This is a genomic window from Streptomyces sp. NPDC047981 (assembly GCF_040653315.1).
In the GTDB taxonomy this organism is placed as follows: Bacteria; Actinomycetota; Actinomycetes; order Streptomycetales; family Streptomycetaceae; genus Streptomyces.
Window position 1 is genome coordinate 1 of sequence record NZ_JBEZNQ010000022.1, and the last position, 114,006, is coordinate 114,006.

A 114,006-nucleotide genomic window follows, 5' to 3' on the forward strand; every position below is an offset into this window, starting at 1 on the left:
GCGGATCTCGTCGAGGGTCATCTCCCGCGGTACGACGGGGTCCTGGAAGCCGCTCAGGTCGGCGACGCCGGCGGCGGCGGTGCCGGGGCCCGCGACGAGGACGGCGCGCGGGCGGCCCTCGGGGCTGAGCTCGGCGATGCCGGCTTCGGTGGCGTGCCGGGCCGCGGTCCGCACCCGTGCGCCGGCCTCGGCGGCGCCGCGCAGCAGGCTGCGGCGGTCGGCGAGGGCGAGGGCGGCCGGGGCGTCGAGGAGGGTCTCGTCGAGCATGGGGCGGTGCCTCCGGTTACGGCGGGGCGGGTGCGGGCTCGTGCGGGTGCGGCCGTGCGGGCCGGGGGTGCGCCCGGCCTTCGGCCGGGCTTCGTCTTCCGTCCCGCACCACCCGTACAACTGAGAAGACAGAAGTGCGGGTCTTCCCGTGGGTGGTGGCTCGCCGTCGGCGGCGATCCGTCCGTAGGACCCGCTACTGCGGGCGGCGGGCCTCGTCGACCAGGAGGACCGGGATGGCGTCGCGGACCGGGTACGCGAGGCCGCAGTCGGGGCTGGTGCAGATCAGTTCGGGGGTCTCGGCCGCCGTGCGGTCGTTCAGCGGCGCGTGGCACGCCGGGCAGGCCAGGATCTCCAGGAGGCCGGCTTCGAGCGGCATGGGTCTTCCCCTTCGAACAGACGAATGGTGGTGCTGCCCTTCGGGCCAGGTCAGCCTACCGCCGGGGGACGCGGCGCGCGGCTCCGCCGCCGTCGCCGTCCCCCGGCGGGGCCCCGGTTCAGGACGTCGCGCGGACCAGGGCCAGGACCTCGTCGCGGACCGTCGCCATGGTGGCCTCGTCGCGGGCCTCCACGTTCAGGCGGAGAAGGGGCTCGGTGTTCGAGGGGCGGAGGTTGAACCACCAGTCGGCCGCCGCCACCGTCAGGCCGTCCAGCTCGTCGAGCGTGACGCCGTCCCGGTCGGCGTAGGCGGCCCTGACGGCTGCCGCGCTGGCCGCCTGGTCGGCGACCGTGGAGTTGATCTCGCCGGAGCCCGCGTAGCGGTCGTACGAGGAGACCAGCTCGGACAGCGGGCCGTCCTGGCCACCGAGGGCGGCCAGGACGTGCAGCGCCGCGAGCATGCCGGTGTCGGCGTTCCAGAAGTCCTTGAAGTAGTAGTGCGCGGAGTGCTCGCCGCCGAAGATCGCGCCCGTCTTCGCCATCTCCTCCTTGATGAAGGAGTGGCCGACACGGGTACGGACCGGCTCGCCGCCGTTCTCGCGGACGACCTCGGGGACCGACCAGGAGGTGATCAGGTTGTGGATGACCGTGCCGCCGGGCGCCTTCGCGAGCTCGCGGGCGGCGACGAGAGCCGTGATCGCGGACGGGGAGACCGCCTCGCCCCGCTCGTCGACGACGAAGCAGCGGTCGGCGTCGCCGTCGAAGGCCAGGCCGAGGTCGGCGCCCTCGGCGCGGACGCGGGCCTGGAGGTCGACGATGTTGGCCGGGTCGAGCGGGTTGGCCTCGTGGTTGGGGAACGTGCCGTCGAGCTCGAAGTACATCGGTACGAGGGTCAGCGGGAGGCCCTCGAAGACGGTGGGGACGGTGTGGCCGCCCATGCCGTTGCCGGCGTCGACGACGACCTTCAGGGGGCGGATCGCGGTGAGGTCGACCAGCCCGGTCAGGTGGGCGGCGTACTCCTTGAGCGTGTCCCGCTCGGTGATCGTGCCGGCCGTGGGCGCGGCCTCGGGGGCGCCTTCGTCGGACCAGCGCTCGACGAGGGCGCGGATCTCGGAGAGGCCGGTGTCCTGGCCGACCGGGGCGGCGCCCGCGCGGCACATCTTGATGCCGTTGTACTGGGCCGGGTTGTGGGAGGCCGTGAACATGGCGCCCGGCAGTTTCAGGCTGCCGGAGGCGAAGTAGAGCTGGTCCGTCGAGCAGAGCCCGATCAGGGTGACGTCGGCGCCGAGCCGGGCCGCGCCACGGGCGAAGGCGCCCGACAGGCCCGGCGAGGAGGGCCGCATGTCGTGGCCGATCACGATCGCGTCCGCGGCCGTCACCTGGACGAACGCGGCGCCGAACAGCTCCGCGAGCCTCTCGTCCCACTGATCGGGCACCACCCCGCGGACGTCGTACGCCTTCACGATCTGCGACAGATCAGCAGCCACGGAACAACCCTCCTGAATACGCCTTCGTCGGCACGCGTGTGCGGCGCGTGTGCGGAGGCCCAACCTACCGGGGGCCGTGCGCGGGACGGCAGAGCGCCTGTGTGGCGAGGGCCGGAATCAGCGGCTCGGGAGCCAAAACAGTGGCTGGGGAGCCGGAACAGTGGCCGGGAGCCGGAATCAGTTGTCCGGGGAGCGCAGGACGCGCAGGTGGCCTCGGCGGCCGACCTCCACGGGGTCACCACCGCGACCGCCGCCGCCCTTGCCGCCGGCCTCCGCCGCGCGTTCCTGGGGGCGGGCCGCCTCCCGTACCGCGTTGGCGAGGGCTTCGAGGTCGTCGCCGCTGGGGCGGGCGGGCGCGGAGGGATCGGCGAGCCGGACGACCTCCCAGCCGCGCGGCGCGGTGAGGCGCTCGCTGTGCTCGGCGCACAGGTCGTAGCAGTGGGGCTCGGCGTAGGTGGCGAGCGGGCCGAGGACCGCAGTCGAGTCGGCATAGACGTACGTCAGTGTCGCGACGGCAGGGCGGCCGCACGCGGTGCGCGAACAGCGACGTACAGGGCTCACGACGTTGGACGGTACCGCACTCTTGAGCGGGCCGCGACGACTCTCCACCAGGTCACTCCACCGTGTCGCGGTGTGACCTCGAACACGGGCCCTCTCGGGGTGGCCGTCCTGACCTGCGCGTAAGGAGGGGAACGGGGGTGGGGACGGCGGTCGATCCGGACAACGTCCGACAGGAATCCGGTCAACGACGGCCAGATGGCCGATCGCGGGAACCTACGGAATCGAGCCCGCGCTTGGCTGGAATGTTCAAGTATCGACACCCCTGGTGGCGGCGACGCCGAGGTGGCACGTGTGCGCCACGGTCGTGGGACACCGAGGAGAGTTACGCTGCGTCAGTGATGGACAGTCCTGTGCCGCCGCGCCCCTCGTCCCGCCCGGCCGAGGCCCGCGCGGGCGACTCACCGGTGAACGAGTCCCGCTCGGGCGACCCCCTCGCGGGCGACTCCCGCGTGGGCGAGTCCGGCCCCGCCGAGGCGCGTCCGGCGCCGGTGGAGCCCCGGACGCGCCGTCGTGACCGTCATGGCCGCGGGATGCGGGGGCCGGTCGCCCCGCCGCAGGTGCCGTTGTCCGCGAGCCGGGCCGACACCTTCCGCGATCTCGTCCTGGACTCGGTGGAGCGCCTTGAGCGGCGCTGGCCGCAGCTCTCGGACGTCGAGTTCCTGGTCCTCGACGTGCCGCCGTCGGTGCCCGGCGAGGCCGTTCCGCTGGGTGGCTCGGCCCCGGCGGCGAAGGACGAGCCGGCCCGGGTGATCGTCTACCGGCGGCCCGTCGAGATCCGCTCCAAGAGCCGCGACGAACGGGCGCTGCTCGTCCACGAGGTCGTGGTCGAGCAGGTCGCCGAGCTGCTCGGGCTCTCCCCCGAGTCCGTCGACCCCCGGTACGGGCAGGACTGAGGACGCTTTCGGTACGGCGGCCCCAGGAATCAGTCGTCCAGGACCGAGAGGTCCTGCCGCGCCGTGGGGACCCGAACGGTGCCCCGGTCGTCCACCAGGGACTGGACCGTGAACATCGGGATCCCGTCCGTCGGGACCGTCAGCAGGCGGGACGCGTGGACCGGGCCGCCCGAGACGGGCTCGACGGTCAGGGCGTAGGAGCCCTTGAGGCCGGCCGGGACGAGCTCGGTGACCTTCGTCGTCGTGCCCGCCTTGACCGTGACGGTCTTGGAGACCGGTGAGCCGCCGCCCGTACCGGCCGAGGCGGTGACCTTGACCTGGGCCGCCTCGCCGGGCGCGGTCAGCGAGAGCGTCGAGCCCGCCGCGCGGTTGTCGGCGACGGTGGCGCGGGCGCCGATCGCGGCGGTCGCCGGGATGAACGCGACCTCCTGCTTGTCGCCCTTGCCCCGCGTGACGCGCAGCGCCGCCACGAACGGCGACGACTTCTTCGGGTCGGACGGGGTGAGCAGCAGGGAGCCGGTCTCGCCGCGGGTGAGGTCCGGGAGGTCGACGGAGGCGGTCATCCCCGACTTCACGTGCAGGGCCTGCGCGCTCGCCGGGACGATCGTGCCGGTCTCGCCGACGAGCTGGATCTTCAGCTCGGCGTCGTCCTCGCCGGGTGCGTACGCGACGAGCCGCACCGAGGTCGCGTCGGCCGGGATGCCGGGCAGGACGGCGGTGCCGGCCGGGTCGGCGGAGGCCGGGAGCCAGTCGCTGCCGAGCTTGTCGTCGGCGGCGCCGATGACGGCGCCGACGCGGCCGCTGCGGGTCGTGACGTGCACGGTCACGTCGGCCGTGGGGGCCTCGCCGGTGAGCGTGGAGAGCAGGACGGGGACGCTGGAGTGGGCCGGGACGGGGATGCCTTCGCTCAGCTGCGACTTGAGCGGGCCCTCGGGGCCGTACAGCTCGATGTCGGCGACGGCGGCGGTGTCGTCGGGGTTGGTGAGGTGGACGTAGTCCTGGCGTTCCTTGGCCGTGGAGGCGGCCGGGAACCAGAAGTCCGTGTCGGGCGCGGTGCAGGCGACGCCGAGCATGCCGCGTGCGCCGCCGGCCGTGACGACGGTGGTCTGCTGGACGGTCCAGCCGGGGGCGAGGCCGCCCGTGGCCGAACCCGTCAGGGCGGGGGCGGTGGGCCCGTTCGCCTCGGCGGCGACGGGCTTGCCGGGCTCGGTGACGGTGGCGGGGGCCTTGGCGGCGCCGGGCTTCTTCGCCGTGGTGCCGCCGGGGGTGGCTGCCGACGCGGCGGCCTTCAGTTCGGCCTTGGCCGTGGGCGCGGCGGAGCCGGTGGCCGGGGTGCCCGCCGCCTTGGTGGTCGCCGGGGTGTACGAGACGTAGTCCGTCTCGGCCACCTCGGAGTTGCTGGGCGCCGGGCACAGCAGGCTGGAACGCTCCACGGGCAGCGTGGTCGGCGCCTTGGCCTCGGGGGCGGCGGAGCCGTCGGGCGCGGTCAGGGCGGCGAAGCCGGTGACGGCGGCGAGGGCGGTGGCGACCGCGATCAGGGAGAGGGTGGGGCGCTTCACTGGTTGCTGCTCCCGTCGGGACGCTGCTCGGTCTCGTAGCCGTACGCGTACGGGTCGTAGGGCTGCTGCTGGTCGTAGCCCTGCTGCCCGTACTGCTCGTACTGCTCGTACGACTGCTGCTGCTGTTGCTGCTGCTGGTCGTAGCCCTGCTGGGCGTACGGGTCGTACTGCTGCTGCTGGTACGGGTCGGCGCCGTAGTCGGCGTACTGCTGGGGCTGGGTGTAGTAGCCCTGCTGCCCGTACTGCTCCTGCTGCTGCCAGTCGCCGGCCGCGTACGGCTGCTCCTGGGGCACGGGAACCGGCTCGGGCTGCGCCTCGGGCTCGGTCTGCGCTTCGTACGCCGATTCCGCCTGGTCCTGGTCCTGGGCGGCTTCCGCTTCCGCAGCGGCGCGGAGGCGGCGGGCGCGGCGGCCGTCGCCCTCCATCGCCTGGGCGGGGATGACGACCTCCTCGTCGGGCAGGTCGTCGTCGATCTCGCGGCGCCGCCCGGGCAGGGCGAGCACGAGCAGGACGACGGCGAGGCCGACCTGGGTCCAGATCCACAGGGTGTGGGTGAGCGGCTGGTCGTACGTGAGGTCGAGCCGGCCGCCGTCGGCGGGCAGCTGGAAGCCCTGGGCCCAGCCGTCGACGGTGGTCTTCTCCAGCCTCTTGCCGTCGAGGGTGGCGGTCCAGCCCTCGTCGGCGCGGTCGGCGATGCGCAGGATCCGGCCCGCCGGGCCGGCCGGGATGTCGGTGTGCGCCTCGACGGGCCCGGCGGCGACGGCGACCGGCTTGGTCGCGGCGTCGGTGGCGCCGGTTGCATCGGCGGAGTCGGGGGCTGCGGTGGCGCCGGACGAGCCGCTCTTCGGCGCGGGGACGATCATCGCGCGGGCGACCTCGCGGTCCACGCGCCAGAGGGCGCTGCCGTCGAGCTGGCTGAGCCTGCTGAGGCCGGGGGTGGCGTCGAGGACACGGCTCATCTCGCGCGGGGCCCCGTCGCGGACGAGGACGTAGCGGATCGCGAACCCGCTGAGTTCCTCGGTCTGGTCGGCACCGGAGCCCGCCACCAGGTGCGCGACGACCTTGTCGAGGCGGGTGTCGTCGCCGCCCGCCGCGGCCAGTTCGGCGTCGCCGAGGCGGCCGCCGGAGCCGCGGACCAGGGTGTACGCGACCTCACCGGGCGAGCTGCCGCCGAGCACGAGGGTGCGGGGCTGGTCGCGGGTGTCGCTCTCCTCGGCGACGAACGCCGGGACCTGCACGGGGTCGCGGCGGGTCAGCGGGCCGTCGGCGCCGCCGATCATCCAGCCGACGGCGGCCACGACCGGGCCGAGCGCGGCGGCCAGCGCGATGAGCGCGGCGACCGGCTGACGCCAGCCGAAGCCGTGCGCGGCGACGCGGGTCCGGCCGTACTCGGCGCCGACCATGCCGGCGGCGAGCAGCGCCGTGCCGTAGACGAGGGTGGCGGGGCCGGCCCAGCCGGTGCCCCCGGCGCCGTTGGAGAGCGCGGCGAAGAGGAGGCCGACGAGGGCGGCGGTCCAGGCGGCGAGGACGGCGGAGCGGCGCTCCTCGCGGAGCAGCCCGGCCAGGGCGGCGAGGACGATGCCGACGAGGAGGAGGCCGCCGGTGGTGCCGGGGCCGCCGGGGCTGATGGCGAGCAGGTCGAGGGCGGAGGCCGTGCCCGTACGGATGTCGAGCCCCGCCTCGCGCAGGAAGGCGCTCGGGCCGGTCAGGAGGGAGAGCGACCAGGGGGCGAGCACGAGGATCGGGGTGCCGACCGTGGCGAGGAAGCGCAGACCGTAGGCGGCGATGTCGTCGCGGCGCAGGACGAGCACGGCGATGCCGAGGACGACGGCGATCGGCCAGACGATCGGCGTGAACGCCATCGTGAAGGTCAGGAGGAAGGTGTACGCCCAGGTGGCGCGCCAGCTGCCGCGGGCGCCGCCGGTGGCGGTGAGGCCGAAGGCGGCGACGGCGGCGCGGGCGATCAGCGGGAGCAGGATCGCGAGGATCGCGGTGCCGAGGCGGCCGGCGGCGAGCGCGCCGGTGGCGGCGGGCAGGAAGGCGTACGCGATGGCGCCCCAGGCGCGCAGCAGGGCGGACTCGACGAGCGGGCGGGCCGCGAAGTAGGCGGTGAAGCCGGCCAGCGGGACCGAGCAGACGAGCAGCACGGTGAGCGCGAACGAGGTGGAGCCGAGGAAGAACACGGAGAGTCCGGCGAGCACCGCGAGGTAGGGCGGCGCGCTCTGGGTGCCGCCGGTGCCGAGGGCGTGGCAGCTGTCGGCGTACCGGCCCCAGAGCTCGGAGACCATGTCGGGTGCGGGCAGCAGCGTGCCGCCGGCGAGGGAGCCGCCGCCGAACAGGCCGCGGCAGGCGACGACGGAGAGGACGAGGAGGAGGGCGAAGAGGACGGGCCCGGGCTTGCGGGCGATCTTCTTCAGCCGGGCGAACTGCTCGACTTCGAGGAAGTCGGCGTCGTCGCCGCCGGGTCCCGATTCGACGGCGCCGTGGCGCGAGCCGCCGGAATCGGCGTCGGAGCCGCCGAAGTTCGCGACGACCTGCTCGGCGGCGGCGCGGATGGTGGCGCCGGGCGGCGGGAAGAGCGGGCGGAGTTCCTCCCCTCGCTGCGCTGGGGATACCCCATCCGCGGGAACTTGGTTCTTGCGTCGCCTGCGCGCGGCGAGGATCTTCTCGGGGCGCAGCAGGGTGGCGAAGAGGCCCATGACCTCGTCGACGGCCTGGCCGGGGACCTTGCCGACGAGGTAGGCGAGGGTGCGCAGGAGCGTGCCGACGATCAGCCGGAGCAGGACGTACGGCAGGGTGGCGCCGCGGCTGTTGACGAGCAGGGTGTAGACGGCGCCGGCCTTGTCGACGCGGTGCGGGTTGGCGACGGAGCGGCCGGCGCAGTCGACGGTGCGGCGCTCGCGGGCGGAGGCCTCGGCGTGCCGCAGGACGGCGTCGGGGGCGACGAGGACGCTGTGTCCCGCGGCGTGGGCGCGCCAGCACAGGTCGACGTCGTCGCGCATGAGGGGCAGCCGTCGGTCGAAGCCGCCGAGCTCCTCGAAGACGTCACGGCGGATGAGCATGCCGGCGCTGGAGACGGAGAGGACGGAGCGGACCTGGTCGTGCTGGCCCTGGTCCTGCTCGCGGCGGTCGAGGCCGGTCCAGCGGCGGCCGCTGCGGGCGATGGAGACACCGGCTTCGAGCAGCTGCCTGCGGTCGTACCAGCCGCGGAGCTTGGGGCCGACGACGGCGGCGTACGCGTCCGCGTCGGCGACGCGCAGCAGTTCGGCGAGGGCGTCGGGCTCGGGGGCGCAGTCGTCGTGGAGCAGCCAGAGCCACTGCACGGGCTCGCCGTGCGGGAGTTCGGGCAGGTCGTAGACGGCCTCGTCGCTCCAGGTCCGGCTGACCGGGTCCCAGCCGCTGGGGCGCTTCAGATACGTGAGTTCCTCGGGGCCGAGCACGGGCGCGGTGCGGGCGGCCTCCTCGACGGCGGCGCCGAATCCCGTACGGCGGGCCAGGTGCAGCACGCGGTCGTCGCCGATCGCTTCGGCGAGCAGCCGCGCGGAGTCGTCGGCGCTGCCGGTGTCGGCGGCGATGACGTTCTGCACGGGGCGTTCCTGCGCGAGCAGCCCGGCGAGGGCGTCCGGCAGCCAGCGGGAGCCGTCGTGTGCGACGAGCACGGCGGTGACGACGTGTCGTGGGAACTCAGGAGTTGAGGACATCGAGGTACGGGCCCTCCGGCCGGGGGGGTCGCCCGCGGGGGGCGTGGGTGCGTCTCGGACGGGGCCCCACACTAACGGCTGGCAGGAAAAGGGTCCGCCCCCTGTGGACAGAGCACAGGGGGCGGACCGTTCGATGTGTACGGGTGTGTGCGGTTCGGTGGGTGGGTCGCGCCGTCGGCCGGTGGGGGTGGCCGGAACCGGTGGGTCGCGCCGGTGGGCCGGTGGCGCCGGAGCCGTCGGGTCAGACGGCGGCCTTCTTCAGGCGGCGACGTTCCCTTTCGGACAGACCGCCCCAGATCCCGAACCGTTCGTCGTTCTGCAGGGCGTACTCCAGGCATTCGGAGCGGACCTCACAGGCGAGGCAGACCTTCTTGGCCTCGCGGGTCGAGCCGCCCTTCTCGGGGAAGAAGGACTCGGGATCGGTCTGGGCGCACAGCGCGCGCTCCTGCCAGCCGAGTTCCTCGTCCGCGTCCTCGACCAGCAGTTCCTGGAACAACTCGGTCATGTGCGCCCCTCGTCTGTCTTCGCGTCCCCGTGATGTTGCCGTCACCGATTCCGGCCGAACGACACGAGTGAAATTACAAGTTTGTGCTCTGTGCGAGTCAAGCCGGAATCTGCTATTGGGCCCGGTATTCACTCTGCGGAACCAAGGCTATGCGGAAAGTGTTCAAATCACCAAAAACCTGACACATGCCACCGGCCTGGCCGCACCGCCCCCTCTCCCTGAGAGAGACGTCCAGGGCGTGGATCTTGTTGCGATCCAGCCACGGAAGCGATCCGGATCACAGTCTGATCACAAGACCCCGGCCGCGTTTGCGGGCACGGATATTGCGCCATGTCTCCCGGTCGGCGCCTGAACAAACCTTTCTCCAGACGATGTAACCGGATGAGGTGAAACATTCCACCCAAAACGGGCATTGAGTTGACAGTCGGGTGGACCGCCCGGCACCTTTGATGCCATGCCAGCGACCTCAGCGCCCTCCGCGACCCACGCCCGTGGGTACCGCAGCGCTGTCCAGGCGCGCTGTTGCTGTTGCTGTTCCAGCTGTTGACGCCTCCGAGCTCCAGCGCTTCCTCCGGGTTCCCGCGTTGCCCCGCGTGACCCCTTGCACGTCTCCTGCGTGACCCCCCTGCACGACTTCTGTTACTGCCGAGGAACCACCGCACCCATGAACAGCGACAGCGACCTTCAGATCGCCGGCGACATCCTCGAGGTCCCGCACCTCCTGCAGCCCGCCCGCGAGCACCCCGCCACCGTGGCCGAGTTCGTCGGCCTCGCCCGCTCCATCGCCGCCGACCGCGCGCAATGGGCCCCGCACGTCGAGTACGACGCCACCACCCGCTGGTACCACCGGCTGCGCACCGGCCCCGGCTACGAGGTCTGGCTGCTCTCCTGGGTGCCCGGCCAGGGCAGCGGGCTGCACGACCACGGCGCCTCGTCCGGCGTCCTGACCGTCCTCCAGGGCGAACTGACGGAGCGTACGGAGCGGGGCGTGCGGAAGCTCGACGGGGGCGCGACCCGGGTCTTCGCGCCGGGGTACGTCCACGAGGTCGTCAACGACTCCCTCGAACCGGCGGTCAGCCTGCACGTCTACTACCCGGGCCTGACGTCGATGCCCATGCACGAGTCCCTCAGGGCTCAGTGCGCCCCGACCACCCACGGTGTCGTACCGGCCTGACAAGCCCGCCCGTCGCCCGACCACCGCCCCTCAGAGGAGCAGGCTGCGCCTGACAGACTGTCCGCATGCGCATTGTGGTTCTGGCCGGTGGCATCGGTGGTGCCCGCTTCCTTCGCGGCCTCAAGCAGGCCGCGCCCGACGCGGAGATCACGGTCGTCGGCAACACCGGTGACGACATCCATCTCTTCGGTCTCAAGGTCTGCCCCGACCTCGACACGGTGATGTACACCCTCGGCGGTGGCATCAACGAGCAGCAGGGCTGGGGCCGGGAGGACGAGTCCTTCACCGTGAAGGAGGAGCTCGCGGCGTACGGGGTGGGGCCGGAGTGGTTCGGCCTCGGCGACCGCGACTTCGCGACGCACATCGTCCGTACGCAGATGCTGGGCGCGGGCTATCCGCTCAGCGCGGTCACCGAGGCGCTCTGCGCGCGCTGGCAGCCGGGCGTGCGGCTGCTGCCGATGTCCGACGACCGCGTCGAGACGCACGTCGCCATCGAGGTCGACGGCGAGGCGCGTGCGGTGCACTTCCAGGAGTACTGGGTGCGGCTGCGGGCGTCCGTGGACGCCCAGGCCGTGGTCGCGGTGGGCGCGGAGGCCTCGAAGCCGGCGCCGGGCGTCCTGGAGGCCATCGCGGAGGCCGACGTCATCCTGTTCCCGCCGTCCAACCCGGTCGTGTCCGTCGGCACCATCCTGTCCGTGCCCGGCATCCGGGAGGCGATCGCGGAGGCGGACGTGCCGGTGGTCGGCCTCTCCCCCATCGTCGGAGACGCGCCGGTGCGGGGCATGGCGGACAAGGTGCTCGCGGCGGTGGGCGTGGAGTCCACGGCCTCGGCGGTGGCGCGGCACTACGGCTCGGGCCTGCTCGACGGCTGGCTGGTCGACACGGTCGACGCGGGCGCGGTGGCGGAGGTCGAGTCCGCCGGGATCCGCTGCCGGGCGGTGCCGCTGATGATGACGGACCTGGACGCGACGGCGGCGATGGCGCGCGAGGCGCTGGCGCTGGCGGAGGAGGTCCGGGCGTGAGCGGGCCTGTGGACGGCACGCCGGACGGCTCGGGAGACGGGCTTGACGGGTTGGGTGGGCTGAACGGCTCGGACGGGTTGAGCGGGCTGGACGGTTCGGACGAGCTGGACGGGTTGGGTGGGGGCCGGTCGGCGCTCGGGTATCGGGTGTGGGCGGTCGCCGGGCTGCCCGAGGTGCGGAGCGGGGACGACCTCGCCAAGCTGATCGCCTCCGTCTCCCCCGGTCTCGAGGACGGGGACGTCCTGCTCGTGACCTCCAAGATCGTGAGCAAGGCCGAGGGTCGGGTGATCGCCGCCGACGACCGCGAGGAGGCGATCGACGCCGAGACCGTACGGGTCGTGGCGCGGCGCGGCACCCTGCGGATCGTCGAGAACCGGCAGGGCCTCGTGATGGCCGCCGCCGGGGTCGACGCCTCCAACACCCCCGCCGGTACGGTGCTGTTGCTGCCCGTCGACCCGGACGCCTCGGCCCGTGCGATCCGCGAAGGGCTGCGGGACGCGCTCGGCGTGGACGTCGGGGTCGTCGTCACGGACACCTTCGGGCGGCCCTGGCGCAGCGGACTGACCGACGTGGCCATCGGCGCCGCCGGAGTGCGCGTCCTCGACGACCTGCGCGGCGGCACGGACGCGTACGGCAACCCGCTCAGCGCCACGGTCGTCGCGACGGCGGACGAGCTGGCCGCCGCCGGTGACCTCGTGAAGGGCAAGGCGAGCGGGCTGCCGGTCGCCGTCGTGCGCGGGCTGCCGCATGTCGTGGACGGTTCCGTCGAGCAGGGTGCCAGGGCGCTGGTGCGCGGCGCCGCCGACGACATGTTCCGGCTCGGGACCTCGGAGGCGGTCCGGGAGGCGGTGACCCTGCGGCGTACCGTCCGGGAGTTCACCGACGAGCCCGTGGACCCCGGCGCCGTACGGCGTGCGGTGGCCGCCGCCGTCACGGCCCCCGCGCCGCACCACACGACGCCGTGGCGGTTCGTGCTCCTGGAGTCGGAGACCTCGCGGGTGCGGCTGCTCGACGCGATGCGGGAGGCGTGGATCGCGGACCTGCGGCGGGACGGCAAGTCGGAGGAGTCCGTCGCCAAGCGCGTGCGCCGTGGGGACGTGTTGCGGAACGCGCCGTACCTGGTGGTGCCGTGCCTGGTCATGGACGGCTCGCACCACTACGGCGATGCGCGCAGGGACGCCGCCGAGCGCGAGATGTTCGTGGTCGCGGCGGGCGCGGGCGTCCAGAACTTCCTGGTGGCGCTCGCGGGCGAGCGGCTGGGGTCGGCGTGGGTGTCCTCGACGATGTTCTGCCGCGATGTCGTGCGGGAGGTCCTCGGGCTCCCTGAGGACTGGGACCCGATGGGCGCTGTCGCGGTCGGTCACGCGGCGGCGCCGCCGAAGGAGCGGCCGGCACGGCAGGCGGGGCGGTTCATCGAGGTGCGGTGACGCCTCGGGGTTCGTGGCGGCTCGACGCGTCGTGACGCCTCGGGCCGTCGTGACGCCTCGGGCCGTCGTGACGCCTCGGGCCGTCGTGACGCCTCGGGGCGTCGTGGCGGCTCAGGGCATCGAGGCGGCTCAGAGGGACGCGATGTCGCCCGGGGTCATGCGTGGGGCCCTGCGCGGTGGGGTCCGGCCGCTGAGGAGGATGAGGCGGGCCGCGCGGTGGCGTTGGCCCGCGTACGGAGCGAGCAGTTCGAGCATGGCCGCGTCGTCGGTGGTGCGGTCGCCCGCGAGGGCGTAGCCGACGATGCCGGGCAGGTGGTAGTCGCCCACGGTCACCGCGTCCGGGGCGCCGTTGCTGCGCTGGATCGTCTCGGCGGAGGTCCAGGGGCCGATTCCGGGGATCAACTCCAGGCGCTGCTGGGCCCGTTCGGGTGCCATGTCCGCGGCCTCCTCCAGACGGCGGGCGACCTTGACCGCGCGGAGGACGGTGGCGGCGCGCTTGTCGTCCACGCCGGCGCGGTGCCATTCCCAGGACGGGATCAGGGCCCACGTGCGGGGGTCGGGCATCACGTGGAGGCGGTGCTGTGCCCCAGGGCCCGGAGCCGGTTCGCCGAACTTGCGGACGAGCAGGCGCCAGGCGCGGTACGCCTCGGTCGTGGTGACCTTCTGCTCCAGGATCGACGGGATCAGCGACTCCATCACCAGGCCGGTGCGGGTGAGGCGGAGGCCCGGGCGGCTGCGGTGCGCGGCGGCGAGGAGCCGGTGGCGGGGGACGAAGGCTGCGGGGTCGTCGTCGGCGCCGAGGAGTTGGGGGAGCCGGTCGAGGAGCCACTGCGCGCCGGGGCCCCAGGCCTCGGCCTCGGCCGTGCCGTGCCGGAGGGCGACGCGGAGAGTGCCCGGGCCTTCCGGGGTGCGGGCGGCTCGCCACACGGAGCCGTCGGGGGTGGTCCGGAGGGTGGGGTCGCCGCTGCCCCTGCGGAGGGGGCCGAGGGTGAGGCCCAGGTCCGTGGGGGCGGCGGGGGTCCAGTGGCGGGTCACCCCGGTCGCGGGGGCGGGCGTCCTGGTGGCGGGTACGGGGATGTGGCCGCCGCGCACGGTGGTGCGGGTCGTGGGGGTACGGGGTGTGAAGCGGCCGGCCATGTCTATGAGCGTAGCCGGGCGGGCTGCCGCCCCGCGGGTGCTGCGCCCGGCCTCCGGCCGGGCTTGCCGTTCCCACCCGCAGCACCCGTACAACGGGGATGAAAGAGGTGCGGGTCTTCCCGTGGGCGGCTGCCCGCGGCCGGCGGCCGACGGCCGGTGGGTCCGGCCTCGGGCGGCGCACCGGGCCGTGCGACGGGGGACCGCGTACAGCTGCCGGGGCTCGACACGGTGCGGGGCGGGCGGGGGCGCGCGGCCTCCCGTGGGTGGTCGCGCGCCCTTGGCGGGAGGCCGTCGGCTACTGGTCCGAGGAGAAGCGGATGGCGCCCGGGGGGAGGGTCGTGTCGCACCAGACGCGGATGCCTTCGCGGAGTTCGTTGTCCGCGCCCACGTGGGCGCCGTCGCCGATGACCGCGCCCGTGAGGACCGTACGCGCGCCGATGCGGGCGCCCGCGCCGATCAGGGAGTCGGTGATCACCGCGCCCGGTTCCACGACCGCGCCCGCGTGGAGCGTCGAGCCCGTGACGCGGGCGCCCTCGCCGACCACCGCGCCCGCGCCCACGACCGTGCCGCCCGTGAGTTTGGCGTCCGGGGCGACGCGGGCGGTCGGCAGGACCAGGCGGTCGCCGCAGCGGCCCGGGACCGCCGGGGACGGGGCACGACCGAGGACCAGGTCGGCGGAGCCCCGGACGAAGGCCTGGGGGGTGCCCAGGTCGAGCCAGTACGTGGAGTCCACCAGGCCCTGGAGGTGGGCGCCCTCGGCGAGGAGTTCGGGGAAGGTCTCCCGTTCCACCGAGACCGGGCGGCCCGTCGGGATCGTGTCGATGACCGAGCGGCGGAAGACGTAGGCCCCCGCGTTGATCTGGTCGGTCACGATCTCCTCGGGCGTCTGCGGCTTCTCCAGGAAGGCCGTCACCCGCCCGGTCGGGTCCGTCGGGACCAGGCCGAACGCCCTCGGGTCCTCGACCCGGGTCAGGTGCAGCGAGACGTCCGCGCCCGAGTCGCCGTGGGCGGCGACCAGGGCCCGGATGTCCAGGCCGGTCAGGATGTCGCCGTTGAAGACGAGGACCGGGTCGTCCGGGCCCGCGTGGAGGCGGGAGGCGACGTTGCGGATCGCGCCGCCGGTGCCGAGCGGCTCCTCCTCGGTCACGTACTCCAGGCTGAGCCCCAGCGACGAGCCGTCGCCGAAGTGGGGTTCGAAGACCTCGGCCAGGTACGACGTGGCCAGGACCACGTGGTCCACACCCGCCGCCTTCGCCCGGGCCAGCTGGTGCGTCAGGAACGGCACGCCCGCCGCCGGAACCATCGGCTTCGGCGTGTTCATCGTCAGGGGCCGTAGCCGTGTGCCTTTGCCACCGACCAGGAGGATCGCTTCTGTCACCTGTCGTCTCTGCTTCCTGTCCGGGGCCGGTCTCATCGCCCGTTCGGGCCGTGTTCGCTCGTCTGGGCGATATGACCGGTCAGTTTATGCAGATGGTCGGACCGGCGACCGCATCACGGCCGCCCCTGGTACTTCGCGGAGGCAGTACGGGTGGTGCCGAGCTTTCCGTAGAGGCGGGCTCCCGGGCAGGCCGTGGCGTAGCCGTCACGGTGTCCGGCGATGGTGTTGAACTTGACCTTCGTGCCCTTCTTGTACCGGTTCCCCCCACCCGAGGTGAGCGTGGCCTTCCCCTTCGGATTCCCCCCGTGCAGCCCCAGCTTCCACGCCGTCAGCCGAGCGATCGCAGTGGTCACGGCGGCCGGCGGATTGGTCGAACTGTAGGTGCCGAGGACGGCGATGCCCATGCTGTTGGTGTTGAAACCGAGCGTGTGGGCACCGAGGACCGGCTTGGACACTCCCCCGGCGCGGCCTTCGTAGATGTTTCCGCACTTGTCGACGGCGAAGTTGTAGCCGAAGTCGCGCCAGCCGCTGCTCTGTGTGTGGTAGCGGTAGATACTGCGCAGGACGGAGGGCGCCTGCTTGCAGGTGTAGTTGTTGCCGGTGGCGCTGTGGTGGACGAAGGCCGTTTTGACGGACTTGGTGTAGACGAAACCCTTCTCCCGGAGCTTCTCGTTCGCCCCCCATCCCTTGCGCGTGATGATCTTCGGGCGGGGTCCGATGTACGGCTTCGCCGCGGCGGCCGCCGGGATCACGGCCGTACCGACCGGGGCGAGCTGCGCGTTCACGGAGTAGGCGGCGGCCTCCTCGACGGTCGGGCCCCGCTGGGCCGCGCGGCCCCCTTGGCTGCCGTGTGACACCGTCGCGCCGTGGGTCGCGGGGGCCTTGCCGTCGAGCGCGTCGGAGCGGTCCTGGGTCTGCCCCTGCCACTCCTGCCCCTCCTGGCCCGGGTCCACCAGCTCCAGGCGGAGACCCGACGGGATCAGCCCGCGGTCCGTACCGCTGCCGCCCTCGGGGAGTACGCGGATCTCGACGCCGTCCGAGTCGCCGACCCACAGCGGCGCGGTGGACCCGCGGACCGCTCCCGACACGGCCTCGGCGGTGCCGGGGTCGGCCCCGTGCTCGTCGTTGTGGACCTCCAGCTCCTGCCAGGCCGACCAGCCCCCGGTCCCGGTCGCGCGGGTGCGGACCTGGACCGTGCCGTGCAGGTGCGCCCGGGCGTCGTCCCAGACGACCCCGAGGAGGGAGAAGGGTCTGACGTCCCGTCGGGTCAGACCCTGGACCGCCTGGGGGGCGCCGGGCGCGCGGAGGGCCCGACGGCCGTCCTCGAGCGGCTGGAGGGGCAGGGACTGGGTGGACCCGGCGACTTCGACGTCCGGTCTCGCGGTGAGCGCGGCCGGCTGGTGCGACGCCGCCGGCGTCGCGAGGGACAACGGCAGGGCGAGAGCCGCCGCGCACGTGACGGCGATCGAGGAGACGAGGTAGGCACGCATGTAGGGATCGTCCGCACCCCGGGGCCGTTCCGCTCGGCGGGATCCGGGCCGGAAACTGACGGCCCGTCGGTCCGACCGGAGGACGGTGTCACCGGTACGGCGGGTCTCCGCACCCCCGCCCGCGTACCCTTGCCCGCGTGAACGCCAGCGACCGCACCCCCGCCGACCTGCTGCGATCCGCGCTCGCCGCGGACCCCGCCCGCCCCTTGGTCACCTTCTACGACGACGCCACCGGTGAGCGCGTCGAATTGTCCGTGGCCACCTTCGCCAATTGGGTGGCCAAGACGGCCAATCTGCTCCAGGGCGAGCTGTCCGCCTCCCCCGGCGACCGGCTCGCGCTGCTGCTGCCCGCGCACTGGCAGACCGCGGTGTGGCTGCTGGCCTGCTCCTCGGTCGGCGTGGTCGCCGAGATCGGCGGCGAACCGGCGGACGCCGACTACGTCGTCGCCGGACCGGGCGCCTTCGACGCCGGGCTCGCCTGCTCGGGAGACCGGATCGCGCTCTCCCTCGCCCCGCTGGGCCGCCGCTTCCCCACCCCGCCCGCCGGGTACGCGGACTACGCGGTGGAGGTGCCGAGCCAGGGTGACCGGTTCGCCCCCTTCGTCCCGGTGGACGCGGACGACCCGGCGCTCCTCGTCGACGGTACGGAACTGACGGGCGCACAGCTCGTCGACCGGGCCCGCGCGGACGCCGAGGCGCTCGGCCTCGCTCCCGGTGCGCGACTGCTCTCCGGCCGCGCCTACGACGGCTGGGACGGGCTCTCCGCCGGCCTCTACGCACCGCTGGCGGCCGGGGCGTCCGTCGTCCTGTGCCGGAACCTGGACCAGCTGGCTCCCGAGTCGCTGGACAAGCGGGTGGAGAGCGAGCGGGTCACGGCGACCGCCGTGTGACGGACCACCGCCGCAGGCCGGGCAGCCGTCGTCCGCTCACCGGCCGAGGTTCCACCCTTCCACCCGTATGGCGCACCGACTCGCCGAGTCCCCGGGTCCGCGCGTCAACTCCGGTACATGATCGGCGGGTACGCACCCCTCCCGCACAACCCTGCGTCCGGTTCGGCCGTCCCACTCTTCGAGCGGCGGCTCCCGGGCGCGCCGCCGACGCCGCGAAGGATGGACTCAGACGTGACGGACAGTCCCGGCACGCCCGCCGAACCGGAGGCCCCGCGCAAGCGTCACTGGCTGCGCTGGACGGCTCTCGGGTGTTCGGTCGTCCTCCTCGCCGCGGCGGGTGCCGGCTGGTGGCTCTACCGCAAGCTCGACAACAACATCACCACCGACACGGACGCCGCCGCGGAACTGCGCGCGTATGAGAAGGAGAGGCCCACGCCGGGGGCGCTGGGGGCGCAGAACATCCTGCTGATCGGCTCGGACACGCGGTCGGGGGCGGGGAACACCAAGTACGGGAAGGACAAGGGCACCCAGCGCTCCGACACCACGATCCTGCTGCACATCGCGGCGGGGCGGTCGAGCGCGACGGCCGTGTCGATCCCGCGCGACCTGATGGTGAGCATGCCCGGCTGCCGGACGAAGGGCGGGACGCGGACCGGGGAGATGTTCGCCCAGTTCAATTCCGCCTTCGAGATCGGCGGCACGGCGTGCACGATCCGTACCGTCGAGCGGCTCACCGCGATCCGGATCGACCACCACATGGTGATCGACTTCCGCGGCTTCAAGAAGATGGTCGACGCCGTCGACGGCGTCGAGATCTGCCTGAAGGAGCCGATCGACGACAAGGACGCCAAGCTGAAGCTGCCGGCCGGGCGCCAGACGCTCCACGGGGAGCAGGCGCTGGGCTTCGTACGGGCCCGCAAGACGCTGGGCAACGGCAGCGACACGGAACGCATGGACCGCCAGCAGCAGTTCCTGGGGGCCCTGGTCAACAAGGTGCAGAGCAACGGCGTGCTGCTGAACCCGACCAGGCTCTACCCGGTCCTGGACGCGGCGACGAAGTCGATCACGACGGACCCGGGGCTCGACTCGCTGCGGGACCTGTACGACCTGGCGCGGTCGATGCGGGCGATCCCCACGGAGAAGGTGCAGTTCCTCACGGTGCCGCGACGGCCGTACTCGTACGACGCGAACCGGGACGAACTCGTACAACCCGAGGCGAGCCAACTCTTCAAGCGGCTGCGCGAGGACAAGCCCGTGACGGTGGCTCCGGGCGCCGAGCCCTCGCCGTCCGCGGGCGCGAGCGGAGCCGGCGCGACCCCGGGCGCACCCCAGGTCGGCGACGGGAAGCCGGACGACGCGGCCTCTCCGGGACCGGCGCCGACGCCGACTTTCACGGGGCACAACGCGGCGGAGGGAGCCTGCTCCTGAGGGCCGCTGAGTGACGCACAAGTAAAGGAGAGTCCAAGGAGACCGGGGGGAGGGCGGTGGCGGAAGGGGTTTGGGCAGATTGCCCAGTTGTAAGGGGCGTGGAATTTGTCACGGACGTCGCCCCACGCTGAACTGGGCGGATAGTGTGACGCGGTCCGATGCTTGCGACCCTGTGGTCGCGCACTCGACGGATCGAACGACCGAGCGCCAGTCGGGGGAGGCGCCTCGCGTGGCACCGACGGAGGATTCAAGTAACCGTGGACGCGCACAGCCGTGGACAGGCGGATGAGATCGACCCCGCCGACCAGTGGGTCCTCAACCCGCAGACGGGCAACTACGAACTGCGACTGAACCACTCCGCTGGGCAGCCCCAGCAGCAGTCGCCCGCACAGTCCCGTCCGCGTGGAGCGACGCCCCCGGCTCCGAGATCCGCCGAGGGCGCACGGTCCGGCCAGCGCTCCCGTAACGCAGGGGCGCCGACCGGCGCGCCCGCCGAGGCCCCAGTTCCCGGCCAGCGCCGCCGCCGCGCCCCCGAGGGGCCCGCGGCCGGCGTCCCGCAGCAGGGCCGGCGCAAGCGCAAGCCCGCGAAGTCCCGCAAGAAGAAGGTCCTGCTGTGGACCGGCGGGACGATGGCGTTCGTGCTCGTGGGCGGGGCGGTGGGCGCGTACGCCTACTACGACCACCTCAACGGGAACATCAACAAGGTCGACGTGGTCGGAGCCCAGAGCACGGGCTTCAAGAAGGACCAGGCCATCAACATCCTGCTGATCGGCACGGACAAGCGGACCGGCGACGGCAACGAGGGCTACGGCGACAAGAACAGCCCTGGCCACGCCGACACCACGATCCTCTTCCACGTCTCGAAGGACCGGACGAACGCCACGGCGATGTCCATCCCGCGCGACCTGAAGACCGAGATCCCCGAGTGCCAGACGAAGATGCCGGACGGGAAGATCAAGACGATCCCCGGCCAGTCCGACGAGCGGTTCAACGTCAGCCTCGGCCAGTCCGACCGCGACCCCGGCTGCACGATGCGTACGGTCAAGGAGCTCACCGGACTGACCGTCGACCACTTCATGATGGCCGACTTCAACGCCGTCAAGGAGCTGACGACGGCCGTCGGCGGCGTGAAGGTCTGTCTGGTCAAGCCGGTCAAGGACAAGGACTCCAAGCTCAACCTGCCGGCCGGTGAGTCGGTCATCCAGGGCGAGCAGGCCCTGGCCTTCGTCCGTACCCGCCACAGCTTCGGCAACGAGAGCGACCTCGACCGGATCAAGGTCCAGCAGCAGTTCCTCAGCTCGATGATCCGGCAGATGAAGTCGGACGAGACGCTGACCAGCCCGAGCAAGCTGCTCGACCTCGCCGAGGCGGCCACGAAGGCGCTGACCGTCGACTCCGGCATAGGAAGCATCGGGAAGCTCAAGTCGCTCGGCGAGGAACTCGCCAAGATCGACACGAAGAACATCACCTTCACGACGCTGCCGGTCATCGACAACCCGGCGGAGAAGATCAAGGCGACGGTCGTGCCCGACCCGACCAAGGCGCCGCAGCTCTTCGCCATGCTGCAGTCCGACACCTCGCTCACCGAGGTGAAGCAGAAGCAGCAGGACGCCAAGAACGCCCAGGCCGCCCTGTTGAAGGGCACCCGCTCCACCGCGCGCGAGGTGCGCGTCGACGTCTACAACGGCAGCGGCATCCAGGGGGCCGCCCAGTCGACGATCAACTGGCTGCAGAACGAGCAGGGCGTCACCAGGTCGACCAACAAGAGCAACGCCCCCGAGAAGGCGGCGAAGACGACGCTCACCTACGCACCGAACCAGGCCACTCAGGCCCGCAAGCTCGCGGACATGATGGGCCTGCCCGCCACGGCGCTCAAGCCGGGCACGCAGGACGCCGAGGCGCTCGCACCCATGACGCTGATCCTCGGTGCCGACTTCAAGGGCGCGGGGGTGCCCATCACCGGTCCGGCGAAGGCGCCGGAGGGTGCTCAGACCGCAGACAAGAAGGTGTGCGCCCAGTGACCCGGAAACACCGGGGCTCGGCGCGCGCCTGAGGAGGGGGACCAGGGGTGGGACAGAACAGCGTGCGTGGGGAGGGGACCCGGGGTCGCGTTCCGCACGCCCGCGAATTGGGCTGGGACGAGAGTCTCTATGGGGACGAGGGCGAAGGGGGGCCGGGTGACCGGCCCGTCGGCGCCCCGGCCCCGGGCGACCGTCGTTCCGACAGCCCGAGCGCGGACAAGGGCGACACGAGCGGTCCTGGCCGGAGCGACGGCGAAGGCCGTGCGAGCCACCGGCGCAAAGGGCCGCGCAGGCGCGCCAAGAAGAGCGGCAAACGCAAGATACTCCGCTGGGTCGCGGCGACCCTGTCGTTCCTGATACTCGGGACGGCCGCCGCCGGATACCTGTACTACCAGCACCTCAACGACAACCTCCGCGGTGGTCACCGGGCCGGTGGCGACAGCGGTGTGAAGAAGGCCGCGCCGAACGCGCTCGGCGACACCCCGCTCAACATCCTGCTGATCGGCTCGGACGACCGCTCCGACGACAAGAACGTGGCGCTGGGCGGCGGCAAGAACGAGCGGAACCGCAAGCCGCTCGCCGATGTGCAGATGCTGCTGCACATCTCGGCGGACCGGAAGAACGCCAACATCGTCTCGATCCCGCGCGACACCATCGTCAAGATCCCCAAGTGCACGGGCGAGAAGGGCGAGACCTACGCGGCGACCACCACCCAGCCCATCAACGACACCCTGGCCCGCGGTGGTCCCGGCTGCACGCTGACCACCTGGGAGAGCCTCACCGGGGTCTACATCGACCACTGGATGATGGTCGACTTCGCGGGCGTGGTCTCGATGGCCGACGAGGTCGGCGGTGTCCCGGTCTGCGTGAAGACCGGCGTCCACGACAGGTCGACCCGGCTGGTGAAGGGCGGCTCCGGTCTGAAGCTGCCGCAGGGGACCACCGAGATCAAGGGCGAGCAGGCGCTCCAGTGGCTGCGCACCCGGCACGCGTTCGGCAACGACCAGAACCGTGCCAAGGCCCAGCACATGTACATGAACGGCATGATGGAGAAGCTCCAGAAGCAGAACGCCTGGACCGACACCGCACGGCTCATGGGCCTGGCCGAGACCGCGACGGAGGCGCTGCAGGTCTCCGACGAGATCCGCTCGGTGACGAAGCTCTTCGACCTCTCCATGCAGCTCAAGAACGTGAAGCTGGACCGACTCACGACGGCGACGGTCCCCACGACCGAGTGGTCGCAGGACAAGAACAAGCTCGTCATGGTGCCGAGCGCCGCCGACAAGATGTGGGCGATGCTCCGCGACGACGTCGCCTTCGACAAGAACGGCGACCCGGCCGGCGCCAAGCCGACCGCGTCGGCGAAGCCGAAGCCGCAGGGCCCGACGGCCGCCGCGCCCGCGACGCTCGCCGTCACGGTCGTCAACGGCACGAACGGCGACGGCGCGGCGCCCACCGAGGGCCGGGCCGGCGCGATGGAGAAGACCCTGCAGGGCAAGGGGTTCACCCAGGCGAACGCCTCGCGGAGCGCCGAGCCCCGTAAGGACACCGTGGTCAAGTACCCGAAGTCCGGCGGCGATCAGGGCAAGGCGGACGCGCTGTCCGTGGCCAAGGCGCTCGGTCTGCCGGACTCCGCGGTCCGCGCGGACGCCACGGCGCAGAACATCACCCTGGTCATCGGCTCGGACTGGCGCGAGGGCGCCACGTACAAGAAGCCGGCGTCCAAGGAGGGCGACCTGCCGGAGGGCGCGGACGACAAGGTGGACTGCATGGACGTCTACAGCGTGTACCGCTGGGACGGCAAGAGCTGACGGACGAGGTGTGACAACGGCGAACGGCCGGGCCCCCGAAGGGGTCCGGCCGTTCGCCGTGTGCGTGTCCTTACGTCGTCTCAGACCTGCGACGCGGTCGTCGTCACCGCCGGGCGGCGGCTCGCGATGACCTTCTTCGCGAGCGCGCGCGGGCTCGTCAGGAAGCCGTAGCCCCAGGACATGTGCATCGTCGCGAGGGCGACCGGGATCTGCAGGCGGGCCTTCAGCGGGAGGCCCTTGCCGGCCGGGACCGAGCCCGCGGTGATCGCGGCCAGGTAGCCGGCCGGGATCAGGAAGCCCAGCGGGGTGAGCACCGCGCCGACGACGACACCGGCCGCGATCGCGCAGACGGCGGTCGGCGGGGCGAGGTAGCGGAGGTTGATCGAGCCCTGGTGGTAGCGGGCCACGACGTGGCGCCAACGGCCGTAGTCCTTGTACTGCTTGGCCAGCGCGCGGACGCTCGGCCGGGGGCGGTACTGGACGCGCAGCTCGGGCGAGAACCAGATGAGGCCGCCCGCCTCGCGGATACGGAAGTTCAGCTCCCAGTCCTGGGCGCGGATGAACTCGATGTTGTAGCCGTCCTGCTGCTCCAGCGCCTCGCGCCGGAAGACGCCCAGGTACACCGTCTCGGCCGGGCCCGCCTGGCCGCCGGTGTGGAAGGCCGCGTTGCCGACGCCGATCTTCGAGGTCATCGCGGCGGCGACCGCGTGCTCCCAGTCGTTCTCACCCTCGGCGTGCATGATGCCGCCGACGTTCTGCGCGCCGGTCTCCTCCAGGAGACGGACGGCGGTCGCGATGTAGTTGGGCGACAGCATGCCGTGACCGTCGACCCGCACCACGATCGGGTGACGGGACGCCTTGATCGCCGCGTTGAGGGCGGCGGGCGTGCGGCCTGTGGGATTGGGCACGGTGTGGACCCGGGGGTCCTCACGTACCAGTTCGGCGGCGATCTCGTCGGTGCGGTCCGTGGACGGGCCGAGCGCGATCACCACCTCCATCTCGCCGTCGTACTCCTGCTCGAGGATGTGACGGACCGAGTTGCGCAGGTGCCGCTCCTCGTTGAGGACCGGCATGATCACGGAGACGGGGGGCGTGGCGTTCATTGCCCGACACGTTACCGCGAATGGGGGACACCGAGCGCGGCGCGCGGACGGCCGCACCCTTGCGCTGATCGTATGGGCCTACGGTGCTCACGGTTCCCCCTTGTCACACCCGCGGAGGTGTCCCCCGGTGCCCACACCGCCCCGCACGCCCCGTCCCCGGCCCGTCGCCCGTCCCGTACCGGCACGCCGCGGCAGACGGGTCGCGCGGCCCCGGTGGGGCATGCGGGTGGCGACCACCCTCTCCGTCGTCGTCCTCGGGGCGGGCGGCATCGGGCACGCGCTGGTCACCGGCCTGGACACCGGGATCAACCGGATCGACCCGTTCAAGGACATGAAGAACCGCCCCCGGGCCGGGCACGGCATGAACGTGCTGGTCGTGGGGACCGACGGGCGGGACAGCATCACACCGGAGCAGCGCAAGGCGTACCGGCTGGGCGGGGCGCCCTGCCACTGCACGGACACCGTGATGCTCGTCCACATCAGCGAGAACCGGGACCGGGCGAGCGTGGTGAGCCTCCCCCGTGACTCGTACGCCGAGATGCCCGAGCACACGGACGCGACGACCGGCAAGCGGCACCAGGCACATCCGGTGAAGCTGAACGCCGCGTACGCCGAGGGCGGGCCCGGGCTGACCGTGCGGACCGTGGAGAACATGACGGGCGTGAAGATCGACCACTATCTGGAGGTCGACTTCACCAGCTTCATGAAGACGGTCGACGCGGTCGGCGGCGTGGAGATCTGCACGCCCCGGCCGATGAAGGACACCTACACCGGCCTCGATCTGGCGGCCGGGCCGCACCAGCTGAACGGCGGGCAGGCGCTGCAGTACGTGCGCTCGCGCCATGTGGACGGCGCGGCCGACATCGGCCGGATGCAGCGCCAGCAGCGCTTCCTCGCGGCGCTCATCGACCGGACGACGAGCGGCGGGGTGCTGCTGAACCCGGTGCGGTTCCGCCAGGTGGCCACGACCATGCTGAACTCGGTCCGGGCCGACGCGGGCTTCGGTACGGAGCAGCTGCTCTCGCTCGCCAAGGCGATGCAGGGCTTCACGCCGGCGTCGTCGGAGTTCGTCTCCGTGCCGGTCGGGGACATGAGCTTCCCCGTGGCGGGCATCGGCTCGACGGTGAAGTGGGACGCCCCCAAGGCGCAGAAGCTCTTCCAGGCGCTGCGCGAGGACCGGCCGCTCGCCGCGCCGCGGGCGGAGACCGCGGACGCGAAGGGCCGGCCGCAGCCGGTGGTGGTGGACGTGGCCCCGAAGACGATCCGGGTGCAGGTCTACAACGGGACCCGGACGGACGGCCTCGGCCGCAAGGTGGACGACGCGCTGCGGGCCACCGGCTTCGACACGACGCGGGCGCCCCGCACCGGGGAGGGCCCGGAGCGGCGGCGGACGCTGGTGGAGTACGACCCGCGCTGGGACCGCTCGGCGAAGTCCCTGGCCGCCGCGTTGCCGGGGGCGGAGCTGCGGGCGGTGAAGGGCCGGGGCGGGACGCTGCGGGTGGTGGCCGGGCTCGACTTCAAGGGCGTCACCCCGGTCAGGACGGACGAGCCGGAGGGCGGTCCGTTCGAGGCGGTCTCCGGGGACAAGGTGGTCTGTCCGTAAAGACCGAAAACCCTGAAAACCCCGAAAACGACCGAAACTTCCCGAACATCCAGAAGGAGAAGCCTTCTAGTCCTCGTAGCCCTCGGCGGCGCGCTGTTCGCGGAGGTCCTTGATCGCGCGGCGGCGGGCCAGCCGGTGGGTGCGGCGGATCTGGGCCTCCTGGTAGCGGCGCTTGTCCCGCTCGGTCTCCGGGATGACCGGCGGCACAGGGCGGGGCTTGCCGTCACCGTCGACGGCCGCGAAGACCAGGTAGGCCGAGCCGACCTGCTGGGCCGGTGTGGACTCGTTCCAGCGTTCCGCCATGACCCGGACGCCGACCTCCATGGAGGACCGGCCGGTCCAGTTGACCTGGGCTTTCACATGCAGCAGGTCGCCGACCCTGACCGGCTCCAGGAACGCCATCTCGTCCATGGACGCGGTGACCGCGGGCCCGCCCGAGTGGCGGCCCGCGACGGCGCCCGCCGCGTCGTCCACCAGCTTCATGATCACGCCGCCGTGCACCGTGCCGAGGAGGTTGGTGTCATGGCTCGTCATGATGTGGCTGAGTGTGGTGCGGGACGCCGAAGTGGGCTTTCCCGGGATATCGCCCTGGTCTGTCATGCCCTCCACCTTATGCCGCGTCCTGGTCCGGTCCTCTTTGCATCAGCTTGGCAACAGCGCCGCCCCGAATCCCCACCCGCCCTGTCGGCGCCCGAGGGGCGGCCTGCAAGATGGTCCGTATGAATGACTGGCCGAACTCGCAGCCCGACGGTCCCCGCCGGATGCGTCACGTGCAGCGCCCGCAGGTGCCCCAGCAGCAGCCGCAGTACGACCAGGGCTACGACCAGGGCCAGCCGTACAACCCGAACTTCACCCAGCAGCAGGCTTCCGGCTACGACAGCGGCTACAGCAGCGGCCAGGTCTACGGCTCCCCGCAGGGCGGGGGCCGCGGCACGATTCCGCCGCAGCACGACCCGCGGTACGCGCCGCAGCCGCAGCCCGGTCGGGCCGCGCCCGACTGGCGCCGCCGGATCAAGGTCGGCTCCATCGTGCTCGTCGTCGGCGTGCTCGCCTGGAGCGTCGGCACGTACGCCTGGGCCAGCTCCCAGATGCGCAACGAGGTCGACCTCTCCAAGGTCATCGAGCGGCCGGCCGAGGGCGACTGCACGACGTACCTGATCGTCGGCTCCGACAGCCGCGAGGGCATGTCGGCCGAGGAGAAGAAGAAGCTGCACACCGGCTCCGCCGAGGGCAAGCGGACCGACTCCATGATGATCCTCGCGGCCTGCTCCAGCGGGAACACGATGGTCTCGCTCCCCCGCGACTCCTGGGTCACCATCCCGTCCTTCGTCGGCTCGGAGTCCGGCAAGAAGTTCGGGGCGCGCGGCGGCTCGAAGCTCAACGCGGCCTACGCGATGGACGGCCCGGAGCTGCTGGTCCGCACGGTCGAGTTCAACACCGGGCTGCGCATCGACCACTACGCGGAGATCGGCTTCGCCGGCTTCGCGAACATCGTGGACGCGCTCGGCGGTGTCGACATGAACATCGAGAAGGGCTTCAAGGACAAGAAGTCCGGCGCCGACTTCCAGGCCGGCGAGCAGACCCTCAACGGCGAGCAGGCCCTCGCCTTCGTCCGTACCCGGTACGCCTTCGCCGAGTCCGACCTCGCGCGGACGAAGAACCAGCAGAAGTTCCTCTCCGCCCTGGCCAACCAGGCGGCGACGCCGGGCACGATCCTCAACCCCTTCAAGCTGTACCCGACGCTGGGGGCCGGCCTGGACACGCTGATCGTGGACAAGGACATGTCGCTGTACGACCTCGGCAAGATGTTCTTCGCCATGAAGGGCATCAGCGGCGGCGATGGGAAGTCGATGAACATCCCGATCTCCGGCAGCGCCCCGCAGGGCTCCCTGAAGTGGGACATGCCCAAGGTGAAGCAGCTGGTCTCGCAGATCCGGAACGACCAGCCGGTGACGGTCACCTCGGACCGCTGATTCCGCCGGCCCGTGGACGGGGCCCTTCCGGGCCCCGGACCAGGGCACGAGAGCGCACGACTATGCTCGGGCAGGCATTCCGCCCGACCTCCCTGGAGTCCCGTATGGCCCTCAAGATCACGGTGATCGGCACCGGCTACCTCGGCGCCACGCACGCAGCGGCCATGGCGGAGCTGGGCTTCGAGGTGCTCGGCCTCGACGTCGTGCCCGAGAAGATCGAGCTGCTGGCCACCGGCCGCGTACCGATGTACGAGCCCGGTCTCGAGGAGCTGCTCGCCCGGCACGTCGCCGGGATCGAGGGCTCGACCGGTCGGCTGCGCTTCACGACCTCCTGGGAGGAGGTCGGCGCCTTCGGCGACGTGCACTTCGTCTGCGTGAACACCCCGCAGAAGCACGGCGAGTACGCGTGTGACATGAGCTACGTCGACGCCGCCTTCGGCGCGCTGGCGGGTGTGGTCCGCGAGGGCTCCCTGGTCGTCGGCAAGTCGACGGTGCCGGTCGGCTCGGCCGAGCGGCTCGCGGGGCTGCTGCCGGAGGGCGTGGAGCTGGCCTGGAACCCGGAGTTCCTACGCGAGGGCTTCGCCGTGAACGACACCCTGCACCCGGACCGGGTCGTCGCGGGCGTGGCGAGCGAGCGGGCCGAGAAGCTGCTGCGCGAGGTGTACGCCACCCCGATCGCGGAGGGCACGCCCTTCGTCGTCACCGACTTCCCCACCGCCGAGCTGGTGAAGACCGCCGCGAACTCCTTCCTCGCCACCAAGATCTCCTTCATCAACGCGATGGCCGAGGTCTGCGAGGCGGCCGGCGGTGACGTGGCGAAGCTGGCGGAGGCGATCGGCTACGACGAGCGGATCGGCGCCAAGTTCCTGCGCGCCGGGATCGGCTTCGGCGGCGGCTGTCTGCCGAAGGACATCCGCGCGTTCATGGCGCGGGCGGGCGAGCTGGGCGCGGACCAGGCGCTGACCTTCCTGCGCGAGATCGACTCCATCAACATGCGCCGCCGCGGCCAGATGGTCGAGATGGCCCGGGACGCGGTCGGCGGCGACTCGTTCCTCGGCAAGCGGGTCGCGGTGCTCGGCGCGACCTTCAAGCCGGACTCGGACGACGTCCGGGACTCGCCCGCGCTGAACGTGGCGGGCCAGATCCACCTGCAGGGCGGACAGGTCACGGTCTACGACCCGAAGGGCATGGAGAACGCCCGCCGTCTCTTCCCGACCCTCGGCTACGCCCCGACGGCCCTCGAAGCGGTGCGCGGCGCGGACGTCGTGCTGCACCTGACGGAGTGGCGCGAGTTCCGCGACGAGCTGGACCCGGCGGAGCTGGCGCCCGCGGTGAGCTCCCGGGTGATCCTGGACGGCCGCAACGCGCTGGACGCCGTCCGCTGGCGCGAGGCGGGCTGGGTGTACCGGGCGATGGGGCGCCCGCGCGCGTAGGTCTTCGTACGAGAAGGGTCCCGCCGCCCGTGAGGGAGGCGGGACCCTTCCGCGTTTCTCAGGCCGCGCGGCGCAGGCGCGTCGTACGGGAGAGGAACTCCGCCTCCCGCAAGGTGCGCGTGGCGTTGCCGTGGGCGAGGGCGACCAGGTCCGGGGCGGGCCAGTCGCGGCGGAGCAGCTCCGCGAAGAGCGGGGCGTAGCCGCCGGCCGGGTCCGTGGTGTGGGAGAGCCCCACGGCGTGCGGGCCCGCCAGGGCGCGGACCCGGTCGAGGGTGTCCGCGGTCGCGGACAGGTCCTCGGTCACCGGGACCATGCAGACGCCGCCGTTCTCGCCGAGCAGGCCGAGGACGTCGTCCGGCAGGCCCGCCGGCTCCGCGCGGGTCAGCAGGGCCGGGGCTCTGGTGACCGCGAGGGTGCGGCGGACCGACTCGGGGTCGGCCCCGGAGAGGTCCACGACGAGGCCCAGGCGGTTCATCTCCCGTACGGCCTCGCGGGCGAAGCCGTCGAAGCGGGTGAGGTTGACCGCCCGTACCCCGAGCGCGTGGTACGCCCGCAGCGCGGCGACCGAGCCGGCCAGGGCCGACCAGCTCACCGGGCCGAGGAGCACCGCGACCCGGCCGCAGTTGACGGCGTGGGCCGTCTCGGCGGTGGTGTGCGCGAGGCGCAGGTCCTCGGGGCAGGCGGCGACGAGCGCGCGGATCGAGTCGATGCGGCGCAGGGTGCCGATGACGCCCGCCGCGTCCTCACCGGGTCCGACGCGCAGGGACCAGAGCTGCGCCCCGGCCTCCGCCGCCCGCACCGGCGGAAGGTCCTCGGGGTCGGGATCCCGGGGTGGGTCGATGTGCCCCTCGACGACGGGCTGCGCGGCGAGCAGTGCCTGCGCACGGGTCAACTCGTCCAGGGGCAGCGGTTGTTCGGGGGTGTCGAGGTCGCCGGCCGCGGGGCCGGTGTGCTCGACGGAGAAGGGGAGATGGTCTTCGAGATCTGCCATGGTGGTGACAACTCCGAACTTACTGGGCAGTACCGTCCACCGTGACACGAAGCCCCTCGCGAGGAGCGGTGGAGTAGGCCGTTCGGGGGACGGCGACGCCGGCCGCGCACCCTCGGGGACAGCAGCGGCCCGCCGCCGGTTCGGTTCGGCGACGGGCCGCTCGGAGCGGTGACGGGTCGTCAGGAGGCGGGCGCGTCCAGGGAGTCGAGCGTCGCGTTCGACGGGCCCCGGCGGGCGCTCAGGTCGCGGGAGACGGCCTCCGCGTCCCGCAGCGCGCGCACGGCGTTGGACCAGGTCAGCTTGGTCAGGTCGGCGTGCGACCAGCCCCGGTGGAGCAGCTCGGCGATCAGGTTCGGGTACCCCGCGACGTCGTCGAGGCCGGCCGGGGTGAACGCCGTACCGTCGTAGTCGCCGCCGATGCCGATGTGGTCGACGCCGGCCACCTCGCGCATGTGGTCGAGGTGGTCCGCCACCGTCGCCGGTGTGGCGATCGGGCGCGGGTTCTCGGCCTCGAAGGCGCGGTGCAGCTTCATCGCCTCGGCGGTCGTGTCGAGGTGGTGGAAGCCGTGCGCCCGCAGGTTCTCGTCGGCCCGGGCGGTCCACTCCACCGCGGCGGGCAGGATGAACTTGGGCACGAACGTGGCCATCGCGACCCCGCCGTTCGCGGGGAGCCGGCCCAGCACGTCGTCCGGCACGTTCCTCGGGTGGTCGCAGACCGCGAGGGACGAGGAGTGCGAGAAGATCACCGGCGCGACCGAGGTGGCGAGCGCGTCCCGCATGGTCGTCGCCGCCACGTGCGAGAGGTCGACGAGCATGCCGACCCGGTTCATCTCCCGGACGACCTCGTGGCCGAACGGGGAGAGCCCGCCGACGCCCGGTGCGTCGGTCGCCGAGTCGGCCCACGCGGTGTTGTCGTTGTGCGTGAGCGTCATGTAGCGCACGCCCAGGGTGTGCAGCGCGCGCAGCGTGGCGAGGGAGTTGTTGATGGAGTGGCCGCCCTCGGCGCCCTTGAGCGAGGCGATCCGGCCCTGGCGGCGCGCGGCCTCCATGTCGTCCGCCGTCAGGGCGGGGGCCAGCTCGGCCGCGTACCGCACGAGGAGCTGGTCGACGACGTCGATCTGCTCCAGCGTGGCGCTCACCGCGTCGTCCCCGGTCAGCTCGGTGGAGACGTACACCGACCAGAACTGGGCGCCGACGCCGCCCGCCCGCAGCCGGGCGAGGTCGGTGTGGAGCGCGCCGGTCTGGTCGGCGGCGATGTCGAGCCGGTCCAGGTCGTAGCCGGCGTTCTTGCGCAGCGCCCAGGGCAGGTCGTTGTGGCCGTCGACGACGGGGGCGGAGGCGAGGAGCCCGCGCGCCTCGGCGAGCCGCTCGGCCGCGCTCGGGCTCACCCCGGCGCTCACTTCGCGAAGCCGAACGACTCCGAGCCCTCGACCTTGGCGCGCAGCCGCTTGCCCTTGTCGGTCGCCTGGTCGTTCAGCTCCTGCTGGAACTCCCGCATCCGGCCGAGGAGTTCGGCGTCGTGGGCGGCGAGGATCCGGGCCGCGAGCAGGCCCGCGTTGCGCGCGCCGCCGACCGAGACCGTGGCCACCGGCACCCCGGCGGGCATCTGCACGATGGAGAGCAGCGAGTCCATGCCGTCGAGGTACTTCAGCGGGACCGGCACGCCGATGACCGGCAGCGGGGTCACCGAGGCGAGCATGCCCGGCAGATGCGCGGCGCCGCCGGCGCCCGCGATGATCGCCTTCAGACCGCGGTCGGCGGCCTGCTCGCCGTACGCGATCATCTCGCGCGGCATGCGGTGGGCGGAGACGACGTCGACCTCGTACGCGATCTCGAACTCGTCCAGGGCCTGGGCGGCGGCCTCCATGACGGGCCAGTCGGAGTCCGAGCCCATGACGATGCCGATGACCGGCGCGGTGGCGGTGCTCATGCTGCTCACTCGGTGATCGTTCCTCGCAGGTAGCCGGCGGCGTGACGGGCGCGCTCCAGCACGTCGTCGAGGTCGTCGCCGTAGGTGTTGACGTGTCCGACCTTGCGGCCGGGCTTCACGTCCTTGCCGTACATGTGGATCTTGAGCTGCGGGTCCCGGGCCATGCAGTGCAGGTACGCGTAGTACATGTCCGGGTAGTCGCCGCCGAGCACGTTGCACATGACCGTCCACGGGGCGCGGGGGCGGGGGTCGCCCAGCGGGAGGTCGAGGACGGCGCGGACGTGGTTGGCGAACTGCGAGGTGATCGCGCCGTCCTGGGTCCAGTGGCCGGAGTTGTGCGGGCGCATGGCCAGCTCGTTGACGAGGATCCGGCCGTCGCGCGTCTCGAACAGCTCCACGGCCAGGTGGCCGACGACGTCCAGCTCCTTGGCGATGCGAAGGGCCAGCTCCTGGGCCTGGCCCGCCAGCTCGGCCGACAGGTTCGGCGCGGGTGCGATCACGGTGTCGCAGACCCCGTCGACCTGCTGGGACTCGACGACCGGGTAGGCGACGGCCTGGCCGTGCGGGGAGCGGACGATGTTCGCGGCGAGCTCGCGCGTGAAGTCGACCTTCTCCTCGGCGAGGACCCGGACACCCGCCCGGAACGGGTCGTGGGCGTCCTCCTCGCTCCGGACGAACCAGACGCCCTTGCCGTCGTAACCGCCGCTCACGGTCTTGAGGATGATCGGGAAGCCGCCCACCTCCGCCGCGAAGGCCGCCGCGTCCGCCGGATCGGCGACGATGCGGTGGCGGGGGCTGGGCGCGCCGATCTCGTCGAGCTTGGCGCGCATCACCCCCTTGTCCTGGGCGTGCACCAGCGCGGCGAGCCCGGGACGGACGACGACGCCGTCCTCCTCAAGGGCGCGCAGATGACCGGCGGGGACGTGTTCGTGATCGAAGGTGATCACGTCACAGCCGCGCGCGAAGTCACGGAGCGTAGTCAGGTCGCGATAGTCGCCGATGACGACCTCGCTCACCACCTGCGCCGCCGAATCCTGCGGGGTGTCACTGAGCAGCTTGAACTTGATGCCGAGGGGGATGCCCGCCTCGTGGGTCATTCGGGCGAGCTGACCGCCACCGACCATGCCGACTACCGGGAACGTCACCCTCTTAGGGTATCCGCACCATGCGGGAAGCCTCGTCCGCCTGTGGTTTACGACAGCCGAGCCGGATTTTCCGATGTTTGCAATGTCCTCGGGCGGGTCACAGGTGGGCTGGTTAGCATGGCTGGGTTGACGAATCCGAACAGACGGGGCTGGACCATCACCATGAGTGAACAAAGCGCACTGCGTGTGCGGCTTGACCGGCTCACGCGTGAGTTCGCCAAGTTCGGCGCGGTCGGCGGCCTCGGCCTGTTGGTGGACCTCGGGGTCTTCAACCTGGTCCGCCACCTGACGGACCTGCAGGTGGTCCGGGCGAGTGTCATCGCCACGGTCGTCGCGATCGGCTTCAACTACCTGGGCTTCCGGTACTTCACCTACCGGGACCGCGACAAGAGCCAGCGGACGAAGGAGCTGACGCTCTTCCTGGTGTTCAGCGCGGCCGGGCTCGTCATCCAGAACGGGATCCTGTACGCGGCGACGTACGGCTTCGGCTGGGACACCCCGCTGCAGAGCAACGTCTTCAAGTTCCTCGGGATCGGCGTCGCGACCCTGTTCCGCTTCTGGTCGTACCGCACGTGGGTGTTCCGTACGCTGCCGGCCCGGGAGGCCGTGCAGACCGCCGAATCGTTCCTGGAGCAGACCCCGAAGCAGGGCGGCCGGAAGCAGCCGGACCGAGTGCGCTAGACGCGTTTCCACGGCGCTCAGGCGGCGCTCAGGCGGCGCTCAGCGGACCGGGCGCTCCCGTTCCTCGTCCTTGCGGCTCCTGACCTCGCGGCTCAGGAAGAGCGCGAAGACCGGCGGGTGCTGCTGGAGCAGCTCCAGGCGTCCGCCGTCCGCCTCCGCGAGGTCCCGGGCGACCGCGAGGCCGATGCCCGTGGAGCTGCGTCCGCTGACCGCCCGCTCGAAGATCCGCGCACCCAGGTCGGCGGGGACGCCGGGGCCCTCGTCGGTGACCTCGATCACGGACTGGTTGCCGGTGACCCGGGTGCGCAGGGCGACGGTGCCGCCGCCGTGCATGAGGGAGTTCTCGATCAGCGCGGCGAGCACCTGGGCCACGGCCCCGGGCGTCCCGACCGCGCGCATGCCCTGCTTGCCGGAATGGACGATGGCGCGGCCCCCGCTGCGGTAGGCCGGGCGCCACTCCTCGATCTGCTGCTTGATGACCTCGTCGAGGTCGAAGGCGAGCGCGGAGCCCGTGCGGGGGTCGCGGGAGTTCGTGAGCAGCCGCTCCACCACGTCGGTGAGCCGCTCGACCTGGGTGAGCGCGATCGTCGCCTCCTCCTTGACCGTGTCGAGGTCGTCGGCGACGGAGACCTCCTCCAGGCGCATGGAGAGCGCCGTGAGGGGCGTACGGAGCTGGTGCGAGGCGTCGGCGGCGAGCCGGCGCTCGGCGGTGAGCATCCGGCCGATCCTCTCGGCGGAGGCGTCCAGGACGTCGGCGACCCGGTCGAGCTCCGGCACGCCGTACCGCTTGTGGCGGGGGCGCGGGTCGCCGGAGCCGAGGCGTTCGGCGGTCTCGGCGAGGTCGGTCAGCGGGGAGGTCAGCTTGTTCGCCTGCCGTACGGCGAGCAGGACGGCGGCCACGACGGCGAGCAGGGCCACGGCCCCGATGATCAGCAGGGTGCGGCCGACCTCGCTGGTGATCGTGGAGCGGGATTCCTCGACGGTCACGGTCTCGCCGCGCTCGCCCTCGGCCTTGCCGCGGATGACGCTGCCCTCGGGGCGCTCGCCGATCTCGATGGGGGCGCGGCCGGGGATCTCGATGAGGGCGTACCGCTTGGCGCCGCTCTGCTCGGCGAGGATGTCGGGGTTGACGGGCTCCCCGCCGATGAGCCGGCTGTCGACGATGGAGACCAGCCGGACGGCCTCGGAGTCCACGCTCTCCTGGGCGCTGGAGGAGATCGTGCGCGTCTCGACGATGACGAGCGAGACGCCGAAGACGGCGATGACGACAAGGACCACGGCGAGCGTGGAGTTGATCAGACGGCGGCGCAACTGTCCCTCCGGGGGAGGCCGGCGCGGCGGTTTCCCGCCGCGTCAGCTCTTCTCGAAGCGGAAGCCGACGCCGCGGACCGTCGCGATGTACCGCGGGTTCGCCGCGTCGTCGCCCAGCTTCTTCCGCAGCCACGAGATGTGCATGTCGAGCGTCTTCGTCGAGGACCACCAGGTGGTGTCCCAGACCTCCCGCATCAGCTGGTCGCGGGTGACGACCCGGCCCGCGTCGCGGACCAGGACCCGCAGGAGGTCGAACTCCTTCGCCGTGAGCTGGAGCTCCTCGTCGCCCATCCAGGCGCGGTGCGACTCGACGTCGATCCGCACGCCGTGCGTCGCGGGGGCGACGGCCGGCTCGGTGGCGCCGCGCCGGAGCAGGGCCCGGACCCGGGCCAGGAGTTCGGCGAGCCGGAAGGGCTTCGTCACGTAGTCGTCGGCGCCCGCGTCGAGCCCGACCACCGTGTCGACCTCGTCGGCGCGGGCGGTCAGGACCAGGATCGGGACCGTGTGCCCCTCGGAGCGCAGCCGCCTCGCGACCTCCAGGCCGTCCATGCCCGGCAGTCCGAGGTCGAGCACCACGAGGTCGACGCCGCCCTGGAGTCCGGCGTCGAGGGCGGTCGGTCCGTCCTCGCGCACCTCGACCTCGTATCCCTCTCTGCGCAGCGCGCGGGCCAGTGGCTCCGAGATGGATGCGTCGTCCTCGGCGAGCAGTACACGGGTCATGGGGTGATGGTAGTCCGCGCCGCTCATGCCCCGGGGCATGATCCACAGGCTTGCCCCGTACCCTGGGGATCAGGGTGGCCATCCTGCTCATGACCTTGGAATGACTCCCGTTGGTTCCTATGTCACCTGTGATCCATCTCTCAAGTCCTTCCAATTCAGTCACTGTCGTGTCGTAAGGTGGCGAGACGTCTGTAGCGGTAAACGGGGACCTTTGGAGTGCTAATCGCGCCAAAGGTCTCTTCTCTGCGCAAGGTCGGCATCGCCAATCTTGAGGACAGTGAATGACCTGTGGGCCGGGTTCCGGGACGCGATGACGCGGACCGGGGCGTGGATCCCGGCGGAGTGCGACCGCTCACCGCCGGTGCCGGCCTCCCCCACCGGGCGCACCACGCTCACAAAGCGCGCGTCCCGACAGAGCAAGGATCGACATGGCGTCCAGCCTGACGACGGCTTCGACCGGAACCCCTGGTTCCGGGAAGACGTTCCTCGGCCACCCCCGCGGCCTGGCCACCCTCTTCTTCACCGAGATGTGGGAGCGCTTCTCCTACTACGGCATGAGGGCCCTCCTCGTCCTGTACCTGGTCTCCGGAGGCGCGGACGCCGCGACCGGCAGCCAGGGCGGCGGCCTCGCGATGACGGCGGCCACGGCGACGGCGATCTACTCCGTCTACGTCTCGATGGTCTACCTGATGGCCATGCCGGGCGGCTGGTTCGGCGACCGCGTCTGGGGCGCCCGCAAGACCGTCACGATCGCCGGTTTCGTGATCATGGCCGGTCACGCCTCGCTGGCCATCCCCGGCCAGGCGATGTTCTTCGTCGGCCTGGCGCTCGTCGCCGTCGGCTCCGGTCTGCTGAAGGCCAACATCTCCACGATGGTCGGCCACCTCTACAACGGCCCGGACGACCCGCGCCGGGACGGTGGCTTCACGCTCTTCTACATCGGCATCAACCTCGGTGCGTTCGTCGCCCCGTTCGCCGTCGGCACCCTCGGCGAGAAGGTCAACTGGCACCTGGGCTTCGCCCTCGCCGCGGTCGGCATGGGCCTGGGCCTCGCCTGCTTCCTGGCCGTCACCAAGAGCCTGAGCCCGAAGAGCAGCGTCGTCCCGAACCCGCTCTCCGCCGAGGAGCGCAAGAGCATCCTGGTCAAGGTCTGCGTGGCCGTCGCCGCGATCGCCGTCTTCTACGGCGCCGTCGTCGCGATGGGCATGTACACCCTGAACTGGGCCCTCGTGCCGATCACCCTCGCGGGTCTGATCATCCCGGTCGCCGTCCTGGTCCGCATCAAGCGGGACAAGGACCTCGACAAGACCGAGCAGTCGAAGATGAACGGCTACATCTGGTTCTTCGTCGCCGCCGCCGTCTTCTGGATGATCTACGACCAGGGTGGCTCGACGCTGGCGCTCTTCGCGGACAGCAAGACCTCGGACTCGCTGCTCGGCTTCAGCTTCCCGGCCACCTGGTTCCAGTCGCTGAACCCGCTCTTCGTGATGGCGCTCGCCCCGGTCTTCGCGTGGCTGTGGCTCTGGCTGGCCCGCAAGAACCAGGAGCCGAACACCATCGTGAAGTTCGCGATGGGTCTGGTCCTGGTCGGCGCGTCGTTCTTCGTCTTCGTCGTCCCGATGGGCATGGCCGGCGACGGCACCAAGGTCTCCCCGATGTGGCTCGTCTCGATCTACATGATCCAGACCATCGGTGAGCTCTGCCTCTCCCCGGTCGGCCTGTCGGTCACCACGAAGATGGCGCCGCAGAAGTACGCCTCCCAGATGATGGGTGTCTGGTTCCTCGCCGTCACCGCCGGTGACTGCACCACGGGTCTGCTCTCGCTCGCGGGCGTGGACCTCAACGGGACAGGGATCATCGGTATGCAGGCGGCGCTCGCCGTCCTCGCGGGCTTCGCGGTCTTCATGTACCGCAAGAAGGTCCAGGGGATGATGGGCAGCGTCCACTGACGCACCCCCTCCGTACAGGTCCGAGGGCCGCCGCACCGGTTTCGGTGCGGCGGCCCTCGGTCTTTTCCGTGTGCGGGACGTCAGCGCCGCAGCCGCGCCCACGGGGTGAACGTGAACACCGCGCCGCCGAGCAGGATCACCGTGCCGGCGACCAGGGCGAGCGCGCGCAGGGCGCCGTCGTCCTCGGCACCGGTCTCGGCGAGCCCGCCGCCCGAACCGGCGGAACCCGAACCGGAACCGGAGCCGCCGCCGGCCGCCGCGTCACCGCCGCCCGCCGCGCCGCCCTCGACCTTGGAGGTGTCGAGTTCGAGGGAGGCCTGGACCGAGCCCTTGACCTGGCACGGGATCACGATCGGCGAGCCGCCGAGCGAGACGTTGATGGTCAGCGTGCCGGGGCTGAGCGTCGACTTGCCGTTCGCGCCCGGCTTGTACGTGCCCTTCATGTCCGGCAGGTCGACCGGCTTGCCCTGCTCCAGCGGAGCCGCGTTGGCCGGGCCCTCGACCTTGACCGTGCCGCTGTCCGCGCCGCCGAGCTTGACCGCCATCGACGGCTTGAGCGCGCCCGCGGGCAGCGGGGCCGGGCTGTCCATGACGCCCTTGGCGGTCTTGACCGTCAGCTCGTAGTTCCCGCCGCTCTTCTTGGCGTTGATGGTGACCTTGGAGGTGATGTTCGCCGGTCCCGGCGACTGGCAGGAGAACTGGACGGCGACCTCCTTGCCCGCGAAGTCGGTCTGCCCGCCCCCGCCACCGGACGTACCCCCCGAGGTGGTGCCGCCGGAGGCAGTGGTGCCTCCGGAGGTGGTGCCGCCGGAGGCAGTGGTGCCGCCGGAGCTGGTCGTGCCGCCCGACGTCGTCGTACCGCCGGAGGTCGTCGTACCGCCGCCCTCCGTCACCTTGATCGTCGCGCCGACCGGCACCGCCTCCTTCGGCGAGCACTTCGTGTCCGTCGACAGCGGCTTCGAGACGTTGATGTTGTACTTGTCCGGCGTCAGCGTGATCTCGCCGGCCTTGTCCAGCTTCAGCTTGCCCTTCATGTCCGGCAGCTTCATCGGGCTGTTCTTGGGGATCGGCGGGTTCGAGCGCGGCCCCTCCATGGCGAGCGTGCCGCTCCCCGCGCCGCCGATCTTGATCGTGCCGGTCGGCTTGACCGTGTCCTTCTCCAGGTCGAGGACGTCGGGGTTCTTGGACGCGGCCTCGACCGTCTTCCAGACGACCTCGACCTCGTCGCCGACCTTCGCCTCCGCCGGTGCGGTGATCTCCACCTTCGTGGTGCCCTGCACCGGTGGAAGACCGGAGATGGACGGCGGAATGCACTCGGTCTTGTACGAGACCTCGGCCGCCTGCGCGGGGCTGGCGGCCAGCAGGATCCCCGCGCCGCCGAGCATCAGCGCGACTCCCGCCGCGCTCATCCTCCGTTGCGTGCTCACTGATGTCCCTTCGTCGTCGGGCTGATCTCTGACGGTGCGGACGGTGCGGAGTCCGGGGTGAACCACGGCAGGACCGTGGTGGCTGTGGTTTCGTCCCGCTCGGGCGCGGGCCGGGGTTCGGGGGTACGTACGAGGGCACGGCGCCGGCGGCGGCCGCCCGAGCGGGAACCGGCGGCACGGGACCCGGCCGAGCGGGAACCGGCCGAGCGGGACCCGGCGGCGCCCGGGCGCACCCGGTCCACGACCGCCATCCCGATCCGGAAGAGGGCCGCCGGGACGACCACGGCGAGCAGCAGCCAGAAGAGCGTCACGCCCCAGGGCCGGCCGACCCCCCACGGCTGGTCGACCAGGACCTTCCCGGCGTACTTCACCGAGACCTCGTAGTCGCCGTGCGCGCCCGCCGACAGCTCGACGGGCAGCTTGATCTGGGCCTTCTTGCCGGGCTGGACGGTGCCGCGCCACTGCCGTTCCTCGTACTGCGGCGAGAAGACGCCGTGGCTGGTGCCGACCTGGAAGACCGGGTCCTTCACGGGGGTCTGGCCGAGGTTGCCGACGGTGAAGACGACCTCGCGGCGGGCGGGCGCCCCGAACCAGACGAGGACACCGCTGGAGCCTTCGAGGCGTACGGAGGCGAGGACGGCGAGCCGTCCGGTGCCGGTGGCCTCGGGCAGCGGGGCGGTCGGATGACCGGCGACCGTGAACGCCACGTCCACGACGTCCTGTTGGCCGGTGACCCCGGCCACGTGCACCACGCACGGGCAGGGCTTGGGCGGCTCGGCGACCGGCATCTTCTGGCTGAAGGAGCCCTTGGCGTCGACGGTGGCCGCCCGGCCCTGGGTGTTGGCGCAGGAGTTGGTGCCGCCGACGACGCCCTTGCCCGGCTCGCCCTGGCCGCAGATCAGCAGCATGAGCAGCGCGCCCGGCTTCCAGCCGGCGCCGCTCACGGTGATCTCGCCGCCCTTGCCGCCCTCGGTCTGCGACAGCGCGACGGTCGGCCCGGACTCGCGGGCCTGGGGTTGGGCTTGGGGTCGGGCCTGGGCCTGAGCCTGCGCTTGGGCTTGGGCCTCGGCCTGGGCCACGGTCGGCAGCAGGGCGAGGAGCAGGGCGGCGAGGACCGCCCCGGCGAGCGCGCCCGCGCGCCGTCCCGTACCGCTCGTTCTCATCGGTCCGCTCCTGCCGTCACGTCGACCAACTGGGCTTGCTCCACCGGGAATCCCTCGTCCTGCGCGGCCGGCTCCGGGGCCGGGACCCGGCGTCTTCGCAGGACGAGGGCGGCCGCGCCCGCCACGGCGAGCAGGGCGCCCGTGCCGGTGACGGCCGCGCCCGTCGACACGAAGACCCGCTCGGCGCGGGCCTCGGCCGGCGTCGCGCCGGGGGCGGTCGCACGGAGGTGGACGGTGACCGAGTCGAGCGCGGGCGGGTCGGGCCAGGCTTCGGCGCGGGTGGCGCGCTCGCCGGGGCGGAGGGTGAGCGGCAGGGCACGGGCCGGGCGGTCGAGGACCGTGCCGAGGACGCCGTCGGCGCGCACGGCCAGGCTCGGCGCGAGGACCGTGCTGCCCCGGTTGACCACGGTGTAGCGCAGGGTCCCTGAGGCGTCGAGCGTGACGTCCTCGACGGTGAGCGCGGCCAGGCTCGGCCCGCTGACCCGCAGGTGCACCGGCACCCGCACCTCGCGCCCGTCGGCCGACACGGTCACCGTGCCCCGATGGTCGCCGGGCGCGGTGCCGGAGGTCACGGTGACCGCGAACGGCACGTCGGCCCTGGTCCGCGCCGGTACGGTCACCGTCCGCGCGGCGAAGGCGAGCGGGGTTCCCTGCCCGCTGAGCCGCACGGTGAGCGGTCGCGTGCCCGGGTTGCTGACCGAGAGGGTGTCCTGAAGGACGCTGCCCGCCGCGCCTTCGAGGTAGACGTACGGCCGCTGCTGGGTCGCCCCGGCCGCGCCCGCCGTCCACCCGGAGGCCGGTGTGGGCGCGGGCGCCGCCGCCACCGCTCCGAGCAGCGCGGTGACGGCGGTCGCGGTCCCGGCCCACGCCGTCCGCATCAGCGAGCCGTGCGCCGGGTGAGCCAGAGCACTCCGGCCGCGCCGGTGAGGAGCACCGTGCCACCGAGCGTGCCGAGCGCCGTCGCGGAGTCGAGCGGTCCGGTCTTGGGCAGTTCGCCGCCGCTAGGGGACTCGCCCCCGCCGGAGTCGGACGCCCCTCCGCCGGAGTCGGCGGAGCCGCCGGCGGCCGTGACGTCCAGTTCGAGCGCGGGCGCCGGGTTGTTCTTGGGTGTGCAGACGGCCGCGTCCATACCGAGCGCGTGGACGGTGAGCAGGCCGGCCGTGAACGTGACCTTGCCGCTCTTCTTCGGCGTGTACGTGCCCGTCAACTGCCCGATCTTGATGGGGGTGTTGGGCGGGATCGCCTCGGTGTTCGGCGTCCCCTTGACCTTGAGCGTGCCCGAGTCGGCGCCGCCGAGCTTCAGCTCGGCGCGCGGGGTCATGACGCCCTTGGGCAGTTCGATCGGACTGTCGGAGACGCCCTTCTCGAAGGACATGGTGATCGTGTAGCCGGAGCCGTTCTTCTCGGCCTTGATGTCGACGGGCGAGACGGCGCTCTTCGGGCCGATCTTCGTCTCGCAGGCGTAGTTCACGTCGACGACGGTGGCGTGCGCGGCGGGGGCCGAGGCCAGCACAGCCGAGCCGGCCGCCGCCGCTGCCGCTGCCAGCGCGAACGCTGTTCTCCTTCGGTACGGCACGATCCAAGCACCCCTCACCGCGAAGTTACTGACGGCACATCAGATTGCGCGTCAAGGTACGCCTGGGGCCTTGCGGAGGGAAGACAAAAGGAGGACCGAAAGTGGGCCCGGTCACACCGACCGCGATCACGCGGGTACGAGGAGCCGAGGACATGAGGAGCCGAGGACCTGAGGACCTGAGGAGCCGAGGATCAGGCGGGGGCGGCCAGTTCCGCCCAGACGGTCTTGCCGGGGGTGCCCGCCGCGCGCGCGATGCCCCAGTCGAGGCAGAGCCGCTGGACGATGAACATGCCGTGCCCGCCGGGCCGCGCGGCGCGGTGCGGGGTGCGCGGTGCGGGCTGTCCCGCGCCCAGGTCGGTGACCTCGAGGCGCAGCACCTTGGCCCGGCGCAGCACGCGCAGCGTCTCGGGGCCTTCGGCGTGCAGGCAGGCGTTGGTCACCAGCTCGGAGACGACGAGCAGGACGTCCTCTGCGGCCGCCCTCGCGTCGGCGGTCGCGGCCGGCAGCCAGCCCCAGTCGTAGAGCACGGTCCGGGTGAAGTCGCGGGCGAGCGGAACGGTCCCGCTGGTGGCGCCGAGCGCGAGCGTGCGTACATCGAGAACGGCGTCCTCCACGACGGGACCCACCGACTCCTCGACCTCCCTGCCACCGGCAGCAGTGTCCATCAGCGTTTCACCTCACCGAATCCACCAGAAAGATTCACCAGACAACGGACGAAACCGGGGCTCTCCTGCCCGGTCATCTCCCGACGACACCCGCCGCGCGCTAGTCGGGCAGCGCCGCCGCGAGCGATTCGTGCACGGTGAAGACGGCGTCCGCACCGGTGATCTCGAAGACCCTGGCCACCACCGGCCGCATCCCCGCCAGATGGACCCCGCCGCCTGCGGCGTCGGCCTTCAGCCGGGCCCCGAGGAGCACGTTGAGACCGGTGGAGTCGCAGAAGTCGAGTCGTGAGCAGTCGACGACGAGCCGTGACCGGCCCGCTTCGAGCGCGCGATCGAGTGGCGCACGCAACACTTCGGCCGTGTGGTGATCGAGCTCACCCACAGGAGTGAGGACCTCGCTCGCCCCCACGGTGCGGACCTCGACCCGCAGCCGTCCTGGCTGCGCGCTGCCGATGTGCTGGCGGTCCATGCCCGTGCCTCTTCTCGCTCTCGCGGATGCCGGATGACGTGCCTCGAACCATACAAGCGCGACGTCAAGGCGTGCACCCCAACACCACAACACAACCCCACAAATCGGACAATTGACACTTGCAACTTTGCGCGAAGACCGGGTAGGGCTAGTAGGGAACGTTCTCGACCACCGGCTTGGAGGCGCCGCAAACCGCAGCAGGAAGACACGATGGAGGAGACCATGTCACCCCGGCTCGACGCCCCGCGTACCCACGACGCGCCGTCGGCAGAAGCACCTCAGCCCCTCACCGACACCCCCACCCCCACGCGATTCACCGCTCAACTCCCCACCCCCGAAGACTTCCACGGGATCGCCGAGATCGACGAGATCTCCGAGATCGGTCCCTTCGACCAGGTCGATCCGCTGGACGCGCGGGCGCTCTCGAAGACGCTCTTCGCCCGGCTCGACGCCCTCGAAGAGGGCACACACGAGTACGCGTACGTCCGCAACACCCTGGTCGAACTGAACCTGGCCCTGGTCAAGTTCGCCGCTTCCCGGTTCCGCTCCCGCAGCGAGCCGATGGAGGACATCATCCAGGTCGGCACGATCGGCCTCATCAAGGCCATCGACCGCTTCGACCTGGCCCGTGGCGTGGAGTTCCCCACCTTCGCGATGCCGACCATCGTCGGCGAGATCAAGCGCTTCTTCCGCGACACCTCGTGGTCGGTGCGTGTCCCGCGCAGGCTCCAGGAACTCCGCCTCGACCTGGCCAAGGCGGGTGACGAGCTGTCCCAGCGGCTCGACCGCACCCCCACGGTCGGCGAACTCGCCGAGGAGCTCGACCTGAGCCGCGACGAGGTCGTCGAGGGCATGGCAGCGAGCAACGCGTACACCGCGAGCTCGCTGGACGCCCAGCCCGAGGAGGACGACGGTGAGGGCGCGCTCACCGACCGCATCGGCTACGAGGACCACGGCCTGGAGGGCATCGAGTACATCGAGTCGCTCAAGCCGATGATCGCCTCGCTGCCGCCCCGTGACCGGCGGATCCTCTCCCTGCGGTTCGTCGCCGGCATGACCCAGTCGGAGATCGGCGAGGAGTTGGGCATCTCCCAGATGCACGTCTCCCGTCTCCTCTCGCGGACGCTGACACGGCTGCGCCAGGGGCTGACCCTGGAGGAGTGACCTCCTCGGGAGACGGCTCTCCCCGAGGCTCCCCGAGCCGACCCCGGCGCTCCGGCGCACCCCCGCGCCCCGCGCTCCGGCGCACCCCCGTTCCGGGCACCCCAAGTGACCTGTGGAAAGGGCCTGTTCTTCACCGGACAGGCCCTTCCGCGTTATTGACGGGTCGCCCGGAATGGGACACATTGGGCCGGGGTTCAGGGGGGAATCGCATGGTTTCTGCGTACGCGGAACTGGAAGAGCGCATGCGCGGCCGGCTCGGGGGCAGAGAGTGCCTCCACGTGCCGTCGTGCCGCTTCGGTCTCTATCTCGCGCTGCGCCACTGGTGCGCGCCCGGCGGCCGGGTCCTGATGTCGCCGGTCAACGACGACGTCATCTTCTTCGTGGTCCTCGCCGCGGGGCTCCGCCCGGTGCAGGCGCCGCTGAACCCGCTCGACGGGTCGATCGACATCGCCGCCGTACCGGACTCCGTCTGGCGCGGCCTTTCCGCCGTACTGACCACCAATCTGTACGGCAACCCCGACCCGGCTCCCGAACTGCGGGCCCGCTGCGACGCCTTGGGCATCCCGCTCCTGGAGGACGCGGCCCACGCGATCGGCTCTCGGGTCGGCGGGCGCCCGGTCGGCACATGGGGCGAGGCTTCCGTGTTCAGCCTCTCCAAGCACACAGGGGCGAAGACCGGCGGCTTCCTGACGATCGCGGACCCGGGCTTGCGGACCGAACTTGCCGCCGCACGGGACGAGTTGCTGCACCCAGCCCGTACGACGTCCGAACTGGCCTATCTCGTACGGCCGTACGCCGAGGCCACCGTCCGCGCACTGCGCCTGGTGAAGGCCGCGCACGCCACGCTGCGGCTGCTGGGGATGGAGGAGCGCGAGGAGATCCGGATGCCGCTGCGAGCGGACGAGTTGAAGCAGGCGCTCGCCGCCGCGCCGGGGCTCACGCCCTTCCACTCCTGGATCCGCGTGGACATGCACGACTACCGCCTCGGCGCGGGCCCGGCCAGGCTGCGCCGTACGGACCGGCTGCTGGCCGGCCTGGACACCACGCTCGCCGTCCACCGGGCCGGTACGGAGCGCCTGGCGGCGAGCGAGTGGGGCACCTGCTCCGAACGGGCCGGGATCCAGCCGCTGTTCCGGGTCCCGCTGCTCGTCGACGACCGGGACGCGGCGATCGCCGCGCTCGCCCGGCGCCGGATCGTCACGGGCTACCTCTACGATCCGCCGCTCGACACGTACGCGGGCGAACTCTTCACCGACCCCTCGCCCGCGCCGGGACCCGCGGCCTGGTTCGCCCGGCACGCCCTGCCGGTGGATCCCCGGCGGGCGACCGAGGTGATCGGAGCCCTGGACGCGGCGGGCGTCAGGCCGGTGCAGTACGACGGCGACGGCGACCGTGGCTGACGCCGTCCGGCTGCACGCGCCGGACGGGGAGGCCCGGGAGCGCGGGAAGGGGACGCCGGATCCGCCGCCCGGCGCACCCGGCTCGCCCAGTGGACCCGGCTCGCCCGGCTCCGAGGAGGCAGGCGGGTCAGGCGGGTCCGGCGGGGACTCGATGTTCCGGAACGCCTACGCCCTCATGCTGTCCACGGGCGTCTCGGCCGCACTCGGGCTCGGCTTCTGGCTGGTCGCCGCCCGCTACTACTCGGAGGAGGCCGTCGGACAGGGCTCCGCCGCGATCGCCGCGCAGCGGCTGCTCGCCTCCATCACCGCGACGACGATGATCGGCGCCGTCGTGCGGTACGTCCCCCGGGCCGGCCGCGCCACCGGCCCGCTGGTCGGCCGGATCTACCTGGTCAGCTCCGTCGTCGTGGCCCTGGCCTGCGGGGGCTTCCTGCTCACCCTCGACTGGTGGGGGCCGTCGTACGCGCCGCTCGGCTCGCTCTCCGCCGGGCTGTTCTTCACCGCGTCCTGTGTCGGCTGGGCACTCCTGACGCTCCAGGACGGCGTGCTCACCGGGCTCAGGCGCGCCTTCTGGGTGCCGATCGGCAACGCGGGCTTCTCCATCGGCAAGCTCCTCCTGCTCGCCGCCTTCGCCACGACCATGCCGGTCCTCGGCGTCTTCGTGTCCTGGTCGGCGGCGATCGCGCTGTCCGTCGTACCGCTCGGCTGGCTCGTCTTCCGCCGGCTCATCCCCCGGCAGGCGCGCGCCGACCGGGACCGCGAGCCGCCCACCACGCGGGAGATCGGCCGCTTCATGGCCGGGGACTCGGTCGGCGCGCTGTTCAGCCTGGCCATGATCAACCTGCTGCCGGTGATGGTCGCCGTCCGCTTCGACGCGGCGCACAACGCGTTCTTCTACACGGCGTACACCGTGGGCGGCACGATGGAGTTCATGGCCATCAACATGGCCTCCTCGCTCACCGCGCACGCCTCCCACAGCCCGGAGTCGCTCGCCGAGGGCGTGCGCGGGGCGCTGCGCCGGATGGCGCTGCTGCTGGTCCCCGTGGTCCTCGTGCTCGTCGTCTTCGCGCCGTACATCCTCGCGCCGTTCGGCCCGGACTACGCCGATCACGGCACGACGGTGCTGCGTCTCCTCGCCGCGGCGGCGCTGCCGCGGGTGGCCGTCGAGCTGTACATCGGGGTGTTGCGGGTCCAGGGGCGTACGGGCGCGCTCGCGGTGCTCCAGGGCGCGATGTGCGTGCTCGTCCTGGGCGGCGCGGCCCTGCTCCTCGGCCCGGTCGGGATCTCGGGGGCCGGGCTCGCGATGCTCGGCTCGATGACGCTGATGGCGGCGGCCTCGGCGCCCGGCCTGCGGGCGGCCCTGAAGGGCGGCCGCGCGGAGACCGAGTACGGCACGAGCTGGGCGCGACGGGCGGCCGAGCAGGAGTGGGCGCCGCGGGAGGCGTCCACGCTGGGCCTGCCGGTGTACGTACCGCGCCCGGCGAGTGCCGTCCCGGACGACGGCGGCCGGGAGGACCGGCCCGGGACGGTGCTGTGGCTGCTGCTCGGCCTCGCGACCGCGCTCTTCTGGCTGCCGCTCGCGCACACGGACGCGGTCGACGCGGACCGCCTCTCGGGCACGGAGCTGATCGCGGCGCTCCCGCCGGTCACCCTCGGGGCCGGCCTGCTGCTGGTCGCCCTGCACGCCGCGGCGGTCGCCCGCCGCCGGGTGCGGCGCCTCTACGCCGCGACGGTCCTGGCCACCACGTTCCTGGCCCTCCACATCGCGCCACCCCTCCTGGGCCTCCGCCCGGAGGAGGCGGCCGGCCCGGGCGCGGCCCTGGCCCCCGCCTTCGTCCCCACGGACGCCCTGCCGGCCCTCCCGATCGCCCTCCAGGCCCTGTGCCTGACCCTCGCGACGATCCTCCTCCGCACCCTCGGCACGAGCGTCCGCGTCACCGCGTGCGCGGTCTGGATCCTGGTCTGGGCAGGCTGGGCAGCCCAACACCCCTTCGCCGACGCCCCCCTCCCCATCCTCCTCGCCCTGTGCGGCGCCACGATGACGGCCCTGGCGGTCCGGGGGTTGCGGAGCGGAAGGCGTCCGGGCGGCGGGTGACGCTCAGAGGACCTTGCGCAGGACTACGACCCAGTGCTCGCTCTCCTGGTCGTTCACGCGGTCGAACGCCCATGTCTCGTCCCGCACGGGGAAGGTGTCGCCCACGTGCAGCGTGTACCTGTGCTCCTCCTCGGCCACGAGCCCGAGCCGGAGCGTGAGCGGCCCACCGGGCGGGGTGTGGAGGTGGATCACAGCAAACCGGGCCCCATCCGAGAAGCCCTGCACTCCGTGACGAAGCCAGACCTCGTCATTGATCACGTTCGTGTCCCATCGTGGTGTATTGGTCTCTGGAGTTGGCCCTGAACTCCCTCGCCGTCAGCGGCTCCGGGTCGAAGGAGTTGTATGGATTGCGCAGGTGGATGCGCCCCCGGTCGTCCACCTCGGTCACCTCGTAGACATGGCCCGCTACCAGGTCCTTGATGAGCGCTGGCGCGTCCTTCTCCTTGTCTCGCGTGCCGATCAGGATCGGGCAGCCGTCCTGCAGCTTCTCCCGGAAGGCGGTGAGGAGCTGGCGGTCCGGGCTCACGCCGTTCATGTCGTACTGCGTGGGGACGTCGTCGCAGTACGCCGGTCTCCCCGTGAGCTGGGTCAGCATCTCGGCACGGTGACTCACCCGGGTGCCGAGGTTGAGCCGTTCGTAGCCGGACAGTTTCCCCTTACTCTCCTCATCCCAGGTCTGGTCGACACCCGCGAAGGCCTTCTCCAGGACCGCCGGCCATGCGGCACCCCCTTCCACCTGCGCGTACACGGGCCTGTCGGGACGGTCGTACGACACCACCAGGTCGGGCGTGACGGTCAGAACGGTAACTGCGCCGGTCGGTTCATAGCGACTCAGGCCGTCGCCGAGGGAGGATCTTTTCGCCTGGTGGAGAGTCACCTCGTAGGAACCGTCCTCGTTCTCCTTGACGCACTCCGTGATCGCCTCCGGGAAATGCTCGGCAACTGCCCCCATCGTGGCGATCACGCCGCAGTCGCCGATCCCTCCCTGCATGGTCTGGTCCCTCCTGGGCTGACCGTCGAACAGCGGTGTGCGCTTTCCGTCGGGGCGCTCCAGGGGCTTGCCGTAGTCGTACAGCTTCACGCCGAACTCCGGAACCTCCATCGCGTTGAAGTCCGGTCGTCCCACGACCGCGTACCGGTCGACGGGCCCCTCCGCCGGTTCGCGGGGCCCGACCAGGGTGTCGCGCAGCTTCGAGAAGGCGTCGCCCAGGAAAGCGCGTTCGGGTGCCGGCTCGTCGTCCGGCTCCCCCGGCTCCTCGGGCTCGACCAGGTCGTCGGGCTGCTCGGGCCCGTCCGGCGCCTGGGGGGCCTCGGGCTCCTCCGGCGCTTCCGGCTCGTCGCCCGCGTCCGGGGCCTTGGATACGGCGTCGGGTAACGGCGCCTTCGTCTCCGCACCGCGCTCGGCCGCGCCCAGCTCGCTCATACCGACCCGCCCCCGTCCCCCTCGGTCAACAGACGCCCATCGTAGTGATCACGTCGGCCGCCAAGGGGCATAGGGCTACCGGGGCGGCACGCCCTGGCGGAAGTAGGGGTCCAGCCCCGCTGACCGGTAACCGTCCAGGGACGGGCCCGAGTTGACCGTCAGGTCGCAGGGCGGGCCGCCGGGGACCGGGCGGTTCCAGTGGACGTAGGCCTTGGCTCGGGGGAGGGTGGGGGCCACGCGGGGGATCTCGGCGTACCAGTCGCGTTGGCGGTCGGGGCGGGTCGGGTCGGGGGCCGTGGCGAACTCCGCCAGCATGATCGGCTTGTTCGCGGAGATGTTCGTGCGCAGCCAGTCGTACGTCGGGCGCTGGCTCTTCTCGAAGTCCAGCCAGTTCGGGGACTTGTGGCACTGGTAGTAGTTGTACTGGTCCATGCCGATCCAGTCGACGTACGCGTCCCCCGGGTACAGCGCCTTCATCGTGTCCGCGTTGCCGAGGTAGCCGGAGACCGTCCAGACCCAGACGACGTTGCGGACGCCGAGGCGCTCGAAGCGGTCGCGGAGGTGGCGGTAGGCGGCCACGTACTCCGCCGGGGTGCCCGCGCCCTCCTTGATGCGCATGTCGGTCTCCTGGTCGAAGGAGAAGAAGACCCGCTTGCCGTACGCCTTCAGGCGGCGGGCCTGCGGGTCGATGATCGAGGTGTCGTACTTCCCCGACGCTATGTTCTTCCAGCCGAGCTGTGTCTCGCTCCAGTTCGCGTGGTGCTTCTCCTTCCAGACCGTGGACTCCCAGGCCAGCATCAGCAGCCGGTCCTCGCCGAGTTCCACCTCGTCCGGGGTGAGGAGTTCGCCGTCCGTCGGGTTCCCCGACATGTCGTGGTAGGTGTAGATGACGTCGAGCTTGCGGCCGATCTTCTTCTCGAAGGCGTACACCGGCCTCGTGAGCGAGCTGTCTGCGTCGTACGGGATGTACGCCCCCCACCACGCCCCGTCGCACGGCAGGACGAGCTTGCGGTCGGGCCGGCAGCGGTCGTCGGAGCCCTGGGTGCTCCAGACGCCCAGCGCGGCGGCCAGCGCGCCGACGGCCGCCAGGGCGATCGCCATCATCGGGGCCCTCCGCGGCGGCGGCGCGGCGTGGCGTCGGTTCATCACGCGCCACCGGGCTTCCGTTTGGCCCGGAAGCGGACGCGCACGCGCGTGCTCTCGCGCTCGACGGCGCCCCGGGTCGCGGCCGGCAGCGGCACGCCGGGCAGGGCGGCGACGACGGTCACGAAGCCTGCGAGCGCCGCGAGGAACGCCGTCGGGGAGAAGGATTCCAGGAGGAAGAGCGCCGTCGCGGCGAGCGTGGCGAGGGACAGGCTCACCGGCGCGGCCAGCGCGAGCGCCTCCAGGCGGGCGCCCGGCCGCAGCCCGCCCGGCTGCGGGTGGAGCAGCGCGAGACCCGGCGCGAGGGCCACGAACGCGAGGACGGGGATCCAGCGCAGCGGCGAGCCGCCCGGCAGCGCGGTGGCGCCGAGCGCGACCCAGCCGGAGAGCGCGAGTCCGATTCTGAGCCGGAGGTGTGCGGGTGCCATGGCGTGCGTACTCCCTCGGGTCATGACGTCGATGCCGGCCGGGGGCGGTACTCCAGGACCAGGCCGTGTTCGTTCTCCTCCACGACGTGGAAGAGCGGCGAGCGCTTGAGGTCCTCCTGGAGCGTGCGGAAGCTGCCCGGCGGCAGATAGCCCTCGCCGATGACCGCCTTCTCCTGCGTCGGCGTGAGGATGACGAACGTCGGACGGCCCTCGGGGATGCCCCGGGCGAGGTACCCCGCGGGGTCCTTCAGCATCTTCAGGTTCTCCGGCACTTCCTGCTCCGTGAAGAACCAGCGCTCGTAGTGGTCGTAGCGGTGGTACGCGCCCGGGAAGGAGCCCGTCGTGGCGAGGATCAGCGCTCCGTCCGGTGCCCGGTCGTAGGCCCGCCGGGTGAGGGCGAGTTCGGCGGGCGGGGCGTAGTGCATGCCCTCCTTGCCGTAGTACGAGGGCAGGAAACCGGCGAGCAGGGCGGTGAGCGCGAGCGGCAGCGCGACGGCGGCGGCGCGACGGGCCACCCGCGCGCCCCGGCCCGCCGCGCCCGCCGCCGGGACGAGCGCCGCGGCGGCGAAGAAGGCCGTGCCGGGCAGCCCGAACAGGTAGACGCGGAAGAGCATTTCGCCGCCGTAGTCGTTGACGGCGAACATCGGGACGGGCGCCGCGGCGGCCAGAAGCAGCGGCAGGGCGCTGCGGACCAGCCGGCGCCGCAGCAGGACCGCCGTGCCGGCGAGCGCGGCGAGCGCGAGGACCATCACGATGTTGGCGGCGCCGACCAGCTCGGGCCCGGGACCGGTCGGCTCACCGGCGTACCCGGCACGGGAGTTGGAGAGCAGGTCGCCCGCCGAGTCCTTCAGCGTGCTCATGGTCTCCAGGAAGAGGACCCGCCCCATGGTGAGGTCCCAGGCCAGCATGATCAGGCCGGTCACGACGAGCAGCCCGATGTTGCGGTAGCGGCGGGTGAGGCAGAGCGCGAAGAGCGTGGCGCACAGCATCACCGGGGTCAGCTGGTGCGAGGCGTTGACGGTCGCGATCAGCGGGGCGACGATCAGCACGGCGGTCGCGCGCTGTCTCGGCGTCGTGGGCGGTGGCACCGCGGCCGCGGCCGGGTCGAGGAGCGTACGGTCGCGCAGCCGGCCGGCCGAACCGGGCCGCACGAAGTGCCGTACGACGACGGCGAAGACCGTCAGATAGAGCAGGTACGCGAAGCCCTGCGGGGACAGATAGTCCTGGCCGACCCAGTTGGCCAGCTGGAAGATCCACACCCCGGTCCACACCAGCCGCCAGTCGTCGCTGAACGTGCGGTAGATCAGCAGGAGGACGGGGAGGGTCAGGACGCCCAGGACCACCGGCGCCCAGTTGATGAACGAGGCCGCCGACTCGACGCCGAAGGCGCGGACGAGCGCCGCGTCGAGCGAGAAGAAGCCGGGCCACTGGTCGTACGCGGACATCCCGCCGGACAGCTCGCGCCGCGGGTGCACCGTGCCCTCGGCGAGCAGCCGGGTGATCACGGCGTCGTGCTTGGACGCCCAGGCGTACCGGACGGAGTCGTACAGGATCGCCGGTGGCGCCTTCAGCGCCACGAGCATGGCGACGCTGTACGCGGCGGGCCACCACGGGGCCGTGCCCGCCCGCCGCAGCGTCACCAGGAAGCCGCAGGTCAGGACGGCGAGGGCGGCGTAGAAGGCGAGCGGGAAGCGGTCGAGGAGCCCGTAGTCGGCGATGTCGCGGAAGCCGATCCGGGGCAGCGCGTACAGCCAGAGGACGGCGGCGACGAGCAGCGGGAGCGCGCTGAGGAGGGCGTGCGGGCCGGGGCGGCCGGGGACGCGCCAGGCGCGCCGGCGGCGCGGCGGGGCGGGGGCGCCGGCGTCCGGCTCCGCCTCTGACCGCCGGGTGTCGGGCGGCGGAGCGGGCACGCCGCCTTCCTCGACCGGCGCGGGCACTCGTTGCTGCACGGTGGCACTCCCCCTACGTACTGCTCGCGGATCTGACCTGTCCTTGCACCTGCTGCTCGGGTCCTTGGGATCAGCCCGCGAACTCGGGTCCCCTGACCAGCGCGCGGGCCCTGCGGTACAGCCGCCAGCCCACCGTCGGCAGCGAGTCCGGGTACGGCGCCGCCTTGGCTCCGCGGCCGTCCATCCAGTCCTCGACGTCGGCGACGGTGTGGCCGCGGCGGACGATGAGCCGGGCGATCCGGTACCGCTCGTCGGTCTCGGAGCTGAGCGCGTGCCGGACGGCGACGGCCGAGTGGTATCCGGCGGCGGCGACGGCCCGGCGCACGGCCGGGCTGTTGTAGCCGTGCGGGTAGGCGAGGTGCCGGACCGGGTGGCCGAGGACGTCCTCCAGGACGGCCCTCGGCTCGCGCAGTTCGCGCCGCAGCTCCTTCGGCGGGAGCGTGTCGAGCTGCGGGTGCGTGGCGGTGTGGGCGCCGACCTCCATCCCGTACTGCTCCAGGCGCGGCGCCTGGCCGAGGGTCATCATCGGCGCGGGCGGCAGCAGACAGGCCCGGCCCGGGCTGATCGCCCCGGTGGTCAGGTACGCGGTGGCGGGCAGTTCGCGGGAGGCGAGCGCCTCCGCGGTCGGTCCTGGCAGGTCGGCGAAGCCGTCGTCGAAGGTGAGGACCACGGGCCGGGGCGGCAGCGGTGCGCGCCGCGCGAGGTGGTCGGCGAGCCGGCCGACGGTGACGGGGGTGCGTCCGCTGTCGACGATCGCGTCGAGCTGGGCCCCGAACTCCTTGGGCGTGACGGTGAATTCGGCGATCCAGGCGGGCGGGTCGTCGCAGACGGCGTGGTAGAGCAGGACCGGGATCCGGGTGTGGGCGGGTGCGCTCATCTCGAACTCCGCTTCTGCAGGCGGGCTTTGGCGTAGCCGAGGGGGCCGTAGAGCATGCCGCGTCGCTCCAGTCGGGAGAGGCTGCGGGGCCAGGGATGGGTGAGGGCGCCGTGCGCGCCCGGAACGTCGTCGCCGCCGGTGTCCCGCCGCGCGGTCATGGACCGGGCGTGCGCGAGGCCGCGCGGCAGGCGGGCGAGGAACGCGGGCAGCAGGGCGGGGCGGCGGACGAGCGTGGCGGTGAGGTACGCGGTGAGTCCCGCGCCGTAGCCGAAGGCCTGGTCACGCAGGTCCTGCGGGCTCTCGCGGTGGTGGTGCCAGACGAGCGCGTCGGCGGTGTAGCGGAGCCGGAAACCGGCGGAGAGGACGGCGACGAAGGCGTACAGGTCGTCCCCGCCGCGGGCCGCCGTGCCCGTGCCGGTGGCCGGGTCGAAGCCTCCCGCCGCCTGCAGGGCCCTGGTACGGAAGGCCATGTTGGCGCCGGAGCCGAAGCTGCCGGCGGTGAACGGGAAGAGCGGTTCGTCGGCGGGCGGGCGCAGCGGGTCGTAGAGCCGGGGCGCGAAGCCCTTGGCGAAGCCGCCGTGGGACTCCAGGAGGATCTGGGCGGGCGTCCGCAGCCGGGCGGGCAGGATGAGGCCGGTGACGCAGCCCAGTCGCGGGTCGGCGGCGAAGGGCGCGGTGAGGGCGGTCAGCCAGTGCGGGTCGGCGACGACGTCGTCGTCGGTGAAGGCGACGATCTCGGCGCGGGCGTGCGCGAGGCCGGTGTTGTGGGCGACGGCGAGCCCGGGGGTGTCCTCGCGGACGTACCGGACGCGGTCGCCGTACTTGCGGGTGACGAGCTCCTCGGTCTCCCGCGTGCGCGGCGCGTTGTCGACGACGAGGATCTCGTGGTCGGGGTGGTCCTGGTCGAGGAGGGAGTCCAGGGCGCGGGCGAGCTGGTCGGCGCGCTCGCGTGTGGCGACGACGACACAGGCCCGGGGTGGAGCGGTGTACGGCTCGGCGGGCGGCAGACCGTGACGGTGCCGGAGGCCGTGCGGGTCGGCGGAGCTGCCGTACGGCTCCCCGCCCCGGGCGGCCAGGAGGTGCTCCCGGGCGAGGGCGGACAGGACCTCGGCGGGATCGTCGCCCTCCCGGACGTGGCCGAGGAGGGTGGCGGCGGGCCTGCCCCTGAGGCGTACGAGGGCGTAGACGTCACCGGGGCCCGGCGGCGGGCCGCCGGGCGCGGGGCGCAGGGAGAGGACGGGTCCTTCGGGCGAGCCGAGGTCGAGGTCGACGACGGTTCGTGGTCGCAAGCGCATGGTTCCCCCGCTGTCGGCTCAGGGCTGTCCGGCGGCGCCGCGCAGGCGGGCGAGCCGGTTGAGGGTGCGGCGGCCGCGCGCGGCGAGCGCGGGCCGGTTGCGTACGAAGCTGTGGGCGCGGCGGGCGGGCTCGCGGCCGAGCCAGTGGATCCCGGCGCGTATCCCGGGCCGGGTCACGGCCCCTTCGTGGACGGTCAGTTCGCCGGTCTTGAGGGCGTCCTTGTACTCGGCGGCGCCGCGGCCGAGGTCGAGCAGGCCGATCCCGGCGGCCGCGGCGGCCTCGGCCATCCGCAGGTGGAGGACGAGACCGGGCGAGTACTTGGCGAACTCGGGGTCGTAGGACGGGAACCAGCAGGAGAGGACGGTGCGGGAGCGCAGCCCGAAGTGGGCGGCGATCGGCCGCTCACCGGCGTACAGCACGGAGAGGACTCCGGAGCAGCCGGGCTCGCGCAGCCTGTGGAGCCGTCGCACCAGGCCGCTGATCCAGTCCTTGGCGAAGCGGTCCCGGCGGCCGGTCCTGCGGTACTGGGCGGACTTCCACTCCATGAGGGTGCGCAGGGCGGCGGGGTCGCGCTCGTCGAAGACGAAGCGCAGCGGCCCGACCTGCCGCCCGAGCCGCCGCTCCTTGGCGAGGGTGGTCTTGAGGAACTTGGGCGAGTGGCCGCGCAGGAACTCCTCGTACGCGGGGTAGCCGTGCCCGACGTCGATGACGGGCGAGGCGAACGCCTCGGGGGCGCTCCCTCGGAGCAGTTCCTGCCCGCGCTCCAGGTTGTCGAACTCCCAGGCGGACAGCCCGCAGAGGCGGAGCAGCGCGCGGGGCGAGGGCGCGAGGCCGGGCCGCAGCACGGCCCCCTGGCAGTCGGACACCCCGAGGCCGACGGCCCGCCCGTGCCCGAACGTCCCCTTCTCGTACGGGAAGAACCCGACGGGTTCCCCGTCCTCCCACCACACGGCGACCCGCACCCGGCGCCGCACGGCGGCGACGGCGAGGGCGAACTCGGGCCCCATGAAGGGGTTCTCGGGTGCGCCGCTCTTGGTCCGCAGCTCCCGCCACGCCTCGATCTCGCGCGGTCCGAGCTCCTCCACCGTCACGACCTGCACGAACCTCGGCCGGCCTGCGTGCTTCCCCTGCACGCGGGCAGCCTGATCACGGACAGCGCTCAACTCTCCGACCCCCCGGTCTTCCCCCCTGAGTCCTGCCGCTACAGGACGGTACCGGTCGAAATCCCTCCGGGACAGGGCTACTCGACCAACCTGTGACCGAGGGGAATTCGTGGTGATCAAGCGACGAATGGGACGTGCTGGTCGGGTGCGCGCACGGCGGCTCGCGCCCCCCGAATCTCAGAGGCGCTCACGCTGCCGTCGCCGCTAGGGTGGCCCGATGACGTCCCTCAGGCAGGTCCAGATCACGTTCGACTGCGCGGAACCGGAACGGGTCGCCCGGTTCTGGTGCGAGGTGCTGGGGTACGTCGTACCTCCGCCGCCCGAGGGCTTCGCCGACTGGGCGGCGTACGACAGCTCGCTGCCGCCGGAGCGGCAGGGCGCGGGGTTCGTCGCCATGGATCCCACGGGGGCCGGACCGCGCCTGTACTTCCAGCGCGTCCCCGAGGGCAAGGTCGTCAAGAACCGCGTGCACCTGGACGTCCGCGTCGCCACCGGCCTCGAGGGCGAGGAGCGCCTCGCCGCCCTGGAGGCGGAGTGCGCCCGTCTGGTCCCACTCGGCGCGGTGCGCGGACAACTCCTGCTCGCCGACGAGTACAACGAGTCGTGCCTCAACATGCAGGACATCGAGGGCAACGAGTTCTGCCTGGACTGAGAAGGCATGGTCTGCGCGTCGCCGATTCCTGGCTCTCGGGGTCGCAGACGGTCAGCCGTACGCTCGGCGATCACGCTCGCGCGCCTCCCGGGATTCCTGGAGCCATGTGAGGGTGTCCAGGACATCGAACTGGTCACCGGACGAAGCCCTGTGCCGCTGCGCCGGGTCTGCTCGGTCGAACTCTCCGGACGCCGTCGCGCAGTACCCGCCCGCGGAACCGACACGGCGGCGCATGACGGCGCGATGGCCCGCCGCCCGGTTCAACCGGTCGAAGTCGTCGACGAGGCACACGACGGGCCCCGGCGTGGCCGCCATGGCCCGGCACAAGGCGCCGAACTGGGGTCGCGCATCCGACAGCGCGTGATCTCCGAGGTCGATCCAGGTACCGGCGATCTCCCAACCCTGCTGCTCCGCGAAGGTGCGGCAGCGAGCGAGTCGGATGTCGAGCGCCGCTGTGATGCTCGTGGCATGACGGTCGTACAGGAAGGCGCGGGTCCGCTCCTCCACGTCTCCTCGGGTCTCCGATTCCGCATCCATGGCGTGCCCCTTCCACTACGCTGTGTCATCGCTCATCGGTGTTGCCACGACGGTACGAAGCACCGGCAAGGGCTTGAAGTGACCACCAGTACGGGTTCATCCGGTCTGGTCGGCACCCGAAGGGGACAACGTGCTGGACAACCCGCAACCAACCCCGACGAGCGGTCAGGGAACGGCTCGGCAGGGGGCCCGATGCACCGTCGCCGGCTCAGTCCTGCGGGTGATGCGGGAGCAGGCGGGGCACACCCAATCCACCTTTGCGGAGACCTTCCAGGTCGCGGTCGACACCGTCGCCGGCTGGGAGTCGGGCCGTCGGCCCCTGACAGCCTTACCCGTCGGCCAAGTGCTCGCCGTCCAGGCTCTCCTCCTCCGCGAGGGCACCCCTCCGGCGCTTCTCCCCATCCTGCAAAGGGCGTTGGAGGCCGATGTCCTGCTGACGCAGTTGATGGCCGGAAAGGTGAGCGTCGCAGGCAATCCGCTGGGCGCCTGGGTGCTCCAACGCGAACTCGTCGAACTGCTCTCCTGGCCCCTGACCGGCGTGCCACCGACTCCGCTGCGTTCGCTGCCGCCCCCTGCCCGCCCACGACGCGGACCCGTCCCCTTGGGACCCATGCTCACCACGGCTGAACGCGGCTGCTTTTTCACGCTGATGCGGGAGACCGCAGAACGTGCCCGCAGACCGGACCAGTTCCTGCTGCGGCGCCAGGCCCTCTACCTTGCGGGGTACGACGAGTCGTCCGACACCAAGCCATGGCTGGCGCACCAGCAACGGAAGGAACGGCCTGACGACTGGCTCTCCCAGTGGCTCAACGACCGCTCCGTCGCCACGGTGTCCGCGCGCCATGGTGATCGGGAGCGTATGGACCACTTCATCGCCACGACCCTGAGCGCAACAGACGCAGGTGAGAGGGCGAACCTGAACTACTGGGCGTACTGGATCGGCGAATCGGCCCACGTCGAACTCTCCGACGACTTCATCGCGCGGCCCGGCTGGGGCCCATGGCACGGCGGCAGGCTGCTGGACCATCTCGTACGTGGCCTGACCCCGAACCATGGGTTCTTCGGCCTCGACGTGCACACCCTGTGGGTTCTGATTGCGTCCCGGCCGCGCCTTCTGAGGCGCCCCTCATCCGCGACACGGTCCCTGCGCGACCGACTTCCGATGATGTTGGATGACAGCGAGCCGTCAGCGCGGGTGCGCCGAGAGCTCGAAAGCATCCGGTACGCGATCCGCCTCGCAGAGGCGTGAAAGGAGACGGGACAGTGGCTGACAACGACCTCTCCGCCGTGGCGCACTTCCTGTTCGAGGCGGGCACGCTCAAGAACGCGCGCCGCACGGGCTGGTGGATGGCCGGAGTCCGGGACCCCGAGAGCGTGGCGGAGCACTCTTGGCGTACGGCACTGATCGCCTCGGTCATCGCGAAGCTCGAAGGCGCAGATCCGGCCCGTGCCGCGTTCCTCGCGGTGTGGCACGACACCCAGGAGTCCCGTACGGGGGACGTCAACTACCTCGGCAAGAAGTATTCGACCGCCGCCGATCCCCGAGCAGTCACGGCCGACCAGACTGCCGGCATGCCCGACGTCCTGGCCGAAACGATCAGGGACCTGGTGGACGAGTACGAGGCCAAGGGCTCGGCCGAGGCGATCTGCGCGCGGGATGCCGACAAGCTGGAGTGCCTGCTGCAGGGCATCGAGTACAAGGCGCAGGGCTACGAGAGCGCCCAGCGCTGGATCGACAACAGCCGGGACCGGATCGTCACGGAGACGGCAGGACGCCTGGCGGACGAGTTGCTGGCGCAGGACGGGCTGGACTGGTTGCGGAAAGCGCTCGGCGAGGCGGAGCGCTGAGTGGGTCCCGGATTTCCGCGACCCGGTTCAGGGTCTGGCGGCGGTCCGTGAGATCCCGGGAAAGAACGTGGGGGGAGAACCACTTCCGTCCAAACCCGACAGCTCACGCTTTCGGGTGACAAGGTGGCAGAACGGCGGGTCGGCGCGGTACGGTCGCGCCAACTTGCATATGCCGCAAACGATTTCGGCCCCCGACGGGACTGGCATCCCGACCGAGGGCCTGATCATCAAGGAAGTTAGGAGCTTCCCGATGACTGCTGCGCAGTCTAATACCGTCACACCCCCGCGCGCCGGAGTGACGCACGTACGTCACCGCCACGACGAGAAGTTCACCGTCGTGGGCAACCATCTCGCCCAGCACAAGGACCTGTCCGCCTGCGCGATCGGCATCGGCGTGTACATCCAGTCGCTGCCCGACGGCGCTCTCGTCGGGATCAGCATCCTCACCGCCCGCTTCCCGGAAGGCGCCGTGCGGATCGCGGGCGCGTTGCGGGAGCTGGAGACCGCCGGGTACCTGAAGCGGCAGGTCGTGCGCGGGAGGGGCGCCAAACTCACGACGGTCACCACCTGGTTCGAGCACCCTGGTCCCGTCGATCTCGTCAAACGCTCCCGGCCCGTCACGCGGCGAGGGCCACGGACGGCTCCGGTCGAGACCGAAGAGCCGCCGCTCAGCTCGGAGTTGAAGCCTGCCGCCGACCTCCTGGCCGGTCTGCGGCAGCGCGAGCCCCGGCTGCTCCTCTCGGAGAGCGACGTACGCCGTCTGGCGCCCGAGGTCCAGCGATGGCTGGACCGGGAGGTGGCCCCGGCCGTCGTCGTCCGCACGCTCACCGGCGAACTGCCCGCCGGTACCATCCGCTGGCCCGCCCGCCTCCTCGCCCACCGCCTCCGTGAGTGGCTTCCGCCGGAACTTCCACCGGCACCTCCGGCACCACCCGGCGTCCTCCCCCTGCAGAACTGCGACCGCTGCGACCGCGCCTTCCGGGGCGCCGGCCAAGGCCTCTGCCGCGGTTGCGCGGGCTAGCTTCGCGGTCACAAGCCGTTCAGGAGTCGCTTGCGCAGGGGTGAGCGGTGTTCGTAGGCCTGCCGTAGGTGGGCTTCGGCGCAGCGCAGGAGGTCCGTGAGGTACGCCTGCCACTCGGGCGTCGTCTCGATCTGGGCCTCGGCGTCCAGCCTGTCGATCAAGGCGCGCCACGCGGCGTGGCCGGCGAAGCCGGGGCGGTAGGAGGTCGGCCAGGGCAGGTCGTGGGACGGCGGGGCAGGGGACGTCGGGCCGCCGAAAGGGTCCGGCCAGGGTTCACCGCGCCAGTCGGCCAGCGTCCGCTCGACGGCCGAGCGGTGGTCACCCGCTGGAGCCAGCGCCTCGAGTCCGGGGGCCAGGCGCTCCACCTCGCGCCAGGTCTCCTCCGGCCACGGACCCAGGCCGAAGGTGGCGGCCAGCACCGCGCGCTGCCGCGCGGTGGTCGCCTGCCAGATCGTTCTGGCGATGACGTACGCCAAGCGCGGTGAGTGCCGGCTGCGGGATGTCTCCTGCACGTCGAAGGGCCTCCACCACCAGACCCGGTACGGCCGGGTGCGCCGGGTGGTCTCCACGACGAACCGGTAGCCCAGCGGGCTTTCGTGGTCGTGGTCCGGGCTGCGCTCGGCGGCATGGATGACCTCCGCCAGCCGGAAGCCGCGCACGCGCAGACCGGGGAGGGGGCACCACCAGCGCGTCAGGGTGAGGCAACGGCCGTCGAACGCGAGCCTCGACCCCAGTCGCCGAACGGCGACCCGTTCCACCGACCCGTCCAACCGCGCCCCCGCCGTCAGTGTTGCGCCGGCCTCAATGTCCCATGCCCCGGCTGCGGGGAGAACCCCCGTCCGCTCAGACCACCCGCGCCCCGCGCCGCCAGACCTCCGACACCAGGGGGACGCCCGGGCGGTAGGCCAGGTGGACGTGGGACGGGGCGGACAGGACGGTGAGGTCGGCGCGGGCGCCCGGGGACAGGCGGCCGACGTCCGTGCGGCGCAGGGCCCGCGCGCCGCCCGCCGTGGCCGACCAGAGCGCCTCGTCCGGGGTCATGCCCATGTCCCGTACCGCGAGCGCGATGCAGAACGGGACGGACGACGTGAACGACGAGCCCGGGTTGCAGTCCGTCGACAGGGCCACCGTCACGCCCGCGTCGAGCAGACGGCGGGCGTCCGGCCACTGCGCCCGGGTGGAGAACTCCGCCCCCGGGAGGAGGGTGGCCACCGTGTCGCCCGAGGCCAGGGCGTCCACGTCGGCGTCCGTCAGGTGCGTGCAGTGGTCCGCGCTCGCCGCGTCGAGCTCCACCGCGAGCTGGACGCCGGGGCCGAAGCTCAGCTGGTTGGCGTGCACCCGGGGGTGCAGGCCCTTCGCCTTGCCGGCCGTGAGGATCGCCCGCGCCTGGTCCCCGTCGAAGGCGCCCTTCTCGCAGAAGACGTCCACCCAACGGGCGTACGGGGCACAGGCGTCGAGCATCTCGCCGGTGACCAGGTCCACGTACCCGGCCGGGTCGTCGGCGTAGTCCGGCGAGACGATGTGCGCGCCCAGGTACGTGACCTCGTCCGTGTGCGCGGACGCGATCCGCAGCGCCCGCGCCTCGTCCTCGACCGTCAGGCCGTAGCCCGACTTCGTCTCGAAGGTCGTCGTGCCCTGGCGGAGGGCTTCCGCCATGAAGCGGGCCACGTTCGACGACAGTTCCTCGTCGCTCGCCGCCCGCGTCGCCGCCACCGTCGTCCTGATGCCGCCCGCCTTGTACGGCTGGCCGGACATGCGCGCGTTGAACTCCGCGGTGCGGTCGCCCGCGAAGACCAGGTGCGAGTGGGAGTCCACGAAGCCGGGGATCACGGCCCTGCCGTCGGCGTCGACCCGGTTGTCAGTGGCCGGTGCTTTGCTTGATTCACCGACCCAGACGACCTGGTCGCCCTCGATGACGACGGCCGCGTCCTGGATCAGTCCAAGGGGTGAGTTGTCACCGAGGGAGGGATCGTTCGTGACCAGGCTGGCGATGTTGACGATGGCGGTGGCCTCCGTCGCCACGGCGCTGTTCGCGCTCGTGGGGGCGGAGATCGCCGCCGGGTTGTTCCTCGTCGCGGGGCCGCTGTTCATGATGAGAAGTCCTTCCTTCAGCCGCGCACCGCGGCGATCGCGTCCGCAAGGGCACCCGGCACGTCCGGGATCGTCACGTGCGCGCCGTCCCGGACGATCGTCCGGCCGCCCACGACCACATGCCGCACATCCGCGGCCGACGCTGCGAATACCGCCGTCTCGGCTGCCAGACGCGGCACCGGTCCCGCTGTCCTGACGGAGTCCAGGGCGATCGTCGTGAAGTCGGCGAGCGCGCCCGCCTCCAGGGTTCCCGCCCCGTCCCAGCCGAGCGCCGCGTGGCCGTCGGCCGTCGCCGCGCGCAGCAGCGCCGCGGCCGTCCAGTGGCCGCGCGTGCGGGAGCGGAGGCGCTCGTTCAGCTCCATCGCCCGCGCCTCCTCCAGAAGGTCGATCACCGCGTGGCTGTCGCTGCCCAGCGAGAGCGGCGAGCCCGCCCGCTGGAGGGCGACGGCCGGGCCGATGCCGTCCGCCAGGTCCCGTTCCGTCGTCGGGCACATGCACGTGCCCGTGGTCGAGGAGCCGAGGAGGGAGATGTCCGAGTCGGTCAGGTGGGTGTTGTGGACGCCCGTCGTCCGCGCCCCGAGGACCCCGTGGTCCGCGAGGAGCTGCGTGGGCGTGCGGCCGTGGGCCGCCAGGCACGCGTCGTTCTCGGCGGTCTGCTCCGACAGGTGGACGTGGAGCGGCACCGCGCGGGACTGCGCCCAGCCCGCGACCGTCGACAGCTGGTCCGCCGGGACCGCGCGGACCGAGTGGATCGCCGCGCCGATCCGGACGCCCTCCCGCTCCTTGAGCGCCGAGACCCGCTCCGCCCACGCCTCCGCCGTGCCGTCCGAGAAGCGGAGCTGGTGCCGGTCGGGCGCCGCGCCGAAGCCGGACGAGAGGTAGGCGGTGTCGAGGAGGGTGATGCGGATGCCCGCGTCGGCGGCCGCCTGGATCAGCGCCTCGCCCATCGCGTTGGGGTCGGCGTAGGGGGTGCCGCCCGGGGCGTGGTGGAGGTAGTGGAACTCGCCGACCGAGGTGATGCCGGCCAGCGCCATCTCCGCGTACACCGCGCGGGCAAGCGCGTGGTACGTGTCCGGGGTCAGCTCGGACGCCACCTGGTACATGACCTCGCGCCAGGTCCAGAAGGTGCCCGAGCCGACCTGGACGGTGCCGCGCAGGGCCCGGTGGAAGGCGTGCGAGTGGGCGTTCGCCAGGCCCGGGATCGTCAGGCCGCGCAGGACCTCCGCGCCGGGGGGCGGGCTGTCGAGCCCGGTGCGTACGGCCGTGACGCGGCCGTCGGCCACGTCCAGCGCCACGCCCGGTTCCACGTTGGTGTCCAGCCAGGCGTGTTCCAGCCAGTACGTCGTCACCTGCACGCGAGGCCCTCCAGTACGTCCGCAAGAGCGATGACCCCCGCCACGCAGTCGTCCTCGGCCGCGAACTCGGCCGGGGAGTGCGAGACGCCCGTGGGGTTCCGTACGAACAGCATGGCGGTCGGGATCGATTCGGACAAAATGCCCGCGTCGTGGCCGGCGCCCGTGCCGAGCACCGGGGTCTTCCCGCCGAGGAGGGAGGCCAGCTCGTCGCGCAGGGTGTGCGCGAACTCCACCACCGGCGTGAAGGACTCCCGTACGACCGTGAGGTCGATGCCGTGGCGGTTCGCGTAGTCGCGGGCCGCCGTCTCGACGCCCTCGACGACGGCGTCCAGGGACGCCTGGTCCGCCGCCCGCGCGTCGAGCCAGCCCCGGACCAGGGACGGGATCGCGTTGACGCCGTTCGGCTCGACCGCGATCTTGCCGAAGGTGGCGACCGCGCCGGCGAGTTCGGCCTCGCGTCGGGCGGCGAGGACCGTCTCGGCGTACGTCAGCATCGGGTCGCGCCGGTCGACCAGGCGGGTCGTGCCCGCGTGGTTGGCCTCGCCCGCGAAGTCGTACCGCCAGCGGCCGTGCGGCCAGATCGCGGACGCGATGCCGACGGCGTCGCCGGAGAGGTCGAGGGCGCGGCCCTGCTCGACGTGCAGCTCGACGAAGGCGCCGATCCGGGCGAGGCGCTCGGGGTCGGGGCCGATGGTCTCGGGGTCGTACCCGGCGGCCTCCATCGCCTTCGGGAGGGTGATCCCGTCGCCGTCCCTGAGTTCGTACGCCTGCTCCTTCGTCAGCCGCCCGGCCGTGAGGCGCGAGCCGACGCAGGCCAGGCCGAAGCGGGCGCCCTCCTCGTCACCGAAGTTGGTGATCGCGAGGGGCCGCTTGAACACGACGCCACGGGAGCGCAGTTCGTCGAGCGCCGCGAAGGCGGAGACGACGCCGAGCGGGCCGTCGAAGGCGCCGCCGTCCGGCACGGAGTCCAGGTGCGAGCCGGTGACGACCGCGTCGCCGGCCGCCGGGTCGCCGAGCCAGGCCCACTGGTTGCCGTTGCGGTCGACCTCGTAGTTCAGCCTGCGCGCCTCGGCCTGCATCTGGAACCAGAGCCGGCAGTCGGCGTCGGCGGCGGTCCAGGCGTAGCGGCGGTAGCCGCCCGAGGCGGCGCTGCGGCCGATGGGCCGCAGCGACCGCCACATGGCGTGGAAGGTCTCGCTCACGCGGAGACACCCTCCGCGCCGCCGTCGGCGTCGCCCTCGCGCATCGGGACCCGGACGCCCTTCTCGTCCGCGACCCGCTCGGCGATGTCGTAGCCCGCGTCGACGTGGCGGATGACGCCCATGCCGGGGTCGTTCGTCAGGACGCGGCGGATCTTCTCGCCGGCCAGCTTCGTGCCGTCCGCCACCGAGACCTGGCCCGCGTGGATGGAGCGGCCCATGCCGACGCCGCCGCCGTGGTGGATGGAGACCCAGGACGCGCCGGAGGCGACGTTCACCATGGCGTTCAGGAGCGGCCAGTCGGCGATCGCGTCGGAGCCGTCGAGCATGGCCTCGGTCTCGCGGTACGGGGAGGCCACCGAGCCGCAGTCGAGGTGGTCGCGGCCGATCGCGAGGGGCGCGGCGAGGGTGCCGTTGCCGACCATGTCGTTGAACATGTCGCCCGCCTTGTCGCGCTCGCCCTGGCCCAGCCAGCAGATGCGCGCCGGGAGGCCCTGGAAGTGGACGCGCTCGCCGGCCATCTTGATCCAGCGGTGCAGGGACTCGTTCTCCGGGAAGAGGTCCAGGATCGCCTTGTCCGTCTTGTGGATGTCGCTCGCCTCGCCGGAGAGCGCGGCCCAGCGGAACGGGCCCTTGCCCTCGCAGAACAGCGGGCGGATGTAGGCGGGCACGAAGCCGGGGAAGGCGAACGCGCGGTCGTAGCCGGCCAGCTGGGCCTCGCCGCGGATGGAGTTGCCGTAGTCGAAGACCTCGGCGCCCGCGTCCATGAAGCCGACCATGGCCTCGACGTGCCGGGCCATGGACTCGCGGGCGCGGGTGGTGAAGCCCGCCGGGTCCTTGGCGGCCGCGTCGGCCATGTCGTCGAAGGCGACGCCGATCGGCAGGTACGACAGCGGGTCGTGGGCCGAGGTCTGGTCGGTGACGATGTCGATCGGCGCGCCCTCGGCCAGCATGCGCGGCAGCAGCTCCGCCGCGTTGCCGAGCAGGCCGATGGAGAGCGGGCGGCGCGCGTCGCGGGCCTCGACGGCCAGCTGGAGGGCGTGGGCCAGGTTGTCGGCCTTGACGTCCAGGTAGCGGTGCTCGATGCGGCGCTCGATGGCGCGCGGGTCGACGTCGATGCAGATCGCGACGCCGTCGTTCATCGTCACGGCGAGCGGCTGGGCGCCGCCCATGCCGCCGAGTCCGGCGGTGAGGGTGATCGTGCCGGCCAGCGTGCCGTTGAACTTCTTGGCGGCGACGGCGGCGAAGGTCTCGTAGGTGCCCTGCAGGATGCCCTGGGTGCCGATGTAGATCCACGAACCGGCCGTCATCTGGCCGTACATGGTGAGGCCGAGCTGCTCCAGGCGCCGGAACTCCTCCCAGTTCGCCCAGTCGCCGACCAGGTTGGAGTTGGCGATGAGGACGCGCGGCGCCCACTCGTGGGTCTGCATGACGCCGACCGGGCGGCCGGACTGGACGAGCATCGTCTCGTCCTGCTTCAGGGTCCGCAGGGTGCGCACCATCGCGTCGAAGGAGCGCCAGTCGCGCGCGGCCTTGCCGGTGCCGCCGTAGACGACGAGCTTGTCGGGGTGCTCGGCGACCTCGGGGTCGAGGTTGTTCTGCAGCATCCGGAGGGCGGCCTCCTGCTGCCATCCCAGGGCGCTCAGTTCCGTACCGCGCGGGGCCCGTACGGGTCGGGGTCCTGACATGGGGCAGCCTCCTGACGATGTGAACCAGATATTCACATCCTGGACTGCTGAATACTTGTAGTCAACAGCTGCGGCGGGACCCGTCGTGGTGGTCCCATGGATCCATGGCTTCCCATCCCGCCGGGGCCCGTCGCGACCGGGCCGTCCGCGCCGCCGTCGAGCAGGGGCTCCTCTCCCCCGCCGACCCCGACCGCCAGATCGTCGCCCTCCTCGACACCGAGGGCGTCCGCGCCTCCGCCGCCGCCCTCGTCGCGGCCTTCGCCGCCGTCACCGACGCCCCCGTGCTGCACGCCTTCGCCGTGAAGGCCTGCCCGCTCGTGCCCGTCCTGCGCCTGCTGGACGCGTGCGGGCTCGGCGTGGAGGTCGCGAGCCCCGGCGAGCTGGCCCTCGCCCGCGCCGCCGGCCTCCCCCCGTCCCGCACGGTGCTCGACTCGCCCGCCAAGACCCCCGCCGACCTGCGCCAGGCCCTCGCGCTCGGGATCGCCGTCAACGCGGACAACCTCCAGGAGCTGACCAGGCTCGACGCCCTCGTCGCCTCCGCGCCGACCGCCTCACCCCTCGGCATCCGGGTGAACCCGCAGGTCGGGGCCGGTTCCATCGGGGCACTCTCGACGGCGACGGCCACCTCGAAGTTCGGGGTGGCGCTGCGGGACGAGGGCGCGCGGGACACGCTCGTCCGGGCCTACCTCGACCGGCCCTGGCTGACCCGGCTGCACACCCACACCGGCTCCCAGGGCGTCCCGCTCGCCCTCATGGCCGAGGGCGTCGCCGCCGCCTACGAGCTCGCCGAGGAGATCAACGCCAAGGCGGGGCGGCAGCAGATCGACACCCTCGACATCGGCGGCGGCCTGCCGGTGAACTTCGCCTCCGACGAGGAGACGCCCACGTACGAGGAGTACGCCGGCCTGCTCGCCGAGACCGTCCCCGGGCTCCTCGACGGGCGGTACGGCCTCGTCACCGAATTCGGGCGCTCGCTGCTCGCCAAGCACGGCACGATCCTGGCCCGCGTCGAGTACACCAAGACCTCCGGCTCCCGCCCGGTCGCCGTCACCCACGCGGGCGTCCAGGTGGCCACCCGTACCGTCTACGACCCGGCCTCCTGGCCGCTGCGGGTCCTCGCGTACGACGCCGAGGGCCGCCCCCGCACGGGCGAGGACGTCGTCCAGGACGTGGCGGGCCCGGCCTGCTTCGCCGGGGACCTGCTCGCCACGGCGCTCCCGCTGCCGCTGCTGCGGCCGGACGACGTCGTGGCCGTGCCCGACACCGGCGCGTACTACTTCGCGCACCACTACGCGTACAACAGTCTGCCCCGGCCGGCCGTCCACGGCTTCACCCTCGCCGACGACGACGGCGGGGTCGCCTTCTCGACCGCGCGGCGGGCGCAGAGCCTGGACGAGATCGTCGCCGAGGCGGGCGGCGACCGGGCGGACGCCCTGCTGGGCTGACCCTGCTGGACCGGCAACGGAGGCGGGGGCACGGACCCGGTGCTTCCATGGAGCCATGGCCATGAAGAGCATCGTCGTGGAGCGGCGGATCCAGGCGCCCCCGGGACCGGTCTGGGAAGCCATGACGGACCTGCGGAACATGGAGCGGATGCTGGGCGGCGTGGAGCGCGTCGACGTCCTCACGGAGGGCGCCTTCGGGGTGGGCACGCGCTGGCGCGAGACCCGGAAGATGTTCGGCAAGGAGGCCACGGAGGAGATGACCGTGACCGAGTCCGTGCCGCCGGACCGCTATGTGACGGTGGCCGACTCGCACGGCATGCACTACGTCTCCGAGATCGCCCTGCGCCCGGACGGGGAAGGTGCGAGCGTGGTGCGCATGACGTTCTCCGGAGGCCCGGCCGAGGGGAACCGGCTGGGATTTCTGGCCAGGTTGCTGAGCGGCCTCGGCGCCAAGGCTGCCGCCCGCGCGCTGGCCAAGGACCTCGACGACGTGGCGGCCTTCGTGGAGCGGCGCGGCTGACCCGACCGCGACGGGGACTGACCGCACGCGACGGGGAGCGATCACGCGGGGGCGAATTCAAGCAAGCCTCAGGCATGTTCCGATGGAAAATGCCAGAACTCCTACCCACGACGGAAACGTTGAGTAGCGTCACCGTCACTGCCGTACGTCCGCGCGCCGCATTGGGAGGGGAATCCGCGTGCCCGGAATCGACGAGTGCCTGTGGGAGGCCATGAGCCTGCCGGGCGCACGTGGAGCCTGGCTGGTCGACTGGACCAGCGGGCTCGCCCTCGGCGCGGCGGGCGAATCGCCGGTCGGAGACCACGAGGCGACGGCCGCCGAGGCCGCCGAACTGGCCCGCGCCGCCGCGGAGTACGACTCCTTCGCCGGTACGGCCCCGCCGCCGCGACCGACCGCCCCGCCGACGGCGGGCGTGCCCGTGCAGGCCGCGGGCGTGCCCCAGCCGGCCTCGGGGGCGGCCGTCCCGCCCCTGCCCACCCGACCGCCCTCCGCCGCCGCGAGCGCGGGCCCCCGGAGCCCCAGCACGGAGATAGCCCTGCGCCCCGGAACCGAACTCGCGCTCCGCGAGCGGACGTTGCCCAAGGGACCGCCCGTCGAGGACCTGATCGTCACGACCCGGGGCGGCTACCACGTCCTCCGCTTCGTCGAGACCTCCTTCGACAGCAGCGTCTTCCTCCACCTGTGGCTCGACCGGGACAGCGGCAACCTCGCGCTCGCCCGCATGCGGCTGCGCGAACTCGCGGAGAAGCTGGTGCTCGGATGACCGTCTCCCCCATGCTCGTCCGCCTCGCCGCCGAGCGCGCCACCGGCGCCCTGCTCCGCGACCACGGCACCCTGTACCTCGTCGACGGCCGGGTCACCCACGCCGAGAGCCCCGCCGCGCCCGGGCTCGACGTCCTCCTGACCGCCGGCGGGCGGCTCGCCCGCGAGCGCTGGGACGAGGCCGTCGACCGGGCGGGCGCGCGGCGCGAGGTCGGCAGGTTCCTGGTCGAGAGCGGGCGGCTGCACGACGGCGAGCTGGAGATCTGCCACCTCGGCGCGGTCTACGACGCCGCGTTCTTCGCGCTCGCCCCCGCCACGGGACCGACCCGGTTCCGCTACGGCGTCGCCCACTGGTTCGGTGCCGTGCGGCCGGTCTCGACCGAGGCCGTCGAGCGCGAGACCGTCCGCCGCCGTGAACTCCTCGACAGCGTCTGGCCGTACGACTCCGTCGACACCGCCCCCGTGGTGCCCCGCCCGCCCGCCCCGGGCCAGACGGTGAGCCTGCGCCAGCGGGCGCTGCTCGCCGCCGCCGACGGGGTCCGCACCCCGGCAGAGATCGCGCGGGCGCTCGGCCGCCCGGCCTTCCACACCCTGCTCGAGGTGCGCCGCCTCGCCGCCGCCGGCCTGGTGGAGACCCCGCCCGACCCGGTGACGGCCGCCTTGCCCACCGTCCCCGCCTGGGTCGGCGACATCGCGCCCGACCCGGACATCGCCCTGCTGCGCCGGCTCCGCGACGCCCTGGAGGCAAGTCTGTGATGAGGCGTGCCCTGCGCCTGCGCGCCGAGAGGAGATTACTGATGTCCGCAGAAGCCGAGGTGCTCGGCGAGCTGAGACGGCTGCGGGCCCGGCTGCCTCAGCTGACCGGGGCGCTCGCGGCGAGCATCGACGGCCTCGTCCTCGCCCACGACACCGTCGACGCCGAGGCGGAGGGGGTGGCCGCGCTGACGGCGGCGGCCCTCGGGGTCGCCCAGCGGATGACCGAGTCCACCGGACAGGGCGGCTTCCGCGAGCTGCTCGTCCGGGGCGAGGGCGGCTATGTCGCCACGTACGCCGCCGGCGGCGCCGCCGTGCTCACCCTGCTCGCCGAGCCCCGGATCAACGTGGGCCGGCTCCATCTGGAGGCCCGGCGGTCCAGCGCCCGGATCGGCGAGCTGGTCGACGGGGCCCTGGACCGCAAAGACCTGAACCGACCCATCTCGTAAACCACGTGACACCGAAAAGGAAGTGCGACACCCATGGCGAACACCGAGACCGCTCTGAAGGAATCCATGACCATCGAGGGCGCCATCGGCGCCGCGCTGGTCGACTACACCAGCGGCATGGCCCTCGGCACGATCGGCGGGGGTAAGGAACTCGACCTGAACATGGCGGCGGCCGGCAACACGGACGTGGTCCGCGCCAAACTCAGGACGATGGAGATGCTCGGCCTCAAGGAGGACATCGAGGACATCCTGATCACGCTCGGCAGCCAGTACCACATGATCCGGCTACTGAAGAGCCGGGGATCGAACGGCCTGTTCCTCTATCTGGCCCTGGACAACAAGCGCGCGAACCTGGCGATGGCCCGGCACCAGTTGAAGAAGATCGAGGCCGAACTCGACGTCTGACGGTTCCGCGCGAGCGCCGAGCCCCTACTCCACGAACAGCCCGCGAGCCGCCGCCTTGGTGTCGAACTCCTCCAACCGCGCCTGCGCGTCGGGCAGTTCGTCGGCCATCGCCTCCAGGAGGACCCGGCCGAGGAGCATCGGCGCGCACGCCGTGTCGAAGGCGAGGCCGGTGCCGACGGCGGCCGGGATCAGCAGGTCGCTGTGGGCGGCGACGGGCGCGAACGCCGACTCGGCGACCGTGACCACGGTGAGCCCGGCCCCCCTGGCGTACTCCAGGGCCTCCACCACCTCGCGGGGGTGGCGCGGCAGCGCGAAGCAGAGCAGGGCCGTGGCCCCCGCCCGTACCGTCGCGTCGACACGGTCGGTGAGCATCGAGCCGCCCTCGTCGAGGAGGCGGACGTCGGGGTGGACCTTGCCCGCGAAGTACGCGAAGCCGCGCGCCTGCGAGGAGGCGGCGCGCAGCCCGAGCACGGGCAGCGGCCGGGAGGCGGCGAGCAGCCGTCCGGCGCGTTCGACGGGTGCGGGGTCGGCGAGCAGTTCGGCGAGGTGGCGGAGGTTCTCGATCTCGGCGAGGACGGCCTGCTGGTACTCGTTGTGCTCGCCGGCCGCCGCGCTCGCGGGGGCCTCCCCGGCGGGGGCGACCTCGCGGAGGTGGCGGCGCAGGGCGGGGTAGCCGTCGAAGCCGAGGGCCACGGCGAAGCGGGTGACCGAGGGCTGGCTGACGCCGGCCAGCTCGGCCAGTTCGACGCTGGACAGGAACGCCACGTCACCGGCGCGCCGCACCATGCAGTGCGCGATCCGCCGCTGTGTCGGTGTCAGCCGGTGCCCCTCGAAGAGCGCCTGCAGCCGTCCGGCCGGACTGTCGCTCACGCCGTCCCCCTTCCGCTCGTCCCCGCCCAATTATTCATCCACCTCGCACTCTGCATGAAGATATGCAGCAGGGCAAGAAAAGCGGGGGGCTACCCCTACCGACGCGGGGCCCCGCGGCTGCCTACCGTGGCCATCATGGACGAGCTCAAGAACGAACTGGACGCCACCCTGCATGCCCGCCGGGAGCTGGGCACGGAGTACGAGGCGGCCCTCGTCGATTCCTTCCTCGGCAAGGTGGAGCAGGGCCTGGACGCCACGATCGACCGGCAGGTCAGGCGCCGGCTCGGCGAGCGGCAGGTGGCGACCGCGCGCGGCGAACGCCCCCGTACGCCGGGCGCCGAGGGCTTCGGCGAGCGGTTCGGCTTCGGGATCATCTCGCTGGTCCTGGCGGTCCCCCTCTCCGCCATCGCCGTCACCCAGGCCGATCTGGAGGGCCTGATCGTGGCCTGGCTCGGCATCGTCGGCGTCAACGCGGTCTACGCGTTCCGCGACCGGATCCCGGCGCGCCGGGACGACCGGGACTAGGGCCTGTCCGGTGGATCAGGGCCGGACAGGCCCTAGCCCGAGCGACTCCGGGACGAAAGGGAGTAGCGCGGGGACCGCCGCACCCCCAGTGACTGGGGGGCGGGACGACGGCGGTCCCCGCGAGGGACACGGGCCCGGGTCAGGGCCGGTCTCCGCGTCCGCGGCGTCGCGAGGAGTTCCGGGAGCCGCTCCGTAGTCCTCGACGCCGACAACGACCAATGTGCCGTACGCGTGTTAAGCGGGTGCTGCGCGTACGTGTCGCGCTCGTACCGTTTTCACGAACGCCCGCTCGACCACGTGAGGGCACGGGCCGGTCACACCGGGTCCGCTACTTCGCGACGCCCTTCACCCCGCCGTTCGCGAGGAAGGCGAGCAGGTCCTGGCGGCTGACGACACCCGTCGGCTTGCCCTCGACCAGCACGATCGCCGCGTCCGCGGACTCACCGAGCACGGACATCAGGTCCGCGACCGGCTCGCCGGAGCCGACCTGCGGCAGCGGCGCGCTCATGTGGCGCTCCAGCGGGTCCTCCAGGGAGGCACGCTGGGTGAAGAGCGCGTCGAGGAGCTCCCGCTCGACGACCGAGCCGACGATCTCCGCGGCCATGACGTCCGGGTGACCGGCGCCCGGCTTGACGATCGGCATCTGGGAGACGCCGTACTCGCGCAGCACCTCGATCGCCTGGCCGACCGTCTCGTCCGGGTGCATGTGGACGAGCGAGGGCAGCACGCCCTCCTTGTGCCGGAGCACGTCGGCGACGGTCGCGGAGGTGGTGTCCTCCAGGAAGCCGTAGTCGGCCATCCACTCGTCGTTGAAGATCTTGGAGAGGTAGCCGCGGCCGGAGTCCGGCAGGAGCACGACCACGATGTCGTCCGGGCCCAGCTCCTTGGCGACCTCCAGGGCCGCCACGACCGCCATGCCGCAGGAGCCGCCCACCAGGAGGCCCTCCTCCTTGGCGAGGCGGCGGGTCATCTGGAAGGAGTCCTTGTCGGAGACGGCGACGATCCGGTCCGTCACGTTCCGGTCGTACGCGGTCGGCCAGAAGTCCTCACCGACGCCCTCCACCAGGTACGGCCGGCCGGAGCCGCCGGAGTAGACCGAGCCCTCGGGGTCGGCGCCGACGACGGTGACCTTGCCGCCGCTGACCTCCTTCAGGTAGTTGCCCGTGCCGGAGATGGTGCCGCCGGTTCCGACGCCCGCGACGAAGTGGGTGATCTTCCCGTCCGTCTGCTCCCAGAGCTCCGGGCCGGTGGTCTCGTAGTGGGAGCGCGGGTTGTTCGGGTTGGAGTACTGGTCGGGCTTCCAGGCGCCCGGGGTCTCCCGGACGAGCCGGTCCGAGACGTTGTAGTACGAGTCCGGGTGCTCGGGGTCGACCGCGGTGGGGCAGACCACGACCTCGGCGCCGTAGGCCCGCAGCACGTTGATCTTGTCCGTGGACACCTTGTCGGGGCAGACGAAGATGCACTTGTAGCCCTTCTGCTGGGCCACGATCGCGAGGCCGACCCCGGTGTTGCCGGAGGTGGGCTCGACGATGGTGCCGCCGGGCTTGAGCGCGCCGCTCTCCTCGGCCGCCTCGATCATGCGCAGGGCGATGCGGTCCTTCACCGAGCCGCCCGGGTTGAAGTACTCGACCTTGGCCAGGACGGTGGCCTGAATGCCGGCCGTCACATTGTTGAGCTTCACCAGCGGGGTGTTGCCGACGAGGCTGATCATCGAGTCGTGGAATTGCACCGTAATCTCCGGGGTCTCCGTAATGGTGCGTCCAGCGTATGCGTAGTCGGAGCGGGTTACGGGGCAGTTAGATCCTGAACGGCTTGAAGGAGGTGACTGCCCCCATGTCGAGGGCGAGGGTGGCACGGCGGATCGCGGCGGGCGCGGCCTACGGAGGCGGGAGCATCGGGCTGCTCGGCGTGGCGGCGGTGGGCGTGGTCCTGGCCGAGGTGCAGCTGGCGAAGCGGAACGTGGGCGGCGGGGTCGCCCCGCTGCCGCCCGGGGCGGACGGGCTGTACGGACGCTCCTTCGCGGGCCCGGAACCGGGCCCCGGGCCGCTGCGGCTGGCCCTTCTGGGTGATTCCACGGCGGCGGGCCAGGGGGTGCGCCGGGCGGGGCAGACCCCGGGGGCCCTGCTCGCCTCGGGGCTCGCGGCGGTCGCGGAGCGGCCGGTGGTGCTGCGGAACGTGGCGCTGCCGGGGGCACGCTCGGACGACCTGGAGCGCCAGGTGTCGCTGCTGCTCGCCTCGCCCACCGGGCCGCCGGACGTGTGCGTGATCATGATCGGCGCCAATGACGTGACGCACCGGATGCCTGCCACGCAGTCGGTGCGGCTGCTCGCGGCGGCGGTGCGGCGGCTGCGGACGGCCGGAGCCGAGGTGGTCGTGGGGACCTGCCCGGACCTGGGGACGATCGAGCCGGTGTACCAGCCGCTGCGCTGGATGGCGCGGCGGGCCTCGCGGCAGCTGGCGGCGGCGCAGACGATCGTGGTGGTGGAGCAGGGCGGGCGGACGGTGTCGCTGGGGGACCTGCTGGGCCCCGAGTTCGCGGCGAACCCGCGCGAGATGTTCGGGGCGGACAACTACCACCCGTCGGCCGAGGGGTACGCGACGGCGGCGATGGCGGTCCTGCCGACGGTCTGCGCGGTGCTGGGCGTGTGGCCCGAGACGGACCGGCTCGAGCCGGACCGCCACGAGGACATGCTGCCGGTCGCGAAGGCCGCCGCGGAGGCGGCGCGGGAGGCGGGTACCGAGGTGACGGGCGCACGGGCGCCGTGGGCGCTGCTCAAGCACCGCCGCAGGCGGCGCCTGCCCGAGACCGCGGCCCCGGAGCCCGCCCCGTCCACGGAGGAGGCGCACCGGCCGTGAGGGGGCCCACCGCCCCGATGAGGCTTGCCGCACCCGAGGAGGCACACTGCCCCTGAGGGGGCACGGACGACACCCCGGGAGGCCCGACTGAGCGCTCGCTTAGAAAAGAGGTCCGCATCACACCGTCAAGGCGGTGACCCGTCGCGTACGTACAGGTAACTTCCCGTTCTGTCCGCCCTCTCCGCATCCTCCTGGAGCCGTGATGCCCGAAGCCGTCATCGTCTCGACCGCCCGCTCCCCGATCGGCCGGGCCTTCAAGGGCTCCCTGAAGGACCTGCGGCCCGACGACCTCACCGCGACCATCATCCAGGCGGCGCTCGCCAAGGTCCCCGAGCTGGACCCGCGCGACATCGACGACCTGATGCTGGGCTGTGGCCTCCCCGGCGGCGAGCAGGGCAACAACCTGGGCCGGATCGTCGCCGTCCAGATGGGGATGGACCACCTCCCCGGCTGCACGATCACCCGTTACTGCTCCTCGTCCCTGCAGACCTCCCGCATGGCGCTGCACGCCATCAAGGCCGGCGAGGGCGACGTCTTCATCTCGGCCGGTGTCGAGATGGTCTCCAGCTTCGCCAAGGGCAACTCCGACTCCTGGCCGGACACCCACAACCCGCTCTTCGCCGACGCCGAGGCCCGTACCGCCGCCGTCGGCGCGTCCGAGGGCTCCACCTGGCACGACCCGCGCGAGGACGGCCTCGTCCCCGACGCGTACATCGCCATGGGCCAGACCGCCGAGAACCTGGCCCGCTGGAAGGGCATCAGCCGCCGGGAGATGGACGAGTTCGGCGTACGGTCCCAGAACCTCGCCGAGCAGGCCATCAAGAACGGCTTCTGGGAGCGCGAGATCACCCCGGTCACGACCCCGGACGGCACCGTCGTCAGCAAGGACGACGGTCCGCGCGCGGGCGTCACCCTGGAGGGCGTCGAGGGCCTCAAGCCGGTCTTCCGCCCCGACGGCCTGGTCACCGCGGGCAACTGCTGCCCGCTCAACGACGGCGCCGCCGCGCTCGTGATCATGTCCGACACCAAGGCCGCCGAGCTGGGCCTGACCCCGCTCGCCCGCATCGTCTCCACCGGCGTCTCGGGCCTCTCCCCCGAGATCATGGGCCTCGGCCCGGTCGAGGCCTCCAGGCAGGCACTCAAGCGCGCCGGCCTGACGGTCGGCGACATCGACCTGGCCGAGATCAACGAGGCCTTCGCGGCCCAGGTGATCCCCTCGTACCAGGACCTCGGCCTGGACCTGGACAAGGTGAACGTCAACGGCGGCGCCATCGCCGTCGGCCACCCCTTCGGCATGACGGGCGCCCGCATCACCGGCACGCTCATCAACAGCCTCCAGTTCCACGACAAGCAGTTCGGCCTCGAGACCATGTGCGTGGGCGGCGGCCAGGGCATGGCGATGGTGATCGAGCGCCTGTCCTGAGGCCCCGTCCCTAACCCCGTCGCGTCCCAGCCGTGACCGAATCTCCCCCAGGATGTGACCTACGTCCCGGGGGAGACCCATAACCGCAGGTCACAGCAGTAACGGGACTAAACACCTGGCCCAAATACCTGTCCATTTCGTGACGTAATGCACTGACAGGGGGCGCACTCCCACGGCAGGCTGATGTAGGAAGTCGGGGGATCGACTCGGAATCGGGAGTACGTCAGTGAGCGCCATGTCTCTTGCCCTGCTGGTGACCACGGCCGCCGCCACGGTCGTGGGTGCCGCTGCCCTGCACGCCGCCCACGGTCTCCGTAAGCAGGTCGTCGCCCTGCGTGGTGAACTCACCGCCGCGCACGGGGTGTCCGTCCCGCACGCCCGCCAGACGCCCGCCGCGGAGATACGCGCCGCGGTGGCCGAGGCGCTGGCCGAGGAGCGCGAGCGCGAGCTCGCCGAGGCCCGCGCCTTCTGGGCGGCGCAGGAGGCCCGTGACGCGGCCGACGCGCCCTCCCTGCTCGGCGGGCTCGGCGGTCCCGCCGACGACGGCGGCCCGTTCTACGTTCCGCGCCAGGCCGACTTCGTGGGCCTGGAGGCCATGGCCCTGGAGGCGATGGAGGCCGAGGCCGCCGCGCTCGACGGCGCCGGTGCCGGCGTCGACAGCGTCCTGGAGGAGTTCCCGGAGCTGACCGAGTACGCGGAGGACTCCCCCGAGCTGGCCGCGGCCCGCCGCCGCCACCCCTCGCACCCGGACTTCGTGCCGGTCCAGACGCCGGTCGTCACCGACCACGAACGCACGGTCTCCCGCCTGGAGGAGCTCGCCGACACGCGCACCGCGCTCACCGACGTGCGCCCGGGCCCGCTCGGCACGCTGGACGTGTACGTCTTCGCCGACGGCACCACGCTCTGCATGACCCCCGGTCACCGCGAGACCGCGGAGCGCCTCGCGGACGCGCTGCGGTCCGGCCGTACGCCGGTGCTGCTCGGCGGCTCGGGCGTCTCGGGCGCGTACGCCCTGACGTTCTCCTTCGGCGAGGCGGACGAGGAGAACGTGTACATCCTCGCCGACCGTGTGATCGCCTCGCACTGACCCGCGCGCGGCGGGCGCGGGCTCCGGTCCTACACGCCGGACCGCGCCGCGGCCTCCCGCACCAGACCCACGGCCTCGCCCAGTTCCCGCTCCCGGGGACCGGCCGGGGCCGTTCGCAACGCTTCGGCCAGATCGGTGCCGGCGACCAGGAGTTGGTCGGCGACCACGAACATGCCGGCGTCCGGCATCACGCGCCCCCCGTCGGACACCCCGTCCGACGCGCCGCCCGCCACGCCCTCCGGCGCCTCGATCCGCTGCGCCCGCAGGGCCAACTCCCGGGCCAGCGCGAGCCCTTCGGCGGCGGCGCCGCGCTGGAGGCGGCTCTGCGGGGCCGCCCGCAACCGGTCGGCGAACCGCTCGACGGCGGCGGTCAGTTCACTCGTATCAAGCACTCCGCGACCCTACGCGCCCGTCCTGCACTGTTGCCAACGCGCCCACGCTCAGGCACGGTGACCGGAAGGAGCACGACGGCACCACGCGTCCGGAGGCGCCCATGTCCCACGCATTCTCCGAAGAGACCCATCGCAAGCTGCTCGCCCGCATCCCGCACTGCACCGGTCGTGAAGTCTCCGACTGGCTCCGCACCGTCGAGGAAGGCCCCTCCCTCGTCCGCTTCGAGGAGAAGGTCAGCTGGCTCCGGGGCGCCCACGACCTCGCGTACGGCCACGCGAAGGCGATCATCCACGAGTACGACCTGCGCAGGGCCGCCCGCAGACTGCTCTGACGCGGCGAGCGCGGAGAGCGCGCCGAGCGCATCGAGCGCCTAGAGTGGGAGAACGATGGTTCTCCCACTCTGGGGGTGAGCGGACGATGGACACCGAGACCGCCGAGCTACGGCTCCTGGAAGCCGCGGAGACGCTGTTCGACGAGCGCGGTGTGCAGGCGGTCGGCATGGACGACATCCGCACCGCGTCCGGCGTCTCGCTCAAGCGCCTCTACCAGCTCTACCCGTCCAAGGACCATCTCGTCTGGGCGGTCCTCAACCGTCGCGACGGGGCCGTGCGGGAGGCCATCGCCGCCCATGGGGCGGCTCACGCCACCACCCCGTACGACCGCGCCCTGGCGGTCTTCGACTACCTCGGGGAGTGGTTCGCCGACCCCGGCTTCCGGGGCTGCGCGTTCATCAACACCTTCGGGGAGATGGGCGGCATCTCCCCGGACGTCGCCGCCATCGCCCGAGGCCACAAGCAGGCCCTGCGGGAGTACTTCGCCGAGCAGACGAACGCCCTCGGCGCGCCGTCGGAGCTGGCCGACCAGCTGGCGCTGCTCGCCAACGGCGCCATGGCCGTCGCCGGCATCGACGGCTCCCCCGAACCGGCCGCCCATGCGAAGGAGGCGGCCAGGGTCCTCCTGGACGCGGCGCTCAGGAGCTGACGGAAGGGCCCGCAGACGACGGAAGGGCCCGCCCGGCGGAAGCCGGACGGGCCCTTCGTCACACACGCGTGGCGCGTCAGTCGTCGCCGCCCTGCAGGATCGACAGGAGACGCAGCATCTCCAGGTAGATCCACACCAGGGTCATGGTGAGGCCGAAGGCCGCCAGCCAGGCCTCCTCGCGCGGGGCGCCGTAGGTGACACCGTCCTCGACCTGCTTGAAGTCCAGGGCGAGGAAGCAGGCACCGAGGATGATGCCGATGACACCGAAGAGGATGCCGAGGCCGCCGCTGCGGAAGCCCAGGCCGTCACCGGCGCCGTCGAAGAGCGAGAAGAGAGCGTTGACCGCCATCAGGAGGATGAAGCCGATCGCGGCCGCCATCACGAAGCCGTAGAAGCGGCGGGTCACACGGATCCAGCGCATCTTGTAGGCGATCAGCACACCGGCGAAGACCGCCATCGTGCCGAGGACCGCCTGCACGACCACACCGGGCGAGATGTAGGTCGAGACCGCGGCCGAGATGACACCGAGGAAGACACCCTCGAACGCCGCGTAGGCCAGGATCAGCGCGGGCGAGGCCTTGCGCTTGAAGGACTGCACCATGGCCAGGACGAACGCCACGAGGGCGGCGCCGATGGCGATGCCGTACGACTTGCCGAGGTTCGCCGGGTCGACCGGCAGCAGGAACCACGCGAGGGCGGCGGTGACCACGACCGTGCCGAGCGTCATGGCCGTACGGCTCACGACGTCGTCGATCGTCATCACATTGCCGCGCGCCTGCTGCGGGGCCCCGAGCTGGGTGTCCTGCGCGTACGGGTTCGTCGCGTAGGGGTTGGTCGCGCCTTCGGCGTAAGGGTTGGTTCCGACGGCGGGGCCCCCGGCCTGCGGCTGCTGCGCGTTGAAACCGGCGTAGCCGTTGTCGCGGCTGAACCCCCGTCGCGAGAAGACCGGGTTGCTGCTCCTCATTTCACTCCTCCATGGCCGCACTGCGCGGCCTTGCGTCAAGAGTAATGCGGAAGCAAAGCAAACTCTCTAGTGCTCTGGGAGGATCTTTACGAGATCGTCAGCGAGGCCCCTGGAGCCGGTGGCCCGACGACGGGGGTGATGGTGCCCGGAACCGGACTCGAACCGGCACGGCCCGAAGGCCAGCGAGGTTTAAGCTCGCCGTGTCTGCATTCCACCATCCGGGCATGGGGCGCGGCTCCGCATTCGCACATGAGCCTATCGGGACGCTTCCCTCGTTCAGCGGAACGCTGGCCCGATGTTGTCTTATTTTATTGACGTCTGAGGGTGCGTCAGTGCAGGTGGGGCCTGTTCCGGCGAACTGTGACGCGGCTCGCGAGCGCGAAGGCCCGCCCGTGGGAATGACGGAAACTCGCCGCATCCGTGCCACCCGACCGGGCAATCCCCCCGGGGGTACCCCCGCCTCACCCGCTCTCAGGGATCCCGTCATACCTCAGGAGGAGGGGCGGGCCGCCCGGTCCGACTCCAGTCGCCCCCGGGAACGGGCATGTGGGCGGACGACCCGGGCCTCAACGCTCGACACGATGGAGTGGTTCCCGAACAGCACCGAACACCCGCAGTGACAGGAGTCCGCCTCGTGACCACCACCCCCACCGTGTCCCGCGCCACCGCGGTGGCCGCCCGCGCCCAGGATCTCTCGAAGGTCTACGGACAGGGCGAGACCCAGGTGGTCGCCCTCGACCGTGTCACCGTGGACTTCCGGCAGGGCGAGTTCACCGCGATCATGGGCCCGTCCGGCTCCGGCAAGTCGACCCTGATGCACTGCGTGGCCGGCCTGGACTCCTTCAGCTCCGGGTCGGTGCGGCTCGGCGACACGGAGCTGTCCACCCTGAAGGACAAGCAGCTGACCCAGCTGCGCCGGGACAAGATCGGCTTCATCTTCCAGGCCTTCAACCTGCTCCCGACGCTGACCGCGCTGGAGAACATCACGCTGCCGATGGACATCGCGGGCCGCAAGCCCGACAAGCAGTGGGTGGAGAAGGTCATCGACATGATCGGCCTCTCCGGCCGGCTCGGCCACCGCCCCACCCAGCTCTCCGGCGGCCAGCAGCAGCGCGTCGCCGTGGCCCGCGCCCTCGCCTCCCAGCCCGAGATCATCTTCGGTGACGAGCCGACCGGAAACCTGGACTCGCGCTCCGGCGCCGAGGTCCTCGGCTTCCTGCGCAACTCGGTGCGCGAACTCGGCCAGACCGTCGTCATGGTCACCCACGACCCGGTCGCCGCCTCCTACGCGGACCGCGTCATCTTCCTCGCGGACGGCCGGATCGTCGACGAGATGCTGAACCCGACGGCGGACGGCGTCCTCGACCGGATGAAGGCCTTCGACGCCAAGGGCCGCACCAGCTGACACCCCGGGGCCCTCACCCGGCCCTGTCTCCGCTGCCCTTAGACGTTCTCCGTCCCCGCTCGCCGGGGGCGCCCCACTCCAGGACACACACCCATGTTCCGTACCGCCTTGCGCAACGTGCTCGCGCACAAGGCCCGGCTGCTGATGACCGTGCTCGCCGTCATGCTCGGCGTGGCCTTCGTCTCCGGCACCCTGGTCTTCACCGACACCCTCTCCCAGGCCTTCCGCAACCAGTCCGCGAAGAGCTACGACGACGTCGCCGTCGCCGTGACCATGTACCCGCGCCCCGAAGAGGCCGCCAAGACGCCCGGTCTCTCGCAGGCCGTGCTGGACAAGGTCGGCAAGCTCGACGGCGTCGCCTCCGTCACCGGCCGCGTCGACGGCTTCGCCGGCGTGCCGGACAAGAACGGCAAGCTGATCGGCGTCGGCTGGTCCAACAAGGGCACCAACTTCGCCCCCGGCGCCGACGGCAAGGACCGGGCGTTCGACTTCACCCAGGGCGCGGGCCCGCTCCAGGACGGCCAGATCGCCCTGGACAAGGAGACCGCGGCCAAGGGCGGCTACAAGGTCGGCGACACCGTCCGCGTGGCCACCAACGGCCCGGTGAAGGAGTACACCCTCTCCGGCGTCTTCACGACCGAGGACGGCGCCGTCCAGGCCGGCGGCAGCCTGGTCGTGTTCGACAACTCCGTCGCGCAGCAGCAGTACGTGAAGCCGGGCTTCTACCGCGACGCCGTCATCACCGCCAAGCCCGGCACGGACGCGGCCAAGCTCCTGGACGAGGTCCTGAAGGTCGTCCCGAAGTCGGCCACGGCCCAGACCGGCCAGGCCCTCGCCGACCAGCAGGCCAAGGACATCGAGGAGGGCCTCGGCGCGCTGAAGAAGGTCCTGCTCGGCTTCGCCGGCATCGCGCTCTTCGTCGGCGTCTTCCTGATCGCCAACACCTTCACCATGCTGGTCGCCCAGCGCACCAGGGAACTCGCGCTGATGCGCGCCGTCGGCGCCTCGCGCAAGCAGATCACCCGCTCCGTCCTGATGGAGGCCGGCCTGGTCGGCATCATCGCCTCCGCGGTCGGTTACGTCCTGGGCATCGGGCTCGCCGTCGGGCTCCGCTCGGGCATGAACGCCTTCGACCTGAAGGTGCCAGGCGGCCCGCTGGTCCTCTCCGCCACCCCGCTCGTCGCCGCGCTCGGCGTCGGCGTCCTGATCACCATGTTCGCCGCCTGGCTGCCCGGCCGCCGCGCCGCGAAGATCCCGCCGGTCGCCGCCATGAGCAGCGTCCACGCGGCGGCGACCACCAAGTCGCTGGTGGTCCGCAACTCCATCGGCGCCGTGATCACCGCGATCGGCGCGGTCCTGATCGTGATGGGCGCAGGCAAGGGCGGCGACGAGGGCCAGATGCTCATCGCGGGCGGCGCCTTCCTCACCCTCGTCGGTGTGATCGTGCTGATCCCGCTGCTCTCCCGCCCGGTGATCGCCCTGATCCGCCCGCTCTTCGTCGGTCTCTTCGGGGTCTCCGGCAAGCTCGCCGGTCTCAACGCGGTCCGCAACCCGCGCCGCACCGGCGCCACCGGCTCCGCGCTCGCCATCGGTCTGACCCTGGTCACCGGCCTCACCGTGCTCGGCACGTCGGTCGGCACGGCGCTGGACAAGATGACGACGGACCAGATCCGCGCCGACTACATGGTCACCATGGCCAGCGGCGGCGGCATGAACAAGGAGGCGCTGGCCGCGATCGAGAAGGCCCCGGGCGCCACCGCGGTCTCGCCGCAGATGGCCGGCTGGTTCACGCTCGAGGGCAAGGACGTCTCGGCCTCCGGTGTCACCCCGGGCGACGTCGAGAAGCTCATCAAGGTCGACACCGTGCAGGGCTCGCTCGGCTCGCTGCGCGAGGGCAAGATCGCCATCGCCGACAAGACGGCGACCAAGCGGGGCTGGAAGGTCGGCGACACGCTGCCGGTCGAGTACGGCGACAAGCAGAAGGGCAAGCTGACGGTCGGCGCGATCTTCAAGGACAGCGAGTTCCTCTCGCCGGTCATGATCGACGCGAAGACCGTCGCCGCCCACGAGCAGGAGACGTACATCCCGCAGATCTTCGTCTCGATGGACGGCGGTGCCTCGGCGGCCAACGACAAGGCGCTCGCCAAGGCCATGGGCGACAACCCGGCCATCAAGGTCATGGACCAGAAGGACATCCGTGACGAGTTCGGCGGCCAGATCAACCTGCTCCTGAACATCATGTACGGCCTGCTGGCGATGGCCCTGATCATCGCGATCCTGGGTGTCGTCAACACCCTGGCCATGTCCGTCTTCGAGCGTCAGCAGGAGATCGGCATGCTGCGGGCGATCGGTCTCGACCGGCGCCGCGTGAAGCGGATGGTCCGTCTGGAGGCCGTGGTCATCTCGCTCTTCGGCGCGCTGGTCGGCATCGGTCTCGGCTCGTTCCTCGGCTGGGCGATCGGTGAGTCGTTCGCCAAGAGCCTGCCGGGCTACGCGCTGGTCCTGCCCTGGGACCGGATCGGGATCTTCCTGGTCCTGGCCGGCCTGGTCGGCGTCCTCGCCTCGCTGTGGCCGGCCCGCAGCGCGGCCAGGCTGAACATGCTGACCGCCATCAAGACCGAGTAACTCCGGCCCGTACGGCAGCGATACGACGGCGAAGGGCCGGTCTCCCCCGCGGGAGACCGGCCCTTCGGCGTACGCGGAAGCCGCTACGCCTTCTCGTTCCAGACCCGCGGCCGCAGCGCCACGCCCGAGGTCCCCGACTCCGGGGTCTTCACCGCGAGGAACTGGTTCACGCCGATCCGGTTGCGCTCGAAGGAGACCGCGGAGGCGGCCATGTAGAGCCGCCAGATCCGCGCCCGGCCCGGTGAGGTGAGCCGTACGGCCCGGTCCCAGTCGGCCTCCAGGTTGGCCACCCAGCGGCGCAGCGTCAGGGCGTAGTGCTCGCGGATCGCCTCCACGTCCCGCACCTCGAAGCCCGCGTCCTCCAGGGTCGTCAGGGTGCGGCCCATCGGGGCGAGTTCGCCGTCGGGGAAGACGTACGCGTCGATGAACGCGTCCACCTCGTAGGCGCCCTCGTCCGGCTCGGGGCGGCGGGAGATCTGGTGGTTGAGCAGCCGGCCGCCGGGCGCCAGCAGGGAGTGCAGTATGTCGGCGTACTCGCGATAGCGGACCTCGCCCACGTGCTCGGCCATGCCGATGGAGGAAATCGCGTCGTACGGGCCGTCCTTGACGTCCCGGTAGTCCTGGACCCGGATCTCGATCCGGTCCGTCAGACCCTCCTCTGCGATCCTTTTGCGGGCGAAGGCGGCCTGCTCGCGGGAGAGGGTGACACCGACGACCTGGGCGCCGTACGCGCGGGCCGCGTGGATGGCCATGGAGCCCCAGCCGCAGCCGACGTCCAGGAGCCGGTCGCCCTCCTTCAGGCGCAGCTTGCGCGCGATCAGGTCCAGCTTGTCGCGCTGCGCGTCCTCCAGGTTCCCGCCGTCCGTCCAGTACGCGCAGGAGTACACCATCGAGGGCCCGAGGACGAGCGCGTAGAAGTCGTTGCCCACGTCGTAGTGGTGACTGATCGCCTGCTTGTCGCGGCGCTTGCTGTGCCGGGAGCCGGTGCGCCTGCGCATCTCCTCGGCGGGCGGCGCGGGCGGCGGGTAGGGCCCGGCCAGCTTCAGGAACGCGGCGGCCGCCGCGCGCAGCCTCGGGTCGCGTACGGACTCCAGGGCGCTCCTGGTCGCCTCGCCGCGGTCCCAGAAGACCCCGGCGAGCCGGTCGAGGACGGTGTAGAGGTCGCCCTCGACGTCGATCTCACCGGCCACCCACGCCCGGGCCAGGCCGAGTTCGCCGGGCTTCCACAGCAGCCGGCGCAGGGCCCGGCGGTGCCGGACGATCAGGACGGGGCCGTCCGCGGGCCCGGCTTCGGTGCCGTCCCAGGCTCGCAGCCGCACCGGGAGCGGGGCCCCCAGCAGGTCCTCCGCGAGAGTGGTCAGCCGCAAAGCGGCGTCGGCCATGGTGCACACCTCCGTGATGTCGTGCCCCAGAAATGCTCGTCACCACGTAAACACCCTCCGTAGGCGTTTTTCGTCCCGTAGGCGCGCAACGACTCGGCAAAACACCCGGGCGGCGCTCGGCGCGACGCGTCGGCGTCCGGACACGCCGAAGGGCCGTCCGCACCACGGATGGCGGACGGCCCTTGCGGGAACAGCGGTGAAGCGGTGGAGCTAGGAGGCCTTGGCCTTCTCCTGGCTCGCGGCGGCGGGAGCCGGGGCGGGCTTGGCCGCCTCGTAGAACTCCTCGCGCGGGGTCTCCATCGCACCGAGGGAGACGACCTCGCGCTTCAGGAACATCGCGAGGGTCCAGTCGGCGAAGACGCGGATCTTGCGGTTCCAGGTCGGCACGGCCATGCCGTGGTAGCCACGGTGCATGTACCAGGCGAGCCGGCCCTTGAGCTTGATCTTCATCTTGCCCATGACGATCATCGCGACGCCCTTGTGGAGGCCGAGGCCCGCCACCGCACCCTTGTTGGCGTGCGAGTAGTCCTTCTGCGGGAAGCCCCGCATGCCGGACACCACGTTGTCGCCGAGGACCTTCGCCTGACGCAGCGCGTGCTGGGCGTTCGGCGGGCACCAGGCGCGCTCGGCCGGGACGCCGGCCTTGATCGCGGCGAGGTCCGGGACCTGGGCGTTGTCGCCGGCGGCCCAGATGTAGTCGGTGCCGGTGACCTGGAGGGTCGGCTGGGCGTCCACGTGGCCGCGCGGGCCGAGCGGGAGGCCGAAGCGGGCGAGCGCCGGGTTGGGCTTGACGCCCGCGGTCCACACGATCGTGTTGGAGTCGACCTCGAGGCCGTTCTTCAGCACGACGTGACCGTCGACGCAGGAGTCCATGGACGTCGAGAGGTAGATCTCGACGCCGCGGCTCTCCAGGTGCTCCTTGCCCCAGCGGCCCAGCTCCGGGCCGACCTCGGGAAGGATCTTGTCGGCGGCGTCGACCAGGATGAAGCGCATGTCCTCGCGCTTCACGTTGGTGTAGTACTTCGCCGCGTCGCGGGCCATGTCCTCGACCTCGCCGATGGTCTCCGCGCCGGCGAAGCCGCCGCCCACGAAGACGAAGGTCAGCGCCTTGCGGCGGACCTCCTCGTTGGTCGTCGAGTCGGCCTTGTCGAGCTGCTCCAGGACGTGGTTGCGGAGGCCGATGGCCTCCTCCACGCCCTTCATGCCGATGCCCTGCTCGGCGAGGCCGGGGATCGGGAAGGTGCGGGAGACCGCGCCCATCGCGACGACCAGGTAGTCGAACGGCAGGTCGTACGCCTCGCCGACGAGCGGCGCGATCGTGGCGACCTTGCGGTCCTGGTCGATGGTGGTCACGCGGCCGGTGAGCACCTCGGCTCCGCGCACGACGCGTCGCAGCGGGACGACGACGTGGCGGGGGGAGATGCTGCCTGCGGCGGCTTCGGGGAGGAAGGGCTGGTACGTCATGTACGAGCGCGGGTCGACGACCGTGACGGTCGCCTCTCCGTAACGCATCTTCTTGAGGATGCGTCGAGCTGCGTACAGGCCTACGTACCCACCGCCTACTACGAGGATCCTGGGACGCTCCGTGGTGCTCATGCATCCGAGTATCCACCCCTCCCAGGGGGGTCGCTCGTGCGCCCCTTCACAAGGTTGTGGACCACCTCTGCTACACTCCGCCGCCCACGTGACCCAGGTCATGGTCGTGCAAAGGAACCACAGTGCGGGGGTGAACGTTGTTCACCCCTACTGAACTGGCCCGGAGAGGCTCCGGTAACCCTGAACCATGGGGTGCGTTCACACGATGGAAACATCGAGCGAACAGGGCCGTCGGCCTACGAAAGAGCCCCGGCAGGGGTGTTGGAGGCCCAGATGGCCCTCCTCGACCCCCACCAGGGCCCTTTTCCTTGTGAAGAACTTCACGAACTTTCCCGACGTGGTGTCGCCGGGGGCGTCGTGGCGTGTCCGTTATGCCACCGAGAGTGCGATTCCGTCGAGGATGTCGTGCTCGCTGACGACGACCTCGCGGGCCCCGGTCCGCTCCATGATCTCCAGCAGGACGAGCGCCCCGGCGATGATCACGTCGACCCGCCCGGGGTGCATCACGGGGATCGCCGCGCGCTCGTCGTGGGTGGACGCGAGCAGCCGCTCGACGATCCCGGCGACCTGCTCGTACGGGACGCGGGAGTGGTGGACCCGGGCGGAGTCGTACTCCGGCAGTCCGAGCGCGATGGCGGCGACCGTGGTGACCGAGCCCGCGAGCCCGACCAGGGTCCCGGCCGCGCGGATCGGCACGGTCTCCTCGGCGAGGTCGAGGGCGGCCCGGATGTCGGCGCGGATCGCGGCGACCTCGTCGGCGGCCGGCGGGTCGCTGCGCACATGGCGCTCGGTGAGCCGGACGCAGCCGATGTCGACGGAGCGGGCGGCCTCGACGTGGCTGTTGCCGACGACGAACTCGGTGGAGCCGCCGCCGATGTCCACGACGAGGTACTTCTCCGTGCCGTGCAGCTCGCCGGTGGCGCCGGTGAAGGAGAGCTCGGCCTCCTGGTCGCCCGTGATCACCTCGGGCTCGACGCCCAGGATGTCCAGGACGCCGCTCACGAACTCCGCGCGGTTCTCGGCGTCCCGGGAGGCCGAGGTCGCCACGAACCGCAGCTTCTCGGCGCCGAGTTCCTTGATGACGGCGGCGTACTCGCGGCAGGCGGCGAAGGTCCGCTCAAGGGCTTCGGGGGCGAGCCGGCCGGTCCGGTCGACGCCCTGGCCGAGGCGGACGACCTTCATCCGGCGGTCCAGCTCGGTCAGCTCACCGGTCTCGGGGTCGAGGTCGGCGACGAGCAGGCGGATGGAGTTCGTACCGCAGTCGATGCCCGCGACCCGGGTCACTTCGCGTCCTCTTCCTTGTCGGCGCAGGGAGTGACGCAGGGACCCTTGGCCCACCACTCCGGCAGCATCGCGAGCGCCTCGTCGCCGAACGGGTTGACCCCCGGTCCGGCGACCAGCGAGTGGCCGACGAGCACGTGCAGGCACTTGACCCGGTCCGGCATGCCGCCGGCGCTCGGGAAGCCCTCCAGGACCTCGATGGCGTCACGGCGGGCGATGTAGTCCTCGTGCGCGGCCCGGTAGGCGGCGGCCAGCTCCGGGTCGGTGGCGAGGCGGGCCTGCATCTCCTTCATGACCCCGTTGGCCTCCAGGGTGCCGATGGCGGAGGCGGCCCGGGGGCAGGTCAGGTAGTACGTGGTGGGGAACGGGGTGCCGTCCGGGAGCCGCGGCGCGGTCTCGACGACGTCCGGGTTGCCGCAGGGGCAGCGGTGCGCGATGGCGCGCAACCCCCGGGGCGGGCGACCGAGCTGGGCCTCGAACGCGGCGACGTCCGCCTCGGTCGGCTCGGTGCGGGCGGTCTGCGGAGGGGGCGTGTCCATGCTGCGTCTTGTCTTCTCGTCGTCGGGTGCGGTCGGGCGGTCAGTGGTCCATCATCGCGCGTCGCCGGGTCAGCGGCCCGCGTCGGCGCGGTCGACGCCGTCCCAGAGGTCGGAGTACCAGGGCTGCTCGGCCTCGCCCTGCTCGCTGCGGCGGTCGCGCTCGGCCTCGGGGTCGTTCACGGTGAAGCCGGTCTCGCCGGGCATCACGTAGTGCAGGTGCTCGCGGGCGAGCCTGCGCACGTACGCGGGGTCCTGGAGCCGGGCCTTCTCGTCCCGCAGCTCCTCCACGCGCGCGGCGGCCTCGGCGGCCTGGCGCTCCTGCTCGGCGATCTCGCCGCGCTGGGAGACGTACTGCCGCATCGGGTACGCGAGGGCGACGACCAGCGAGCAGACGACCAGGGCGAGGAAGGCCGCGCGGCCGGTGAGCCGGGAGCGGCGGGCCTGGCGGCGGGTCTGGGAGCGGTACACGCGGGCGGCGGTCTGCTCACCGAGCAGCCGGATCCTGGTCGCGGTCGAGAACCGGTCCCGGGCCATGTGCGCGCCTCCCCTTCAGAACGGACGTCCCCGCACACGGTACGGGACCGGGTGCGGGGACGTACGTAACCGAGGGTGACTCGGGGTGCTCAGGAGCTGCGATCAGCCCTTGAAGCGCGGGAACGCGCTGCGGCCGGCGTAGACCGCCGCGTCGTCGAGGATCTCCTCGATGCGCAGGAGCTGGTTGTACTTGGCGACGCGCTCGGAGCGGGCCGGGGCGCCGGTCTTGATCTGGCCGCAGTTGGTGGCGACGGCGAGGTCGGCGATGGTGACGTCCTCGGTCTCACCGGAGCGGTGGGACATCATGCACTTGAAGCCGTTGCGCTGGGCCAGCTCGACGGCGTCCAGGGTCTCGGTCAGCGAACCGATCTGGTTGACCTTGACGAGCAGCGCGTTGGCGGCGCCGTCCTCGATGCCGCGGGCCAGGCGCTCCGGGTTGGTGACGAACAGGTCGTCGCCGACGATCTGGACCTTGGTGCCCAGCTTGTCCGTGAGGACCTTCCAGCCGGCCCAGTCGTCCTCGAACAGCGGGTCCTCGATGGAGACCAGCGGGTACGCGGAGACCAGCTCCTCGTAGTACTCGGTCATCTCGGCGGCCGAGCGGGACTTGCCCTCGAACTCGTACGAGCCGTCCTTGTAGAACTCGGACGCGGCGACGTCGAGCGCCAGCGCGATGTCCTTGCCCGGGACGTAGCCGGCCTGCTTGATGGCCTCCAGGATGAGGTCGAGCGCCTCGCGGTTGGAGTCCAGGTTCGGGGCGAAGCCGCCCTCGTCGCCGAGGCCGGTGGACAGGCCCTTGGTCTTCAGGACGGACTTGAGGGTGTGGTAGACCTCGGTGCCCCAGCGCAGGGCCTCGGAGAAGGACTCCGCGCCGATCGGCGCGATCATGAACTCCTGGATGTCCACGTTGGAGTCGGCGTGCGAGCCGCCGTTCAGGATGTTCATCATCGGAACGGGCAGCAGGTGCGCGTTCGGGCCGCCGAGGTAGCGGAAGAGCGGGAGGTCGGAGGCCTCGGACGCGGCGTGCGCGACGGCGAGGGAGACGCCGAGGATGGCGTTGGCGCCGAGGGAGGCCTTGTTGTCGGTGGCGTCCAGGTCGAACATGGCCTGGTCGATGAGGCGCTGCTCGGTGGCGTCGTAGCCGACGAGCTCCGGGCCGATCTGCTCGATCACGGCGAGGACGGCCTTCTCGACGCCCTTGCCCTGGTAGCGGTTCTTGTCTCCGTCACGGAGCTCAATGGCCTCGAACGCACCGGTGGAGGCACCGGACGGAACGGCAGCACGGCCGGTGCTGCCGTCGTCGAGGCCGACCTCGACCTCGACCGTGGGGTTGCCTCGGGAGTCCAGGATTTCCCGGGCTACGACGACGTCGATGGACGGCACGAGCATCTCCTTCTGGGATGTGACGCTAGATGTGACGCTTGCGGTGCAGGGTCGCTTTGGCCTTGCGACAAGAGCCTAACCGGCTCGGAGGCTCCGGCCAGCCGGGCGCCCGCCCCCTGGGACGAAAAAGGACCCAAGGGCACGCATCTCGGGCCAAAGGGCCCCGAATCTACTCGGCGGTAACCCCTGACAACGCGGAACCCCGGTCCGCAGCGCACGGGGGAAGGACGCTGCGGACCGGGGTGGTCACCGCGGGAGGGTCGTGGGGCGCGCGTGAGCCGCCGGACTCACGCGGGCCGCCGGGCTCACTTCAGGTGGAGCTGCTGGCCCGGGTAGATCAGGTCGGCGTCCTCGACGACGTCCTTGTTGAGCTCGAAGAGCTTGGCCCAGCCGCCCTTGACGTCGTGGGCGGCGGCGATCGTGCTCAGGGTGTCGCCGGCGACGACCTTGTACTCGCCGTCGCCCTTCTTGACCTTCTTGCCGGTCGGGGTGGTGACGGTCTTCTTGGACTCGGCCTTCTTGGCCGGGGCCTTCGGGGCGGTCCGCTGCTCGCTGCGGGTCGTCGGCTGCTCGGCCTGACGCTCCTGCTGCGGCGCGCTCTCCGCGACGACGCCGGGGGTGGCGGACGAGAGGCCGACGCCACAGCTCGGCCAGGCGCCCTTGCCCTGGCCCGCGAGGACCTTCTCGGCGATGGCGATCTGCTGCGACTTCGAGGCCTGGTCGGCGCTCGAGGCGTACGCGGTGCCACCGAAGGCGGCCCACGTGGAGTTGGAGAACTGCAGGCCGCCGTAGTAGCCGTTGCCGGTGTTGATGGACCAGTTGCCGCCGGACTCGCACTGGGCGACCTTGTCCCACTCGGAGACGGTGGCGGCCGAGGCGGTGCCGGCGCCCATCAGGGGGGCGGCGACGGCGACACCGGCGACACCGGCGAGGGCGACGGCGCGGGTGGCCTTGGAGGGACGACGGTGTTTGCCCTTGGCGGAAAACAGCATGGGACTTCTCCTCACCGACGCCTGCGAGGTGAGCTGTCGGGTTCGGGCCGATGTGGATTGCCCGGCCGCGCGACCTTGCGCGCGGCTTCACCCCAAGCCGGTCCTTCGGCCGTCTGTCTCAACGGCCGGGAACGGCACTTACCTTGGGTCCCCCGCTCCTGCCTACGGCGCTTGACGCGACGACTGTTCCCATCGGCCGACGGCAGGATTCGGCGTTTCGGTCGACGGGGCCCGCGGTGGCGAGCGGTCACGACCGTAGACACAGACCCGGGGGAAGTTCAAAGACGTCCATGGGGGACAAATCCCCCCTACTTGCCTCGGGACAAAGGGCGTTTACGCAGGTGAGAGATGACGGAAGGGGAGTTCACGGACGAGACACGCCAGTTGAGGCGAAGAGACCCATGTCTCACTTGCACAGAACCGGACATTCAGCCCCGAACTACCCCTGCGGCGCATCCGCCCCCGCAGCCTTGTCCGCAGCCTTGTCCGGCGTCAGATCGAGGCTCTGGCCAGGGATGATGAGGTCCGGGTCGGCACCCACGACCGTGCGGTTGGCGTCGTACAGGGCGCCCCAGCCGCCGGGAAGTTCGTTCCGCTGGGCGATCTCGGTGAGGTTGTCGCCGGGCTTGACGGTGTATTCGCCGATAGCGTCGGTGATGTCCTCAGCGGGCGTGTTGTCCGTACTGTCCGGGTTCGCACCGCTCTCGACGGAACCGTCCGTCGTCGGCGTGTCAGAAGGCAGGGCGTGGCGGCCCTTTTCGCGGTCCGTGTCCGCATTGCCCGTCTCCTCCGGTGCCGCGTCGCCCCGGTGCTTGCCGTTGCCCGGAGCGGACGGGGTGCCGGAGGTCTCGGGCGCCGCGGGGGACGTCTCGGGCGTGGTGGAGGTCTCGGGGGTGGCCGTGGACGGCGTGGAGACCTCGGAGGAGGGGGTGGAGGACTCGTCCGAGGGGGCCGCGGACTGCGCGGAGCCCGACGGGAGGCCGGAGGTGCGGTCGGACTCGGGGAGCGGGCCCGTGGGCTCGGACGGCTTGACGGCCGGTCCGGGGTCGACGTCCGGCTTGGCGCCGTCGTTGGTCAGGCCGGCGATCGGCGCGCAGGTGGCCCACTGGTTGTCGCCCGCGGCAAGGGCCTTTTCGGCCACCGCGATCTGCTGGGCGCGGCTGGCGAGGTCGGCGCTCGTCGCGTACGCGAGACCGCCGTGGCGCTCCCAGCCCTCCTGGGAGAACTGGAGTCCGCCGTAGAGCCCGTTGCCGAAGTGCGCGCTCCACTGGCCGCCCGAGGAGCACTCCGCGACCCGGTCCCAGGTCGCCGCGTCGGCGGCGGAGGCGGAGCCCGCCGCCAGGAGGGGCAGCGCGAGGGCCGATCCCGTCACGCCTGCGGCGACGACGATGGCGGGGGCCTGGCGGGGTCTGCGGTGTCGACCGTTCCCGGAGCGCATGCGGGCTGCCTTCCGTGTGACTGCTGAGGTGACGGTGAACGTAGCGGCATTCGAACGTCAGTCACAAGTCGATGCAGCGGAGATCACGTAAAAGTCACAGTCTTGACGGAGCGTCACTTCACAACTGGGGCAAACTCCACCGGAAGGGTGCGCAAGCCGCGCATGATGAGTCCTCCGCGCCACCGCAGTTCGTCCGGATCGGCGCCAAGTCGCAGGTCCGGAAGGCGAGTCAGCAGCGTCGCGAGGGCGATCTGCCCTTCGAGCCGGGCGAGCGGCGCGCCGATGCAGTAGTGGATGCCGTGCCCGTAGCCGAGATGCTGGTTGTCGCGCCGGGCCAGATCGAGCGTGTCGGGCGCGTCGAAGCGCGCCGGGTCGCGGTCGGCGGCCGCGAGGACGACCAGGACCGGGTCGCCCGCCGGGATCTCCTGGCCGCCGATCGTCAGCGGCTCCATGGCGTACCGCCAGGTCGCCAGCTCCACCGGCCCGTCGTAGCGCAACAGCTCCTCGACACCGGTCTCCAGGAGCCCCCGCTCGCCCGCGGCGAGCGAGGCCTGCAGGCGCTCACGCTGACCGGGGTTGCGGAGCAGGGCGTAGACCCCGTTGCCGACCAGGTTGACGGTGGTCTCGAAGCCGGCGAAGAGCAGGATGAACGCCATGGCGGCGGCCTCGTTCTCGGTGAGGTGCTCGCCGTGGTCGGAGGCCTTGATGAGCCCCGAGATCAGGTCGTCGCCGGGATCGAGCCGCTTGCGGTGGATCAGCTCCGCGAGATAGCCGCGCATCTTCTTGACCGACCGCGCCACCCCGCCGCGCGGCCCTCCGCCGTGCCGGATCATCATCCCGGCCCAGTCCCGGAAGTCGTCCTGGTCCTCCTCGGGCACACCGAGGAGGTCGCAGATCGCGTAGATGGGCAGAGGGAAAGCGAATTCGTGGATGAGGTCGGCCGAGCCCTTCGCCGCGAAGCCGTCGATCAGCCGGTCCGTCAGCTCCTGCACCCGGGGCGCGAACTCGGCGACCCGGCGCGGGGTGAACGCCTTGGAGACCAGGCGGCGCAGCCGGGTGTGGTCGGGCGGGTCGATGTTGAGCAGGTGCGTCATCAGCTCGGCCTTGCGCTCCCCCGGGATCCCCGTCTTCCCCTTGGCGTGCGCCGGTTCGTCGTGGTGCGCCGGGTTCTTCGAGAGCCGCTGATCGGCAAGCGCTTGCCGGGCGTCCGCGTACCGCGTCACCAGCCAGGCCTCGACCCCGCTGGGCAGCTTGGCCCGGTGCACGGGCGCGTGCTCGCGCAGCCAGGCGTAGGCGGGGTACGGGTCGGTCGCGAACTCCCAGGTGAAGAGCTCGGGGGCGGGGTGCCCGGCGGGCTTGTCGGCGGGGGTCTCGGCAGGGGGCGTGCTCACCCTGCGACGTTACAAGGTCGGCGTCGCGCCGGCCCTCCGGGCGCCCGGTCCCCGAGATGTGATCGTCCTGTGAAGGGTCGTGGCCTAGATTCTCCCGCGTGGATGCCGAGTTGCTCAGAAGCACGTTCGCCGTCGTCGAGAGACGGGCCGAGCATGCCGTCGCCTTCTTCTACTCCCATCTGTTCTGGCACAACCCCGGCGTCCGCGAACTCTTCCCCGAGGACCTGCGGGCCCAGCGCGACCGGCTCTTCGCCGCGCTCGCCCATGTCGTGACCCGCCTGGAGGACCCCGGGCTCGCGGACTACCTCGCCCATCTGGGCCGCGACCACCGCAAGTTCCTGGCCTCCCCCGCGCTCTACGCCGCCGTCGGATCCAGCCTGACCGCCGCGTTCGCGCACGCCGCCGGGACCGCCTGGAGCATCGAGGCGGAGAAGGCCTGGGGCGAGGCGTACGGGCAGGTGGCCGAGCTGATGATGCGGGGCGCCGAGCAGGCCGAGGCGGAGGGCGAGCCGGCCTGGTGGGACGCCGTCGTCGTCCGGCACGAGCGGCTCGACGAGGACCTGGCGGTGCTCACGGTGAAGCCGCGCAGGCCCTTCGCGTACCGGCCGGGGCAGTACGTCGGGGTCAGCTCGCTGCGGGTGCCCCGGGTGTGGCGGACCTACTCCCTGGCGAACGCGGGGCGGCCGGACGGCACGGTGGACCTGCACGTGAGCCGGATACCGGGCGGGGCGATGAGCACGGCGCTCGTCGAGACGGTGCGGGTGGGCGAGCCGCTCCGGCTGAGCGCGCCCGGCGGCGCGCTGACCGCCCGGACCGCGCCGGACGTCCCGCGGACGTACATCGCCGCCGGGACGGGCTGGGCGCCGGTCAAGGCGCTCCTGGAGGAGGTCGCGGCCGGCCCCGAGGGGGTCGAGGCGCGGCTCTTCCTGGTCGCCCGGGCGAAGGAGTACCTGTACGGGAAGGGGGACGCGGAGCGGCTGCGGGAGCGGATACCCGGCCTGAAGGTCACCTGCCTGGCGCCTGCGCCGAACCGGCCGCGGGAGCAGGCGACCGAGCGACTGCTGCGGGCGCTGTACGCGTGCGGCAACTGGCACGCGCACGACGTCTACGTGGCGGGCCCGCCCGAGTTATTGGCGGAGACCCTGCCCGCCCTGGACGAGCTGGGCGTCCCCCGCGTCCACCACGACCGCCTCCCGTCGCCCGCGGCGGACGCCCGCCCGCTGGGCACGGCGGAATGGTTCCTGGCCCGCCCGGAGCCGCACTGGCACAACCCGGCGGCCCGGTCGCCCCAGGAACCGTGACCGCGCGCCCGATGCACCCCGCGCGTCGGGTGCGTCCCGCGCGTCGGGTGCGTCGGGTGCGTCGGGTGCGTCCGGTGCGCTCGGTACGTCCCGCGCGCCCGTCGCGCCCGTCGCGCCCGGGAACCTACGGCCGCTCCGCCGCGAGGATCGCGTCGCGGTAGGCGCGGGCCGCCGCGCGGAGGGCGGCTTCCGGGTCGGTGCCCGTCGCCTCCGCCTCGGCCGCCAGGGACAGGAGTTCGTAGCCGATGCCCTCGCCCCTGGGGAGGGGGACGTCCAGGCCGGCCGTGCGGACCCGGCCCGCGAGCTTCGCGGCGAGGGCGAGACCGGGCTGGCCGAGGGGGACGCCGTCGGTGACCGAGTCGCGCTGCTTCTCGATGGCCTTCGTCCGCAGCCAGTGCTCCTTGACCTCCTCCGGCGTCTCGGCCTTCGCGTCGCCGAAGACGTGCGGATGGCGGTGGATCAGCTTCTCGACGATCGTGCCCGCGACGTCGTCCACGGAGAACGGCGCCTCCTCGTCCTCCTCCGCGATCCGCGCGTGGAAGACGACCTGGAGGAGCACGTCGCCGAGCTCCTCGCGCAGCTCGTCCCGGTCGCCGTCCTCGATCGCCTCGACGAGTTCGTACGACTCCTCGATGCCGTACTTGGCGAGCCCCTTGTGCGTCTGGCGCGAGGACCACGGGCACTCGCGCCTGATCCGGTCCATGACCTGCACCAGGTCCAGGAGGCGGGCGCCCGGCAGGTCGTAGGAGCCGGGCAGCAGCTCCAGGTCGGGCATGGTGACGCGGCCCGATCCCGCGAGGCGGGCGAGCCCGTCGGTCAGCGGCCGGTCGCCCTCGCCGCCGGGCAGGACCACCACGGTCCGGCCCCCGGCGCACGCCTCGACCAGCTCCCGCGCGTCCGGGCGGGCGTGCTCGACGGCGACACCGGCCTCGCGGAGGTACGGCAGCTGCGGGTGGTGCTCGTCGGCGCACAGCACCCGGTCGGCGCCGTGCAGCGCCTGCCAGGCGGGCCAGGACAGCAGTCCGGGGGCCACGCGGTGGCTGGCGGTGAGCAGGACGACGCGACCGGGGTCGGCCGGCTGCTCCAGGGGCTCTGCGGGTGATTCGGCGTTCACCCTTCCGACCTTACGTGGCGCCGGAAAGGGCCGGGACACCCGCTACGCGCCCGCCTCCGCGGCGGCCGGGTCCTGGCTGATCTGCCGCAGCCAGGGCGCGGTGAAGGCGCCCAGCTGGATCTTCGTGTCGTCCCACGCGCCGAAGCGCGGGTTCACGTCGATGTCGAGCTCCTCGGACGCGGCCGTGAAGATCCCGAGGAGCTTCTTCTGCCCCTCCGGTGTGTTCGCGATGCCCAGCTTCTCGGCGATCTTGTTCATCAGGACCGTGCGGCGCACGACCCCGTCGATCTGGTCGGGGGCGACGCCCTGCTGCTGGAGCAGCGTCGCGGCGAGCTGTTCCTCGCCGCCGCTCTGCTTCGCGAACTCGGCGCGCGTCTGCTGGATCTCGCCGCGGCTCGCCGTGATCCCGTTGTCCTCGGCGACCTTGTCGACCACCCGGTCGAAGATCATCACGTTGAGCTTCTCGCGGCTGAGGTCGCCGGTGGCCTGGATGAGCTGCGCGGCCTGCGGGGACGCCTCCTGCGCGGTCCGCACGTCCCGCACCTGCGCCTGGAGGCTGGACACCTCGATCCGCTCGCCCCCGACGACGGCCGCCGCCCCTGGGTGGGGCTCACCGCCGCAGGCGGCGAGCAGCGGGGCCGCGGCGAGGAGCGCGGCGGAGACGGAGAGCGCGGTGCGGCGGTGCAATGGAGCCTCCCGGCGTGGGTCGTGCGTCAGTAGAACGACCTTGCGGTGATCGATGGTAGGCAGTCGCCGTGGCCGGGGCCACTACTTCGACGTGACTGTCTCGATCAACGACTCACGCGTTCGGGTGGTGGCGGTGCTTGCGGACCTCGGGCGCGGAACGTCCGCGTTCGTCGCCTTCACCAGGAAGTGGGGCCGCCGCTTCACCTCGTAGTAGATACGGCCGACGTACTCGCCCACGAGCCCCAGCATCACCATCTGGACGCCGGCGAGCGCCGTGACGATCACCAGGAGGGTGACGTAGCCGGGCGTGTCGACGCCGTTGACCAGTGCGTCACCGACGATCCAGGCCGCGTACGCGAGAGCCACGGAGACCAGGACCATGCCCAGGTAGACGGCGGCCCGCAGCGGCTTGTTGTTGAAGGAGAGGAGACCGTCGAGCCCGTAGTTGAGCAGCTTTCCGAAGGTCCATTTCGAGCGGCCCTCCTCACGCACCGCATTCTCGTACTCGAATGTGGTGGTGCGGAATCCGACCCAGGCGAAAAGGCCCTTGGAGAAGCGGTTGTACTCGGTGAGTTCGAGGATCGCGTCGACGGTACGGCGGGAGAGCAGCCGGAAATCGCCGACACCGTCCACCAGTTCCACGTCGACGAGCCGGTTGATCGCCCAGTAGTAGGCGCGGGCGGTCATCGTGCGGGTCACCCGGTCGCCCTTGCGCGTGCGCTTGGCGATGACCTGGTCGTACCCCTCGGAGTGCAGCGCCAGCATGCGGTGCACGAGCTCCGGCGGGTGCTGGAGGTCGGCGTCCATGATGACGACGGCGTCGCCCTCGGCGTGCTGGAGGCCGGCCAGCATGGCGGCCTCCTTGCCGAAGTTGCGACTGAAGGAGACATAGCGGGCGCGCGGGTCGGATTCGGCGATCTCCTCCAGCAGGGGGAGGGTCCGGTCGCGACTTCCGTCGTCGACGTAGACCAGCTCGAATTCCCCGTCGAAGCGGGAGAGTTCCGAGGTCACATGGTCGTGGAAGCGACCGATGATCTCCTCTTCGTTGAAACACGGGACCACGATCGAGAGCAGCACGAAGGACACGACAACCGACGTGGATGACCCTTGCCGATTCGAAACATGACGAGGAGTCGACCATTGCGTGAACGGGGCCCGCTAGATCACTTTTTCGCCTTCCGTACTGGCATATTCACACCATCATGCCTGCTCAGACGACATCGGCTGCCAAAAGTCGCAGCACGGGACTCGCCGCCTCGCTCGCCGCCCTCCTCACCGCGCTCGCGGTCTGCGTCGGGGACGCGGTCGCCCGCACCTTCCCCTTCGGCCCCGAGCGCCGCGGCGTCAACGACCTGGCCAACCAGTTCGTCCCGTACCACGCCCATCTCCGGGACCTGCTGCACGGACGGGCGGACGGCGGGCTGCTGCTCAACTGGCAGTCCGGCTGGGGCACCAGCTTCCTGCCCGACCTCGGGACCTACCTGGGCAGCCCGTTCGCGCTGCTCGTCGCCCTCTTCCCGCGCGACGACATCGAGTACGCGGTCTATGCCGTCACGCTCCTGAAGATGGCCGCGGCCGGGGCCGCCATGACCCTGGCGCTGCTGCGGACGCGGCCCGGCGCGTGGTGGGCCGCCGCGGTGCTCGGCGCCTCGTACGCGCTGTGCGGCTGGTCGGTCATCGAGGCCACCTACAACCCGATGTGGCTCGACGGACTGATCGCCTTCCCGCTGCTGTGCCTGGTCGGCGAGTGGGTACGGCAGGGCCGCCGGCCGCTGCTCGGGCCGCTGGTCGTCGCGCTGTGCTGGGTCGGCAACTTCTACACCGCGTACATGGCGACGATCGGCGCCGCGCTCGTCCTCCTGGTCCGGCTCGCGGTCGTCCACGAGCTGCGGATCCGGGTGGTCGTGCGGGCGGTGGCGACCGTGCTGCTCGGCATCGGGCTCGCCGCGCCGATCCTCGTCCCGGTGTTCCTCGGCTCCACGCACGCGTACCCGGGCTGGACCAACCAGTTCCAGCCCGCCGCCTGGACGGACTTCTTCGCCCGGCTGCTCCCGGCGACGTACAGCTTCACCACCCCCGCCGCCTTCGTCGGCACCGGGACCCTGCTGCTCGCCGCCGCCCTCCTCTTCCACCGGAAGGTGCCCAGGCGGGAGCGGCTGCTGTGGGCCGGTTTCACGGTGGCGGTCGCCGTGTCGATGCAGTGGGGGCCCACGCACCTGGTGTGGCACGTCTTCGCCACGCCCAACGGCAGCCCGTACCGCCAGACCTTCATCCTCTCCGGAGTCCTGGTCATCGCCGCGTGGACGGTCCTCTCCCACGGCTGGCCCGGGCGGCGTGCGCTGCTCGGCGGCGTCGGCGTGGTCGCGCTGGCCGGCGTGGGCGCGATCACCAGCGACCTGGTCACCGGCTGGTCGTACCCGCTGTTCGCGCTCGGTGTCGCGGGCGCCTGCGGCGGGCTGTGGCTGGCCCGGCGCGGGAAACTGCCGGTGGTCGCGGCCGCGCTGCTCGCGGGCGTGCTCGTCGCGCAGGCGGCGGCGACGACGGCGTACGCGGACCGGGAGCGGCTCGGCAGGCTCGACGACTATCCGGCGTGGGGCGCGGAGCAGGACCGGCGGACGGCGGCGCTCGCCGAGGCCGACGGCTGGCCCGCGTACCGCACCGACTCGGGCCGCGAGCAGATCACCGGCAACGAGCCGATGCTCTTCGGCGGCCAGGGCGCCGCGTACTACAGCAGCCACACGCCGTCGGTGCTGACGCAGACGCTCGCCGCTCTCGGCGGCGGCTGGACCTCACGCGGCCGCAACCTGCAGAGCCTGGACAACCCGGTGACGGACGCGCTGTTCGGCGTCGGCGCGCGGTGGCGCGGCGACCGGGTGGTGCGGACGGAGGCGGACGCGCTGCTGCCGCTGGCGACGGTCCGCCCGCAGGGCGCGCCTGCGCCCCGGTACGGGGCCTCGCCGTTCCGCAACCAGGAACTGCTGCTCGGGGCGTCGGTGTACACGCTCCCGGCGAAGGGGGCGGCCTGCCCGGTCGGCAGCGAGGTCTTCCTGTGGGCGCCGGACTTCCGGGGGAAGGCGCGTCTCGGCGAGGACGGCAAGGTCGTGAAGATGACCGGCGAGCTGCCGAAGCGGCGGGCCGCGCTGACCTCCCTGGGTGAGCAGAAGGCGGCGGACGCGCTCGTCTCCCTGAAGGGCCAGCGCGGCAAGAAGCACGAGGTCGGCTGCCTGGACCGGGAGCGCCTGACGGCGGCCGTCGCCGACCTGAAGGCCTCGGCCCCGGTCGCGGTCGAGGTCACCGACAGCGGCATCCGCGCGCGGCTGCGGCCGGGCACGCGGGGCACGGTCGTGATCGCCGCCCCGAGGATCGCCGGCTGGAGCTGCGAGGGACGCCCGGCGGAGGCGTACGGCGGCCTGGTGGCGGTCCCGGTGGACGGCGCGCGCACCTCGGTGAGCTGCGACTTCCGTACGCCGGGGCTGCGCGCCGGGCTCGCCGCGGGCGCGGTGGCGTTCGTACTGCTCTGGGGCCGGCTGCTGTGGCTGGGCCGGCGCGGACGGCGCGGCGGCGCGTCCCCGGAGCCGCTCGCGGAGACCGGCATCCGTCGGGACGCGCTCGTACGGACGCCGTGACGGAGGCGGGTTCGCCACGGGGCCGCTCGCGCGGAGCCCGTGGCGAACCGCCGCCCGGGGACACGCCCTAGGGAGTCTGGTCCGACGTGGACTGGGCGGGGATCCGCCCGTCCGCCGTCGACCGCTCCTTCTCCTTCGACCGCCCCTTCTCCTTCGCCTTGATCCACATGTCCCGCAGGCTTTCGAGCATCGACGCGAGGAAGATGACCGCGCCGCCGAAGATCTGCGACAGGCTCAGCGACTCGCGGTTGACGAGCCCGAAGAGGCTGGCGAACACGAGGTCCAGGTTGAAGATCACCGAGGTGCGCGCGCTGCCGACGCGCCGCTGGTATCGGGTCTGGAGGTAGATCGCCAGGGCGGTCGACATGACGCCCATGAAGACGATCGCGATCCACACCTTGGTCTCGGTCAGCGGCGCGAGGTCCCGCTGGAACGGGAAGTACAGCAGCGCCAGGGTGCCGAACAGGACCTGGAAGAAGCCCAGGGCCAGCCGGTCGACCTGCCCGGACTCGGGCTCCGAGGTCAGCTTTCCGATGATCGAGATGGTCATCGCGATGGCGAAGGCCGCGAGTCCGCCCCACAGATAGCCGACGGAGATGTCGTCGAGGTCGGGCCCGAGCACGATGAACGCGCCGATGACACCGACCACCACCGAGGCGAGGTCCACCTTCGACGGCCACCCCTGGCCGAGCGCGGCCGAGACGAAGGGGATGAAGACGATGCACATCGTCACGCAGAACGCCGTGCTCGCCGAGGAGAGGTAGTGCAGCGCGTAGCTCTGGCTGACGATGTTGAGCGCGCTGAACAGGCCGAGCACGAGCCCGCCGAGGACGGCCTTGCGACTGGCGCGCAGCGCGACCGGGAGGGCGAACGGCAGCAGCGCCAGCGTCGCGACGAGCGAGCGGGCGAACGCGTACAGACCGGGGTCGACCACCGCCACCGCGTTGTGCGTGAGCGGAAAGCCGATGCCCCAGATCAGCGGGATCGCGAAGATCGCGGCCAGGGCGACCCGGTCGCGCGTCCGCTCGGCCTTGAGGTCGGCCGGCGGCACGGCCCGGTCATCGGTAGTCGACGTACCCATAGAACTTCCCCGGCTCGTAGTTCCACGTCACGGTCCGCTGCGCGTCGCCGAGCAGCATCTCGGCGCGGCGCAGGTCACGCGAGACCAGCAGCCGCTGCAGCCAGCGGTCGGTCCCGTCGTAGCGTGCCGTGAACGCGGTTCTGCCGTGCACGGTTTTGAGATTGTCGAGCAGCAGGGTCTCGCCGGGACCGAGGTCGACCGCGTACATGTTCTCGTGCAGGACCACCCGCAGCCGGTCGAGGGCGGCCTGGGCGCGGGGGTTCGTCCCCGCGATGTACTCGTCGTCGTACGCGATCATCGGCGAGGCCGGGTCGCCGAACAGGACGCGGATCGCGGGACCGTTGCCGCGCGCGGCGTCGCTGTTGCCGAAGTTGTAGTCGACGCTCGTACGGAACTGGAACTCGGAGAGCGTGGCGATGTCCTCGGCGCTCAGGAGCGGCAGGATCTCGTCCGCGCCGATCACGAGCGTCTTGGCGACCCCGCCCGGGTCGCGGCGCAGCCCGCTCAGCATCAGGTAGTCGGGCTGGACCGGGTGGTAGATGTTCTCGTTGTGCAGGTCGAGGATGACGGCCGAGCTGTCCGAGGAGATGTTGGTCTCGTTGTGCTTGGCCGGGCGCACGTTGTGGATGATCGCGCCGTTGCGCTCCTGGCTGTAGCTGAAGGGCTCGCCGAGCAGCTTGCCGAGCATGATCAGCGTGAACTCGCTGTAGTAGGTGCCCTTTCCGTTCTCGATGTCCTCGGTGGACTCCGTGGTGGGCATCAGGTCGGGGTCGATCGCGCCGTTGCGTATGAGCAGACGGCCGCCGGGTCCGCCCTTGCGCTTGAAGTCGAGCAGCGCGCGGACGTCGTCGTGGTCGAGGGTGGCGAGCGCCTCCTCGGCGTGCGCGGCGGTGCGCTCGAACTCCCGGTAGGGGTTGGCGCGGACGGCGTGCCGCCGGATCGCCTCCGACCAGGAGGAGATGTCGACGGTCGGCATGGGGATGGTGGTACGGGTCACAGGGCTGCCCTCGCAGTCTCGCCGCCGTCGACGATGTAGTGCTGACCGGTCATGAAACGTGCCTCGTCGGAGGCCAGGTAGACGAGGAAGCCGGCGATCTCGGACGGGTCGGCGTGCCGGCCCAGCGGGATGTTGGCGTTGACCTGGTCGAGCATCTCGTCGGTGTACTCGGCCCGCTGCATGGGCGTGAGCACGGCGCCCGGCGCGAGCGCGAGCACCCGGATCTCGGGGGCGAGCTCGACGGCCATGGTGCGCGAGAGCGCGAGGATGCCGGCCTTGGAGGCGTTGTAGTCCGCGTAGTGCGGGAACGCGGCGAGCCCGTTGATGGAGGACATGTTGACGATCACGCCGGCGTCCATGCGCCGGACGGCCTCGCTGGCGACGTAGAAGACGCCGTGGAGGTTGGTCTCGATCACCGCGCGCCACTGCGCGGGGGTGATCGTGCGGAAGCTCTCGTGCCGGACGCTGACCCCGGCGTTGTTGATCACCACGTCGAGGCGCGGGAAGGTCCGGTCCAGTTCCTGGAAGGCCGCCGCCACGGCGACGTCGTCCGAGACGTCCACGGTGATCGCCGCGGCGATCTCCGGAATGGCCGCCACCGTTTCCTCGATGGCGGCCTTGTCGCGGTCGAAGAGCGCGACGAGCGCGCCCTCTTCGACGAACCGGCGGACAGTCGCCTGACCGATTCCGCTCGCGCCGCCGGTGACCAGCACTCTTTTCCCTCTGATGCCCTGCATGAAGAAACTCCCCTGGGTGTCGGATGTGGCTTCGGAACGGATCACAGCTGCTCGAAGACGTTCCGGTCCGGGATCTCGAAATCCACGGGCCACTTTCCGGAGTCGACGCGCTCCTTGATGTACGGGAAGTCGCGGTAGAGCTGCCCGAGGAGGTGGTGTCCGACGACGATCTTCTCGTCGCTCGCACCGAATTGCGGCAGGACGCTCAGTTCGGTCTCGAAGTCCAGATTCATGAAGAAGGGGAAGCTGTAGCGCTCCTCGCCGGTCGTGACGACCCGGTGCAGGAGCGACTTCACCTTCCCGCCGGTGATGAACTGGAGCATGTCGCCGCCCATGACGAGCAGGGTGTTCTTGAAGACGGGCAGGCCGCGCCAGGACTCCGAGGCGCGGTCGTACGCCAGCAGGCCGGGCGAGGTCTGGTGGATGAGGGTGAAGAGCTCGTAGTCGGTGTGCGCGCCCATGGAGGTGTCGCCGCTGTTCACGAGCACGTCGTTGGGGACGTAGTGGATCAGCCGCAACTGCGAGGCCGGGCGCGTGATCCAGGGGTCGAAGTATTCCTCGCCCTCGCCGACGCCCTGCGCGATGAGGCGCAGGATGTGGCGGGAGATGGCGAAGTTGGCGGCGTAGTACGCCTCGGCGGTCGCGGCCATCCCCTCGACGCGGGAGGGGTAGCTGTTGGGCCCGACGAGCTCGAAGCCAAGACTGCGCTCCACCGGCAGGGGCTCGGCCTGGTAGCCGATGTCGAAGGCCTCGTAGGTCCGGATGGACTCGTCGCCGTACGCGCCCTGTTCGGTGACCGGTACGTAGCCGCGGTGGTGATCGGAATCTCCGATGTAGAACTCCATCTTCGACTCCACCGAGGAGTCGAAGAAGCTCTTCGAGACGTCCTGCAACGACTTGAAGAGCAGCGGAGAAATGACCTGGTCGAGGTCGGAGAGATAGAAGTACCCGGTGTCGGCGAGGGTTTCCAGGACGTGTGCGGGTGTCACGTCCCCGGAAAGTATTTCCTCGTAGCTGATGACCGGAATGGAGTGAATCGCCATGTAGGGGCTCCCCCGAGCTCCATGCTTTCGGACAGATCTTGCCGACCGAGATTTTGATGGAGCCCGGAAAGGAACGTCAATCTTCCACTTGTGGTGGTACACAACGCAATGATTGAGCGCCGAACAACGCGGCCCGCTTTGTTCGACTATCCCCCGGTGTCGGCACAAGGGAATAGGCCAGCCTGGCTGTAACCCACCCCTTCAGGTGTGACTGCGATCACACACGGCTCGCCGTTTGGATTACAGGGCGGTTACGCCACCGGTCGTGTCGAATCGGACATCGAGCCGCCAGCGGACCTCGCCATCGAGCCACACGTCGGTGGGCGCGAGCCCGACGGCGGACGCCACGGCGGCGGACGCGGCGTGGTCGGGGTGGATGTGCGCGAGGACCGTCCCCACGCGCGCGTGCTCCGTCAGCCACTCGATGAGCCCCGCCACGGCCTCCCGCGCGATCCCCCGCCCCTGCCACGGCACCCCGACGACCCAGGCGACCTCGGCCTCGCCCGCCTGGACGGTGGCCTGCACGGTCCCGACGAGCCGGCCGCCCTCCGGCTCCCTGACGACCCAGTTGCACCAGGAGACCCCCGGCTCGGGCGACCCGGCGGTCTGCCGCCCGTACCGCGCCCGGAGCGCCGAGACGGTGGGCGGCTCGCCCCCGATGAAGGAGTACAGCGCGGGATCGCCGAGCACCCCTGCCATCTCCTCGGCGTGCTCGACCGCCAGGGGCTGGAGGGTGAGGCGGGGCGTCGTGATGATGTCGGCCTGAATCGTGTTCACGGACCCAGGATGACCCCTGCCGCACGGCGGGCGAGGGGCGGGCGGGACACAGGCCAGGAGCCGCGTGTACCCAGGATTCGCCGTGGTCAAGCAGGCTCTACCGCAGATGCCACAAGGTGACAAAGGCCACCTACTCGCCGGTTGCGATCAACCTGTGGGCCGACTGTACGGTCCCTGTGCAATGTTCGTTCAAGGGGAGGCTCCCGCCATGCCCGGCATCAGGCGAGCCAGCAAGAATGAGCCGGGCGCACGTCTCTTCGCGCTGGACGGCATACGGATCACGGCGGCCCTCGTGGTGGTCCTCTACCACTACATCGGGCTCAACTCCGCGTGGGACAGGAACACCGCGGAGCTGTTCCCCGCGCTGCGGCCCTTCGCCCTGTACGGCTGGCTCGGCGTCGAGATCTTCTTCATCGTCAGCGGCTTCGTCATCTGCATGAGCGTGTGGGGACGCACGGTCGGCGACTTCGCCGTCTCCCGGGTGTCCCGGCTCTTCCCCGCCTACTGGGCGGGCATCGCGCTGACCGCGCTGGTCCTCTGGTTCGTACCGGAGGTGCAGGAGCTGCGCCACATGGAGCAGTGGAGCGACGTCCTCGTCAACCTCACCATGATGCAGGGCGGCCTCGGCGTCGGACACGTGGACCACTCCTACTGGACCCTGTTCGTGGAGCTGAAGTTCTACGCCCTCTTCGCGCTCGTCGTCCTGCGCGGTGTCACCTACCGCAACTGCATCCTCTTCTGCGGTGCCTGGACCCTGGCCGCCATCGCCGCGCCGACCACCGGCTTCCGGCTTCTGCATTTCTTCGCGATGCCGCAGTACGCGCCGTACTTCATCGCCGGCATCGCCTTCTACCTGATGCACCGGTTCCGGCCCACCCTGCTGCTGTGGGGCATCGTCGCCGTCCAGTTCCTGCTCGCCCAGAACTACGTGCGCGGCCGCATGCGCATGAACCTCGGCAAACAGCTCTCCGAGCAGCTGCCCACCTGGCCCGCGCGCCTCGTCATCGCGGTCGGCTTCCTCATGATCGCCGCCGTCGCGCTCGGCTGGCTCAGCCGGATCCAGTGGCGCTGGCTGAAGACCGCCGGGGCGATCACGTACCCGCTCTACATCATCCACATGGCCATCGGCATCACGCTGATCCACCACTTCCGCGACCGCGTCGCGCCGGTCCCGCTGGTCGTGGCCGTGACGGCCGCCATGCTGGTCCTCGCCTACCTGATCCACGTCTGCGTGGAACGTCCACTGTCCAAGCGCCTGCGGTCGGGGATGCGGCGCGGCATCCAGGAGATCCGCCTGAACACGCCGGCTCCGGAGCCCGCCCCCGGTTCCGATGCGGACCCCGCCTCCGTCCCGGATGCCTACGAGCCCCCGCGCGAGCCTCAGGTCCGCGAGCCGGCCTTCTCCTCGTTCAGGCGGTGACCGGCTCCTCCTCCCCCTCCTCGTGGTCCTGCCGCAGGTGACGGCGGAGGAGGACGTTCGCGTCCGTCTCGGCGCTGCCGTCGAAGCAGGCGCGGGCCTGCCGTCGCCGCACGGCGAGGTCGGCGCAGACCCCGCAGTCGGGTACAGGGGTGGGTGGGCGGTCCGGGTCGACGGTACGGATACGGGTGTACGTCCGCGTGTTCGCCGCCCTGACGCCCGCGCTCAGCCGCTCCTCGGGGGTCGCGGGCCGGAGAGCCGCCGGATCGGCCTGCCACTCACGGCCACCACCGACGGGCCTGAGCATGGCGTACGGACCCACGCTGCCGCGGAACTCCCCTACCACACAAGCCACTTTGTCGTACATGAAAGCGCCGCACTCCATGGATTCCCGCCCTCCTCGTGAATTACCCTCTGTGATCCGGGCACTACGAGAATGGACCCCGGACCGAGGAACGATGAGCGCTGCAGGGCCGTACTTCCCCACGTCGCGCGGGTAGTTCCACATCTTCCACAAGGGAGCGCGTGATGCCGGCGAGACGGGTGGTGACGGGCCGCAGCCAGGAACCGCGCAAGCGGTTCGCGGAGGAGCTGCGCAAGCTGAGGGCCGAACGCGGCGACAGCCTGCGGCGCCTCGGCGAGGTGGTCGGCTGGGACTGGTCCCTGTTCTCCAAGATGGAGAAGGGCGAGACGCTGGGCGGCCCGGAGGTGGTCCAGGCCCTGGACACGTACTACGGGACGTCGGGGATGCTGCTGGTGCTGTGGGAGCTGGCGTTGGGGGACCCGACGCAGTTCAAGGAGCGGTACCGGAGGTACATGGCGCTTGAGGCGGAAGCGATCAGCCTGTGGCACTACGCGGCCTACGTGCTGCCGGGGCTTCTCCAGACGGAAGCGTACGCACGCACTCTGATGGAGTCGGAGGGCACCTTCGAGGGCGACGAGCTGACCCGGCAGGTCGAGGCACGCATGGGGCGGCGACTGCTGCTGGAAGGGGACAGTGCACCCACATTCCGCACGATCCTCTCGGAGACGGTGCTACGCACACCGCTACCGGTCCGGGCCCAGTGGCAGGAGCAGTTGGAGCATCTCCTCACCGCGGGCGACCGCCGGAACATCACCATTCAGGTGGTACCGCACGCCGCGGGCCTGTACGCCCTCGCGAACACAGACGTGATGTTCCTGAAGCCGACGGACGGCCGAACGGTGGCGTGGGTGGAAACTGCATACTCTGGCGAAGTCGTCGAGGGCACAGCCGCCGTCGACCAACTCCAGCACCGATACGATGTCGTCCGTGATCTGGCCCTTTCCCCGGCCGACTCAAGGAAGTTGATTCTGCGGACGTTGGAGGAAGCATCGTGCGAGCCATCGATCTGAGCACCGTTACGTGGCGCAAGAGCTCCTACAGCAACGGCGACGGCGGCCAGTGCCTCGAAGTCGCCGACACCCACCCCCACCTCGTCCCCGTCCGGGACAGCAAGAACCCCACCGGCCCCGCCCTTCTCATCGCCGCGCACGCGTGGGGAGCCTTCGTCGACGGCGTCAAGGGCGGCGGGCTCAGCCGGTGAGCTGATTCCCCGTCGGTGGTTGAGTACGGGTACTCAAGCGACCGCTGACCCGCAGGCCGCAGGGTATGGCCATGCGATCAATTCACCTTTCGAAGTCCCTGCTGGCCGCCGCGCTCGGTGGCGTCGTCCTCTTCACCGGCATCAGCACGCAGCAGGCCACCGCCGCGACGGTGACCAACCCCTTCGAGTCGCGGTTCCTCGAAATGGCGGACCTCATCGCACAGGGCTGCACCCTGGCCGTACCGCTCGACAGCGCTGCCGCGACCGAGCCGACCCCCGACACCACCCTGCCCATCCTCGTCGACCCCGTGCCGCTGTCCACGGAGGAGAGCTGCGCCGCCCAGAGACACCAGGCGCGCATCAGCAGAGCGTTCTCGGGGACGGGTGCCGCCTCGTACACGGATCTGCGGAACCGGCTGATGCAGCTGAAGTACCCGCCGGCGCGCATGTATCGCATGCCGGACTTCTCGGGTGAGCCCCGGGTCAGGCTCGATCTGCGCGTGGGATCGGAGCGCCTGGCGCTGGAGGTGACCGACCTCGGCAACGGTGTGATGGTCGAGGCCTTCGGCGTTCCGGACGGCCTGAAGGTGACCGAGGTGCGGCTGGAGCCGCAGCTGGACCGCCCCATGCTGGGGCACTGACAAAAAAGTCAGTTCTTGTCCGCGGAGGGGTGCCCGCCCAGCATGGGTGACACAGCCACCCCTCCCCTCACGGACAGGAGCTCCCCCATGCCCACGCACCCTCACTCTCACCCTCCCGTGACCGTCGTCGGACTCGGGTCGATGGGGCGGGCTCTCGCCGAGGCGTTCCTCGACGCCGGGCACCCGACGACCGTCTGGAACCGGACGCCCGCCAAGGCGGCGCCTCTTGTCGCGAAGGGGGCCGTGCACGCGACCGGGATCGCGGAGGCCGTCGCCGCGAGTCCGCTGGTGGTCGTCTGCCTGACGACGTACGAGGACACCCTCGCGGCCCTGGAGCCGGCGGCGGCGGCGCTCGACGGCCGGGCGCTCGTGACGCTCAACAGCGGGTCGCCCGCCGGGGCCCGGCGGATGAACGCCTGGGCCGTGGAGCACGGCGCGCGGCACCTCGACGGGGCCGTGAAGGACGTGCCGTCCGCCGTGGGAAGCGAGGCCACGCTCCTGTACTACGGCGGGGACCGGGGTGTCTTCGACGAGTTCGAGGCGACCCTCCGGGTCCTCGGCGGGGACACCGTCTTCCTCGGGGAGGACCCCGATCTCGCGGCTCTCTACGAGATGGCCGTCGGCGGCACGCTGCTGCCCGCGCTCGTCGGGTTCTTCCAGGGCGCGGCGGCGCTCCGGGCGCGCGGGCTGGACGCCTCGTCCATGGTGCGGTTCAGCGCCAAGTGGTTCGAGATGATCAATTCCGTCCTGCCCGTCTTCGCCGAGGAGATCGACCGGCGCGACTACAGCGCGCCCGGCTCCTCCGTGAACCTGTTCCTCGCGGGGGCCGCCGGTGACGAGGAGTTCGCCCGGGAGGCCGGTCTCGACACGGGGTGGCACGAGCCGTTCCAGGAGCTGCTGCGGCGGGCGGTGGCGGCCGGCCACGGCGAGGACAGCATCGCCGCGCTGACGGAGGTCCTCGGAAAGGAGTGAGGGCCGGACCCCGCCGGGTCCGGCCCTCACCTGTGCCTGAAGACGCTGCCGTTACTTGACGGGGTTCAGGCAGAGCACGAACTTGTACGACTCCAGCTGCTGCGCCAGCGCGACCTCGCTCACGTCGCCGCACTTGTTGACGTCGAAGGTGTCGTCGATGACCTTCACGACCTTGTACAGGTCGGGGCCCTTCTCGCCGCACGGCTTGTTCTCGACCTGGGGGTCGTTCTCCTCGCCGGTCACCTGCACGCACTCGCCGACCTTGGCGGCCACGGGCGCGTCGCCCGTCAGGTAGGGAAGGCCGAGCTTCCAGAACAGGATCGCGGCGATGGCCACGACGATGCTGAGGATCGTCTTGCCTATGCTGCGCTTCTTCTTCGCCGGCTCGGCGGGAGCGGGCGCGGACTCGGGCGCGACAGGCTGCTGCTCGGGGGAGGCGGGAGGCGTCGTCATGAGAGATTCCTTGGGGACGTGAGCATGATCAGACGCGAACGCTACATCGCCCCGAACGGGCAAAACGGACCCGAAAGATCCACTTCCCCATCAGTTGTGGATCCGTGATTCTGGCGCCCCGTCAGGCTCGTCCGTCCCTCAGGCGAAGCGGCCCATCTGCTGCTGGCGGGCCAGCGCGCGCCGCAGGTCCGTCGGCAGCGCGTGGTACGGGCCGTACGCCCGCTCCGTGTCGTACAGCAGCGCCTGGAGCTGCTGGTGGGCCGCCGTGTGGTCGCCCATCGACAGGAGCAGGTTGCCGATCCGGCGGCGGATGTCGAAGTACCGCGCCTGGTCCGCGCCGTGCTCCAGGAACGGGAGCAGGGCCCGGTACTCGGTCAGCGCGGCGGCGGTCTCGCCGAGCTGCTCCAGGCACTGCGCGGCCTCGTAGCGGAACTGCAGGGTCTGCGGGTCGGCCGGGCCCGCCTCCTTCGCGCGGTCCTCGGCGAGGCGGCGCAGTTCCGGCAGGGCGCGGCGGTACTGGCCGTCGTCCATCAGGGTCGTCGCGTACTGCTTGCGCAGGATGCGGACGACCGGCGAGTGCTCGCCGTGCTCGGCGGCGGCCGCGGGCAGGATCGAGCCGAGCAGGTCCACCGCCCGGGTCAGCGAGCCCTCGCCGAGGAGCCGCTTGACCTCGTCCACGGTGGCGGCAACGTCCGGGCGTGAGACGGGCTGCGGCGGGACCGGCGGGGTCACCGGCGGCGGCGGGGCCGAGGGGCGGTCCGGCCAGGGCGCGTGCGGGCGCAGGAAGGGTCGGGTCGGGTCGAGCGGTCCTGCCGGGGCCCCACGCGCGGGCAGCATCGGCAGCAGCGCCTCGTACACCTCGTGCGCCCCGGAGGGGCGGTGCTGCGGGTCCTTGGAGAGCAGCCGCAGCACGAGCGCCTCCAGCGCCTCAGGTACCTCGGGGCGCAGCTGGCGGACCGGCAGCGGCGGCTCGTACAGGTGCCGGTGCAGGACGCCGAGCGCGGTCGAGCCGGCGAACGGGACGTTCCCGCTGAGGAGTTCGTGGAGCAGGACGCCGAGCGCGTACAGGTCGGTGAACGGGCCGACCGCGCCGCCCATGGCCTGCTCGGGCGCCATGTACGCGGGGCTGCCGATCGGCGAACCGGTGTGCGTGAGGCGGGTGGTGTCGGTGTCCAGGACGGAGGCGACACCGAGGTCGAGCACGGTGAGGGTGCCGTCCGAGCGGATCATCACGTTCCGCGGCTTCAGGTCGCGGTGCACGATCGGCACCGCGTGCACCGCGGCGAGCACCGCGCACAGCTGGGCCGCGACGGAGACCGCCCACTCCCAGGGGTACGGGTCGTGCTCGGCGAGATGGTCGGCGAGGTCCGAGCCGTCGACGTACTGCATGACGAGGTACAGATCGTCGCCGTCGCTGCCGGCGTCGTGGACGGTGACCAGGCCGGGGTGGTCGACCTGCGCCGTGACCCGGCACTCGCGCACGAAGCGGCGCCGCAGCTCCTCGGCGGCGGTCGCGGGTCCTGTCATGGTGGCGGGGCGGAGCAGCTTGACGGCGACCCGGCGGTCGAGCCGCCCGTCGTACGCCGTCCAGACCTGGCCCATGCCGCCCTGGCCGATGACGGTGGAGAGTTCGTACCGGCCGCCGATGACGCGTCCGTTCACTTATCGCCCTCGTCCTTGCGGAGGAGGTTGCTCAGCTCGTCCAGCTCGGCCCGCACCTGGTCGATGCGGGGGTTGGAGGGCGGCGCGGCGGGCTGCGGCGGAACCACCGGCTGGGACTGGATCTGAGGCTGCGGCTGGGGCTGAATCTGGGCCTGCGGCTGCGGCTGGGCCGGGGGGACGTAGCCGGCCTGGTGGCGCGGGACCGTCGACGCGTACGGGTTGAACGGGGCGGCGGCGGGCCTCGCGGGCGCCACGAGACCGAGGCGGACCTTGTCGTGCTTGATGTCGGCGACCAGGAAGTAGACGGCGAAGCCCAGCGCGTTGAGGAGGACGATGCTCATCGCGACGTCCGCCTGCGTGGTCTCCACGTCGTCCGGCAGGAGGACGAGGCCGGTGATCATCACGGCCGCGGAGACTCCGCACAGCACCCAGTCGTACGCGCGCCGGGTGACCACGGCGAGCCGGATCATCGTCGCCCAGGTCAGGAACCCGATGCTGAACAGCGGCAGCAGCGCGAACAGCACGCGGAGCACGATCACCGACGCCGGAATGGCACGCTGCGGTGACGGAGGCGGTGGCGCATAGCCGTGGCCGTACATTCCTGCTCCTGGGCATTCGGTTCGGTTGCAGGGACGAGCGTATACACCGACGCCGACAACGTCTCCGGGGTTGGACCGAACCGTTGCCGGACCGATCCGTTCAGGGCGCCACCGTGCCGTCCGCGAGACCGTCGTAGAGCCCCTGGACCAGCTGTTCGCCGAGCCTGCCCGCGAGGCGCAGGGCGTCCTCGAACTCGGCGAGGGCGCGGAAGCGCTCGCCGTACCGCTGCTGTTCGGCGAGCGGGAGCCGCGGGAGCTGGAGGCGGCGGACGTCGAGACGGGTGGCGGTGGAGGCGTAGCTGCTGGCCTGGCGGGTGTTGGTGGTGCCGCGCAGGAAGCCGGCCAGGAACCAGGGGTCGAGGGCGGCCGGGTCGGGGCGCAGGAGCTGGAGGTTGCGGCCGAGCGCGGCGCCCGCGGTCGCGGAGTCGACGACCCGGGCGAGCGAGCCGCCGCCGAGGACGGGGACGACGACGTCGCCGGGGGCGAGCAGGACGGGCTCCTCGGGGGCGCCGTCGGGCAGGGTGCCGGAGGGCGGCTGGGCGGCGAAGACGTCGTTCTCGGTGAGGACCCGGGGCGGGGCGCCGGTGCCATGGGCGTACGCGCTCGTGCCCGTGCCGCCCGCGCGCAGTTCGAGCGCGCCCGTGCGGGCCAGTTCGCCGACGGTGACACCGGTGGGCCGGGCCCACCCCTGGAGAGAACCCGTGTCCGACACCGACACCCTCAGCCTCGCCGAAGGCGCTC

Annotated in this window: 102 protein-coding genes, 1 tRNA gene, 3 pseudogenes and 1 riboswitch; of the genes and pseudogenes, 41 read left to right on the forward strand and 65 right to left on the reverse strand. The window is 71.8% G+C overall.

Features of this window, described 5'->3' with window-relative positions:
* The 4 genes and pseudogenes from AB0E14_RS15485 to AB0E14_RS15500 form a co-directional block, all read right to left on the reverse strand.
* Positions 1-267 (reverse strand): annotated as a pseudogene (locus AB0E14_RS15485) (hypothetical protein); the annotation flags it as partial.
* A gap of 193 nt (positions 268-460) precedes the next feature.
* Entirely contained in the window at positions 461-643 is a 183-nt protein-coding gene (locus tag AB0E14_RS15490) for a Trm112 family protein (RefSeq protein ID WP_362416875.1), read from the reverse strand.
* A gap of 118 nt (positions 644-761) precedes the next feature.
* Entirely contained in the window at positions 762-2,129 is a 1,368-nt protein-coding gene (locus AB0E14_RS15495) for a phosphomannomutase/phosphoglucomutase (protein ID WP_362416878.1), read from the reverse strand.
* Positions 2,130-2,306: 177 nt separating this feature from the next.
* A complete protein-coding gene (locus AB0E14_RS15500; RefSeq protein ID WP_362416881.1) occupies positions 2,307-2,738 on the reverse strand; it encodes a DUF3499 domain-containing protein in 432 nt (143 codons plus the stop codon).
* Positions 2,739-3,139: 401 nt separating this feature from the next.
* Here AB0E14_RS15500 and AB0E14_RS15505 point away from each other — a divergent pair, with 401 nt between their 5' ends.
* A complete protein-coding gene (locus AB0E14_RS15505) occupies positions 3,140-3,583 on the forward strand; it encodes a metallopeptidase family protein (RefSeq protein WP_362417149.1) in 444 nt (147 codons plus the stop codon).
* Positions 3,584-3,612: 29 nt separating this feature from the next.
* Here AB0E14_RS15505 and AB0E14_RS15510 read toward each other — a convergent pair whose 3' ends face one another.
* From AB0E14_RS15510 to AB0E14_RS15520, 3 genes are all read right to left on the reverse strand, one after another.
* Positions 3,613-5,142, reverse strand: a complete 1,530-nt coding sequence (locus tag AB0E14_RS15510) for a DUF5719 family protein (protein WP_362416884.1) — start codon at positions 5,140-5,142, stop codon at positions 3,613-3,615.
* On the reverse strand, positions 5,139-8,843 hold the full coding sequence (locus AB0E14_RS15515; protein ID WP_362416887.1) for a glycosyltransferase: 3,705 nt from the start codon (positions 8,841-8,843) through the stop codon (positions 5,139-5,141). The genes AB0E14_RS15510 and AB0E14_RS15515 overlap by 4 nt, the downstream gene beginning before the upstream one ends.
* Positions 8,844-9,084: 241 nt before the next feature.
* Entirely contained in the window at positions 9,085-9,348 is a 264-nt protein-coding gene (locus tag AB0E14_RS15520; RefSeq protein ID WP_015033978.1) for a WhiB family transcriptional regulator, read from the reverse strand.
* A 664-nt stretch (positions 9,349-10,012) separates the two neighbouring features.
* Between AB0E14_RS15520 and AB0E14_RS15525 the strand changes: the two genes are divergently transcribed.
* The 3 genes from AB0E14_RS15525 (at position 10,013) to AB0E14_RS15535 (ending at position 12,971) form a co-directional block, all read left to right on the forward strand.
* On the forward strand, positions 10,013-10,522 hold the full coding sequence (locus tag AB0E14_RS15525) for a cysteine dioxygenase family protein (RefSeq protein WP_362416890.1): 510 nt from the start codon (positions 10,013-10,015) through the stop codon (positions 10,520-10,522).
* A 65-nt stretch (positions 10,523-10,587) separates the two neighbouring features.
* Positions 10,588-11,544: a 2-phospho-L-lactate transferase gene (cofD, locus tag AB0E14_RS15530; RefSeq protein ID WP_362416893.1), complete on the forward strand. Its 957-nt coding sequence runs from the start codon at positions 10,588-10,590 to the stop codon at positions 11,542-11,544.
* A 113-nt stretch (positions 11,545-11,657) separates the two neighbouring features.
* Positions 11,658-12,971, forward strand: a complete 1,314-nt coding sequence (locus AB0E14_RS15535) for a coenzyme F420-0:L-glutamate ligase (protein WP_362417152.1) — start codon at positions 11,658-11,660, stop codon at positions 12,969-12,971.
* Positions 12,972-13,100: 129 nt separating this feature from the next.
* Here AB0E14_RS15535 and AB0E14_RS15540 read toward each other — a convergent pair whose 3' ends face one another.
* The 3 genes from AB0E14_RS15540 to AB0E14_RS15550 form a co-directional block, all read right to left on the reverse strand.
* Entirely contained in the window at positions 13,101-14,108 is a 1,008-nt protein-coding gene (locus AB0E14_RS15540) for a DNA-3-methyladenine glycosylase 2 family protein (RefSeq protein ID WP_362416896.1), read from the reverse strand.
* Between the two features lie 295 nt (positions 14,109-14,403).
* Entirely contained in the window at positions 14,404-15,486 is a 1,083-nt protein-coding gene (locus AB0E14_RS15545) for an NDP-sugar synthase (protein ID WP_362416899.1), read from the reverse strand.
* Positions 15,487-15,599: 113 nt separating this feature from the next.
* Positions 15,600-16,976 (reverse strand): peptidoglycan recognition protein, encoded by a 1,377-nt coding sequence (locus AB0E14_RS15550; protein WP_362416903.1) that lies wholly within the window; start codon positions 16,974-16,976, stop codon positions 15,600-15,602.
* A gap of 137 nt (positions 16,977-17,113) precedes the next feature.
* On the opposite strand from AB0E14_RS15550, the gene AB0E14_RS15555 reads away from it, so the two are divergent.
* The 4 genes from AB0E14_RS15555 to AB0E14_RS15570 all read left to right on the forward strand — a co-directional run bounded on the left by AB0E14_RS15555 (position 17,114) and on the right by AB0E14_RS15570 (position 23,126).
* Positions 17,114-17,866, forward strand: a complete 753-nt coding sequence (locus AB0E14_RS15555) for a TIGR03089 family protein (protein WP_362416906.1) — start codon at positions 17,114-17,116, stop codon at positions 17,864-17,866.
* Positions 17,867-18,097: 231 nt separating this feature from the next.
* A complete protein-coding gene (locus AB0E14_RS15560) occupies positions 18,098-19,294 on the forward strand; it encodes an LCP family protein (RefSeq protein ID WP_362416909.1) in 1,197 nt (398 codons plus the stop codon).
* Positions 19,295-19,551: 257 nt separating this feature from the next.
* Positions 19,552-21,315 (forward strand): LCP family protein, encoded by a 1,764-nt coding sequence (locus AB0E14_RS15565; protein WP_362416912.1) that lies wholly within the window; start codon positions 19,552-19,554, stop codon positions 21,313-21,315.
* Positions 21,316-21,362: 47 nt separating this feature from the next.
* Entirely contained in the window at positions 21,363-23,126 is a 1,764-nt protein-coding gene (locus tag AB0E14_RS15570; protein ID WP_362416915.1) for an LCP family protein, read from the forward strand.
* Between the two features lie 80 nt (positions 23,127-23,206).
* Here AB0E14_RS15570 and AB0E14_RS15575 read toward each other — a convergent pair whose 3' ends face one another.
* The gene (locus tag AB0E14_RS15575; RefSeq protein WP_362416918.1) at positions 23,207-24,229 is read right to left on the reverse strand and encodes a glycosyltransferase family 2 protein; all 1,023 of its coding nucleotides are present in this window, start codon (positions 24,227-24,229) and stop codon (positions 23,207-23,209) included.
* A gap of 220 nt (positions 24,230-24,449) precedes the next feature.
* Between AB0E14_RS15575 and AB0E14_RS15580 the strand changes: the two genes are divergently transcribed.
* Positions 24,450-25,832 carry an LCP family protein gene (locus AB0E14_RS15580; RefSeq protein ID WP_362417155.1) on the forward strand — a complete coding sequence of 461 codons (1,383 nt, stop codon included), beginning with the start codon at positions 24,450-24,452 and terminating at the stop codon, positions 25,830-25,832.
* Between the two features lie 66 nt (positions 25,833-25,898).
* Here the strand turns inward: AB0E14_RS15580 and AB0E14_RS15585 are convergent, their stop codons facing one another.
* Complete coding sequence (locus AB0E14_RS15585) at positions 25,899-26,432, reverse strand: acyl-CoA thioesterase (RefSeq protein ID WP_362416921.1); 534 nt, start codon at positions 26,430-26,432, stop codon at positions 25,899-25,901.
* Positions 26,433-26,593: 161 nt separating this feature from the next.
* Here AB0E14_RS15585 and AB0E14_RS15590 point away from each other — a divergent pair, with 161 nt between their 5' ends.
* Both AB0E14_RS15590 and AB0E14_RS15595 read left to right on the forward strand, forming a co-directional pair.
* Positions 26,594-27,805: an LCP family protein gene (locus AB0E14_RS15590; RefSeq protein WP_362417158.1), complete on the forward strand. Its 1,212-nt coding sequence runs from the start codon at positions 26,594-26,596 to the stop codon at positions 27,803-27,805.
* A gap of 104 nt (positions 27,806-27,909) precedes the next feature.
* The gene (locus AB0E14_RS15595; protein ID WP_362416924.1) at positions 27,910-29,238 is read left to right on the forward strand and encodes a UDP-glucose/GDP-mannose dehydrogenase family protein; all 1,329 of its coding nucleotides are present in this window, start codon (positions 27,910-27,912) and stop codon (positions 29,236-29,238) included.
* A gap of 58 nt (positions 29,239-29,296) precedes the next feature.
* On the opposite strand, the gene AB0E14_RS15600 is transcribed toward AB0E14_RS15595, so the two are convergent.
* The 4 genes from AB0E14_RS15600 to AB0E14_RS15615 form a co-directional block, all read right to left on the reverse strand.
* Entirely contained in the window at positions 29,297-30,229 is a 933-nt protein-coding gene (locus tag AB0E14_RS15600) for a membrane dipeptidase (RefSeq protein WP_362416927.1), read from the reverse strand.
* A 179-nt stretch (positions 30,230-30,408) separates the two neighbouring features.
* Complete coding sequence (locus AB0E14_RS15605; RefSeq protein ID WP_362416930.1) at positions 30,409-31,629, reverse strand: dipeptidase; 1,221 nt, start codon at positions 31,627-31,629, stop codon at positions 30,409-30,411.
* Positions 31,626-32,159 carry a 5-(carboxyamino)imidazole ribonucleotide mutase gene (purE, locus tag AB0E14_RS15610; protein WP_362417161.1) on the reverse strand — a complete coding sequence of 178 codons (534 nt, stop codon included), beginning with the start codon at positions 32,157-32,159 and terminating at the stop codon, positions 31,626-31,628. The genes AB0E14_RS15605 and purE overlap by 4 nt, the downstream gene beginning before the upstream one ends.
* Before the next feature lie 5 nt (positions 32,160-32,164).
* Complete coding sequence (locus AB0E14_RS15615) at positions 32,165-33,304, reverse strand: 5-(carboxyamino)imidazole ribonucleotide synthase (protein WP_362416933.1); 1,140 nt, start codon at positions 33,302-33,304, stop codon at positions 32,165-32,167.
* Between the two features lie 162 nt (positions 33,305-33,466).
* Here AB0E14_RS15615 and AB0E14_RS15620 point away from each other — a divergent pair, with 162 nt between their 5' ends.
* The gene (locus AB0E14_RS15620) at positions 33,467-33,985 is read left to right on the forward strand and encodes a GtrA family protein (RefSeq protein WP_362416935.1); all 519 of its coding nucleotides are present in this window, start codon (positions 33,467-33,469) and stop codon (positions 33,983-33,985) included.
* 39 nt (positions 33,986-34,024) lie between these two features.
* Here AB0E14_RS15620 and AB0E14_RS15625 read toward each other — a convergent pair whose 3' ends face one another.
* Together AB0E14_RS15625 and AB0E14_RS15630 are read right to left on the reverse strand one after the other, a co-directional pair.
* Positions 34,025-35,296, reverse strand: coding sequence for an ATP-binding protein (locus tag AB0E14_RS15625; RefSeq protein WP_362416938.1), 1,272 nt, complete (start codon positions 35,294-35,296; stop codon positions 34,025-34,027).
* Between the two features lie 42 nt (positions 35,297-35,338).
* On the reverse strand, positions 35,339-36,016 hold the full coding sequence (locus AB0E14_RS15630) for a response regulator transcription factor (protein ID WP_189602000.1): 678 nt from the start codon (positions 36,014-36,016) through the stop codon (positions 35,339-35,341).
* Between the two features lie 428 nt (positions 36,017-36,444).
* Between AB0E14_RS15630 and AB0E14_RS15635 the strand changes: the two genes are divergently transcribed.
* Complete coding sequence (locus tag AB0E14_RS15635; RefSeq protein WP_362416941.1) at positions 36,445-37,965, forward strand: oligopeptide:H+ symporter; 1,521 nt, start codon at positions 36,445-36,447, stop codon at positions 37,963-37,965.
* Between the two features lie 80 nt (positions 37,966-38,045).
* Here the strand turns inward: AB0E14_RS15635 and AB0E14_RS15640 are convergent, their stop codons facing one another.
* The 6 genes from AB0E14_RS15640 to AB0E14_RS15665 form a co-directional block, all read right to left on the reverse strand.
* Positions 38,046-39,374 (reverse strand): hypothetical protein, encoded by a 1,329-nt coding sequence (locus AB0E14_RS15640; protein WP_362416944.1) that lies wholly within the window; start codon positions 39,372-39,374, stop codon positions 38,046-38,048.
* Between the two features lie 14 nt (positions 39,375-39,388).
* Positions 39,389-40,555: a hypothetical protein gene (locus AB0E14_RS15645; protein ID WP_362416947.1), complete on the reverse strand. Its 1,167-nt coding sequence runs from the start codon at positions 40,553-40,555 to the stop codon at positions 39,389-39,391.
* On the reverse strand, positions 40,552-41,433 hold the full coding sequence (locus tag AB0E14_RS15650) for a hypothetical protein (protein ID WP_362416950.1): 882 nt from the start codon (positions 41,431-41,433) through the stop codon (positions 40,552-40,554). Before AB0E14_RS15650 ends, AB0E14_RS15645 begins: the two co-directional genes overlap by 4 nt.
* The gene (locus tag AB0E14_RS15655; protein WP_362416953.1) at positions 41,433-42,131 is read right to left on the reverse strand and encodes a peptidase; all 699 of its coding nucleotides are present in this window, start codon (positions 42,129-42,131) and stop codon (positions 41,433-41,435) included. The genes AB0E14_RS15650 and AB0E14_RS15655 overlap by 1 nt, the downstream gene beginning before the upstream one ends.
* Positions 42,132-42,322: 191 nt before the next feature.
* Positions 42,323-42,796 (reverse strand): ATP-binding protein, encoded by a 474-nt coding sequence (locus AB0E14_RS15660; RefSeq protein WP_362416956.1) that lies wholly within the window; start codon positions 42,794-42,796, stop codon positions 42,323-42,325.
* Between the two features lie 100 nt (positions 42,797-42,896).
* A complete protein-coding gene (locus AB0E14_RS15665; protein ID WP_362416959.1) occupies positions 42,897-43,265 on the reverse strand; it encodes an STAS domain-containing protein in 369 nt (122 codons plus the stop codon).
* Between the two features lie 210 nt (positions 43,266-43,475).
* Between AB0E14_RS15665 and AB0E14_RS15670 the strand changes: the two genes are divergently transcribed.
* From AB0E14_RS15670 to AB0E14_RS15680, 3 genes are all read left to right on the forward strand, one after another.
* Complete coding sequence (locus tag AB0E14_RS15670) at positions 43,476-44,429, forward strand: RNA polymerase sigma factor SigF (protein ID WP_362416962.1); 954 nt, start codon at positions 43,476-43,478, stop codon at positions 44,427-44,429.
* A gap of 209 nt (positions 44,430-44,638) precedes the next feature.
* Positions 44,639-45,829, forward strand: a complete 1,191-nt coding sequence (locus AB0E14_RS15675; protein WP_362416965.1) for a DegT/DnrJ/EryC1/StrS family aminotransferase — start codon at positions 44,639-44,641, stop codon at positions 45,827-45,829.
* The gene (locus AB0E14_RS15680) at positions 45,822-47,924 is read left to right on the forward strand and encodes a lipopolysaccharide biosynthesis protein (RefSeq protein ID WP_362416968.1); all 2,103 of its coding nucleotides are present in this window, start codon (positions 45,822-45,824) and stop codon (positions 47,922-47,924) included. Before AB0E14_RS15675 ends, AB0E14_RS15680 begins: the two co-directional genes overlap by 8 nt.
* 3 nt (positions 47,925-47,927) lie before the next feature.
* On the opposite strand, the gene AB0E14_RS15685 is transcribed toward AB0E14_RS15680, so the two are convergent.
* From AB0E14_RS15685 to AB0E14_RS15720, 8 genes are all read right to left on the reverse strand, one after another.
* Positions 47,928-48,116, reverse strand: coding sequence for a DUF6406 domain-containing protein (locus AB0E14_RS15685; RefSeq protein ID WP_362416971.1), 189 nt, complete (start codon positions 48,114-48,116; stop codon positions 47,928-47,930).
* A gap of 55 nt (positions 48,117-48,171) precedes the next feature.
* Entirely contained in the window at positions 48,172-49,347 is a 1,176-nt protein-coding gene (locus AB0E14_RS15690; protein ID WP_362416974.1) for a C2 family cysteine protease, read from the reverse strand.
* Between the two features lie 75 nt (positions 49,348-49,422).
* Positions 49,423-50,451: a glycosyl hydrolase gene (locus AB0E14_RS15695; RefSeq protein ID WP_362416977.1), complete on the reverse strand. Its 1,029-nt coding sequence runs from the start codon at positions 50,449-50,451 to the stop codon at positions 49,423-49,425.
* A gap of 41 nt (positions 50,452-50,492) precedes the next feature.
* On the reverse strand, positions 50,493-50,918 hold the full coding sequence (locus AB0E14_RS15700) for a hypothetical protein (RefSeq protein ID WP_362416980.1): 426 nt from the start codon (positions 50,916-50,918) through the stop codon (positions 50,493-50,495).
* Positions 50,919-50,938: 20 nt separating this feature from the next.
* Positions 50,939-52,867 (reverse strand): hypothetical protein, encoded by a 1,929-nt coding sequence (locus tag AB0E14_RS15705; protein WP_362416983.1) that lies wholly within the window; start codon positions 52,865-52,867, stop codon positions 50,939-50,941.
* A 70-nt stretch (positions 52,868-52,937) separates the two neighbouring features.
* On the reverse strand, positions 52,938-53,744 hold the full coding sequence (locus AB0E14_RS15710) for a polysaccharide deacetylase family protein (protein ID WP_362416986.1): 807 nt from the start codon (positions 53,742-53,744) through the stop codon (positions 52,938-52,940).
* Positions 53,741-55,039, reverse strand: coding sequence for a glycosyltransferase (locus tag AB0E14_RS15715; protein WP_362416989.1), 1,299 nt, complete (start codon positions 55,037-55,039; stop codon positions 53,741-53,743). Before AB0E14_RS15715 ends, AB0E14_RS15710 begins: the two co-directional genes overlap by 4 nt.
* Before the next feature lie 18 nt (positions 55,040-55,057).
* On the reverse strand, positions 55,058-56,173 hold the full coding sequence (locus AB0E14_RS15720) for a GNAT family N-acetyltransferase (protein WP_362416992.1): 1,116 nt from the start codon (positions 56,171-56,173) through the stop codon (positions 55,058-55,060).
* Between the two features lie 247 nt (positions 56,174-56,420).
* Here AB0E14_RS15720 and AB0E14_RS15725 point away from each other — a divergent pair, with 247 nt between their 5' ends.
* A complete protein-coding gene (locus AB0E14_RS15725; protein ID WP_362416995.1) occupies positions 56,421-56,855 on the forward strand; it encodes a VOC family protein in 435 nt (144 codons plus the stop codon).
* Positions 56,856-56,906: 51 nt separating this feature from the next.
* Here AB0E14_RS15725 and AB0E14_RS15730 read toward each other — a convergent pair whose 3' ends face one another.
* A complete protein-coding gene (locus AB0E14_RS15730; RefSeq protein ID WP_362416998.1) occupies positions 56,907-57,362 on the reverse strand; it encodes a recombinase family protein in 456 nt (151 codons plus the stop codon).
* A gap of 160 nt (positions 57,363-57,522) precedes the next feature.
* Here AB0E14_RS15730 and AB0E14_RS15735 point away from each other — a divergent pair, with 160 nt between their 5' ends.
* From AB0E14_RS15735 to AB0E14_RS15745, 3 genes are all read left to right on the forward strand, one after another.
* Positions 57,523-58,641: a transcriptional regulator gene (locus AB0E14_RS15735; RefSeq protein ID WP_362417001.1), complete on the forward strand. Its 1,119-nt coding sequence runs from the start codon at positions 57,523-57,525 to the stop codon at positions 58,639-58,641.
* A 14-nt stretch (positions 58,642-58,655) separates the two neighbouring features.
* On the forward strand, positions 58,656-59,240 hold the full coding sequence (locus AB0E14_RS15740; protein WP_362417004.1) for an HD domain-containing protein: 585 nt from the start codon (positions 58,656-58,658) through the stop codon (positions 59,238-59,240).
* A gap of 295 nt (positions 59,241-59,535) precedes the next feature.
* Entirely contained in the window at positions 59,536-60,261 is a 726-nt protein-coding gene (locus tag AB0E14_RS15745; protein ID WP_362417007.1) for a helix-turn-helix domain-containing protein, read from the forward strand.
* An 8-nt stretch (positions 60,262-60,269) separates the two neighbouring features.
* Here the strand turns inward: AB0E14_RS15745 and AB0E14_RS15750 are convergent, their stop codons facing one another.
* The 5 genes from AB0E14_RS15750 to hutU form a co-directional block, all read right to left on the reverse strand.
* Positions 60,270-60,920, reverse strand: a complete 651-nt coding sequence (locus AB0E14_RS15750; protein WP_362417011.1) for a hypothetical protein — start codon at positions 60,918-60,920, stop codon at positions 60,270-60,272.
* A 184-nt stretch (positions 60,921-61,104) separates the two neighbouring features.
* Complete coding sequence (hutI, locus tag AB0E14_RS15755; RefSeq protein ID WP_362417014.1) at positions 61,105-62,352, reverse strand: imidazolonepropionase; 1,248 nt, start codon at positions 62,350-62,352, stop codon at positions 61,105-61,107.
* 17 nt (positions 62,353-62,369) lie between these two features.
* A complete protein-coding gene (locus AB0E14_RS15760; protein WP_362417017.1) occupies positions 62,370-63,707 on the reverse strand; it encodes a formimidoylglutamate deiminase in 1,338 nt (445 codons plus the stop codon).
* Positions 63,698-64,888 (reverse strand): allantoate amidohydrolase, encoded by a 1,191-nt coding sequence (locus AB0E14_RS15765; RefSeq protein ID WP_362417165.1) that lies wholly within the window; start codon positions 64,886-64,888, stop codon positions 63,698-63,700. Before AB0E14_RS15765 ends, AB0E14_RS15760 begins: the two co-directional genes overlap by 10 nt.
* Positions 64,889-64,905: 17 nt before the next feature.
* Positions 64,906-66,594, reverse strand: a complete 1,689-nt coding sequence (gene hutU, locus AB0E14_RS15770) for a urocanate hydratase (protein ID WP_362417020.1) — start codon at positions 66,592-66,594, stop codon at positions 64,906-64,908.
* 104 nt (positions 66,595-66,698) lie between these two features.
* Here hutU and AB0E14_RS15775 point away from each other — a divergent pair, with 104 nt between their 5' ends.
* The 6 genes and pseudogenes from AB0E14_RS15775 (at position 66,699) to AB0E14_RS15800 (ending at position 70,928) form a co-directional block, all read left to right on the forward strand.
* On the forward strand, positions 66,699-68,039 hold the full coding sequence (locus tag AB0E14_RS15775; RefSeq protein WP_362417023.1) for a diaminopimelate decarboxylase: 1,341 nt from the start codon (positions 66,699-66,701) through the stop codon (positions 68,037-68,039).
* 55 nt (positions 68,040-68,094) lie between these two features.
* Positions 68,095-68,559 carry an SRPBCC family protein gene (locus AB0E14_RS15780; protein ID WP_362417026.1) on the forward strand — a complete coding sequence of 155 codons (465 nt, stop codon included), beginning with the start codon at positions 68,095-68,097 and terminating at the stop codon, positions 68,557-68,559.
* 178 nt (positions 68,560-68,737) lie between these two features.
* A pseudogene (locus AB0E14_RS15785) lies at positions 68,738-68,926 on the forward strand (hypothetical protein); the annotation flags it as partial.
* 392 nt (positions 68,927-69,318) lie between these two features.
* Entirely contained in the window at positions 69,319-70,077 is a 759-nt protein-coding gene (locus AB0E14_RS15790; RefSeq protein WP_362417029.1) for a transcriptional regulator, read from the forward strand.
* 41 nt (positions 70,078-70,118) lie between these two features.
* Positions 70,119-70,523, forward strand: a complete 405-nt coding sequence (locus tag AB0E14_RS15795) for a roadblock/LC7 domain-containing protein (RefSeq protein ID WP_362417032.1) — start codon at positions 70,119-70,121, stop codon at positions 70,521-70,523.
* A gap of 33 nt (positions 70,524-70,556) precedes the next feature.
* Positions 70,557-70,928 carry a hypothetical protein gene (locus AB0E14_RS15800; protein WP_362417035.1) on the forward strand — a complete coding sequence of 124 codons (372 nt, stop codon included), beginning with the start codon at positions 70,557-70,559 and terminating at the stop codon, positions 70,926-70,928.
* A gap of 24 nt (positions 70,929-70,952) precedes the next feature.
* Here AB0E14_RS15800 and AB0E14_RS15805 read toward each other — a convergent pair whose 3' ends face one another.
* Positions 70,953-71,798, reverse strand: a complete 846-nt coding sequence (locus AB0E14_RS15805; protein WP_362417038.1) for a MurR/RpiR family transcriptional regulator — start codon at positions 71,796-71,798, stop codon at positions 70,953-70,955.
* A gap of 135 nt (positions 71,799-71,933) precedes the next feature.
* Here AB0E14_RS15805 and AB0E14_RS15810 point away from each other — a divergent pair, with 135 nt between their 5' ends.
* On the forward strand, positions 71,934-72,323 hold the full coding sequence (locus tag AB0E14_RS15810; protein WP_362417041.1) for a hypothetical protein: 390 nt from the start codon (positions 71,934-71,936) through the stop codon (positions 72,321-72,323).
* Between the two features lie 328 nt (positions 72,324-72,651).
* Here the strand turns inward: AB0E14_RS15810 and AB0E14_RS15815 are convergent, their stop codons facing one another.
* Complete coding sequence (locus AB0E14_RS15815) at positions 72,652-74,052, reverse strand: cystathionine beta-synthase (RefSeq protein WP_362417044.1); 1,401 nt, start codon at positions 74,050-74,052, stop codon at positions 72,652-72,654.
* 119 nt (positions 74,053-74,171) lie between these two features.
* Between AB0E14_RS15815 and AB0E14_RS15820 the strand changes: the two genes are divergently transcribed.
* The 3 genes from AB0E14_RS15820 (at position 74,172) to AB0E14_RS15830 (ending at position 77,689) form a co-directional block, all read left to right on the forward strand.
* Positions 74,172-75,179 (forward strand): SGNH/GDSL hydrolase family protein, encoded by a 1,008-nt coding sequence (locus AB0E14_RS15820; protein WP_362417168.1) that lies wholly within the window; start codon positions 74,172-74,174, stop codon positions 75,177-75,179.
* Positions 75,180-75,381: 202 nt separating this feature from the next.
* Positions 75,382-76,602, forward strand: coding sequence for an acetyl-CoA C-acetyltransferase (locus tag AB0E14_RS15825; RefSeq protein ID WP_362417047.1), 1,221 nt, complete (start codon positions 75,382-75,384; stop codon positions 76,600-76,602).
* Positions 76,603-76,837: 235 nt separating this feature from the next.
* Positions 76,838-77,689 (forward strand): hypothetical protein, encoded by an 852-nt coding sequence (locus AB0E14_RS15830; protein WP_362417171.1) that lies wholly within the window; start codon positions 76,838-76,840, stop codon positions 77,687-77,689.
* Between the two features lie 29 nt (positions 77,690-77,718).
* On the opposite strand, the gene AB0E14_RS15835 is transcribed toward AB0E14_RS15830, so the two are convergent.
* A complete protein-coding gene (locus AB0E14_RS15835; protein WP_362417050.1) occupies positions 77,719-78,081 on the reverse strand; it encodes a hypothetical protein in 363 nt (120 codons plus the stop codon).
* Positions 78,082-78,182: 101 nt separating this feature from the next.
* Here AB0E14_RS15835 and AB0E14_RS15840 point away from each other — a divergent pair, with 101 nt between their 5' ends.
* Both AB0E14_RS15840 and AB0E14_RS15845 read left to right on the forward strand, forming a co-directional pair.
* Entirely contained in the window at positions 78,183-78,413 is a 231-nt protein-coding gene (locus AB0E14_RS15840) for a DUF4287 domain-containing protein (protein WP_362417053.1), read from the forward strand.
* An 86-nt stretch (positions 78,414-78,499) separates the two neighbouring features.
* Positions 78,500-79,063 (forward strand): TetR/AcrR family transcriptional regulator, encoded by a 564-nt coding sequence (locus tag AB0E14_RS15845; protein WP_362417056.1) that lies wholly within the window; start codon positions 78,500-78,502, stop codon positions 79,061-79,063.
* A gap of 76 nt (positions 79,064-79,139) precedes the next feature.
* Here the strand turns inward: AB0E14_RS15845 and AB0E14_RS15850 are convergent, their stop codons facing one another.
* Together AB0E14_RS15850 and AB0E14_RS15855 are read right to left on the reverse strand one after the other, a co-directional pair.
* A complete protein-coding gene (locus AB0E14_RS15850; RefSeq protein WP_362417059.1) occupies positions 79,140-80,027 on the reverse strand; it encodes a Bax inhibitor-1/YccA family protein in 888 nt (295 codons plus the stop codon).
* Between the two features lie 139 nt (positions 80,028-80,166).
* Positions 80,167-80,251: transfer RNA gene (locus AB0E14_RS15855), tRNA-Leu, on the reverse strand.
* 410 nt (positions 80,252-80,661) lie between these two features.
* Here AB0E14_RS15855 and AB0E14_RS15860 point away from each other — a divergent pair.
* Positions 80,662-81,432 (forward strand): ABC transporter ATP-binding protein, encoded by a 771-nt coding sequence (locus AB0E14_RS15860; protein ID WP_362417062.1) that lies wholly within the window; start codon positions 80,662-80,664, stop codon positions 81,430-81,432.
* Positions 81,433-81,525: 93 nt separating this feature from the next.
* Positions 81,526-84,057 carry an FtsX-like permease family protein gene (locus AB0E14_RS15865; RefSeq protein ID WP_362417065.1) on the forward strand — a complete coding sequence of 844 codons (2,532 nt, stop codon included), beginning with the start codon at positions 81,526-81,528 and terminating at the stop codon, positions 84,055-84,057.
* Positions 84,058-84,140: 83 nt separating this feature from the next.
* Here AB0E14_RS15865 and AB0E14_RS15870 read toward each other — a convergent pair whose 3' ends face one another.
* The 9 genes from AB0E14_RS15870 to AB0E14_RS15910 form a co-directional block, all read right to left on the reverse strand.
* Entirely contained in the window at positions 84,141-85,439 is a 1,299-nt protein-coding gene (locus AB0E14_RS15870) for a cyclopropane-fatty-acyl-phospholipid synthase family protein (protein ID WP_362417068.1), read from the reverse strand.
* Positions 85,440-85,649: 210 nt separating this feature from the next.
* Complete coding sequence (locus AB0E14_RS15875) at positions 85,650-87,035, reverse strand: NAD(P)/FAD-dependent oxidoreductase (protein WP_362417072.1); 1,386 nt, start codon at positions 87,033-87,035, stop codon at positions 85,650-85,652.
* Positions 87,036-87,404: 369 nt separating this feature from the next.
* The gene (locus AB0E14_RS15880; protein WP_362417075.1) at positions 87,405-88,319 is read right to left on the reverse strand and encodes a Ppx/GppA phosphatase family protein; all 915 of its coding nucleotides are present in this window, start codon (positions 88,317-88,319) and stop codon (positions 87,405-87,407) included.
* A complete protein-coding gene (locus tag AB0E14_RS15885) occupies positions 88,316-88,855 on the reverse strand; it encodes a DUF501 domain-containing protein (protein ID WP_362417078.1) in 540 nt (179 codons plus the stop codon). The genes AB0E14_RS15880 and AB0E14_RS15885 overlap by 4 nt, the downstream gene beginning before the upstream one ends.
* A gap of 69 nt (positions 88,856-88,924) precedes the next feature.
* On the reverse strand, positions 88,925-89,389 hold the full coding sequence (locus AB0E14_RS15890) for a septum formation initiator family protein (RefSeq protein ID WP_362417081.1): 465 nt from the start codon (positions 89,387-89,389) through the stop codon (positions 88,925-88,927).
* A 102-nt stretch (positions 89,390-89,491) separates the two neighbouring features.
* Positions 89,492-90,778: a phosphopyruvate hydratase gene (eno, locus tag AB0E14_RS15895; protein WP_352188521.1), complete on the reverse strand. Its 1,287-nt coding sequence runs from the start codon at positions 90,776-90,778 to the stop codon at positions 89,492-89,494.
* 299 nt (positions 90,779-91,077) lie between these two features.
* Positions 91,078-91,764, reverse strand: a complete 687-nt coding sequence (locus AB0E14_RS15900) for a transglycosylase family protein (protein WP_362417085.1) — start codon at positions 91,762-91,764, stop codon at positions 91,078-91,080.
* Between the two features lie 3 nt (positions 91,765-91,767).
* Positions 91,768-91,944, reverse strand: a riboswitch (cyclic di-AMP (ydaO/yuaA leader).
* A 259-nt stretch (positions 91,945-92,203) separates the two neighbouring features.
* Complete coding sequence (locus tag AB0E14_RS15905) at positions 92,204-93,202, reverse strand: transglycosylase family protein (protein ID WP_362417088.1); 999 nt, start codon at positions 93,200-93,202, stop codon at positions 92,204-92,206.
* A gap of 113 nt (positions 93,203-93,315) precedes the next feature.
* On the reverse strand, positions 93,316-94,593 hold the full coding sequence (locus tag AB0E14_RS15910) for a cytochrome P450 (RefSeq protein WP_362417091.1): 1,278 nt from the start codon (positions 94,591-94,593) through the stop codon (positions 93,316-93,318).
* Positions 94,594-94,691: 98 nt separating this feature from the next.
* On the opposite strand from AB0E14_RS15910, the gene AB0E14_RS15915 reads away from it, so the two are divergent.
* Positions 94,692-95,894, forward strand: coding sequence for a globin domain-containing protein (locus AB0E14_RS15915; RefSeq protein ID WP_362417094.1), 1,203 nt, complete (start codon positions 94,692-94,694; stop codon positions 95,892-95,894).
* Between the two features lie 124 nt (positions 95,895-96,018).
* Here the strand turns inward: AB0E14_RS15915 and AB0E14_RS15920 are convergent, their stop codons facing one another.
* The 3 genes from AB0E14_RS15920 to AB0E14_RS15930 form a co-directional block, all read right to left on the reverse strand.
* Entirely contained in the window at positions 96,019-97,008 is a 990-nt protein-coding gene (locus AB0E14_RS15920) for a nucleoside triphosphate pyrophosphohydrolase (RefSeq protein WP_362417098.1), read from the reverse strand.
* Positions 97,009-97,050: 42 nt separating this feature from the next.
* Positions 97,051-97,695 carry a SurA N-terminal domain-containing protein gene (locus AB0E14_RS15925; RefSeq protein ID WP_362417101.1) on the reverse strand — a complete coding sequence of 215 codons (645 nt, stop codon included), beginning with the start codon at positions 97,693-97,695 and terminating at the stop codon, positions 97,051-97,053.
* Between the two features lie 81 nt (positions 97,696-97,776).
* The gene (locus AB0E14_RS15930; RefSeq protein WP_362417174.1) at positions 97,777-98,772 is read right to left on the reverse strand and encodes a glycosyltransferase family 2 protein; all 996 of its coding nucleotides are present in this window, start codon (positions 98,770-98,772) and stop codon (positions 97,777-97,779) included.
* A 125-nt stretch (positions 98,773-98,897) separates the two neighbouring features.
* Here AB0E14_RS15930 and AB0E14_RS15935 point away from each other — a divergent pair, with 125 nt between their 5' ends.
* Positions 98,898-101,321, forward strand: a complete 2,424-nt coding sequence (locus AB0E14_RS15935) for a YfhO family protein (RefSeq protein ID WP_362417104.1) — start codon at positions 98,898-98,900, stop codon at positions 101,319-101,321.
* A 67-nt stretch (positions 101,322-101,388) separates the two neighbouring features.
* Here AB0E14_RS15935 and AB0E14_RS15940 read toward each other — a convergent pair whose 3' ends face one another.
* The 5 genes from AB0E14_RS15940 to AB0E14_RS15960 form a co-directional block, all read right to left on the reverse strand.
* Entirely contained in the window at positions 101,389-102,402 is a 1,014-nt protein-coding gene (locus tag AB0E14_RS15940) for a DMT family transporter (RefSeq protein ID WP_362417107.1), read from the reverse strand.
* Positions 102,380-103,399: a TauD/TfdA family dioxygenase gene (locus tag AB0E14_RS15945; RefSeq protein WP_362417110.1), complete on the reverse strand. Its 1,020-nt coding sequence runs from the start codon at positions 103,397-103,399 to the stop codon at positions 102,380-102,382. Before AB0E14_RS15945 ends, AB0E14_RS15940 begins: the two co-directional genes overlap by 23 nt.
* Complete coding sequence (locus tag AB0E14_RS15950; RefSeq protein ID WP_362417113.1) at positions 103,396-104,136, reverse strand: SDR family oxidoreductase; 741 nt, start codon at positions 104,134-104,136, stop codon at positions 103,396-103,398. Before AB0E14_RS15950 ends, AB0E14_RS15945 begins: the two co-directional genes overlap by 4 nt.
* Before the next feature lie 41 nt (positions 104,137-104,177).
* Positions 104,178-105,179 (reverse strand): 2OG-Fe(II) oxygenase family protein, encoded by a 1,002-nt coding sequence (locus AB0E14_RS15955; RefSeq protein ID WP_362417116.1) that lies wholly within the window; start codon positions 105,177-105,179, stop codon positions 104,178-104,180.
* A 240-nt stretch (positions 105,180-105,419) separates the two neighbouring features.
* Positions 105,420-105,956, reverse strand: a complete 537-nt coding sequence (locus AB0E14_RS15960) for a GNAT family N-acetyltransferase (protein ID WP_362417119.1) — start codon at positions 105,954-105,956, stop codon at positions 105,420-105,422.
* Between the two features lie 208 nt (positions 105,957-106,164).
* Here AB0E14_RS15960 and AB0E14_RS15965 point away from each other — a divergent pair, with 208 nt between their 5' ends.
* A complete protein-coding gene (locus AB0E14_RS15965) occupies positions 106,165-107,376 on the forward strand; it encodes an acyltransferase (protein ID WP_362417122.1) in 1,212 nt (403 codons plus the stop codon).
* Here the strand turns inward: AB0E14_RS15965 and AB0E14_RS15970 are convergent.
* Complete coding sequence (locus AB0E14_RS15970; RefSeq protein WP_362417125.1) at positions 107,366-107,758, reverse strand: hypothetical protein; 393 nt, start codon at positions 107,756-107,758, stop codon at positions 107,366-107,368. The two genes, AB0E14_RS15965 and AB0E14_RS15970, sit on opposite strands and share 11 nt — an antisense overlap.
* A 143-nt stretch (positions 107,759-107,901) precedes the next feature.
* On the opposite strand from AB0E14_RS15970, the gene AB0E14_RS15975 reads away from it, so the two are divergent.
* The 4 genes from AB0E14_RS15975 to AB0E14_RS15990 all read left to right on the forward strand — a co-directional run bounded on the left by AB0E14_RS15975 (position 107,902) and on the right by AB0E14_RS15990 (position 110,551).
* Entirely contained in the window at positions 107,902-108,747 is an 846-nt protein-coding gene (locus AB0E14_RS15975) for a helix-turn-helix transcriptional regulator (RefSeq protein ID WP_362417128.1), read from the forward strand.
* Positions 108,729-108,938 carry a DUF397 domain-containing protein gene (locus AB0E14_RS15980; protein WP_362417131.1) on the forward strand — a complete coding sequence of 70 codons (210 nt, stop codon included), beginning with the start codon at positions 108,729-108,731 and terminating at the stop codon, positions 108,936-108,938. The genes AB0E14_RS15975 and AB0E14_RS15980 overlap by 19 nt, the downstream gene beginning before the upstream one ends.
* Before the next feature lie 71 nt (positions 108,939-109,009).
* Positions 109,010-109,579, forward strand: a complete 570-nt coding sequence (locus AB0E14_RS15985) for a hypothetical protein (protein WP_362417134.1) — start codon at positions 109,010-109,012, stop codon at positions 109,577-109,579.
* Positions 109,580-109,666: 87 nt separating this feature from the next.
* Positions 109,667-110,551 carry an NAD(P)-binding domain-containing protein gene (locus AB0E14_RS15990; RefSeq protein WP_362417137.1) on the forward strand — a complete coding sequence of 295 codons (885 nt, stop codon included), beginning with the start codon at positions 109,667-109,669 and terminating at the stop codon, positions 110,549-110,551.
* A gap of 51 nt (positions 110,552-110,602) precedes the next feature.
* Here AB0E14_RS15990 and AB0E14_RS15995 read toward each other — a convergent pair whose 3' ends face one another.
* The 4 genes and pseudogenes from AB0E14_RS15995 to AB0E14_RS16010 all read right to left on the reverse strand — a co-directional run.
* Positions 110,603-111,004: a hypothetical protein gene (locus AB0E14_RS15995; protein WP_362417140.1), complete on the reverse strand. Its 402-nt coding sequence runs from the start codon at positions 111,002-111,004 to the stop codon at positions 110,603-110,605.
* A 138-nt stretch (positions 111,005-111,142) separates the two neighbouring features.
* Entirely contained in the window at positions 111,143-112,666 is a 1,524-nt protein-coding gene (locus tag AB0E14_RS16000; protein WP_362417143.1) for a protein kinase, read from the reverse strand.
* Positions 112,663-113,190: a hypothetical protein gene (locus tag AB0E14_RS16005; RefSeq protein ID WP_362417146.1), complete on the reverse strand. Its 528-nt coding sequence runs from the start codon at positions 113,188-113,190 to the stop codon at positions 112,663-112,665. The genes AB0E14_RS16000 and AB0E14_RS16005 overlap by 4 nt, the downstream gene beginning before the upstream one ends.
* A 175-nt stretch (positions 113,191-113,365) precedes the next feature.
* Positions 113,366-114,006: pseudogene (locus tag AB0E14_RS16010) on the reverse strand (SAM-dependent methyltransferase); the annotation flags it as partial.

Coding starts and splice junctions, on each gene's coding strand:
- AB0E14_RS15985 (WP_362417134.1), top strand. CDS start 109,010: ATGCGATCAATTCACCTTTCGAAGTCCCTGCTGGCCGCCGCGCTCGGT.
- AB0E14_RS15935 (WP_362417104.1), top strand. CDS start 98,898: ATGCCTGCTCAGACGACATCGGCTGCCAAAAGTCGCAGCACGGGACTC.
- AB0E14_RS15775 (WP_362417023.1), top strand. CDS start 66,699: ATGGCTTCCCATCCCGCCGGGGCCCGTCGCGACCGGGCCGTCCGCGCC.
- AB0E14_RS15675 (WP_362416965.1), top strand. CDS start 44,639: ATGGTTTCTGCGTACGCGGAACTGGAAGAGCGCATGCGCGGCCGGCTC.
- AB0E14_RS15695 (WP_362416977.1), bottom strand. CDS start 50,451: ATGATGGCGATCGCCCTGGCGGCCGTCGGCGCGCTGGCCGCCGCGCTG.
- AB0E14_RS15590 (WP_362417158.1), top strand. CDS start 26,594: ATGCGTCACGTGCAGCGCCCGCAGGTGCCCCAGCAGCAGCCGCAGTAC.
- AB0E14_RS15635 (WP_362416941.1), top strand. CDS start 36,445: ATGGCGTCCAGCCTGACGACGGCTTCGACCGGAACCCCTGGTTCCGGG.
- AB0E14_RS15765 (WP_362417165.1), bottom strand. CDS start 64,888: ATGTGGCGGTCGCTGCGGCCCATCGGCCGCAGCGCCGCCTCGGGCGGC.
- AB0E14_RS15990 (WP_362417137.1), top strand. CDS start 109,667: ATGCCCACGCACCCTCACTCTCACCCTCCCGTGACCGTCGTCGGACTC.
- AB0E14_RS15650 (WP_362416950.1), bottom strand. CDS start 41,433: ATGCGGACGGCGTGGGCCGGGACCGCGACCGCCGTCACCGCGCTGCTC.
- AB0E14_RS15840 (WP_362417053.1), top strand. CDS start 78,183: ATGTCCCACGCATTCTCCGAAGAGACCCATCGCAAGCTGCTCGCCCGC.
- cofD (WP_362416893.1), top strand. CDS start 10,588: ATGCGCATTGTGGTTCTGGCCGGTGGCATCGGTGGTGCCCGCTTCCTT.
- AB0E14_RS15795 (WP_362417032.1), top strand. CDS start 70,119: ATGTCCGCAGAAGCCGAGGTGCTCGGCGAGCTGAGACGGCTGCGGGCC.
- AB0E14_RS15790 (WP_362417029.1), top strand. CDS start 69,319: ATGACCGTCTCCCCCATGCTCGTCCGCCTCGCCGCCGAGCGCGCCACC.
- AB0E14_RS15810 (WP_362417041.1), top strand. CDS start 71,934: ATGGACGAGCTCAAGAACGAACTGGACGCCACCCTGCATGCCCGCCGG.
- AB0E14_RS15575 (WP_362416918.1), bottom strand. CDS start 24,229: ATGAACGCCACGCCCCCCGTCTCCGTGATCATGCCGGTCCTCAACGAG.
- AB0E14_RS15710 (WP_362416986.1), bottom strand. CDS start 53,744: ATGAGCGCACCCGCCCACACCCGGATCCCGGTCCTGCTCTACCACGCC.
- AB0E14_RS15630 (WP_189602000.1), bottom strand. CDS start 36,016: ATGACCCGTGTACTGCTCGCCGAGGACGACGCATCCATCTCGGAGCCA.
- AB0E14_RS15955 (WP_362417116.1), bottom strand. CDS start 105,179: ATGGCGATTCACTCCATTCCGGTCATCAGCTACGAGGAAATACTTTCC.
- AB0E14_RS15490 (WP_362416875.1), bottom strand. CDS start 643: ATGCCGCTCGAAGCCGGCCTCCTGGAGATCCTGGCCTGCCCGGCGTGC.
- AB0E14_RS15850 (WP_362417059.1), bottom strand. CDS start 80,027: ATGAGGAGCAGCAACCCGGTCTTCTCGCGACGGGGGTTCAGCCGCGAC.
- AB0E14_RS15825 (WP_362417047.1), top strand. CDS start 75,382: ATGCCCGAAGCCGTCATCGTCTCGACCGCCCGCTCCCCGATCGGCCGG.
- AB0E14_RS15890 (WP_362417081.1), bottom strand. CDS start 89,389: ATGGCCCGGGACCGGTTCTCGACCGCGACCAGGATCCGGCTGCTCGGT.
- hutI (WP_362417014.1), bottom strand. CDS start 62,352: ATGAACAGCGGCCCCGCGACGAGGAACAACCCGGCGGCGATCTCCGCC.
- AB0E14_RS15940 (WP_362417107.1), bottom strand. CDS start 102,402: ATGGGTACGTCGACTACCGATGACCGGGCCGTGCCGCCGGCCGACCTC.
- AB0E14_RS15870 (WP_362417068.1), bottom strand. CDS start 85,439: ATGGCCGACGCCGCTTTGCGGCTGACCACTCTCGCGGAGGACCTGCTG.
- AB0E14_RS15525 (WP_362416890.1), top strand. CDS start 10,013: ATGAACAGCGACAGCGACCTTCAGATCGCCGGCGACATCCTCGAGGTC.
- AB0E14_RS15950 (WP_362417113.1), bottom strand. CDS start 104,136: ATGCAGGGCATCAGAGGGAAAAGAGTGCTGGTCACCGGCGGCGCGAGC.
- AB0E14_RS15550 (WP_362416903.1), bottom strand. CDS start 16,976: ATGCGTGCCTACCTCGTCTCCTCGATCGCCGTCACGTGCGCGGCGGCT.
- AB0E14_RS15725 (WP_362416995.1), top strand. CDS start 56,421: ATGACGTCCCTCAGGCAGGTCCAGATCACGTTCGACTGCGCGGAACCG.
- AB0E14_RS15995 (WP_362417140.1), bottom strand. CDS start 111,004: ATGACGACGCCTCCCGCCTCCCCCGAGCAGCAGCCTGTCGCGCCCGAG.
- hutU (WP_362417020.1), bottom strand. CDS start 66,594: ATGTCAGGACCCCGACCCGTACGGGCCCCGCGCGGTACGGAACTGAGC.
- AB0E14_RS15875 (WP_362417072.1), bottom strand. CDS start 87,035: ATGAGCACCACGGAGCGTCCCAGGATCCTCGTAGTAGGCGGTGGGTAC.
- purE (WP_362417161.1), bottom strand. CDS start 32,159: ATGAGCACCGCCACCGCGCCGGTCATCGGCATCGTCATGGGCTCGGAC.
- AB0E14_RS15965 (WP_362417122.1), top strand. CDS start 106,165: ATGCCCGGCATCAGGCGAGCCAGCAAGAATGAGCCGGGCGCACGTCTC.
- AB0E14_RS15830 (WP_362417171.1), top strand. CDS start 76,838: ATGTCTCTTGCCCTGCTGGTGACCACGGCCGCCGCCACGGTCGTGGGT.
- AB0E14_RS15800 (WP_362417035.1), top strand. CDS start 70,557: ATGGCGAACACCGAGACCGCTCTGAAGGAATCCATGACCATCGAGGGC.
- AB0E14_RS15600 (WP_362416927.1), bottom strand. CDS start 30,229: ATGGCAGATCTCGAAGACCATCTCCCCTTCTCCGTCGAGCACACCGGC.
- AB0E14_RS15780 (WP_362417026.1), top strand. CDS start 68,095: ATGGCCATGAAGAGCATCGTCGTGGAGCGGCGGATCCAGGCGCCCCCG.
- AB0E14_RS15690 (WP_362416974.1), bottom strand. CDS start 49,347: ATGAGCGAGCTGGGCGCGGCCGAGCGCGGTGCGGAGACGAAGGCGCCG.
- AB0E14_RS15900 (WP_362417085.1), bottom strand. CDS start 91,764: ATGCTGTTTTCCGCCAAGGGCAAACACCGTCGTCCCTCCAAGGCCACC.
- AB0E14_RS15595 (WP_362416924.1), top strand. CDS start 27,910: ATGGCCCTCAAGATCACGGTGATCGGCACCGGCTACCTCGGCGCCACG.
- AB0E14_RS15660 (WP_362416956.1), bottom strand. CDS start 42,796: ATGGACACTGCTGCCGGTGGCAGGGAGGTCGAGGAGTCGGTGGGTCCC.
- AB0E14_RS15885 (WP_362417078.1), bottom strand. CDS start 88,855: ATGGACACGCCCCCTCCGCAGACCGCCCGCACCGAGCCGACCGAGGCG.
- AB0E14_RS15975 (WP_362417128.1), top strand. CDS start 107,902: ATGCCGGCGAGACGGGTGGTGACGGGCCGCAGCCAGGAACCGCGCAAG.
- AB0E14_RS15580 (WP_362417155.1), top strand. CDS start 24,450: ATGCGGGTGGCGACCACCCTCTCCGTCGTCGTCCTCGGGGCGGGCGGC.
- AB0E14_RS15905 (WP_362417088.1), bottom strand. CDS start 93,202: ATGCGCTCCGGGAACGGTCGACACCGCAGACCCCGCCAGGCCCCCGCC.
- AB0E14_RS15520 (WP_015033978.1), bottom strand. CDS start 9,348: ATGACCGAGTTGTTCCAGGAACTGCTGGTCGAGGACGCGGACGAGGAA.
- AB0E14_RS15515 (WP_362416887.1), bottom strand. CDS start 8,843: ATGTCCTCAACTCCTGAGTTCCCACGACACGTCGTCACCGCCGTGCTC.
- AB0E14_RS15585 (WP_362416921.1), bottom strand. CDS start 26,432: ATGACAGACCAGGGCGATATCCCGGGAAAGCCCACTTCGGCGTCCCGC.
- AB0E14_RS15540 (WP_362416896.1), bottom strand. CDS start 14,108: ATGGCCGGCCGCTTCACACCCCGTACCCCCACGACCCGCACCACCGTG.
- AB0E14_RS15865 (WP_362417065.1), top strand. CDS start 81,526: ATGTTCCGTACCGCCTTGCGCAACGTGCTCGCGCACAAGGCCCGGCTG.
- AB0E14_RS15845 (WP_362417056.1), top strand. CDS start 78,500: ATGGACACCGAGACCGCCGAGCTACGGCTCCTGGAAGCCGCGGAGACG.
- AB0E14_RS15970 (WP_362417125.1), bottom strand. CDS start 107,758: ATGGAGTGCGGCGCTTTCATGTACGACAAAGTGGCTTGTGTGGTAGGG.
- AB0E14_RS15665 (WP_362416959.1), bottom strand. CDS start 43,265: ATGGACCGCCAGCACATCGGCAGCGCGCAGCCAGGACGGCTGCGGGTC.
- AB0E14_RS15640 (WP_362416944.1), bottom strand. CDS start 39,374: ATGAGCGCGGCGGGAGTCGCGCTGATGCTCGGCGGCGCGGGGATCCTG.
- AB0E14_RS15715 (WP_362416989.1), bottom strand. CDS start 55,039: ATGCGCTTGCGACCACGAACCGTCGTCGACCTCGACCTCGGCTCGCCC.
- AB0E14_RS15620 (WP_362416935.1), top strand. CDS start 33,467: ATGAGTGAACAAAGCGCACTGCGTGTGCGGCTTGACCGGCTCACGCGT.
- eno (WP_352188521.1), bottom strand. CDS start 90,778: ATGCTCGTGCCGTCCATCGACGTCGTCGTAGCCCGGGAAATCCTGGAC.
- AB0E14_RS15670 (WP_362416962.1), top strand. CDS start 43,476: ATGGAGGAGACCATGTCACCCCGGCTCGACGCCCCGCGTACCCACGAC.
- AB0E14_RS15700 (WP_362416980.1), bottom strand. CDS start 50,918: ATGGCACCCGCACACCTCCGGCTCAGAATCGGACTCGCGCTCTCCGGC.
- AB0E14_RS15645 (WP_362416947.1), bottom strand. CDS start 40,555: ATGAGAACGAGCGGTACGGGACGGCGCGCGGGCGCGCTCGCCGGGGCG.